The 115,343-nt window shown below is 70.1% G+C and carries 102 protein-coding genes and 1 tRNA gene (2 of these 103 only partly in view); 51 read left to right on the plus strand and 52 right to left on the minus strand.

From position 1 onward, the window contains the following. Positions 1-622 carry the 3' portion of a hybrid sensor histidine kinase/response regulator gene (locus RI138_RS15630; protein WP_311120426.1) on the plus strand. It extends 3,653 nt beyond the left edge of the window, so only the last 622 of its 4,275 coding nucleotides appear in the window; its start codon lies off the left edge, out of view; its stop codon occupies positions 620-622. Positions 623-731: 109 nt separating this feature from the next. Here RI138_RS15630 and RI138_RS15635 read toward each other — a convergent pair whose 3' ends face one another. The 8 genes from RI138_RS15635 to RI138_RS15670 all read right to left on the minus strand — a co-directional run bounded on the left by RI138_RS15635 (position 732) and on the right by RI138_RS15670 (position 8,801). Beyond that, positions 732-2,384, minus strand: a complete 1,653-nt coding sequence (locus tag RI138_RS15635) for a long-chain fatty acid--CoA ligase (RefSeq protein ID WP_311120427.1) — start codon at positions 2,382-2,384, stop codon at positions 732-734. Positions 2,385-2,578: 194 nt separating this feature from the next. Continuing rightward, positions 2,579-3,145 (minus strand): SigE family RNA polymerase sigma factor, encoded by a 567-nt coding sequence (locus RI138_RS15640; RefSeq protein ID WP_096631969.1) that lies wholly within the window; start codon positions 3,143-3,145, stop codon positions 2,579-2,581. Between the two features lie 158 nt (positions 3,146-3,303). After that, entirely contained in the window at positions 3,304-4,470 is a 1,167-nt protein-coding gene (locus tag RI138_RS15645) for a lipid-transfer protein (RefSeq protein ID WP_311120428.1), read from the minus strand. Continuing rightward, complete coding sequence (locus RI138_RS15650) at positions 4,467-5,003, minus strand: hotdog family protein (protein ID WP_311120429.1); 537 nt, start codon at positions 5,001-5,003, stop codon at positions 4,467-4,469. The genes RI138_RS15645 and RI138_RS15650 overlap by 4 nt, the downstream gene beginning before the upstream one ends. Then, positions 5,000-6,046 carry an acyl-CoA dehydrogenase family protein gene (locus RI138_RS15655; RefSeq protein ID WP_311120430.1) on the minus strand — a complete coding sequence of 349 codons (1,047 nt, stop codon included), beginning with the start codon at positions 6,044-6,046 and terminating at the stop codon, positions 5,000-5,002. The genes RI138_RS15650 and RI138_RS15655 overlap by 4 nt, the downstream gene beginning before the upstream one ends. Position 6,047: 1 nt before the next feature. Then, positions 6,048-7,040: a bifunctional MaoC family dehydratase N-terminal/OB-fold nucleic acid binding domain-containing protein gene (locus tag RI138_RS15660; protein ID WP_311120431.1), complete on the minus strand. Its 993-nt coding sequence runs from the start codon at positions 7,038-7,040 to the stop codon at positions 6,048-6,050. Then, a complete protein-coding gene (locus RI138_RS15665) occupies positions 7,037-8,206 on the minus strand; it encodes an acyl-CoA dehydrogenase family protein (RefSeq protein ID WP_311120432.1) in 1,170 nt (389 codons plus the stop codon). Before RI138_RS15665 ends, RI138_RS15660 begins: the two co-directional genes overlap by 4 nt. A 280-nt stretch (positions 8,207-8,486) precedes the next feature. After that, complete coding sequence (locus RI138_RS15670) at positions 8,487-8,801, minus strand: hypothetical protein (RefSeq protein ID WP_096631978.1); 315 nt, start codon at positions 8,799-8,801, stop codon at positions 8,487-8,489. Between the two features lie 519 nt (positions 8,802-9,320). Between RI138_RS15670 and RI138_RS15675 the strand changes: the two genes are divergently transcribed. The 3 genes from RI138_RS15675 to RI138_RS15685 all read left to right on the plus strand — a co-directional run bounded on the left by RI138_RS15675 (position 9,321) and on the right by RI138_RS15685 (position 12,135). Further along, complete coding sequence (locus RI138_RS15675; protein WP_311120433.1) at positions 9,321-9,695, plus strand: DUF6193 family natural product biosynthesis protein; 375 nt, start codon at positions 9,321-9,323, stop codon at positions 9,693-9,695. Between the two features lie 221 nt (positions 9,696-9,916). Next, a complete protein-coding gene (locus tag RI138_RS15680; protein ID WP_311122906.1) occupies positions 9,917-10,807 on the plus strand; it encodes a bifunctional DNA primase/polymerase in 891 nt (296 codons plus the stop codon). 224 nt (positions 10,808-11,031) lie between these two features. Further along, entirely contained in the window at positions 11,032-12,135 is a 1,104-nt protein-coding gene (locus RI138_RS15685) for a hypothetical protein (protein WP_311120434.1), read from the plus strand. Between the two features lie 212 nt (positions 12,136-12,347). Here the strand turns inward: RI138_RS15685 and RI138_RS15690 are convergent, their stop codons facing one another. The 3 genes from RI138_RS15690 to RI138_RS15700 all read right to left on the minus strand — a co-directional run bounded on the left by RI138_RS15690 (position 12,348) and on the right by RI138_RS15700 (position 14,673). Next, entirely contained in the window at positions 12,348-12,470 is a 123-nt protein-coding gene (locus tag RI138_RS15690) for a hypothetical protein (protein ID WP_311120435.1), read from the minus strand. A 381-nt stretch (positions 12,471-12,851) separates the two neighbouring features. After that, positions 12,852-12,938 (minus strand) — tRNA-Ser (locus RI138_RS15695). Positions 12,939-13,023: 85 nt separating this feature from the next. After that, positions 13,024-14,673, minus strand: coding sequence for a S1C family serine protease (locus RI138_RS15700; protein WP_311120436.1), 1,650 nt, complete (start codon positions 14,671-14,673; stop codon positions 13,024-13,026). A 201-nt stretch (positions 14,674-14,874) separates the two neighbouring features. Between RI138_RS15700 and RI138_RS15705 the strand changes: the two genes are divergently transcribed. The 3 genes from RI138_RS15705 to RI138_RS15715 all read left to right on the plus strand — a co-directional run bounded on the left by RI138_RS15705 (position 14,875) and on the right by RI138_RS15715 (position 17,715). Then, positions 14,875-15,717, plus strand: a complete 843-nt coding sequence (locus RI138_RS15705; protein ID WP_311120437.1) for a glycerophosphodiester phosphodiesterase — start codon at positions 14,875-14,877, stop codon at positions 15,715-15,717. 74 nt (positions 15,718-15,791) lie between these two features. Further along, positions 15,792-16,463: an ATP-binding protein gene (locus RI138_RS15710; protein ID WP_311120438.1), complete on the plus strand. Its 672-nt coding sequence runs from the start codon at positions 15,792-15,794 to the stop codon at positions 16,461-16,463. 286 nt (positions 16,464-16,749) lie between these two features. After that, positions 16,750-17,715 (plus strand): DUF5926 family protein, encoded by a 966-nt coding sequence (locus RI138_RS15715; RefSeq protein ID WP_096631991.1) that lies wholly within the window; start codon positions 16,750-16,752, stop codon positions 17,713-17,715. A gap of 224 nt (positions 17,716-17,939) precedes the next feature. On the opposite strand, the gene RI138_RS15720 is transcribed toward RI138_RS15715, so the two are convergent. Beyond that, entirely contained in the window at positions 17,940-18,278 is a 339-nt protein-coding gene (locus tag RI138_RS15720; protein WP_311120439.1) for a hypothetical protein, read from the minus strand. A 530-nt stretch (positions 18,279-18,808) separates the two neighbouring features. After that, positions 18,809-19,555 (minus strand): bifunctional DNA primase/polymerase, encoded by a 747-nt coding sequence (locus tag RI138_RS15725; RefSeq protein ID WP_311120440.1) that lies wholly within the window; start codon positions 19,553-19,555, stop codon positions 18,809-18,811. 580 nt (positions 19,556-20,135) lie between these two features. Here RI138_RS15725 and RI138_RS15730 point away from each other — a divergent pair. Beyond that, entirely contained in the window at positions 20,136-21,623 is a 1,488-nt protein-coding gene (locus RI138_RS15730; protein ID WP_311120441.1) for a PP2C family protein-serine/threonine phosphatase, read from the plus strand. Positions 21,624-21,727: 104 nt separating this feature from the next. After that, positions 21,728-23,209 carry an aminopeptidase P family protein gene (locus tag RI138_RS15735; protein WP_311120442.1) on the plus strand — a complete coding sequence of 494 codons (1,482 nt, stop codon included), beginning with the start codon at positions 21,728-21,730 and terminating at the stop codon, positions 23,207-23,209. A gap of 36 nt (positions 23,210-23,245) precedes the next feature. Here RI138_RS15735 and RI138_RS15740 read toward each other — a convergent pair whose 3' ends face one another. Further along, positions 23,246-23,731, minus strand: coding sequence for an ATP-binding protein (locus RI138_RS15740; RefSeq protein ID WP_311120443.1), 486 nt, complete (start codon positions 23,729-23,731; stop codon positions 23,246-23,248). Positions 23,732-24,022: 291 nt separating this feature from the next. Here RI138_RS15740 and RI138_RS15745 point away from each other — a divergent pair, with 291 nt between their 5' ends. The 9 genes from RI138_RS15745 to RI138_RS15785 all read left to right on the plus strand — a co-directional run bounded on the left by RI138_RS15745 (position 24,023) and on the right by RI138_RS15785 (position 34,165). After that, on the plus strand, positions 24,023-24,877 hold the full coding sequence (locus RI138_RS15745) for a hypothetical protein (protein ID WP_311120444.1): 855 nt from the start codon (positions 24,023-24,025) through the stop codon (positions 24,875-24,877). A gap of 194 nt (positions 24,878-25,071) precedes the next feature. Next, positions 25,072-25,827 (plus strand): YcnI family copper-binding membrane protein, encoded by a 756-nt coding sequence (locus tag RI138_RS15750; RefSeq protein WP_311120445.1) that lies wholly within the window; start codon positions 25,072-25,074, stop codon positions 25,825-25,827. Positions 25,828-25,892: 65 nt separating this feature from the next. Then, a complete protein-coding gene (locus RI138_RS15755; protein ID WP_311122907.1) occupies positions 25,893-26,534 on the plus strand; it encodes an SCO family protein in 642 nt (213 codons plus the stop codon). Next, a complete protein-coding gene (locus tag RI138_RS15760; protein ID WP_311120446.1) occupies positions 26,531-26,980 on the plus strand; it encodes a copper chaperone PCu(A)C in 450 nt (149 codons plus the stop codon). Before RI138_RS15755 ends, RI138_RS15760 begins: the two co-directional genes overlap by 4 nt. Before the next feature lie 11 nt (positions 26,981-26,991). After that, positions 26,992-28,977 (plus strand): copper resistance CopC/CopD family protein, encoded by a 1,986-nt coding sequence (locus tag RI138_RS15765; protein ID WP_311120447.1) that lies wholly within the window; start codon positions 26,992-26,994, stop codon positions 28,975-28,977. A 4-nt stretch (positions 28,978-28,981) separates the two neighbouring features. Then, the gene (gene efeB, locus RI138_RS15770) at positions 28,982-30,331 is read left to right on the plus strand and encodes an iron uptake transporter deferrochelatase/peroxidase subunit (protein ID WP_311120448.1); all 1,350 of its coding nucleotides are present in this window, start codon (positions 28,982-28,984) and stop codon (positions 30,329-30,331) included. Positions 30,332-30,489: 158 nt separating this feature from the next. Continuing rightward, positions 30,490-31,425 (plus strand): prephenate dehydratase, encoded by a 936-nt coding sequence (gene pheA, locus RI138_RS15775; protein ID WP_096629786.1) that lies wholly within the window; start codon positions 30,490-30,492, stop codon positions 31,423-31,425. A gap of 650 nt (positions 31,426-32,075) precedes the next feature. After that, positions 32,076-33,353, plus strand: coding sequence for a serine--tRNA ligase (serS, locus tag RI138_RS15780; RefSeq protein ID WP_096629787.1), 1,278 nt, complete (start codon positions 32,076-32,078; stop codon positions 33,351-33,353). Further along, on the plus strand, positions 33,350-34,165 hold the full coding sequence (locus RI138_RS15785; protein ID WP_311120449.1) for an HAD family hydrolase: 816 nt from the start codon (positions 33,350-33,352) through the stop codon (positions 34,163-34,165). The genes serS and RI138_RS15785 overlap by 4 nt, the downstream gene beginning before the upstream one ends. 68 nt (positions 34,166-34,233) lie before the next feature. Here the strand turns inward: RI138_RS15785 and RI138_RS15790 are convergent, their stop codons facing one another. From RI138_RS15790 to RI138_RS15810, 5 genes are all read right to left on the minus strand, one after another. Then, a complete protein-coding gene (locus RI138_RS15790; RefSeq protein ID WP_311120450.1) occupies positions 34,234-34,926 on the minus strand; it encodes a hypothetical protein in 693 nt (230 codons plus the stop codon). Positions 34,927-35,232: 306 nt separating this feature from the next. Further along, positions 35,233-35,952 carry an ABC transporter permease gene (locus RI138_RS15795; RefSeq protein ID WP_096629792.1) on the minus strand — a complete coding sequence of 240 codons (720 nt, stop codon included), beginning with the start codon at positions 35,950-35,952 and terminating at the stop codon, positions 35,233-35,235. Between the two features lie 30 nt (positions 35,953-35,982). Then, entirely contained in the window at positions 35,983-36,894 is a 912-nt protein-coding gene (locus tag RI138_RS15800; RefSeq protein WP_096629793.1) for an ABC transporter ATP-binding protein, read from the minus strand. Continuing rightward, entirely contained in the window at positions 36,891-37,799 is a 909-nt protein-coding gene (locus RI138_RS15805) for an ABC transporter permease (protein WP_311120451.1), read from the minus strand. The genes RI138_RS15800 and RI138_RS15805 overlap by 4 nt, the downstream gene beginning before the upstream one ends. Continuing rightward, complete coding sequence (locus RI138_RS15810) at positions 37,789-38,811, minus strand: ABC transporter ATP-binding protein (RefSeq protein WP_311122908.1); 1,023 nt, start codon at positions 38,809-38,811, stop codon at positions 37,789-37,791. The genes RI138_RS15805 and RI138_RS15810 overlap by 11 nt, the downstream gene beginning before the upstream one ends. A gap of 347 nt (positions 38,812-39,158) precedes the next feature. On the opposite strand from RI138_RS15810, the gene RI138_RS15815 reads away from it, so the two are divergent. From RI138_RS15815 to RI138_RS15830, 4 genes are all read left to right on the plus strand, one after another. Next, positions 39,159-40,019, plus strand: a complete 861-nt coding sequence (locus RI138_RS15815) for a M24 family metallopeptidase (RefSeq protein WP_311120452.1) — start codon at positions 39,159-39,161, stop codon at positions 40,017-40,019. Further along, a complete protein-coding gene (locus RI138_RS15820; RefSeq protein ID WP_311120453.1) occupies positions 40,016-41,788 on the plus strand; it encodes an SDR family oxidoreductase in 1,773 nt (590 codons plus the stop codon). The genes RI138_RS15815 and RI138_RS15820 overlap by 4 nt, the downstream gene beginning before the upstream one ends. Next, entirely contained in the window at positions 41,785-42,735 is a 951-nt protein-coding gene (locus RI138_RS15825; protein ID WP_311120454.1) for a MerR family transcriptional regulator, read from the plus strand. The genes RI138_RS15820 and RI138_RS15825 overlap by 4 nt, the downstream gene beginning before the upstream one ends. 166 nt (positions 42,736-42,901) lie before the next feature. Next, entirely contained in the window at positions 42,902-43,444 is a 543-nt protein-coding gene (locus RI138_RS15830) for an RNA 2'-phosphotransferase (protein WP_311120455.1), read from the plus strand. Positions 43,445-43,461: 17 nt separating this feature from the next. Here RI138_RS15830 and RI138_RS15835 read toward each other — a convergent pair whose 3' ends face one another. Continuing rightward, entirely contained in the window at positions 43,462-44,355 is an 894-nt protein-coding gene (locus tag RI138_RS15835; RefSeq protein ID WP_311120456.1) for an LLM class flavin-dependent oxidoreductase, read from the minus strand. 124 nt (positions 44,356-44,479) lie between these two features. On the opposite strand from RI138_RS15835, the gene RI138_RS15840 reads away from it, so the two are divergent. The 3 genes from RI138_RS15840 (at position 44,480) to RI138_RS15850 (ending at position 47,862) form a co-directional block, all read left to right on the plus strand. After that, a complete protein-coding gene (locus RI138_RS15840) occupies positions 44,480-45,616 on the plus strand; it encodes a hypothetical protein (RefSeq protein WP_311120457.1) in 1,137 nt (378 codons plus the stop codon). Positions 45,617-45,739: 123 nt separating this feature from the next. Next, positions 45,740-46,882 carry a hypothetical protein gene (locus tag RI138_RS15845; RefSeq protein ID WP_311120458.1) on the plus strand — a complete coding sequence of 381 codons (1,143 nt, stop codon included), beginning with the start codon at positions 45,740-45,742 and terminating at the stop codon, positions 46,880-46,882. 122 nt (positions 46,883-47,004) lie between these two features. Next, positions 47,005-47,862 carry an HAD family hydrolase gene (locus tag RI138_RS15850; RefSeq protein ID WP_311120459.1) on the plus strand — a complete coding sequence of 286 codons (858 nt, stop codon included), beginning with the start codon at positions 47,005-47,007 and terminating at the stop codon, positions 47,860-47,862. 61 nt (positions 47,863-47,923) lie between these two features. On the opposite strand, the gene RI138_RS15855 is transcribed toward RI138_RS15850, so the two are convergent. From RI138_RS15855 to hisC, 5 genes are all read right to left on the minus strand, one after another. Further along, positions 47,924-49,630 (minus strand): GAF domain-containing sensor histidine kinase, encoded by a 1,707-nt coding sequence (locus tag RI138_RS15855; protein ID WP_311120460.1) that lies wholly within the window; start codon positions 49,628-49,630, stop codon positions 47,924-47,926. Positions 49,631-49,716: 86 nt separating this feature from the next. After that, on the minus strand, positions 49,717-53,262 hold the full coding sequence (gene cydD, locus RI138_RS15860) for a thiol reductant ABC exporter subunit CydD (protein WP_311120461.1): 3,546 nt from the start codon (positions 53,260-53,262) through the stop codon (positions 49,717-49,719). Positions 53,263-53,346: 84 nt separating this feature from the next. After that, positions 53,347-54,348 (minus strand): cytochrome d ubiquinol oxidase subunit II, encoded by a 1,002-nt coding sequence (gene cydB, locus RI138_RS15865; RefSeq protein WP_311120462.1) that lies wholly within the window; start codon positions 54,346-54,348, stop codon positions 53,347-53,349. 16 nt (positions 54,349-54,364) lie between these two features. Beyond that, positions 54,365-55,876 carry a cytochrome ubiquinol oxidase subunit I gene (locus RI138_RS15870; RefSeq protein WP_096629809.1) on the minus strand — a complete coding sequence of 504 codons (1,512 nt, stop codon included), beginning with the start codon at positions 55,874-55,876 and terminating at the stop codon, positions 54,365-54,367. A 272-nt stretch (positions 55,877-56,148) separates the two neighbouring features. After that, complete coding sequence (gene hisC, locus RI138_RS15875) at positions 56,149-57,228, minus strand: histidinol-phosphate transaminase (RefSeq protein ID WP_096629810.1); 1,080 nt, start codon at positions 57,226-57,228, stop codon at positions 56,149-56,151. Positions 57,229-57,632: 404 nt separating this feature from the next. Here hisC and RI138_RS15880 point away from each other — a divergent pair, with 404 nt between their 5' ends. From RI138_RS15880 to RI138_RS15890, 3 genes are all read left to right on the plus strand, one after another. Further along, complete coding sequence (locus RI138_RS15880) at positions 57,633-58,745, plus strand: LacI family DNA-binding transcriptional regulator (protein WP_096629812.1); 1,113 nt, start codon at positions 57,633-57,635, stop codon at positions 58,743-58,745. 196 nt (positions 58,746-58,941) lie between these two features. Next, positions 58,942-60,141, plus strand: a complete 1,200-nt coding sequence (locus RI138_RS15885; RefSeq protein WP_311120463.1) for a metallophosphoesterase — start codon at positions 58,942-58,944, stop codon at positions 60,139-60,141. 197 nt (positions 60,142-60,338) lie between these two features. Next, complete coding sequence (locus RI138_RS15890) at positions 60,339-61,169, plus strand: hypothetical protein (RefSeq protein WP_311120464.1); 831 nt, start codon at positions 60,339-60,341, stop codon at positions 61,167-61,169. Between the two features lie 136 nt (positions 61,170-61,305). Here RI138_RS15890 and RI138_RS15895 read toward each other — a convergent pair whose 3' ends face one another. Both RI138_RS15895 and thiC read right to left on the minus strand, forming a co-directional pair. After that, a complete protein-coding gene (locus RI138_RS15895; RefSeq protein WP_096629816.1) occupies positions 61,306-61,662 on the minus strand; it encodes a DUF805 domain-containing protein in 357 nt (118 codons plus the stop codon). A gap of 278 nt (positions 61,663-61,940) precedes the next feature. Continuing rightward, positions 61,941-63,719: a phosphomethylpyrimidine synthase ThiC gene (thiC, locus tag RI138_RS15900; protein WP_096629818.1), complete on the minus strand. Its 1,779-nt coding sequence runs from the start codon at positions 63,717-63,719 to the stop codon at positions 61,941-61,943. Positions 63,720-63,915: 196 nt separating this feature from the next. Here thiC and RI138_RS15905 point away from each other — a divergent pair, with 196 nt between their 5' ends. After that, a complete protein-coding gene (locus RI138_RS15905; RefSeq protein ID WP_311120465.1) occupies positions 63,916-65,271 on the plus strand; it encodes a YibE/F family protein in 1,356 nt (451 codons plus the stop codon). A gap of 7 nt (positions 65,272-65,278) precedes the next feature. Here RI138_RS15905 and RI138_RS15910 read toward each other — a convergent pair whose 3' ends face one another. From RI138_RS15910 to RI138_RS15925, 4 genes are all read right to left on the minus strand, one after another. Continuing rightward, positions 65,279-65,716, minus strand: a complete 438-nt coding sequence (locus tag RI138_RS15910; protein WP_096629822.1) for an SsgA family sporulation/cell division regulator — start codon at positions 65,714-65,716, stop codon at positions 65,279-65,281. Positions 65,717-65,817: 101 nt separating this feature from the next. Further along, positions 65,818-66,588, minus strand: coding sequence for an IclR family transcriptional regulator (locus tag RI138_RS15915; protein ID WP_311120466.1), 771 nt, complete (start codon positions 66,586-66,588; stop codon positions 65,818-65,820). 273 nt (positions 66,589-66,861) lie between these two features. Beyond that, entirely contained in the window at positions 66,862-67,074 is a 213-nt protein-coding gene (locus RI138_RS15920; protein ID WP_096629858.1) for a DUF5326 family protein, read from the minus strand. A 122-nt stretch (positions 67,075-67,196) separates the two neighbouring features. Beyond that, on the minus strand, positions 67,197-67,514 hold the full coding sequence (locus tag RI138_RS15925; RefSeq protein WP_096629825.1) for a cupin domain-containing protein: 318 nt from the start codon (positions 67,512-67,514) through the stop codon (positions 67,197-67,199). Positions 67,515-67,618: 104 nt separating this feature from the next. On the opposite strand from RI138_RS15925, the gene RI138_RS15930 reads away from it, so the two are divergent. From RI138_RS15930 to RI138_RS15945, 4 genes are all read left to right on the plus strand, one after another. Next, on the plus strand, positions 67,619-67,996 hold the full coding sequence (locus RI138_RS15930; protein WP_096629827.1) for a phage holin family protein: 378 nt from the start codon (positions 67,619-67,621) through the stop codon (positions 67,994-67,996). 105 nt (positions 67,997-68,101) lie between these two features. Then, on the plus strand, positions 68,102-69,226 hold the full coding sequence (locus RI138_RS15935) for a cystathionine gamma-lyase (protein ID WP_311120467.1): 1,125 nt from the start codon (positions 68,102-68,104) through the stop codon (positions 69,224-69,226). Positions 69,227-69,291: 65 nt separating this feature from the next. Then, entirely contained in the window at positions 69,292-69,771 is a 480-nt protein-coding gene (locus RI138_RS15940) for an NUDIX hydrolase (protein ID WP_311120468.1), read from the plus strand. 388 nt (positions 69,772-70,159) lie between these two features. Beyond that, complete coding sequence (locus tag RI138_RS15945) at positions 70,160-71,050, plus strand: GNAT family N-acetyltransferase (RefSeq protein ID WP_311120469.1); 891 nt, start codon at positions 70,160-70,162, stop codon at positions 71,048-71,050. A gap of 54 nt (positions 71,051-71,104) precedes the next feature. Here RI138_RS15945 and RI138_RS15950 read toward each other — a convergent pair whose 3' ends face one another. Together RI138_RS15950 and RI138_RS15955 are read right to left on the minus strand one after the other, a co-directional pair. Next, positions 71,105-71,530: a GlcG/HbpS family heme-binding protein gene (locus RI138_RS15950; RefSeq protein ID WP_311120470.1), complete on the minus strand. Its 426-nt coding sequence runs from the start codon at positions 71,528-71,530 to the stop codon at positions 71,105-71,107. A gap of 103 nt (positions 71,531-71,633) precedes the next feature. Further along, the gene (locus RI138_RS15955) at positions 71,634-72,842 is read right to left on the minus strand and encodes an MFS transporter (RefSeq protein WP_311120471.1); all 1,209 of its coding nucleotides are present in this window, start codon (positions 72,840-72,842) and stop codon (positions 71,634-71,636) included. A gap of 140 nt (positions 72,843-72,982) precedes the next feature. On the opposite strand from RI138_RS15955, the gene RI138_RS15960 reads away from it, so the two are divergent. Both RI138_RS15960 and RI138_RS15965 read left to right on the plus strand, forming a co-directional pair. Further along, on the plus strand, positions 72,983-73,447 hold the full coding sequence (locus RI138_RS15960; protein WP_311120472.1) for a MarR family winged helix-turn-helix transcriptional regulator: 465 nt from the start codon (positions 72,983-72,985) through the stop codon (positions 73,445-73,447). A gap of 38 nt (positions 73,448-73,485) precedes the next feature. Further along, positions 73,486-73,938 carry a GNAT family N-acetyltransferase gene (locus RI138_RS15965; RefSeq protein ID WP_311120473.1) on the plus strand — a complete coding sequence of 151 codons (453 nt, stop codon included), beginning with the start codon at positions 73,486-73,488 and terminating at the stop codon, positions 73,936-73,938. A 60-nt stretch (positions 73,939-73,998) separates the two neighbouring features. Here the strand turns inward: RI138_RS15965 and RI138_RS15970 are convergent, their stop codons facing one another. From RI138_RS15970 to dnaB, 3 genes are all read right to left on the minus strand, one after another. Beyond that, a complete protein-coding gene (locus RI138_RS15970; RefSeq protein ID WP_311120474.1) occupies positions 73,999-75,375 on the minus strand; it encodes a serine hydrolase domain-containing protein in 1,377 nt (458 codons plus the stop codon). 77 nt (positions 75,376-75,452) lie between these two features. Next, on the minus strand, positions 75,453-76,901 hold the full coding sequence (argG, locus tag RI138_RS15975) for an argininosuccinate synthase (protein WP_096629837.1): 1,449 nt from the start codon (positions 76,899-76,901) through the stop codon (positions 75,453-75,455). A 104-nt stretch (positions 76,902-77,005) separates the two neighbouring features. Beyond that, entirely contained in the window at positions 77,006-78,481 is a 1,476-nt protein-coding gene (gene dnaB, locus RI138_RS15980; protein WP_096629839.1) for a replicative DNA helicase, read from the minus strand. Positions 78,482-78,939: 458 nt separating this feature from the next. Between dnaB and RI138_RS15985 the strand changes: the two genes are divergently transcribed. Continuing rightward, positions 78,940-80,277: an MATE family efflux transporter gene (locus RI138_RS15985; protein ID WP_311120475.1), complete on the plus strand. Its 1,338-nt coding sequence runs from the start codon at positions 78,940-78,942 to the stop codon at positions 80,275-80,277. 143 nt (positions 80,278-80,420) lie between these two features. Here RI138_RS15985 and rplI read toward each other — a convergent pair whose 3' ends face one another. From rplI to rpsF, 4 genes are all read right to left on the minus strand, one after another. Further along, on the minus strand, positions 80,421-80,867 hold the full coding sequence (gene rplI, locus RI138_RS15990; protein ID WP_096629842.1) for a 50S ribosomal protein L9: 447 nt from the start codon (positions 80,865-80,867) through the stop codon (positions 80,421-80,423). 18 nt (positions 80,868-80,885) lie between these two features. Beyond that, positions 80,886-81,122: a 30S ribosomal protein S18 gene (gene rpsR, locus RI138_RS15995; RefSeq protein WP_003967857.1), complete on the minus strand. Its 237-nt coding sequence runs from the start codon at positions 81,120-81,122 to the stop codon at positions 80,886-80,888. Between the two features lie 42 nt (positions 81,123-81,164). Beyond that, entirely contained in the window at positions 81,165-81,770 is a 606-nt protein-coding gene (locus tag RI138_RS16000; protein WP_311120476.1) for a single-stranded DNA-binding protein, read from the minus strand. 74 nt (positions 81,771-81,844) lie between these two features. Beyond that, positions 81,845-82,135, minus strand: coding sequence for a 30S ribosomal protein S6 (gene rpsF / locus RI138_RS16005; RefSeq protein WP_006126011.1), 291 nt, complete (start codon positions 82,133-82,135; stop codon positions 81,845-81,847). Positions 82,136-82,482: 347 nt separating this feature from the next. Here rpsF and RI138_RS16010 point away from each other — a divergent pair, with 347 nt between their 5' ends. From RI138_RS16010 to RI138_RS16020, 3 genes are all read left to right on the plus strand, one after another. Further along, the gene (locus RI138_RS16010) at positions 82,483-82,794 is read left to right on the plus strand and encodes a hypothetical protein (RefSeq protein ID WP_096629845.1); all 312 of its coding nucleotides are present in this window, start codon (positions 82,483-82,485) and stop codon (positions 82,792-82,794) included. Positions 82,795-82,956: 162 nt separating this feature from the next. Continuing rightward, entirely contained in the window at positions 82,957-84,075 is a 1,119-nt protein-coding gene (locus RI138_RS16015) for a lipid II:glycine glycyltransferase FemX (RefSeq protein WP_096629846.1), read from the plus strand. A 96-nt stretch (positions 84,076-84,171) separates the two neighbouring features. Further along, complete coding sequence (locus RI138_RS16020; RefSeq protein WP_311120477.1) at positions 84,172-85,203, plus strand: alanine racemase; 1,032 nt, start codon at positions 84,172-84,174, stop codon at positions 85,201-85,203. A gap of 38 nt (positions 85,204-85,241) precedes the next feature. Here RI138_RS16020 and RI138_RS16025 read toward each other — a convergent pair whose 3' ends face one another. Together RI138_RS16025 and RI138_RS16030 are read right to left on the minus strand one after the other, a co-directional pair. Beyond that, positions 85,242-86,744, minus strand: a complete 1,503-nt coding sequence (locus RI138_RS16025; RefSeq protein ID WP_311120478.1) for a glycosyltransferase family 87 protein — start codon at positions 86,742-86,744, stop codon at positions 85,242-85,244. Positions 86,745-86,884: 140 nt separating this feature from the next. Then, positions 86,885-89,659, minus strand: coding sequence for a transglycosylase domain-containing protein (locus RI138_RS16030; RefSeq protein ID WP_311120479.1), 2,775 nt, complete (start codon positions 89,657-89,659; stop codon positions 86,885-86,887). A 400-nt stretch (positions 89,660-90,059) separates the two neighbouring features. Here RI138_RS16030 and RI138_RS16035 point away from each other — a divergent pair, with 400 nt between their 5' ends. The 3 genes from RI138_RS16035 (at position 90,060) to RI138_RS16045 (ending at position 93,285) form a co-directional block, all read left to right on the plus strand. Continuing rightward, positions 90,060-90,749: a PadR family transcriptional regulator gene (locus RI138_RS16035; protein ID WP_311120480.1), complete on the plus strand. Its 690-nt coding sequence runs from the start codon at positions 90,060-90,062 to the stop codon at positions 90,747-90,749. A gap of 59 nt (positions 90,750-90,808) precedes the next feature. Continuing rightward, a complete protein-coding gene (locus RI138_RS16040) occupies positions 90,809-91,891 on the plus strand; it encodes an inositol-3-phosphate synthase (protein WP_096630034.1) in 1,083 nt (360 codons plus the stop codon). A 125-nt stretch (positions 91,892-92,016) separates the two neighbouring features. Then, positions 92,017-93,285, plus strand: a complete 1,269-nt coding sequence (locus tag RI138_RS16045; RefSeq protein WP_311120481.1) for an MFS transporter — start codon at positions 92,017-92,019, stop codon at positions 93,283-93,285. Positions 93,286-93,385: 100 nt separating this feature from the next. On the opposite strand, the gene RI138_RS16050 is transcribed toward RI138_RS16045, so the two are convergent. Continuing rightward, the gene (locus tag RI138_RS16050; RefSeq protein ID WP_311120482.1) at positions 93,386-94,828 is read right to left on the minus strand and encodes a CCA tRNA nucleotidyltransferase; all 1,443 of its coding nucleotides are present in this window, start codon (positions 94,826-94,828) and stop codon (positions 93,386-93,388) included. Between the two features lie 182 nt (positions 94,829-95,010). Between RI138_RS16050 and RI138_RS16055 the strand changes: the two genes are divergently transcribed. The 7 genes from RI138_RS16055 to trxA all read left to right on the plus strand — a co-directional run bounded on the left by RI138_RS16055 (position 95,011) and on the right by trxA (position 104,657). Continuing rightward, the gene (locus RI138_RS16055) at positions 95,011-97,296 is read left to right on the plus strand and encodes a DUF6049 family protein (protein WP_311120483.1); all 2,286 of its coding nucleotides are present in this window, start codon (positions 95,011-95,013) and stop codon (positions 97,294-97,296) included. 50 nt (positions 97,297-97,346) lie between these two features. Next, a complete protein-coding gene (murJ, locus tag RI138_RS16060; protein WP_311120484.1) occupies positions 97,347-99,500 on the plus strand; it encodes a murein biosynthesis integral membrane protein MurJ in 2,154 nt (717 codons plus the stop codon). A gap of 129 nt (positions 99,501-99,629) precedes the next feature. Then, positions 99,630-101,363, plus strand: coding sequence for a protein kinase family protein (locus RI138_RS16065; protein WP_311120485.1), 1,734 nt, complete (start codon positions 99,630-99,632; stop codon positions 101,361-101,363). Positions 101,364-101,465: 102 nt separating this feature from the next. Beyond that, the gene (gene sigM, locus RI138_RS16070; protein ID WP_311120486.1) at positions 101,466-102,185 is read left to right on the plus strand and encodes an RNA polymerase sigma factor SigM; all 720 of its coding nucleotides are present in this window, start codon (positions 101,466-101,468) and stop codon (positions 102,183-102,185) included. Then, complete coding sequence (locus RI138_RS16075; RefSeq protein WP_311120487.1) at positions 102,182-103,171, plus strand: anti-sigma factor family protein; 990 nt, start codon at positions 102,182-102,184, stop codon at positions 103,169-103,171. Before sigM ends, RI138_RS16075 begins: the two co-directional genes overlap by 4 nt. Positions 103,172-103,296: 125 nt before the next feature. Next, the gene (gene trxB / locus RI138_RS16080; protein ID WP_096630046.1) at positions 103,297-104,268 is read left to right on the plus strand and encodes a thioredoxin-disulfide reductase; all 972 of its coding nucleotides are present in this window, start codon (positions 103,297-103,299) and stop codon (positions 104,266-104,268) included. A 56-nt stretch (positions 104,269-104,324) separates the two neighbouring features. Then, complete coding sequence (gene trxA, locus RI138_RS16085) at positions 104,325-104,657, plus strand: thioredoxin (RefSeq protein ID WP_311120488.1); 333 nt, start codon at positions 104,325-104,327, stop codon at positions 104,655-104,657. A gap of 103 nt (positions 104,658-104,760) precedes the next feature. Here trxA and RI138_RS16090 read toward each other — a convergent pair whose 3' ends face one another. The 9 genes from RI138_RS16090 to rpmH form a co-directional block, all read right to left on the minus strand. Continuing rightward, positions 104,761-105,378 carry a GNAT family N-acetyltransferase gene (locus RI138_RS16090; RefSeq protein ID WP_311120489.1) on the minus strand — a complete coding sequence of 206 codons (618 nt, stop codon included), beginning with the start codon at positions 105,376-105,378 and terminating at the stop codon, positions 104,761-104,763. Positions 105,379-105,680: 302 nt separating this feature from the next. Further along, a complete protein-coding gene (locus RI138_RS16095; RefSeq protein ID WP_311120490.1) occupies positions 105,681-106,772 on the minus strand; it encodes a ParB/RepB/Spo0J family partition protein in 1,092 nt (363 codons plus the stop codon). Beyond that, on the minus strand, positions 106,769-107,845 hold the full coding sequence (locus RI138_RS16100) for a ParA family protein (RefSeq protein ID WP_311120491.1): 1,077 nt from the start codon (positions 107,843-107,845) through the stop codon (positions 106,769-106,771). The genes RI138_RS16095 and RI138_RS16100 overlap by 4 nt, the downstream gene beginning before the upstream one ends. A 326-nt stretch (positions 107,846-108,171) precedes the next feature. Further along, entirely contained in the window at positions 108,172-108,888 is a 717-nt protein-coding gene (gene rsmG / locus RI138_RS16105) for a 16S rRNA (guanine(527)-N(7))-methyltransferase RsmG (protein ID WP_096630054.1), read from the minus strand. Positions 108,889-108,997: 109 nt separating this feature from the next. Further along, positions 108,998-109,510 (minus strand): Jag family protein, encoded by a 513-nt coding sequence (locus RI138_RS16110; protein ID WP_096630055.1) that lies wholly within the window; start codon positions 109,508-109,510, stop codon positions 108,998-109,000. Between the two features lie 14 nt (positions 109,511-109,524). Continuing rightward, entirely contained in the window at positions 109,525-110,784 is a 1,260-nt protein-coding gene (gene yidC / locus RI138_RS16115; protein WP_311120492.1) for a membrane protein insertase YidC, read from the minus strand. A gap of 3 nt (positions 110,785-110,787) precedes the next feature. Next, positions 110,788-111,147 (minus strand): membrane protein insertion efficiency factor YidD, encoded by a 360-nt coding sequence (gene yidD, locus RI138_RS16120; RefSeq protein ID WP_096630058.1) that lies wholly within the window; start codon positions 111,145-111,147, stop codon positions 110,788-110,790. Beyond that, positions 111,144-111,515 carry a ribonuclease P protein component gene (rnpA, locus tag RI138_RS16125; protein ID WP_096630060.1) on the minus strand — a complete coding sequence of 124 codons (372 nt, stop codon included), beginning with the start codon at positions 111,513-111,515 and terminating at the stop codon, positions 111,144-111,146. The genes yidD and rnpA overlap by 4 nt, the downstream gene beginning before the upstream one ends. Positions 111,516-111,534: 19 nt before the next feature. Then, positions 111,535-111,672 carry a 50S ribosomal protein L34 gene (gene rpmH, locus RI138_RS16130; protein WP_003967884.1) on the minus strand — a complete coding sequence of 46 codons (138 nt, stop codon included), beginning with the start codon at positions 111,670-111,672 and terminating at the stop codon, positions 111,535-111,537. A gap of 381 nt (positions 111,673-112,053) precedes the next feature. Here rpmH and dnaA point away from each other — a divergent pair, with 381 nt between their 5' ends. Both dnaA and dnaN read left to right on the plus strand, forming a co-directional pair. Continuing rightward, positions 112,054-113,961 carry a chromosomal replication initiator protein DnaA gene (gene dnaA, locus RI138_RS16135; protein ID WP_311120493.1) on the plus strand — a complete coding sequence of 636 codons (1,908 nt, stop codon included), beginning with the start codon at positions 112,054-112,056 and terminating at the stop codon, positions 113,959-113,961. Positions 113,962-114,876: 915 nt separating this feature from the next. Further along, positions 114,877-115,343, plus strand: the 5' end (the start) of a protein-coding gene (gene dnaN / locus RI138_RS16140) for a DNA polymerase III subunit beta (protein WP_096630065.1). 664 nt of this gene lie beyond the right edge of the window; only the first 467 of its 1,131 coding nucleotides appear in the window; it begins with the start codon at positions 114,877-114,879; its stop codon lies beyond the right edge, outside the window.

A 115,343-nucleotide genomic window follows, 5' to 3' on the forward strand; every position in this document is an offset into this window, starting at 1 on the left:
CGTCAACTCCCGCGAGGAGGTCGACGCCCAGATCGCCGCGTTCCCCGCCGCGCTGTTCGTCGACCCGCTGACCGGGCCCATCACCCGTACCGCCTTGCAGTCGCTGCGCCAGGCGGCCGTCGCCGCCGAGGTTCCGGTGCTGGTCACGGCCGGTCTGGGGCAGGCGACCCGGGAGGCCGCGTACGGCGCCGACCCGGCCGTCCTGCTCAAGGCGCTGGCCCCGCGCGACAGCGAGCAGCATCCGCCCCGGGTGCTCCTGATCGAGGAGCACGACGAGATCGCGGTGGCCCTCACCCGGACCCTGGAGCGGCGCGGTATGCAGGTGGCGCACGCGACGGCGGACAGCGAGGCCGTCGACCTGGCGGGCCGGATGCGGCCGAACCTGGTGGTGATGGACCTGATGCAGGTACGCCGTCGGCGCGCCGGGATCATCGACTGGCTGCGCGCCAACGGCCAGCTGAACCGCACCCCGCTGGTCGTCTACACCTCGGCCGGGATGGACCGGACGGAACTGCCGCGGCTCGCCTCCGGGGAAACCGTTCTCTTCCTGGCGGAGCGGTCCACCAGCGACGAGGTGCAGTCCCGGATCGTCGACCTGCTGGCGAAGATCGGCACCAACTAGGCGTACGTAGGCGTAAGCGGGCGTACGCGGGACGCACAACATGGCGGGTGCGGTACGGAGTTCCGTACCGCACCCGCCATGTTTCACGTGAAACGACGAGCGCGGGGCCTCAGAGCTGCGTGACGTCCAGCTCCCCGGCCGCGTACTGCTTCCGGATCACCTTCTTGTCGAACTTGCCGACGCTCGTCTTCGGCACGGCCTCGATCACCGACCAGCGCTCAGGCAGCTGCCACTTGGCGATCCCCGACTCGGCGAGGAACGCCTTCAGCGCCTCGTAGTCGGTCCCGGTGGCGCCCTCCTTGAGCACGACCGTCGCGAGCGGACGCTCGCCCCACTTCTCGTCCGGTACGGCGACGACGGCCGCCTCCGTGACGTCCGGGTGGGCCATCAACGCGTTCTCCAGCTCGACGCTGGAGATCCACTCGCCGCCCGATTTGATGACGTCCTTGGCCCGGTCGGTGAGCGTGAGGAAGCCATCGGGGCTGATCACGCCGACATCGCCGGTTTTGAGCCAGCCGTCCTCACTGAACTTGTCCTCGGGACGCAGGTGCTCGCCGTCGGCCCCGCCGTAGTACGCGGCGGCAATCCAGGGCCCCCGGACCTCCAGCTCTCCGGCCGACTCGCCGTCCCACGCCAGGTGTTCGCCGCCGGGTCCGACCAGCCGGGGCTCGACTCCCGCCGGGAAGCGGCCCTGGGTGACGCGGTACGGCCACTCCTCCTCGGCGCTCAGCCCGGCGGGCGGGTGAGCCATGGTGCCCAGCGGCGAGGTCTCCGTCATGCCCCAGGCGTGACAGAGCCGGACGCCGAGCTTGTCGTACGCCTCCATGAGGGAGGGCGGGCAGGCCGCGCCGCCGATGGTCACGTTCGCCATGGAGGTGAGGTCGCGCGGGTTGGCGAGGACCTCGGCGAGCAGGCCCTGCCAGATGGTGGGGACCGCGGCGGCGTGCGTCGGGCGCTCGCGCTCGATCATGTCGGCCAGCGGGGCGGGCTGGAGGAACCGATCCGGCATCAGCATGTTGACGCCTGCCATGAACGAGGAGTGCGGCAGGCCCCAGGCGTTCACATGGAACTGGGGCACGACGATGAGCGTGGTGTCCCGGTCGGTCAGGCCCATCGACTCGGCCATGTTGACCTGCATCGAGTGCAGGTAGACGGACCGGTGGGAATAGACGACGCCCTTGGGGTCGCCGGTGGTGCCGGAGGTGTAACACATGGCCGCGGCCTGTCGTTCGTCCAGCTCCGGCCAGTCGTACGTGGTGGGGCGGCCCGCGATCAGCTCCTCGTACTCGTGCACGCGCGGCGCGACCCCGGCGAGGGCGGAGCGGTCGCCGGGACCGGCCACGACGACGTGCTCGATGCCCGGCAGGTGGGGCAGCAGCGGCACGAGGAGCGGCAGCAGCGAACCGTTGACGATCACCACCTTGTCGTCCGCGTGGTTCACGATCCAGGCGAGCTGCTCGGGCGGCAGCCGGAGGTTGAGGGTGTGCAGCACGGCCCCCATGGAGGGAACCGCGAGGTAGGCCTCCAGGTGGACCGAGTTGTTCCACATGAGGGTCGCCACACGCTGGTCGCCGTCGACTCCCAGCTCGTCGCGCAGCGCACCGGCCAGCTGCGTGGCGCGTGCGCCGATCTCGGCGAAGGTGGCACGGTGCGGCTCAGGTTCGCCGGTCCAGGTCGTGACCTGCGACTTCCCATGGATCGTCATCCCGTGGTGCAGGATGCGGGTGACAGTCAGCGGTACGTCCTGCATGGTGCTCAGCACGGCGTCCTCCCGGTGGGCGCTACGCGGCAGTAAGGTTCCGCTGATTCTGCTCACATACCACGTGGTATGTCACTACTCGCGGGAGAAAATTCCTGTCCGGGGCCGCACGGGGGGCGGGACGGAACTGAGCGGACGGGCGCAGCCGCCCGGCAACAGCGGACCGGCGTCAGCCCACCGGCAACAGCCGACCGGCGTCAGCGGACCGGCGTCAGCTCCGGGTCCTCGCGGAGCTTGCCGAGGGCACGGGAGACAGCGCTCTTGACCGTACCGATCGACACCCCGAGCACCTCGGCCGTCTGCGCCTCGCTGAGATCCTCGTAGTAGCGCAGGACGACCATCGCGCGCTGGCGGTCCGGGAGCTTGAGCACCGCGCGCCACATCGCGTCGTGCAGCGACTGCTGCTCGGCCGGGTCGGGCGCCGGGACCGTCTCCCGTTCCGGAAGCTCCTCGCAGGCGAACTCGTCGACCTTGCGCTTTCGCCACTGTGAGGTGCGGGTGTTCACCAGGGCCCGGCGGACATAGCCGTCCAGCGCCCGGTGGTCCTCGATCCGCTCCCACGCGACGTACGTCTTGGCGAGCGCGGTCTGCAGCAGGTCCTCGGCGTCGCACGGGTTAGCGGTGAGTGAGCGCGCCGTGCGCAGCAGAACCGGCCCCCGGGCCCGTACGTACGAGGAGAACGACGCGTAGGGCGTGTGGGGGTGGTGGCCGGCGGCGGTGGCGGAGGCCGCCCGGGAGGCGCCTGCGCAGACTGGCGTGGTCATGTACTCAACGCTAGGAGCGCGGCCCGCCCGGGGGATCGGCCCCAGGTCGCGAAGCACCGTCCGCCTCAGGTTGTAGGGGCCGTACGCCCTGGACCTCCTGAAGGTGGACGGGACACCGCCCCCCGTCAGGGTCCGTCCCCGAGCCGGTGCCGGGTGGTTCAGCCGTCCGCGCCGAGGACCAGCCCCGACGTCGGGACCCCCGTCCCGGCCGTGACCAGGGACCTCGCCGCCCCCGCCACCTGGTTCACCGAGGTGCCACGGATCTGCCGGACGGCCTCCGCGATGCCGTTCATCCCATGGAGGTACGCCTCCCCCAGCTGCCCCCCATGGGTGTTCAGGGGCAGCGTGTCCGCCGCGACGAACGCCCCGCCCTCCCCCGGATCGCAGAAACCGAACTCCTCCAGCTGCATCAGGACGAACGGCGTGAAGTGGTCGTAGAGGATGCCCACATCGATGTCGGCCGGGGACAGTCCGGAGCTGCGCCACAGCTGCCGGGCGACGACGGCGGTCTCCGGCAGCCCGGTCAGCCCGTCCCGGTAGAAGCTCGTCATCTGCTCCTGCGACCGGCCCGCGCCCTGGGCCGCCGCGAGAACCACGGCGGGCGGTCGGGGCAGGTCTCGGGCACGCTCCACGCTGGTGACGACGAGCGCCTGGCCGCCGTCGGTCTCCTGGCAGCAGTCGAGCAGCCGCAACGGTTCGACGATCCAGCGGGAGGAGGCGTGGTCGGCGAGCGTGATCGGCTTCCGGTGGAAGTACGCCGCCGGGTTCCGCGCCGCGTGCCGTCGGCCGGCCACCGCGACGTGCCCGAAGACCTCCGGCTCCAGGCCGTACGTGTGCAGGTAGCGCTGGGCCGCCATCGCCACCCAGGAGGCCGGGGTGAGCAGCCCGTACGGCAGGTTCCAGCCGAGCGCCGCACCCTCGGCGGTGGGCTCACGCCGCTGGACGCCGGAGCCGAAGCGGCGGCCCGAGCGCTCGTTGAACGCCCGGTAGCAGACGACGACGTCCGCGATCCCGCTCGCCACCGCCAGCGCGGCCTGCTGAACCGTGGCGCAGGCCGCGCCGCCCCCGTAGTGGACCCGGGAGAAGAACGACAGCTCGCCGATCCCGGCCGCCTGGGCGACGGTGATCTCGGGGCTGGTGTCCATGGTGAAGGTGACGAGACCGTCGACGTCGGCGGGGGTGAGGCCCGCGTCGTCGAGGGCGGCTCGGACGGCTTCGACGGCCAGTTTGAGTTCGCTGCGGCCGGAGTCCTTGGAGAACTCGGTGGCTCCGATGCCGACGACGGCCGCTTTTCCGCCGAGGGTGTCGGCTCTGCGGATACTCATGCGCCCGTCTCCTTCGTGCTCGCGCCCGCACCAGTGCTCGTGCCTGTGCTCGCGCCCGCGAGGGCGACGGTGACGGTGACCGTGCCGGTGACGTGGCGACCGATGCCGTTGTCGCCGGTGACCGCGACGGTGGCCTCGGTTGCCCGTACGGGTCTCTCGACATCCCCGGCATCCCCGGCATCCCCGGCGTCCTCGGAATCCCCTGAATCCCCGGCATCCAGAGCGGTGATTCGGCCGGTCAACCGCAGGACGTCTCCCGGGTAGTTCGGGGTGCCGAGGCGGATCGCGACCTTGCGGAGGACGGCGGTGGGGCCGAAGTGGTCGGTGATGTAGCGGCCGACGAGCCCGTTGGTGGTGAGGATGTTCATGAAGATGTCGGGCGAGCCCTTCTCCCGGGCCCGTTCGGCGTCGTGGTGGACGTCCTGGTAGTCGCGGGAGGCGATGGCCCCGGCGACGATCAGGGTCCGGGTCACCGGGATCTCCAGGGGCGGCAGCTCGTCACCGACGCGGTGGGTCGCACGGTCGCTTGTCACTTCGCCGCCCCCTCACCCTCGGTGTCCGCGAGCAACAGGCCCAGCTCATCCAGGACTTCGCCGCCGCAGCCGAGGTACGCGGCGAGCTGGCGGCCCCAGAGGAAGTGCCGGTGGACCGGGTGGTCGAGGTCGGCCCCGGTGCCGCCGTGCAGGTGCTGGCCCGCGTGCACGACGCGCCGGCCCGCCTCGGAGGCCCACCAGGCGGCGGTCAACGCCTGGGCTTCGTAATCCAGCCGCTCGTCGTGCCGCCAGGCCGCCTCGTACGCCGTGACCCTGATCGCCTCGGTGTCCATGTGAGCGTCGGCGGCGCGGAGCAGGACGCCCTGGTTGGTGGAGAGGGGGCGCCCGAACTGCTCGCGGGTGGTGGTGTGTTGCACGGCACGCGCGAGAGATCCCGCGCCGACGCCCGCCTGGAGCCCGGCGAAGGCGGTACGGGCGGTGGCGAGGACGGCCGCGTACGCCCCCGGCCCGCCCCCCAGGCGCTCCCCGCGTGCACCGTCGAGAACGAGCCGCCCCGCCGACCAGGGCGCGGTCGTCTCCACGGGTTCGGCGGTGACGCCCGGCACGCCCGCCTCGACGATCCACAGGGCCCGGTCCGCGTCCGCCACCAGTACGTGGGTGGCGTCGCGCAGCCAGGGGACCCAGGGGACGGCCCCGTACAGAGCACCGTCCGAGGCGTGTACGCCGCCCCGCGCCGGGAAGGCCCCGGCAGCCACCGCCGTACCGTCGCGGAGGCCCGGCAACAGGCGATCGCGCTGCTCCGCCGTACCGTGTCCGGCGACCGCGAGCAGCCCGTACACGCAGCTGGCGGCGAACGGCACCTGGGCCGTGGTCCGGCCCTGTTCCTCCAGGAGCAGGACGAGGCCGAGGAGCCCGATGTCCTCGACGGCGGCGGGCAGTCCGGCCGCGCACAGCTCCTTCCACAGAGCCGCGTCCGTGCCCGTACCGGCCGCCGCCAGCCGCTCGTGCGTGGCCAGGTCGCCGAAGATCCGCGCGGCCAGACCCTGCGCTGCGGACTGCTCCTCGCTCGGGGTGAAGTCCATGTCAACGGCCGCCTTCGCTCGGCCGGAAGACCGGCAGTTCCAGATCGGGGTCCGTACGGAGGAACTCCAGCTGTACGGGCATGCCGACGCGGACCTTGTCGTACGGCACACCGATCACGTTGCTGACCATCCGGACGCCTTCGGCCAGTTCGATCAGCGCGACGGCGTACGGGCCGCCCTCGCCCGACGGGTCGAACGCGGGGAAGGGCGGGTGGTGCATCACGACATGGCTGAAGACCGCGCCCGCACCGGACGCCTCGACGGTGTCCCACTCCGGGCCGCCGCAGGCGTTGCAGCCGGGCAGCCAGGGGAGGCGCAGCGTCGCGCAGTCGGTGCAGCGCTGGATGAGGAGCCGGTGCTCGGCAACGCCGTCCCAGAACCCGGCGTTGTCGCGGTTGACGACAGGGCGGGGGCGGAGTGGCGGCTGCTTCCTCCGTTGCGCGGGGTGGTACTTGAGAATACGGAAGCGGTGCGTCCCGGCCGGTTCGCCGTTGGCGCGGACGTCCAGGCGGGTCGTGACGAAGTACCCGGTGCCGAGCTTGGTCGTCTTGCGGCGGGAGACGGACGCGATGACGGCGTCGAAGGTGATCCGGTCGCCGGGCCGCAGGGGGCGCAGATACTCCTGCTCGCAGTCGGTCGCGACGACAGAGGTGTACCCGGCGCCGTCGAGCAGACCGAGCAGTTCGTCGTACGCCGCGGAGCGGGCGGAGCGGTTTCCGTGGCCGCCTCCATGACCGCCTCCGTGACTGTTTCCGTGCCCGGCCAGCCCGCCCATGGTCCAGGCCTGGAGCATGGTCGGCGGGGCGACGGCGTCGGGTCCCCGGTAGGCGGCGGAGGTGTCACCCATCGCCTCGCACCAGTGGCGGATCATGGGTTCGTTGACGGGGTCCTTGCCGGTGCCGCCGGTCGCGGCAGGGCGGCCCACGTAGGCGGTGAGCCGGTCGTACAGGGGGTCCGGAGTATCGGCCGGTACCGTACGGGCGTCCGGGTTCACCGCCTGCCCCGCGTCATCCCGAGCCGCATCGTCGCGACGATCTCGCGCTGGACCTCGCTGACGCCGCCCCCGAAGGTGTTGATCTGCGCGGCGCGGTTCATCCGCTCCAGTTCGCCTTCACCACCGCCCGCCCCGAAACAGCCAGGTGTCCCCGCCCGCAGCAGAGCGGCGTCCCCCACCACCTCCTGGCACATCCGGTAGACCTCCACGGCGCTCTCGGTACCCGCGAACTTCACGCCGCTCGCCTCTCCGGGGGCCAGCTCCCCCGCCCCGACCGCGCCGACCAGCCGCCAGTTCAGCAGCCGGGTCGCCGCGAGCCGGGCGTATGCCTCCGCGAGCCGGGCGCGTGCCCACGGCTCGTCGATCCGGCGGTGCCCCGTAGTGGGGTCGGGGGTACGGGCGTGGGCGAGGGCCTCCTCGTAGAAGTCCTCGGCCTGCATGCCGATGGCGGCCAGGGCGACGCGTTCGTGGTTGAGCTGGCTGGTGATGAGCCGCCAGCCGTCGTTCTCGGCGCCGACGAGGTTCGAGGCGGGGACGCGTACGCCGTCGTAGTACGTGGCGGTGGTCGTCAGCCCGCCCACGGTCTCGATGGGGGTCCAGGAGAAGCCGGGATGGTCGGTCGGCACGAGGATGATCGAGATTCCGCGGTGCTTGGGGGCCTCGGGATCCGTACGGCAGGCGAGCCAGATCCAGTCGGCCTGCTGGGCGTTGCTGGTGAAGATCTTCTGACCGTCGACCACCCAGTCGTCGCCGTCCCGCACCGCACGGGTGCGCAGCGCCGCCAGGTCCGTACCGGCCTCCGGCTCGCTGTAACCGATCGCGAAGACAAGGTCGCCGCTGAGGATGCGGGGCAGGAAGTACGCCTTCTGCTCCTGAGTCCCGTACGCCATCAGGGTCGGGCCGACCGTGTTGAGCGTGACCATGGAGACGGGGGCGCCGGCCCGGTAGGCCTCGTCGAAGAAGACGAACTGTTCGTCGGGCCCCCGGCCCTGCCCGCCGTACTCCTCGGGCCAGCCGAGCCCGAGGAGGCCGTCGGCGCCGATCCGCCGGAGCATCCGCCGCTGTTCGCCGGGGTCCCCATGCCCGGCCGTCGCCCGGAAGGCCGCGAAGTACGCGCGCAGTTCGGCACGCAGCTGCTGCTGGCGCTCCGTCGGGGCGAGGTGCACGACAGGACCTCCGGGGGCGGCTCAGAACGACAGGGACCGGTTTCTGACTGTCCGTCAGATCGACTTCGCCTGTCAAGGGCATCAGCAGACAACGGCAAGCGACAGCGAGCGGCAACAACGGCAACAGCCCGCGCGTGGCACCGAAGCGCCGCCGCACGGGCTGCTGTCCGGACGACCGGGACCCACCCCCCGGGAGGTCCCGGCGACCGCATCACCGGAAGACGATCAGCCGGGGTCGACCATCAGAGGCCGATCACCCTGGTCGATCACCCGGGGTCGATCACCAGAAGAAGGGCGTGAAGTTCACGGCGACACTGTGGTCCGACTGGTCGATGGCCGTGAAGGCCGAGCCGCTCACCTGGGCGGACGTGTTCTGGTTCGACGCACCGGCGCCGACGGCCTGCTGCTGGGTCGTGGACGAGTTGCCGGAGTTGTTGCCGCCGACACCGCTGCCGCCGATCGTCGCCACGGCCGCGTTCGATCCGTCGTTCGCGAAAGAGCCGTTGTCCGCCAGGGCAACCCCGCCGCAGAGTGCGACGGTCAGGGGCAGGGCGGCGACTGCGGCGAGGGCACGAGCGGTACGGATGCTTGCCATGTCATTTCCTCCAGGAAACGGAAGTACGGCTTCATATCCAGCCTGTGCGGCTGATTCATCTGACGCGTCTGATACAGCCGATATATCCGATACGGCTGATGCGCCCATTGCGGCTGGTTCCGGGCCAGTTGGCCGACCGTCCCGGTGCTGGTCACGACGTCGCGAGACCAGAATTGCCCAGCGCATCCCCGGCGAACCCCCTCTGCCCGCCCGATTCCCTCTCACGTATGACGAAGAGCGGATAAACCTTCTTTGTGCCACGGAGGCCCAGGTCGGCGAGGCACACCCGACGCCCCTTGCCCCCCATGGAAGAAGCCACCCTCCCCCTGGCTGTCCCGTCTCACTGGACCTTGACCGATCTCAGACATCGAAGAGGGAATCGAGTGGCTCGCCCTCATATCCCACGACGAGAGACGCCTCGGCTGACCGGTCCTCGGGAGAGCTCCGCGAGCTGGGCTCGGAGTTCGGCCGTCGAGGTGGCGGGTTGTCCTGGCCGGGTGCGGACGTCATGATCGCGGGATGGCTGAGGAGACGGTGGTCGAGAAGACCTGGCGAGGGATACTGGAGAGGCGTCCCGGGGCACGACGGGGGGAGCCCGCGGTCATAGAGGCCGCCCACGCCGAACCGCGGTTGCGGGCCTTGTTCCCCTTTCCGAGTCACGGAGCGCTCTCCTTCCACCGGAACACGCAGGACCCGTGGAGCAACGACCTGCCGTTCATCGTGGGTGACGTGGAATCGTGCATCGTGTACGCGCCGCTGGGCGTGCCGCAGCGTGTCCTGGGAGAGTCACTCACACCGCAGGAGGCGGCTGCGTTGGTAGTGGCCCACCTGCCCCCTGACTGTGGCCCGGCCTTCGACGGACCGTGGCCCCCACCGGAGAACTCCATCGACTGAACCAGCCGCAGAGCTGCCGCGCCGGTCCGAACGGTCAAACTCCGCTGAGGCTGATCAACCCTCGCCGAGACGGGACATCACCAGCTCCGCTTGACCTCAGCGGGTCCCGCTCAACCCTCGATGAGAATCGCTCAACCTTCGCTGCGACAGGTCACTGGCCGCGCCCCCTCGCCGTCCTACCCCCTCTTCCCATACTCGAACGCATGTACGAAAATGACTGCATGGCCACCATCGACCGGCAGACCCCCACCCTGGCCCTGGCCCACGCTCTCTCCGCCGCCGAGCGCGGGCTCCCCGTCTTTCCCCTGTCCGCCACCAAGCTCCCCGCCCTGCGCTCCCCGCACCACGGCGAACAGCCGCCGGTGCACTGCCGGGGTGAGTGCGGGCTGCCCGGCCACGGTGTGCACGACGCCACGACGGACCCCGCCGCCGTCCGCGCGCTCTTCGCCGCCGCGCCCCGGGCCACCGGGTACGGCATCGCCTGCGGACGCGTCCCTCACCGGCTCATCGGTATCGACCTGGACGTCGACACGACGTGCGGCAACGACTCGGCCGGGGCCCTCCGGCAGCTGGCGCTCCAGCACCTGTTCACCATCCCGCCGACGGTCACCGTGCTCACCCCGAGCGGCGGCCGCCACCTCTGGCTGACCGGCCCCGCCGATGTGACGGTCGCCAACTCCGCGAGCCGCCTGGCCCCGGGCATCGACATCCGGGGCAGCGGCGGCTACCTGGTCGGCCCCGGCTCGGTCACCGCCCACGGCCGATACCGCCTTGCCCCCGGCACCGCCCACCTCACCCCGGCCCCCTGCCCCCGCGCCCTCCTGCGCCTCCTCACCCCGCCCCCGCACACGCCCCGCACCCACGGCACGGGCGGCGGCCGGGGCCGCCGGGGCGAGGGCCTGATCCAGTTCGTACTGGCCGCACACGAGGGCCAGCGCAACACCCGCCTGTTCTGGGCGGCCTGCCGCGCCTACGAACACGGCTTCGGCGACGCCCTGGCCGACGAGCTCACCGCGGCCGCGGTACGCACCGGGCTCCCGGAACACGAGGCGCGCGCCGCGATCGCGTCGGCGGCGCGGCTGACGTCGGGCAGGGGAGGCGAGCCCCTGTAGGAGCGGGCCCCGCGCAACCGGGAGTCACGTAACGGCTGACCGCGCAACGACTGACGGTGTAGCCATTGAACGACTGACGGCGTAGCCATTGATGGCATAACCGCCCGATGACACACCCGCCTGAGGCCATACCCGCCCCATTGCCGGTTCCCGGCAGCAAGCAGCACGACGAGATGCAGACATCGCCCCTGCCGCTGCCGCCCTGACCGCTACAGAATGTGGGGGTGACTCCGACACAGAGCAGTGAGCCCAGCCCGAGGCGCAGGCCGACGACGCGTCCCGCCCTGGTCGTGGGCACGTTGCTGGCACTGGTGTCGACCTGGCTGCTCCTGGTCACCACCCCCGGCGCCCGCGACAAGGAGCACGCTTTCACCACGGCGGCGGCCTGCCCCGCAACCGGCGACGCCCACAAGGGCGATTGCCTGCGCACGGTCAATGCGGTGATCGACCGCACCGAGAAGGAGACGGGCCGCAAGACGTCCTCGTACTGGCTGTACGTCACCGAGCCCGACGGGTCGTCCACCCGCACCCGGATCGACGGCAGCCCGAGGCAGGACCCGGGCGCGCGACCGGGAGCGAGCGTCGAGGTCACGTACTGGCGGGACCAGATCCGGTACGTGGATTTCCCCACCGCCCGCCGCTACACGAACGCGGACCCGCGCGGCGCCTACCGGATCCCCCTCACCTTCGGCCTGGGCCTGGGCCTCTACGGGGCGACGTTCCTGGCGGGCGCGGCCGCGATGGCCTGGGGCACACGGCGCTCGCCCAAGGCGTACCCCTGGCAGGTGGGCCTCGCGTTCACCGGCGGCCTGCTCCTCACCGCGCTCGGCGTGGCGGCCCCCTGGCCGACCGACAGCATCGGCGAAGCGCTGCAACTCACCGCCCTGGGCGGCCTGGTGATCCTGGCGGGCTGTGCCCTGGCCGTACCGTTCCTGCGGCGTCGCGGCCGCCGCGACGACACCATCGCCCTGAAGCCGTACGTACTGACCGGGCAGGAGTGCGTCCCCGGCGTCATCATGGGCGAGGTCCCGTACGCGGGCACCGCCGGATTCCTGGCGGCCGCTCCCGGCTCCCTGGCCACCACTCCCGACCCGACGGGCGCCTTCCACCGCAAGGAAACCCCCCGCACCCTGACCCCACTCCGCCTCCGCCCTCCGTACAGCGCCGACCCCCCGGGCCGCCCCGACTTCGACGGCCGGGCGGTGGTCCTGGAGTGCGAGGACGGGGGCGTACCGGTGCTGATCGTGACGCGGAAGAAGGACATGCCGAAGGTACTGGCGTCACTCCCACCGCTTCCGCCCCCGCCGACGGCCGATCCAACGCGGTAACGGGTCGAATCCCCGGGACCGCAAGACACGGTCGGCGGCGTCGGTGCGCCCCGCCCGGGAGATCCGCACGGCCGGTGAGCTGATGCTTCTACTCGGCAGGCAACGGCAACACGGATGCGACCTCCGGCCGACTACGCCCCCGGTCCCCCGACCTCCCCGAAGTCGCCGCCCTCCTGCGCCGCCTCGGCGAGACCCCCTGCCCCGCCAGCGAACTACGTCACGCCGAACAGCGCCTGGAGCGCTACGCCGCCCACCCCGACGACCGCCGGTTCTTCGCCGGGACCCACCTGCTCCACACCGAGCTGAACAACGCCAACGTCCTCGTCGACGAACACGCCCCCCGGGGGCGACCGGGCCCGTCTGGTCGACTGGGCCTGGGCGACCCGCGGAGCCGCCTGGCTCGACGCGGGCTACTGGGTCATCTGGCTCATCGCCGCCGGCCACACCCTCGCATCCGCCGAGCGCTGGGCCACCGAGATCCCCTCCTGGCACACCGCCCCCACCGAGGGCATCACCGCCTTCGCCGCCGCCAACCACACCCTCTGGAACGAGATCAGCACCGCCGATCCCACCCCGTGGGCCCAGCGACTCGCGATCGCCGCCACCGCCTGGCACGAGCACCGCAAAGGCTTCTGAACCGCGTTCGCTCCCTGTACGAGCGGCGCGCAACGAGAACGACCCCCGACCAATGCACCTGGTCAGGGGCCGTTCATCCGCGGTGGGTGTGGGATTTGAACCCACGGTGACATCGCTGCCACGACGGTTTTCAAGACCGTTCCCTTAGGCCGCTCGGGCAACCCACCCCGCGTCGGCGGTCCAGGGCTGCGCAAGCCGATGGGCCGTCAGGCCCGGGTGGGGCCGGTTCGACGCTTGGGACAGCCTAGCCGGTCAGCTGTCGCCCTCGCGCTGGCCCAGGGTGACTTCGGCCGTGGCCGTCTTGCCGTCGCGCTCGTAGGTCAGGGTCACTTTCTCGCCCGGCTTGCGGGTCCAGATCTCGCCGATCAGGGTCGGGCCGCTGTCGATCACGGTGTCGTTGAACTTGGTGATCACGTCGCCCGCCTTGAGGCCCGCCTTGGCCGCCGGGCCGTTCGGGGTGACGGCGGGGGTTCCTCCCACGCCCTGGGAGGAGATGGCCGCGCCGCCGGTCTTCTCCTCCATCGTGACCGTCGCGCCGATCACCGGGTAGACCGGCTTTCCGGTCTTGATCAGCTGCTCGGCGACGTTCTTGGCCTGGTTGATCGGGATCGCGAAGCCGAGGCCGATGGAGCCCGCCTGGGACTGGCCGAGGCCGCCGCCGGTCGACTGGATCGCGGAGTTGATGCCGATGACCGCGCCCGTCGCGTCCAGCAGCGGGCCGCCGGAGTTGCCCGGGTTGATCGAGGCGTCGGTCTGCAGGGCGCTCATGTACGAGTTCTTGCTGCTGGAGCCGTCCCCGGATGCCACCGGGCGGTTCTTCGCGCTGATGATGCCCGTGGTCACCGTGTTCGAGAGGCCGAAGGGCGCCCCGATCGCGATCGTCGAGTCGCCCACCGCGACGCTCGCGGAGTTGCCGAGGGGCAGGGGGGCCAGGCCCGGCGGCGGGCTCTTCAGCTTCAGCACGGCCACGTCGTAACCCTGTGCCCGGCCGACCACCTCGGCCGCGTACTTCTTGCCGTTGGAGAACGTCGCCGACAGTTCGCCGGCCTCCGCCGCGGAGGCCACTACGTGGTTGTTCGTGAGGATGTGGCCCTCCTTGTCGTATACGAAGCCGGTGCCCGTGCCGCCCTCGCCGCTGTCCCCCTGCGCGTCGATCGTGACCACGCTGGGCAGCGCCTTCGCCGCGACCCCGGCCACCGTGCCCGCGGGGCGCTTCAGGTCCCTCGGGGTGTCCGAGGCCGAGATCGTGGTCGAGCCGCCCGAGGTCCGGTTGTCGTTGCGGTCGGCCGCCCAGTAGCCGAGAGCGCCGCCGATACCGCCCGCGACGAGCGCCGCCACCGCGACGGCCGCCACCAGCCCGCCGCCCCGGCGCTTGCCGCGCGCCGGTTCGGAGCCGGGCGGGACCGGAGCGCCCCAGACCGGGCCGTGGCCGCTCCCGTTGCCGATGCCGCCGGACGCGTGACCGGCGTCCCCGCCGGCGTACGACGGGACGGTCGGCGGGGGCGGCGGCCAGGCGGCTGCGCCCGCGGGGGGCTCGGGCGCCGCGCCGTACGGGGAGTGCTGCGGCGGGTGGGAGGGGTGGGGGGAGTGAGGTGCCTGGGGGGCGTGGGGCGCTGTGGGGTGGGAGTCCGGGGCGCCCTGGTGCGGGGCGCCCTGGTGTGTGGGGTTGTGGCGCGGGGCTTCCGTGTGCGCGGGGGCGGCCGGTGCGGTGGCGTCGCCCGGCGTGTCCTCGGTGGTGTGTGCGGTGTCCTGGGGCGGAGCCGGCGATGACGAGGGCGACGACGGGGGTGTCGCTCCGTCAGGGGCCGGCACGGGAGTGGCGGCCGGCACGGGAGGTGCGGACGGAACGGACGGCGCGGCCTGTACCGCGTTGTCCTCGTTGCCCTCGTTCTCGGTGCTCACAGCTCTTTGCTCCTCGGTTCCACTCGGCATCCAGTCGGTCTTCGGCAGGAAATCCGCTGTGCACGTGTCTGCGGTCAGCTTTTCCCACAGCGCGTCGGGTCACTGTAAGCAGTACCTGTGCATCCGCACACCAATCTTTACATCAGACAAAACAGACCTCCAGGGTGACATGTGCTCACCCACCCCCGTGGCGGTGACACCATGGCGCGGGTGACCCAAGCACGACAGCGCAGCACGCACACCTCGATCCAGGTCGTCGCCCATCGCGGCGCCTCCGACGACGCCCCCGAACACACCCTGGCCGCCTACCGCAAGGCGATCGAGGACGGCGCCGACGCCCTGGAGTGCGACGTCCGGCTGACCGCCGACGGGCATCTCGTCTGCGTCCACGACCGGCGGGTGAACCGTACGTCGAACGGGCGCGGCGCCGTCTCGGCGCTGGAGCTGGCCGACCTCGCCGCCCTCGACTTCGGCTCCTGGAAGGACCGTGAGGAGTCCCCCGACTGGGATCCGGTGCCGGGCGAGCTCACCTCCGTACTCACCCTGGAACGGCTCCTGGAGCTGTTCACCGAGGTACGGGCGACCGGGCGGCCGCTCCAGCTGGCCATCGAGACGAAGCACCCCACCCGGTGGGCCGGACAGGTGGAGGAGCGGCTCCTCCACCTGCTCAAGCGCTTCGGGCTCGCCGATCCGCCCGCCGTCGCCGACGAGCCCCCGCCCATCCGCATCATGAGCTTCTCCGCCCGCTCCCTGCACCGTGTCCAGGCGGCGGCGCCCACGCTGCCCACGGTCTATCTGATGCAGTTCGTCTCGCCCCGGCTGCGGGACGGGCGGCTGCCCGCCGGGGCCCGGATCGCGGGACCCGGCATGCGGATCGTGCGCAGCCACCCCGGCTACATCGAACGGCTCCACCGCGCCGGGCAGCGGGTGCACGTGTGGACCGTGAACGAACCGGCCGACGTCGAGCTCTGCGCCGAACTCGGCGTCGAGGCGATCATCACCAACCGCCCCAAGCAGGTTCTGTCCCAACTGGGCCGCATTTAACACATAAGCGCCACCCGACACCTCCCGTTACGGGGAGTACACCGGCGCACTCGCTGTGCATTCGATCGTTACGAGTGCGTCACCAGCAGCGCTTTGGCCGGTTTCCGGTCCAGCTCAGTGGGGCATCCAACCCGTGGCATGGGGTGAAGGAGGTCTCGGGGGTGGCGTTGGTGGTGGCACAAGAGGTGCCCGCGTCGTCGAGCATGGCCGTTCCTCATGGCCCTGCCGGCGTGCGGCAGGCACGACACCGGATGCGTGAGCAGTTGCGCGGCAACGGGGTGTCGGACGCGGTCGTCGACGACGCCGTTCTGATCCTTTCCGAACTTCTCAGCAACGCCTGCCGGCACGGCAGGCCCCTGGGGCGGCACGCCGACGTCGGCGACGGCGACATCCGCGCCGCCTGGCGGGTGGACACGCACGGCGGCCTGACCGTGGAGGTCACGGACGGCGGCGGCCCGACCCGCCCCGTTCCGGCAACCCCTTCGGTGACGGCCCGCGGCGGCCGGGGGCTCAACATCATCAGCGCCCTGGCCCAGGAGTGGGGCGTACGCGACGACGCCTCCGGCGAGGTCACCGTCTGGGCCCTGGTCTCCTCGAAGAAGCCGCCCGGCGTCGGTGGACCGCCCGGAATCGGTGGCCCTCCCGGAATCGGCGGGCCGGTCGGGATCGGCGGGCTGCCCGGCGTCGGCGGGCCTGCCGGGTTTCCCGGGCTGGACCTCTCCGAGGCCTTCGACGACGTCGGCTGATCCGGACGGCACGGGCCGCCCCGGGTACCCGCCCGCGACCGGAGCGGGCCGAACCCGAGACACCCGCCCCGAACGACACAACCCGCCCCCAAGAACCCGCCCCCGACCGACACGACCCACCCCGGAGACACCCGAGACACCCCGGTCGCGGCCCGCCCCAGGGAAACCCGCCCGTCAGCATGCCCCGTACGCCGCGCGGTGCCGCCGCACCCTCCCGGGCCGCTAGGCTCGCGCCGATACCGCTCTGTAGCACCGTCGTACCGTCGCACTCGGGAGAACGCCCAGCATGGCCAAGAAGCGCCCTCAGTCCAAGGCCGGGAAGCAGCAGCTCAAGGACGGTGAGATCCCGGTCGTCGGGGCCCGTGAGCCCTGCCCGTGCGGTTCGGGCCGTCGCTACAAGGCGTGTCACGGACGCGCCGCCGCCCAGGCCGTGACCGAGCTCGTGCACCGCCCCTTCGAGGGGCTCGCGGGCGAGTGCGACTGGGTCGCGCTGCGCGAGCTGGTGCCTGCCGCCACGGTCGAACTGACCCTCAAGGACGGGCTGCCCGAGGGCGTTCCGTCGGTGACTCTCGCGACGGTCCTGCCGATGGCGTGGCCCGCCCTGCGCCGCGACGACGGTTCCGTCCTGCTCGCCCTGCAGAACGACACCTCGTCCGGCGACCTCAGCCGCGACCTCGCGGACACCCTCCAGCGGGCCCTGGAGGCCGAGCCCGGCTCGCCCGTGGCCGCCCGCCGGGTCCCGGCCGACGGCCCCCGCCTCCAGGATCTCCTCGCCCCCGACGCCGCGTTCGAGCCGGACGTGCACACCGGGTTCGAGTTCTGGGTGCCCGACGCGGAGAACGCGGCACCCGAGGTGTCCGCCTCCCTGGAGCGCGCCAACGCCGCCGCGATCCCGACGACGCTGCTGTCCGGCGTCGATGCCGCGTACTGGTGCGAGACCCCGGAGAAGAACCACCTGCGCTGGGTCATGCCGCACCCCGAGGAGCAGCTCCTCGACGCGCTCGCCCGGCTGCACGCCGCGGGCGCTTCCTCGCTCGGCGAAGGCACCCGGCTCGTCGGCTCGTTCCGGGCGCACGGGCTGGTCGTCCCCGTCTGGGACCTGCCGAGCTCGATGGGCGCCGAGGCCTGTGAGAAGCCCGCCGTCGCGTTCGCCGAGCGGCTGGCCTCCGCGCTCGCCTCCGACGCCCCGCTCACCGCCGAGGAGCGGCGCGCCCGGAGCGGGCTCACCAACCGCCAGGTGACGCTCAGCTGACACGAGCAAGGAACCGCCGCAGACGGTGACCCGCGTCACAACTCACCGTACTCGTAAGTAAATCCCTGTCCCTACAGGCGAGATCGAATTTGCGAACGGCAGATCTCTTGTTACGGTTCTAAAAGCCCGGTCGCTGGTGCATCCCCCGTCGCCAGCGACCGGGCGTCCTCGTCTCCGGCCGCGGCCCCCCGCGCCCGGCCTCGGTACGCCACCGTCGGCGGCGCTCAGCCCGTCGCGGCACCCGGGTCGGCGGACGCCCGGTCGGACCCGGCACGGAGCAGCAGCGGCGCCTCCTGCACCGGCCCCGCGCCCACGAACTCCGCGACCGCCCAGTACGCCGAAGGCTTCCCGGCCGACGCCCCGTGCGGGGTCTCGCAGCTGCCCGGCTCGTCGTGCGCCGTCGGCGTGCAGTGAAGCTCCACGGTCCGGCCGCCCGGGCCCATCAGCGTGAGCACGGACCGGAGTTCCTCACCGGTCGTATTGCGGTAGTACGTACGCGCCCAGGTCTCGCCGCCCCGGGCCATGACGCAGGTCTGCGCCTCGACGCCCTCCGGCGCGACCACCTCGGGGCCGCACCGGGCGACGTCAGGGCCACCACCGGGGTCAGCCGGGCGATCAAATTCAGACAGGGGTCCGGCTTCTGCGCCCGTTTTCGATGGTGATTTCCGCAACACCGAAGAGGAAGGGGCACCCACATCTCCGGATAGGTCATCAGAAAGCTTTCCCTGATAACTTTCTGGCGAAGTGCCAGGAGATTCCGCATCGCCGGCACGGCTCTCCACGACAACCGGAGTACCCACGGGATCCGCGGATGCAATCAGGGGAACCAGGCACGCGGATACGACGACAGCCGTGAGGCCGATCATGCGGAGATTCATGGTGGCCCCACCTGGCGACTGCGCGAATTCTGACGACGGGGCGACGATATCGGCGGAATGCGCGCCGCCGGGCCGCCCCGCACCCGTACACCGCGGATCCGGCCCCGGCTCACACCCGTACGAGTGAGCCGAAGACCGTGTCAGCACGCCAGCCAGTTCGCCCGATCAGTGCGCCCGTCGGCACAGGCGGTCGGTACGCCCGTCGGCGCATGCGCTCAGTACGCCAGTCTGCTTCCGCCGCCCGGGGCGCCCGTGCTGGCCTCGACCAGGGCGTCCAGGACCGCCTCGACGTCCGGGAGCCAGGGAGCCGCGGCCGCGGGGGCCCCACCCCTGACCCGCCGCCGGGCCGACCCCGGGCCTACGGAATCGGAAGCAGAGGCTCCGGTAGGCGCGGGTGGCCGCTCCCAGCGGACCTGGCCCGTGCCGATCGCGGACGGCGGCAGCACCAGATAGCCGCCCTCGCCGTGGAACCGAAGCGAACTGGGCACCCAGTCCTTCGCGTACAGCAGTTCGCCGAGCCGTTCCAGGGTGTACGGGGCCACCAGCAGCGACCACCGGGTGGGCGTCGCCACGACGGGGCCGAGCCGCATGCCGAGGGCGTCCAGGGCGCTCAGCGCGCGGGCACCGGCCACGGCGGGCAGGCTCACCGCGCAGGGCGCACGGCCGCCCGTCGCCAGCAGCACCGGGGCCGTGGGGCGGTTGGTCCACCACCAGCGCACCATGCGTTCGTCCGTGGTGGCCGCCAGCAGTCCGGGGTCGAAGGGGTGTGCGCCCGGTACGGCGCAGTCGGGTTCGGGGCAGGCGCAGCCGCGCTCGCCGTGCGTCGCGGCCGGCGCCGTCCCGGCTCCGGGGAGCACCGGCCACCGCCAAACGGTGGCGCAGGTCAGGGCCGCGTCGAGCCGGGCGGCCTCCTCCTTGCGCCGGAGCCGGAGCCTGCGTCGCCTTCCGAGGATCTCGCGCATGAGCGCTCGTTCCTTTCCGTTGAACGCCGAGTCCACATGACACCACGCGGGTGTGACACCACGTGCGTATCTCTTCGCTGTGCGTACGTACTCATCAGTTCTGCGGTACGGGGCGCTACGGGCGTGCCGTCAGTACCGAGCGTGAGCCGAGCCGAGCCGAGTGGAACCGATCCGAATAGAACCGATCTGGGGTGGAACAGAGCCGAATCGAGCAGAGTCGAGCGGAGTCGAACCGGGCGGGTCGAGCCGGGCCGGCCACCGAGGGACGAGGGTGCGTGCGCCTCGCCTGCCGTCCCCGGTGCGAACCCCGCCGCTCGGGGCGGAGGCGTCACCGTCACGGGTTAGGACGCCCGAACCCGCCGCCGGGTTCCTGGGCGATGGCCCGGGCGATCACAACTGCCCCCGCGCATCAACGATTACGTACCCAGCATGCCCGGAATGACGCTCCCCCGGCGACCAGACGCCGAAGGTGCCCTGCTGAGCAGCCCCAGTCGATCGCAAATAGCGTCCATGGGGTGCAATTTTTGGCCAAGTTAACCGACACTGGGAGAGCAGGAATCCCCCGAACCCCGAGGGGACAATGCTGGACATCGGGTTACTTGTGCGTGTACATGTGGATGCACTGATAGTGGCGCAGAATCACATGGGGGTTTGCGATGCTATTCGACGAATCACACCGGTCGGAAAGCTGGCTGCCATGAGCGCCCCACACCTGCCGAAAGTGGCTGGAATCGATCCAGAGGTTCCGGTTTCAACGCAGGCTCCCGCTCCCCTGACGGAGGTCCCGGCAGCGCCCGGAGCCTTCATCCAGGACCGGCTGGCAGGCTGGGTCTCCGACCTCACGACCCTGCACGAACTCACCGAGCGGCTGGCCGCGACGAGCACCCTCGACGACGCCCTGAACGAGCTGCTGCGCGCCGGAGCCGCCCTCGTCGGCGCCCGCCGCGGCCTGCTCGTTCTGGAACCGGCGAACGGTGAAGGCCCCTCCGCCACCATCGGCCTCGGGCTCGCGCACGCCGACCTCGGGTTCATCGAGACCGTGCCGCGCGGCTCCACCGCCCTGGGCCGCATCCTCGACGGCGCCCCCGGCACCGCGGACGGGGTCACCAGCCCCGACCTCCCCGGCGACCGGAGCCTGGACCCCCGCCACCGCGAGGTCGCCGCCCGCCTCGGCTACGCCGCGAGCTACGCCCTCCCCCTCTCCTCCGAGGCGGCCGGACGCCTCGGCGCGGCCGCCTGGCTCTACGACGAGCCCGCCGAGCCCACGCAGAAGCAGCGCCACCTCGTCGGCCTCTACGCCCGCTACGCCACCGAGCACCTGGCCCGCCTGACCGAGCTGGAGCGCGCCCGCGCGGACGTCGCCACCGTCGCCGAGGAGCTGCTGCCCAGCCGGCTGCCCCGGATCGCCGGTGTCCAGCTGGCCGCCCGGCGCCGGACCGGGCCCCGGGGCGGCGGCGACTGGTACGACGCGCTGCCGCTGCCGGACCACACGCTCGGCCTCGCCGTGGGCTCCGTGGGCGGGTCCGGGCCGAGCGCGATGGCCGCGATGGGCCGGCTGCGCGCCAGCCTGCGGGCGTACGCCGTGATGGAGGGCGAGGACCCCGTCGCCGTACTCTCCGATCTGGAACTGCTGCTGCGGCTCACCGAGCCCGCGCGGACCGCGACCGCCCTGTTCGCCTACTGCGAGCCCGCCGCCCGCAAGGTCGTGCTGGCCGGGGCCGGGCACACCCCGCCGCTGATCCTCGGCGACCGGCGCTGCGAGTACGTCGAGACCACGCTCTCCGCCCCGCTCGGGATGCTCGCCTGCTGGGAGGCGCCGAGCGTGGAGTTCAGCCCCGCCCCCGGAGAAACGGTGCTCCTCTATACCGACGGGCTGCTGCGCCGCACCGGCGACCCGATGGACCGCGCCTTCGCCCGGCTGCACTCCGCCGCCGCTTCCGTACCGAAGGCCGAGCGGCACGATCCGGCGGCCGTCGCCGACCACGTCCTGCGGACGGTGCTTCCCGACGGCCTGGACAGGAGCGACTCCGCCGAGGACGTCGTGATCCTCGCAGCGCACTTCGAGTGAGCCTCCCGCGGGCTTCGCGGTAATAGGTCCTTGGACCCTGGGCCCCCTTCCGTACGCCCGTACGATGGGTGATGGTCCAGCGTCGTATCAAGGAGAGTCACATCGTGTCTGAGGAGCTCATTCCGGAAACCCCGGAGCAGGAGACCGAAGAGAACGAGGCAGCAGAACCGATCAAGCAGCGGAAGAACGGCCTGTACCCGGGCCTCTCCGACGAGCTTGCCGAGAACATGAAGTCGGGCTGGGCCGACACGGAGCTGCACGACCTCCAGCCGATCGCCCAGGCCGAGCACACCGCCGCCCGGCGCGCCGCGCTCTCCGCCCGGTTCCCCGGCGAGCGCCTGGTCATCCCCGCGGGCAACCTGAAGACCCGCTCCAACGACACCGAGTACGCCTTCCGCGCGTCCACCGAGTACGCCTACCTCACCGGCGACCAGACCCAGGACGGCGTCCTCGTCCTGGAGCCGACCGGCGAGAGCGGCCACGAGGCCACCATCTACCTGCTGCCCCGCTCCAACCGGGAGAACGGCGAGTTCTGGCTCGACGGCCAGGGCGAGCTGTGGGTCGGCCGCCGTCACTCCCTCGCCGAGGCCGAGCAGCTGCTGGGCATCCCCGCGAAGGACGTCCGCGAGGTGGCGGCCGCGCTCACCGGGGCCACCGGCCCGGTCCGCAACGTGCGCGGCCACGACGCGGGCATCGAGGCGGCCCTCGCCGACAAGGTGACCGCCGAGCGCGACGAGGAGCTGCGCGTCTACCTCTCCGAGGCCCGCCTGGTGAAGGACGCCTTCGAGATCGCCGAGCTGCAGAAGGCCTGCGACGCCACCGCGCGCGGCTTCGAGGACGTCGTCAGGAGCCTGGACAAGGCCGAGGCGACCAGCGAGCGCTTCATCGAGGGCACGTTCTTCCTGCGCGCCCGCATCGAGGGCAACGACATCGGCTACGGCTCGATCTGCGCCGCGGGCCCGCACGCGACCACCCTGCACTGGGTCCGCAACGACGGCGCCGTCCGCGCGGGCGAGCTGCTGCTCCTGGACGCCGGGGTCGAGACCAACGACCTCTACACCGCCGACGTGACGCGCACCCTGCCGATCAACGGCACGTTCTCGCCGCTCCAGCGCAAGATCTACGACGCGGTCTACGAGGCCCAGGAGGCGGGCATCGCCGCCGTGAAGCCCGGCGCGGCCTTCCGTGACTTCCACGACGCCTCGCAGCGCGTGCTCGCCGAGAAGCTCGTCGAGTGGGGCCTGCTCGGCGACCTGACCGTGGACAAGGTCCTGGAGCTGGGCCTCCAGCGCCGCTGGACCCTGCACGGCACCGGTCACATGCTGGGCATGGACGTCCACGACTGCGCCGTCGCGCGCACCGAGGCGTACGTCGACGGCATCCTGGAGCCGGGCGTCTGCCTGACCGTGGAGCCGGGGCTCTACTTCCAGGCCGACGACCTGACCGTGCCCGAGGAGTACCGGGGCATCGGCGTCCGGATCGAGGACGACATCCTCGTCACCGAGGACGGCAACCGGAACCTCTCCGACACGCTGCCCCGCCGGGCCGACGAGGTCGAGGCCTGGATGGCGCAGCTGAAGGGCTGACCCACCGCCGTACCTCTCGGGAGGGCGTGCCGCTCACTACACCGTGAGCAGCGCGCCCTCCTGCCACTTCAGGACCTTGTCGAAGCTCACCACCGCGCCGCGTCCCGGACGGTTGGCGAACTGGACGTGATCGGAGAGCTGCTCGATCAGGTCGAGGCCACGCCCGCTCTCGGCGGCGCAGGAGATGTGCCCGGCCGGGCGGAGCACCCGCACAGCGGGGAAGCCCGGCCCCGAATCGCTGACCTCGATACGGCATTTCTCGCCGTCCAGATAGGCCGTGACCCGGTACTGCCCGGAGTCCGGCGGGGTCCTCCCGTACCCGGAATCCCCCGGCTCCCCGAGGGCCGTCCGCTCGCCGCCGTGCTCGACGGCGTTCGCACAGGCCTCGCTGAGCGCCAGCGACAGGTCGAAGGAGACGTCCGGATCGACCCCCGCGGTTTCCATGGTGCCGAGCAGAAAACGACGGGCGAGCGGAACGCTCGCAGCTTCGCGCCGCAGATGGAGAGACCACCAGATGCTCATGTTCCAGCCTCCTGGCTGCGGCTCGACGTACCGATACGTGTATCCGCCCTCGGCACTTCGTAAGCACGGATCGGGCCGGAGAGCGCTCGTTCGGCGGATGCGGATATTCGGACGGCCGGTGTATGGACCGCCCGGGCCGGTGGTCGGGGCGGGTCCCGTACCCCTTCCCGTAGGCGTCCTTGGTGCGTACATCCCCCGCGAACAGGCGCAACAAGCACGCTTGGGGACGGAGGCTGATCTTCCGGACCTGCCGTGCCGCTCCCCGGGGCGCAGTGCGATGATGTCCCGGCCATGTCCACGCCTCTCGCACGCGCCGGAGCCGGTCTGCGGCTCATGAGGGCCGCGGTGTTCACCGCGGTCTGCGTCGCGCTGTCCGCGGCCGGGCATGTCCTCGCCGCCGGCTCGGCCGTCCCCGCGTGGACGCTGCTCGCCGGATTCCTCGGCGTCCTCGCCGTCGCCGTGGCCCTCGCCGGACGGGAGCGTTCCCTTCCGTCGATCACGGGTGCTCTGGCGAGCGGCCAGATCGCCCTGCACGCCGTCTTCGCGTACGGCAGCCACGGCAGCGCTCCGGCCGCCTCGGCCACAGGCGGCGACAACTCGCTGATCCGGTTCGCCGCCGGACTCGTGTGCGGGGCCGGGGCCGGGCAGCTGGACGCCGCCGACGCCCATCGCATCGTCTCCACGGCGGGCATCGACCCCGCCACGCTCACGCAGGGCCACGGCCACCTCGCGTCCGCCGGAGGAGCCGCGGCGGCCACCGCTGCGGCCGGGGACGGTACTTCCGGCATCGCGGCGGTGTGCGCCACGGTGTCCGCGCTGCTGCCGAGCCTGCCGATGTTCGTGGCCCACCTCCTCGTCGCGCTCGCCACCGGCTGGCTGCTGCGGCGCGGCGAGATCGCCCTCTTCCGGCTGGCCCGGCTCTCCGCGCACAGCGCCCAGGCGCTGGCGGCCGGGGCCCGGCTGCGGTCCCTGCGGAGTGCGCTCGCCCTCGTCCGCGCGCTGCGGGCCGGATCTCGCGAGCAGCTCACGGCCGGGCCGCGTGCCGTGCGTTCGTCCGACGACGCCGCCCCGCCCGCGGCCGGGAATCCTCTCCAGCACCTGGTGATCAGGCGCGGGCCTCCGGCCCCGTACGCCCTCGCAGCCTGACGCGACACCTCGCCCGTATCCCCCGTAACCGGACGACGATCCTGTTCCGTGCGTGGCCGGACGACGGTTCGGTGCGTAATCCGGACGACGGTTCGGCACGGAACCGGAGAACGAGGTGTCGTGATGCCGCCGCGCACCCGCGCGCCGGACCACCATGTTCCGCTTCTCTGTCTTCCTGTGGAGTGATTCCTGCCATGAAGCTTTCCCGTATCGCCCTCGTCGGCGGCGTCGCCGCGTCCACCGTCCTGCTGATCGCCGGCCCGGCCGCCGCCCACGTCAGCGTCCAGCCGCAGGGCGAGGCCGCCAAGGGCGGTTACGCGACGCTCAACTTCAAGGTCCCCAACGAGCGCGACCAGGCCTCGACGGTGAAGCTGGAGATCAACTTCCCGGCCGACCACCCGCTCTCCTCCGTGACCCCCGAGGCCGTCCCCGGCTGGGACATCAAGATCGACAAGAGCAAGCTCGACAAGCCGCTGGAGGTGCACGGCAAGAAGATCACCGAGGCCGTCTCCAAGGTGACCTGGACCGCGGACGGCAGCGAGATCGAGCCCGGCTACTTCCAGCAGTTCCCGGTCTCCGTCGGACAGCTCCCCGAGGACGCCGACCAGCTCGTCTTCAAGGCGATCCAGACGTACGACAACAAGGAAGTCGTCCGCTGGATCGAGGAGCCCAAGGCAGGCGGCGAAGAGCCCGACAGCCCGGCCCCCGTCCTGAAGCTCTCCGCCGCCTCCGACGGCCACCACGGCGGTGGCGCGGCGCAAGACACCAAGGACGGCGACGACCACAAGGCCGCCGACACCGACGCCTCGGCGAAGGACAGCGGCGACAAGAGCCACGCCGCGTCCTCCGCCAGCGACACCACGGCCCGCACCCTGGGCATCATCGGCATCGTCATCGGCATCGCGGGCGTCGCGTTCGGCGTGCTCGCCGGGCGTCGCCGTACAGCCTGACCTGCCGGTTCCACCACCCGCACCACACTCAGGACACCCCTTTCATGCGTAACAGCAAAAAAGCAATGACGGCCGCGGCGTTCGCCGCCGCGGCCGCACTGGCCCTCTCCGCCTGCGGCTCCGGTGACGACGGGACGGGCTCCTCGTCCATCGCCGACGTCAGCGCCGCACCGAAGACCAAGGCCGCCACCGTCCTCGACCAGCCCTTCACCAAGCCGAACCTCGTCCTCACGGACACGAACGGCAAGGAGTACGACCTCCGCGAGGCGACCAAGGGCAAGCCGACGCTCATCTACTTCGGCTACACCAAATGTCCCGACGTCTGCCCACTGACCATGAGCAACATCTCCCTCGCCAAGCGGGAGCTGCCCAAGGCCGACCAGGACAAGCTCCGGGTCGTCTTCGTCACCACCGACCCCGAGCGCGACACCCCCGCCTCGCTCGGAAAGTGGCTCAGGGCCCAGGACCCCACCTTCACCGGCCTCACCGGCGACTTCCCGACCATCCAGGCCGGGGCGCGGCAGATCGGCATCGGCATCGACGCGCCGAAGGTGGAGAAGGACGGGACCGTCGTCTCGATGCACGGCGCCCAGGTCATCGCCTTCTCCCCGAAGACGGACAAGGGGTACGCCCTCTACGGCGAGGACACCACCGCCGAGGAGTACGCGAAGGACCTCCCCAAGCTGATCAGGGGGGAGACCCCGTGAACCGCCGCCGCACGGCCCTCGTCGGCGCCCTCGCCCTCACCGCCGGGCTGGCGCTGGCGGGGTGCTCCTCGGAGAGCGAGCCCGAGCTGAAGGTCGTCGACGCGTATCTGCCGCAGCCCGTCAGCGACATGGCCGCCGGTTTCCTGGTCGTACAGAACAGCGGGGGCACCGGCGACCGGCTCACCTCGGTGACCAGCCCGCTGTCCGACGACGTCTCGATCCACGAGGTGAAGGACCAGAAGATGCGGAAGGTCTCGTCCTTCGAGGTCCCCGCCAACGGCGAGCTCGTTCTCGAACGCGGTGGCAACCACATCATGTTCATGAAGCTCAAGCAGAAGCCCGAGCAGGGCGAGAAGGTCTCCGTCGAGCTGCACTTCGAGAAGGCCGACTCCATCACGGTCGACCTGCCGGTGAAGGAAACCACCCACAACCCGAAGAAGCAGTGAGGGACTGAACCGTGACTGCCACCGCCCCACGCCTCGGACGGCCCCCGATACGACGGCCCGTCGCCGCCGCCGCACTCCTCGCCGCCCTGGCAAGCCTGGTGTTCGGGCTGCTGCTGGCCGGCGCGGGCCCGGCGTCCGCGCACGCCGCCCTCACCGGGAGCGACCCGCAGGACGGGGCGGTGGTGGCCACCGCGCCCAAGGAGGTCACCCTCACCTTCTCCGAGGCGATCGCCGTCGGCGACGGGTCGATCCGGGTCCTGGACCCCAGCAGCAAACGCGCCGACACCGGCGCCGAGCCGAAGGACCTGTCCGACGGCTCCACCGTCCGCTACGGCGTCGAGCTGCACCCCGGGCTGCCGGACGGCACCTACACGGTGGCCTGGCAGGCGATCTCCGCCGACAGCCACCCGATCTCCGGCGCGTTCACGTTCTCCATCGGCGCCCCGTCCGACACCACGGTGGCACTGCCCTCCCAGGAGGTCGGCGGCGGACCGGTCGGCGTCGTCTACGGCATCGCGCGGTACGCCGCGTACGCCGGGTTCGTCCTGCTCGTGGGCGGCAGCGCCTTCGTCCTCGGCTGCTGGCAGCGCGGTGCGTCCGCCCTGCCGATGCAGCGGCTCGTGGTGCGTGGCTGGGTCACGCTGACCGCGGCGACCCTGGTCATGCTGCTGCTGCGGAACCCGTACACCGGCAGCGGCAGGTTCGCCGACGCCTTCGACCTCGACGGGCTCCAGTCCGTCCTGGACACCAAGCCCGGCGCCGCCCTGGTCTCCCGGCTGCTGCTGCTGGGAGCGGCCGCCCTGTTCATCGCCGTGCTGTTCGGTACGTACGCCCGGCGCGAGGACGAGCGCGAGAAGAAGGACCTCACCTTCGGTCTGGCCGTCGGCGGCGGGGTGGTCGCCGCGGGCATCGCCGCCACCTGGGCCATGTCCGAGCACGCCTCGACCGGCATCCAGCCGGGCATCGCCATGCCGGTCGACGTGGCGCACCTGCTGGCCGTCGCCGCCTGGCTCGGCGGACTGGCCTCGCTCCTGGTGGCGCTGTACCGGACGCCGGAGATCGGGAGCGCGGCGGTACGGCGGTTCTCCACGGTCGCGTTCGGCAGCGTCGTGGTCCTGGCGGCGACCGGGATCTACCAGTCCTGGCGGCAGGTCGGCTCCTGGTCGGCCCTGACCGGGACCCGGTACGGACAGCTGCTCATCCTCAAGGTCGCGCTGATCGCGGTCCTGCTCGCCGTCGCCTGGTTCTCCCGGCGGTGGACGGGGCGGCTGACGGATACGGCGGTTGGTTCCTCCGAGGTTCCGGAAGCCGAAGCCCCGGACGACGAGGTCCCGGACGACGACACGGACGACGACACGGACGGTTCCTCGGACAGCTCCTCGGGCGAAGCGGCCGAGTCCGAGGACGCCCGGGCCGACCTCGATCCGGAGCGCGCGGCCCAACTGGCCCGGCAGCGGGCCGCCCTGACCGCCACCAAGAAGAAGCGGATACGGGACGCCGACGCGGAACGCTCCGGGCTGCGCCGCTCGGTCCTGGCCGAGACCGCCGTCGCCGTGGTCCTGCTGGCCGTCACCACCCTGCTGACGTCCACCGAACCGGGCCGTACGGAGGAGGCCGCGGGTGGCACTTCGGCGGCGGCCGCACCCGCCGCCGGAACCCCCGTCAACCTGAGCATGCCCTTCGACACCGGCGGACAGAACGGCGAGGGGACCGTCCGCATCGACATCGACCCCGGCCGCACCGGCTCCAACGAGCTCCATGTGTGGATCGACGGCAGCGACGGCAAGCCGATGGACGTCCCCGAGCTGAAGGTGGCCCTCACCCTGGAGGCCCAGGAGATCGGCCCGCTGCCGGTCGTCCCCGACCGGCTGGCCGAGGGGCACTGGTCGGCGAGCGGCGTACAGATCCCGATGGCGGGGGACTGGAAGATCGAGGTGACGGTACGGACATCGGACATCGACCAGGTCACCATCGACAAGAACGCGAAGATCGGCTGAGCACGTGAGCAAGACCAGTAAGCAGGCCCGGGGCCGCGTCGGTACGAGCGCCTCCCCGGGAACCAGCGGCACCTCTGGCCCGGGCCCCGGCACCACGGACTCAAGCCCCGGCGTCTCGCGACGGCGGCTGCTGGGCACCGCGGGCGCGGCGGGCGCGACCGGGCTGGTGCTGGGCGCCGGGGGCGGCGCCGCCGGGTACGCCGCGACCCGCCCCGACGCACCGGCCGCGCTGACGTCCATCGGCGCGACCGAGGCGATGTTTCACGGGAAACATCAACCGGGGATCACCGCTCCGCTTCAGGCCCGGGGCCATCTCGTCGCGTTCGACCTGGTGGCGGGCGCGAGCCGCAAGGAGGCAGCGGCGCTGATGCGGCGCTGGTCGGCGACGGCGAAGGAGCTGATGGCGGGCCGCCCGGCGGCAGGCGGGTCCGACGGTCCCGGGCACGACACCGGGATCGCACTGGACGCGGGCCCCTCGTCCCTCACCGTCACCTTCGGCTTCGGCCGTACGTTCTTCGCGCGCACCGGACTGACCGCCGCACTGCCCGCCGCGCTCGACCCGCTGCCCGCCTTCTCCTCCGACCACCTGGACGCCAAGCGCTCCGAGGGCGACCTGTGGGTACAGATCGGCGCCGACGACGCACTGGTCGCCTTCCACGCGCTGCGGGCGATCCAGAAGGGCGCCGCGGGCACGGCACGGGTGCGGTGGCAGATGAACGGCTTCAACCGAACCCCGGGAACCACCGCCCGGCCGATGACCGCCCGCAACCTGATGGGCCAGATCGACGGGACCGGCAACCCGAAGCCCGCCGACGAGGACTTCGACCGGCGCGTCTTCGTGCCCGACTCCCCCGGCACCCCGCAGGAATGGCTGGCGGGCGGCTCGTACGCGGTCGTCCGCCGGATCAGGATGCTCCTGGACGACTGGGAGAAGCTTCCGGTGGACCACCAGGAGCGGGTCATCGGCCGGCGCAAGGCGGACGGGGCGCCGCTCAGCGGGGGGACCGAGACCACGGAGATGGACTTCGACAAGGCGGGCCCGGACGGCAGGCTCGTGATCCCCGACAACGCCCACGCCCGGATCTCCTCCCCCGAGGAGAACGGCGGGGCCGCGATGCTGCGGCGACCGTTCTCGTACCACGACGGCATCGCGGAGGACGGCACTCCGGACGCCGGGCTGCTGTTCGTCTGCTGGCAGGCGGACCCGTTCCGGGGCTTCGTGCCGGTGCAGCGCAAGCTCGACCGGGGCGATGCGCTGTCGCGCTTCATCCGCCACGAGTCGAGCGGAGTGTTCGCGGTACCGGGCGGAGCCGCGGAGGGGGAGTACGTGGGGCAGCGGCTGCTGGAGTCGTAGGGGCACGGCGGCCGCTGGAGCCGTGGGCCAGGGGCCGCGCTGCTGGAGTCAGGAGAAGGGGCGCACCGCTGGAGTCGCGGAGAAAGGCCCCCGACCGCACCCCTGACCGCATCCTGAGACAGCGCGGCGGCCGCCGCAGGGCGCATTAGGGTGACCGTATGTCAGCCACGCGCTACGCCTATCTCGGCCCCGAAGGCACCTTCACCGAGGTCGCCCTCCGTACGCTCCCGGAAGCCGCCACCCGGGAACTCGCCCCGATGGTCTCCGTACCGGCCGCGCTGGACGCCGTACGCAACGGGGAGGCCGCGGCAGCGCTCGTACCGATCGAGAACTCCGTCGAGGGCGGCATCACCGCGACGCTCGACGAGCTGACCAGCGGGGAACCGCTGATGATCTACCGCGAGGTGCTGCTCTCCATCACCTTCGCGCTGCTGGTGCGGCCCGGGACCAAGCTGTCGGACGTCAAGACGGTCACCGCGCACCCGGCCGCCCAGCCGCAGGTGCGCAACTGGATGGCGGCCCACCTCCCGGGGGCCGTGTGGGAGTCGGCGGCGTCCAACGCGGACGGTGCCCGGCTGGTCCAGGAGGGGCGCTACGACGCCGCGTTCGCCGGGGAGTTCGCCGCCGCCACCTACGGCCTCGAACCGCTGGTGACGGAGATCCACGACGCGGAGAACGCCCAGACCCGCTTCGTACTGGTGGGCCGGCCCGCCCGGCCCTCCGCCCCGACCGGCGCCGACAAGACCTCCGTCGCGATCTGGCTCGGCGACGACCACCCCGGCGCCCTGCTGGAGCTGCTCCAGGAGTTCGCGGTGCGCGGGGTCAACCTGATGCTGATCCAGTCCCGCCCGACCGGCGAGGGCATCGGCAACTACTGCTTCGCCGTGGACGCGGAGGGGCACATCGCGGACCGGCGGGTCGGGGAGGCCCTGATGGGGCTGAAGCGGATCTGCCCGAAGGTGCGGTTCCTCGGCTCGTACCCGCGGGCCGGTGTGTCCGCGGACGAGGTCAGGCCGCTGCGGGCGGGCACCTCGGACACCGCGTTCACGGAAGCCGCGGACTGGCTGGCGCGCAGCCAGGACGGCCGGATCTGACGCAGGACCTCTCCGCAACAGTGCTATCTACGGATAGTCACGCACTCCGCAGAGTTATCCACAGGATGACCGTTCGACCTGGGGACAAGTCGACACCCTCATGCGACATCATCGACAAATCGACCCACCACTCCCGGAGCCGTCCACAGAAACACGAGGCGGCACGGGTCGTCGCGTGTCACGTCAATTCCCTTGATCAACTCTTTAGGGCGAGGAATTCCCACCCGAATGAGCGTCCAGGGAGGGTTTGGGTGGGGAATCCCTGGAACTTCACCCACCCCCCGGAACAATCCCTTCCGACATCCACAGAACTTCTTCACAGCCTGTGGATAACCATTCCGGCGCCGAGCCCCTGTGGACAACGGCCGCCGACCCGCCCCTCAACTGCCTCTCCCCCCAAGGCTGGTACGTCAAGGCGGAGTACACCTTCTGCCCTGTTCAGGGGAGTTAACGGCCGTTATTGACGCCCGCCGGGCAGCGATCACCCGCCATCGCCCACGAGCATCTGCGATGCGTCCGCGGGCATCCGAGAACATCCGGCATTGACTGCGATTCACCCCTAGAAATACCAATTCCGGCAATTCGGTCATAGTGACACGCGTGGCGATATCGGTTCGAGTGCGAGAACCGCGCACCGGTAGCCTGGAGGGGTGATTGACCTTCGCCTGCTCCGTGAGGACCCCGACCGTGTTCGCGCCTCCCAGCGCGCCCGTGGAGAGGACGTCGACCTCGTCGACGCCCTGCTCTCCGCCGACGAGCTGCGCAGGTCGTCCGGCGTCCGCTTCGACGAACTCCGCGCCGAGCAGAAGTCGCTCGGCAAGCTGATCCCCAAGGCCACCCCCGAGGAGCGCGCCGAGCTCCTCAAGCGGGCCGAGCAGCTCAAGGCCGACGTCAAGGCGGCCGACGCCGCCCAGGACGAGGCCGACGCGGACGCCAAGCGCCTGCTGCTCCAGCTCGGCAACATCGTCCACGAGGACGTCCCGGTCGGCGGCGAGGAGGACTTCGTCGTCCTGGAGACGCACGGCACCATCCGGGACTTCGGCGCCGAGGGCTTCGAGCCCAAGGACCACCTGGAGCTCGGCGAGGCACTCGGCGCGATCGACATGGAGCGCGGGGCCAAGGTCTCCGGTTCGCGCTTCTACTACCTGACGGGCGTCGGCGCCCTCCTGGAGCTCGCCCTCGTCAACGCGGCGATCGCCCAGGCCACCGAGGCCGGCTTCGTTCCGATGCTGACCCCGGCGCTGGTCCGCCCGCGCGCCATGGAGGGCACCGGCTTCCTCGGTCAGGCCTCGGAGAACGTGTATCACCTGGAGAAGGACGACTACTACCTGGTCGGCACCTCCGAGGTCCCTCTCGCCGCGTACCACATGGACGAGATCATCGAGGCCGACAAGCTGCCCCTGCGGTACGCCGGTTTCTCCCCCTGCTTCCGCCGCGAGGCCGGCACCTACGGCAAGGACACCCGCGGCATCTTCCGGGTCCACCAGTTCGACAAGGTCGAGATGTTCTCGTACGTCGACCCGGCGGACGCCGAGGCCGAGCACCGCAGGCTCCTGGAGTGGGAGAAGCAGTGGCTCACCGGCCTGGAGCTGCCCTTCCAGGTGATCGACGTCGCCACCGGCGACCTCGGCGCTTCGGCCTCGCGGAAGTTCGACTGCGAGGCGTGGATCCCCACCCAGGGCAAGTACCGCGAGCTGACCTCCGCGTCGAACTGCGACGGCTTCCAGGCCCGCCGCCTGTCCGTCCGGATGCGCGAGGGCAAGAAGGTCCAGCCGCTGGCCACGCTGAACGGCACGCTCTGCGCCGTACCGCGCACGATCGTGGCGATCCTGGAGAACCACCAGCTCGCCGACGGTTCGGTCCGGGTCCCCGAGGTGCTCCGCCCCTACCTGGGCGGGCGCGAGGTCCTGGAACCGGTCGCCAAGTGACCTTCCCCTACAAGCTCGTCGCGACCGACCTCGACGGCACGCTGCTGCGTGACGACGGCACGGTCTCCGAGCGCACCCGCGAGGCTCTGGCCGCGGCCACCGCGGCCGGTGCCGCGCACATCATCGTCACCGGACGCGCGGTCCCCTGGACCCGGCACATCCTGGACGATCTCGGTTACGAGGGCCTCGCCGTCTGCGGTCAGGGCGCACAGGTCTACCACGCGGGCGAGCACCGGCTGCTGACCTCGCTGACCCTGGACCGGCAGCTCGCCGGTCTCGCACTGTCCAAGATCGAGGCGGAGGTCGGCCCGCTGCACCTGGCGGCCAGCCGCGACGGGCTGGACGGCGAGGTGCTGGTCTGCCCCGGCTACCGGGTGCAGGAGGGACCGCTGCCGTACGTCTTCGTGGACAACTCCACCGAGCTGTGGGCCGCCCCGCTGAACAAGGTCTACATACAGCACCCGGAGCTGAGCGACGACGCGCTGGCCCTCGCCGCGCGGGCGGCCGTCGGCAGCCTGGTCGACGTGGTCATGGCCGGCGCCGGTGTGGTCGAGATCCTGCCGCTGGGCCTGAGCAAGGCGACCGGCCTCTCGCTGGCCGCCCGCCGGCTCGGCGTGAAGGCCGCGGACACCGTCGCGTTCGGCGACATGCCGAACGACATCCCGATGTTCGGCTGGGCACACCACGGCGTGGCCATGGCCAACGCCCACGACGCCCTCAAGGCCGTCGCCCACGAGATCACGGCGTCCAACGAGGACGACGGCATCGCGGTGGTTCTGGAGGAGCTCCTCCGGTCGGCGCCGGTGCGGTAGACGCCCCACCACCGGACATCGCGACGGCGGCCCGGCACCGTTTCCCGCGGTGCCGGGCCGCCGCTCTCTCAGCGCCGCCCGCTACGGCGGCGCAGATCCTTCAGCTGCCGCCCGAAGCAGTCCAGCCGCGCGTCCAGGCGCACGACGTCCTGCTGCACATCCGTCAGCCGCAGGCTCATGGCACCGATCACCTGATGGGTCACCTCCACCTTCCGCTCCAGGCCCTCCAGCCGCTCGGACATCCGGCCCAGCACCGGCCCGAGCTCCTGGAGCGCGCTGCCGACCCCGCCGAGACAGCTCTCGATGCGCGTGACGCGCTGGTCGAGGGAGGCGTACTGGCTGCGCAGCGGCCCCTCGGCGTCGAGGAGGTAGGTCCGCACACATCGGGCAATGTCGCTGTCGCGAAGAAGCATGGCGACGTTGAGGACGGTTCGGCGGGTGTAGAGGGTCAGCTGCGTGGCAGCCTGTGGATAACTTTCCTCTCCACCTCCCCATAGGGACAACATGTCCCTATGGAAGAGTTGCAGCTCAGCGCCGCGCAGGATGGTGAGACCGTTCTCCTCCACCTCGGCCCGGTGCCTCTGGGTCACCTTCTTGACGGCCTCTGTGGATACTTCGAAGTAACGAGCCACATCTTCTGTGCGAACGTGAATTCCGTCCGGGAGCATGACAAGGCCCTTCACCTTGTCGAGGACATCAACGCGCCCCAGCTGCTCGACGCGCAGCGTGCGCGATTCGAGCAGGGCGGCTTCCGTGGGCATGGGCTTGCCTTTCGTACGAGGGAATGACGAGGACGGCCCATACCCCGGGCTTCAGGGGTGGAGGACGCTCACGGTTGCCACTCACTCGATGACCGGTCCGGTGGGCTGAGCCTCACCCTGTGCCGGCATTCCCCTATTTCACGATCGCTACGACGCCACGGATTCCAGTTGCCTCCACGCACCCTGCCCAACGACCCGATAAACGTACGGTTACGCGCACGCCTGTCCGCCTGTCCGGTCATACGACGACCTCCGCCCTTCCCGAAGGGCGGAGGTCGTCGAGGCGTACGGCGGCTCAGGCCGGGATCACTCCTCCCCGGCCAGCTTCAGCGCCCGCAGCTTCTGGCCCGCGTACCAGGTGGCGGCGACCGTGACGGCGGCCAGCAGGACCGTGGCGAGCGGCAGGCCGACGTCCGAGGTGATCGCCCCGTCCCCCGCGACCTTCTGAGCGACCGCCAGGGACCACTGCTGGACACTGAGCGTCCGCGCACCGGGCACCAGGCTGCCGAAGAGGGCCTCCCAGACCAGGGCGTACACCAGGCCGAGAACCACCGCGTGCCGGCTGACCGTGCCGAGCAGCAGGAACAAGGCGCTGTAGGCGATCGAGGCGACCAGCGCCGCGATGGTGAAGGCGACGGCGATCTGCTGGCCGTTGCCGTTGAGGATCAGTCCCGCGATGAGTGTCGGCAGGGCGGAGAACACCATGGTCACCGCGATGGCCACGATCAGCTTGGTGAAGATGATCGTGGGCCGCTTCACCGGCTTGGCGAGCAGATAGACGATCGAGCCGTCGTCGATCTCCGGGCCGATCGCTCCGGTGCCCGCGATCACACCGATCAGCGGCACCATCGTGGCGATGGCGAACCCGCCGAGGACGTTGGAGGCGACCTGGTCATCGGCCCCGGCGAACATCCGCACGGCCGCGGCGATCACCAGCAGCAGTGCGGGCAGGACGAACAGGATGGCGGCTCGGCGCCGGCCGAGCAGGGCCCGGTAGGTGAGCCGGGCGACTGTGGGGTCGTACATGACGGTGCACAGCTCCTTTCAGGCCACTACTCAGGCCGCTACGAGATAGGAAAAGACCGATTCGAGGGACTCGTCGGACGGAGAGACGGTGAGCAGCCGGATGCCCTGCTCACGGGCCACCTTCGGCAGCAGTTCGGTGAACCGCCCGAAGTCGACGGCCTGGATGCGCAGGGCCCTCTCGGTCAGGTCGACCTCGATGCCCGCGGTGGACGGGTCGGCGATGAGCGCGGCCGCGAGGGCCCGGTCGTCGCTGGAGCGGACCAGATAGCGGTGCGGCCGGTCCGTCATCAGCCGGCGGATCTTCCGGAAGTCGCCGGACGCGGCATGGCGGCCCGCCACGATCACCTCGATGTGCGAGGCCAGCTGCTCGACCTCTTCGAGGATGTGGGAGGAGAACAGGACCGTGCGGCCCTCGGCTCCCATCCGTCGCAGCAGTTCCATCAGCTGCATCCGCTGGCGCGGGTCCATCCCGTTGAACGGTTCGTCCAGGAGCAGCACCGAGGGCTCGTGGACCAGTGCGGACGCCATCTTCACGCGCTGGCGCATGCCCTTGCTGTACGTGGAGATCTTGCGGTCCTGCGCGTACTCCATCTGGACCGTGGCGAGCGCCCTTTGTGCCTCGGCCGCTCCCAGACCCTGGAGTTCGGCGTTGGCGACGACGAACTCCCTGCCGGTGAGGAAGTCGTACATCCCTTCCCGCTCCGGGACGATGCCGATCTCCTTGTAGACGCTCTCGTTGCGCCAGATCGTCCGGCCGTCGAGCGTGACCTTCCCCGTCGAGGGGGCGAGGAATCCGCCCATCATGTTGATGAGGGTGGACTTTCCGGCGCCGTTCGGGCCGAGGAGTCCGGTGACGCCGGGGCCCACGGTCATGGAGACGTCGTTGACGGCGACCACATTGCCGAACCAGCGCGAGGTGTGGTCGATCTCGATGGTGGTCACAGCCCGGCCCTCCGGTAGCGGCGCATCAGGACGGCGTACGAGCCGGCGACGAGCGCGAGAACAACGATCAGGTAGACCACACCGGTACCGGCCCCCGGGCCTTCCCCTCCGGGGAAGGCTGAGGTCGCGCCGAGGAACGCGGCCTGGACACCGTCGATCAGCGTGATCGGCGAGAACAGGCCGAGCCACTGCACGGCCCCCTCCGACCCGGTCTCCCAGGCGATGGCCTGGACCGTGGAGACGGCACCGTAGGTGATGGTCAGCAGGGCGATCACCGCGGCGACACCGAAGCCCCGCCGGGGCGTGAGGGCGGCCATCACGAGGCCGAGCCCGGCGAACAGCACGGACAGCAGCGCCACCGACACCAGTCCCTGGCCGAACCACTTCGTCTGGTCCACGAAGTCGAACTTCGCGAGCAGTGAGCCCACATAGAGGATGAGCAGCGGGGCCCCGGTGAGAATGAACAGTGCCGACGCGGTGGCGGCGAACTTCGCGAGAACGTAGTCGGAGCGTTCGATCGGCCGGGAGAAGTACAGCGGGATGCTCTTGAAACGGAGATCCCTGGAGACCGCCTGTGGTGCCTGTGCGGCGATGAAGAGGCCGATGACGGCCTGGAGGTAGATCGCGTACGAGGTGTACTTGACCACCAGCTTGCTGGCGTCCGGCGTGGCCATCGAGACGGCCACGAGGATCGCCGCGACCAGGGCCATCACGCCGAACAGCAGCATGGGCAACACCTTGGACTTGGCGGAGCGGCCCAGTCCGTAGGAGCCCCGCAGGGTCTGCGAGAACAGCGAGCGGCGGGCGTAGGCCCGTCCGAGCCGCGGTCCGTCGTAGGAGCGGTAGCCGATGTTGTGGATCCGGGAGGCGTCGCGCCCGGTCGCGGTGCCGGTCTCAGTGCTCATGGCGACCGCTTCCCTTCTGCTGTGCGGCCGCGGCCGTTACGGCCGCGGCCGGGCCGGCGGGGCTGTGCGCCCCGCCCTGTTCGGTACGCCCGCCCTGTTCGGTGCGGAAGACCTCGGCGATCTGGTGGCGGCGCTGTTCCATACGGACGAGGCCGAGGCCGAGCCCGGCGACGCTGTCGCGGACCAGGTCGTACGTCTCCTCGCCGACGGCCTCGATCAGCAGGATGTGGCCCGCGCCCGGCAGCCCATCCGTGTCGATCCCGTCGTGGCCGACGAGCGTGACCCCGGCCTCGGTGAGGACCCGGCGCAGGGCGTCGGTGCCGTCGGGATGGGCGTCGCTGTCGGTGACCTCGACCGCGAGGGTCGCGGTGGTCTGGGTGAAGTCGCTGGTGGAGCTGGAGCGCAGGAGCGTTCCGCCGTCGATGACGACGACGTGGTCACAGGTGCGTTCCAGCTCGCCCAGGAGGTGCGAGGTCACCAGCACGGAGATACCGAAGTCGGTGTGGATCCGGCGGATCAGGCCGAGCATCTCGTCGCGGCCGACCGGGTCGAGGCCGTTGGTCGGCTCGTCGAGCAGGACCAGCTGGGGGTCGTGGACCAGGGCCTGGGCCAGTTTCACCCGCTGCTTCATACCGGTCGAGTAGCCGCCGATGGGGCGGTAGCGCTCTTCGTAGAGGCCGACGTGGCGCAGGGTGTCCGCGGTGCGCTCCCGGGCGGCCGTCGGCGGCAGCCCGGACATGCGAGCCATGTGCACGACAAACTCGGTCGCTGAGACGTCGGGCGGCAGGCAGTCGTGCTCGGGCATGTATCCCACCCGTTCCCGGATGGCGGCGCCGCTGGTCGCGACGTCGAGCCCGAGCACTGCGGCCCGGCCTTCGGTGGCGGGGGAAAGACCCAGCAGGATCTTGATCAGTGTGGACTTGCCGGCACCGTTGGAGCCCACCAGACCGGTCACACCCGGTCCGATGTCCAACGTGAGCCGGTCAAGCGCGGTCACCCGGGGGAACCGCATGCTCAGGGCTTCGGTCGCGATCACAGTCACGACGACGACGTTAGTGGCGCGGACCACAGAGGTCGTCAGCCCTGGCGGCTGGATCGGCGTCAGACTCCAGGCGTACGGGCCCGTAGGGGGACCCCGCGAAGGAGGAGGCCCGAGCCCGGACCGACAGCGCGGGCGGGGTTGCCCACAGGTCGGCCACCGCCGCTTTCCACAGGTCTGTCACCGCCGCTTTCCACAGGCCGGCAACCTCTGTTGTCCACAGGCCATGCACGCCTCTTGACGCAGCCGCTGGACATTGTCACATTCATCAGTGTCACGTTACGGGCACGTACCGCACACGGCAGGGAACGGACGGTGGCATGACCGGCAGGACCTCGGCAGTGCAGAACGAAATCGCCCCGGAGCTGCGGGGGTTCAGGGAAGTGCAGCGCCTCGCCTATGCCTGCGCGGAGGCGGTCGCCGGACAGCTCAGATCCGGCGTGACCGAGCGCGAGGCAGCCCGGATGCAGCGGGTGTGGCTGCGCGAGCGCGGGGTGCGGGACTGGTTCCACCTCCCGTTCGCCTGGTTCGGCGACCGTACGGCGTTCGCGGGGTTCAAGGTGCCGCTCCAGTTCTTCCCGACCGACCGGAAGCTGGAGCCCGGGATGCCGTTCATCCTCGACATGGCCCCGGTCCACAAGGGATTCACCGCCGACATCGGATATTCGGGGTGCCTCGGCCTCAACCCGCTGCACGACAAGCTGCTGGCCGATCTTGAGGTGCACCGCGAGCTGATCCTGCGGGAGGTGCGTGAGCGCCGTTCGCTGCGCGAGATCTACGAGGACGTCGAGCGCCTGATGACCACCCAGGGATACGCCAACAGGCACCGGGCCTACCCCTTCGGCGTCATCGCCCACAAGGTGGACCGGGTCCGCGAACGCCGCTGGTCCCCGCAGGTGTTCGGCTTCGGCACCCAGTCCCTCAAGGGGCTGGTGAGCGATGCCCTGCACGGTCACCGGGAGGGCTGGTCTCCCCTGTGGAGCCCCTACCGCTTCTCCGACCACCCGCCGCAGCCGGGTCTGTGGGCGGTCGAACCCCACCTCGGATTCCGGGGTACGGGCGCGAAGTTCGAGGAGATCCTGGTCGTCACCGACTCCAAGGACCCCGAGCAGAGCGCATTCTGGCTGGACGACGATCTGCCGCACGTGCGGCGCTGGGCCGAGGCGAAGGTGGCGGCGTGAATCTGTCTCAAGCACGTGAGCGGCGTGTGCACACGGGCGGCATCGAGCTGTGCGTCGTCGAGCTGGGCGACGGGGCCCGTCCGACCGTGGTGCTGGTCCACGGGTATCCGGACAGCAAGGAGGTCTGGTCGGAGGTTGCCACACAGCTGGCCGAGCAGTGGCACGTCGTTCTGTACGACGTACGGGGGCACGGCAGGTCCACGGCCCCCGAGCCGCTGCGCGGAGGCTTCACCCTGGAGAAGCTGACCGACGACTTCCTGGCCGTGATCGACGCGGTCAGCCCGGACCGGCCGGTGCACGTGGTCGGGCACGACTGGGGCTCCGTGCAGGCCTGGGAGTTCGTCACGGTCGGGCGGACCGAGGGCAGGATCGCCTCCTTCACCTCGATGTCCGGGCCGTCCCTGGACCACTTCGGCCACTGGATAAAGCAGCGGATGACCCGGCCCACGCCACGCCGGGTCGGTCAGCTGCTCGGCCAGGGCGCGAAGTCCTGGTACGTGTACATGCTCCACACACCCGTCCTGCCCGAGCTGGCCTGGCGGGGGCCGCTCGGCAAGCGGTGGCCCCGGATCCTGGAGCGGATGGAGAAGGTGCCCGCCGGCGACTACCCCACCGCCTCTCTGCCGGACGACGCCGCGCACGGGGCCTGGCTCTACCGCGACAACGTCCGCGCCCGGCTGAGCAGGCCGCGCGCCGACGCCTACGCCCACGCACCGGTCCAGCTGATCACCCCGACCGGCGACTCCTTCCTCTCGGAGCGGCTCTACGACCAACTGGAGTCCTGGGTCCCCACGTTGGTGCGCCGCTCGCTTCCGGCCAAGCACTGGGTGCCGCGCACCCGGCCGGACCAGCTGGCCTCGTGGATCGGCGAGTTCGTCGCCGCGAACGAGTCCGCCGGGCAGGAGGGGGCGCCCGGCCCGCAGGTGACCGCGAAGGGCCCCTGTGCGGAACGGTTCGGCGGGCAGCTGGTCCTGGTGACGGGAGCGGCCTCCGGGATCGGCCGGGCCACGGCGTTCGCGTTCGCCGAGGCGGGCGCCCGCGTGGTGGCCGTGGACCGCGATGCGGAGGGGGCGGCGCGGACGGCGGAGATGGCCCGGCTGATCGGGGCCCCGGCGGCCTGGGGCGAGGCGGCCGACGTCAGCGACGAGGCGGCGATGGAGAAGCTCGCCGACCGGGTCGCCGCCGAGTACGGCATCGTCGACGTCCTGGTCAACAACGCCGGGATCGGGCTCTCCGGCTCCTTCCTGGAGACCACGGGCGAGGAGTGGAAGAAGGTCCTCGACGTCAATCTGTGGGGCGTCATCCACGGCTGCCGGTTCTTCGGCAAGCAGATGGCCGAGCGCGGTCAGGGCGGCCACATCGTCAACACGGCGTCGGCCGCGGCCTTCCTGCCCTCACGCGCCCTGCCCGCCTACAGCACGTCGAAGGCGGCCGTGCTGATGCTGAGCGAGTGCCTGCGGGCCGAGCTGGCAGAGAAGTCGATCGGGGTGAGCGCGATATGCCCCGGCGTCGTCAACACCAACATCACCGCCACCACGCGCTTCGCGGGGGCCGACGTGGCGGAGGAGGAGCGGCTACGGAAGCGGACGAGCCGGCTCTACGGTCGGCGCAACTACCCGCCGGAGAAGGTCGCCGACGCGATCCTGCGGGCGGTCGTGCGCAACCAGGCTGTGGTGCCGGTGACTCCGGAGGCGCGCGGCGCCCGGCTGCTGTCCCGGCTGAGCCCGGGGGCGCTGCGCTCCGTCGCCCGGCTGAAGCCTCCGCTGTGACCGGGGCCGCGGGCGGGGACACCGCCGAGTACCGGATCGAGGACCTGGCCCATGCCAGCGGGGCCACGGTCCGCACGATCCGCGCCTACCAGGACCGGGGCCTGCTCCCGACGCCCGAGCGCCGCGGCCGGGCCAATGTGTACCGGGAGACCCACCTGGCCCGGCTGCGGCAGATCGCGGACCTGCTCGACCGCGGCTACACCCTGGCCAGCATCAAGGAGCTGCTGGAGGCGTGGGACGCGGGCCGGGGGCTGGGCGGGGTGCTCGGCCTGGTCGCCGAAGTGCACGGCCCGTGGACGGACGAGGAGGCCGACCGGATCACCCGCGAGGAGCTGGACGCGAAGTTCGGCGGCTCGCAGGACGACGGGGCGATCGCGGAGGCGGTGGAGCTCGGAGTACTGGAGCGCGTCTCGGGCCGGGACGACGAGTTCCTGGTTCCGAGCCCCCAGGAGCTCGCGGTAGCGGTCGAGTTGTACGCGGCGGGCGTGCCACTGCGTGCAATCTCCGGGCACCTGAGGGAGCTTCGCGGCCAGGTGGAGCACATAGCCTCCCGTTTCCTGGAGTTCACCACCGAGCATGTCTTCGCCCGCTATCTGGGCCATCGGCCGCCCACGGACTCCGACGCCACCGAGGCGGCATCCCTCGTACGCCGTCTGCGGCCGCTCGCCCAGCAGACGGTGGACGCCGAACTCGCGCGTGCGATGCGGACGTTCGCCACCCGGCATCTGCATCACCACCTCGGGGCGGAGGAGTCGGTGGTGGACGAAGGTGCGACCCGCCCGGTGCTGCTGCCTGCCAGGACAATCCAGGCTGTTCAGAAGCTGGTTGGCGCGGAGGGCGTCGCAGCCTTCGTCACGGCGGCTGCCGAACGAGAGGCGCAGGCGCGCACCTTGGATGCCCTCGCCTCATCTCACAGCGAGCGTAATAAAGTTGGCGAAAACACCTAAATCATCCGCCAGTTGTCCACAGATTCACCAAATGACCTGTGGATAACCCGAGTTGGCTGTGGATCAAACCTGGACCGGAAGAAAGGCGGAAAAGAGCGGAAAGGAAACGGGAGGAGGGGGCGAAATCCGGATGCGGCGGCGGGCGCGCCCCGGGCACTCTGACGGGATGGACGAACGACGCACCGTCAAGGTGTCCAAGTACCTCTCGAAGCATCTGCGCCACCAGCCGGGCCGCATCGGCATCACCCTCGACGAGCACGGCTGGGTGGCCGTCGACGAGCTGCTGCACGCTGCGGCGGCGCACGGCTTCGCCATCACCCGCGCCGAGCTCGACCACGCCGTCGCCGTCAACGACAAACGCCGCTTCACCGTCGAGGGCGACCGCATTCGCGCCAACCAGGGCCACACCGTCGCCGTCGACCTGGACCTGCCGCCCGCCGAGCCGCCCTCGTACCTCTACCACGGCACGGTCGCCCGGGTGCTGGACGCGATCCGGGCCGAGGGGCTGCGCCCCATGACCCGCCACCACGTCCACCTGTCACCCGACCGCGAGACGGCCACCCGGGTCGGCGCCCGCCGGGGCCGCCCGCTCGTCCTCACCGTGGACGCGGTCGCCATGCACCGTGCCGGGCACATCTTCCGGGTCAGCGCCAACGGGGTCTGGCTCGTCGAGTCAGTGCCCCCGCGGTTCCTGCGCCTGCCCGGCTGAGGGGCACTTCTCAGGACTCAGGCCAGCTGCGCGGGCGCCTCGGTCACGATCCGTTCGAACACCGCCGGGTCGGTGGCGAAGTCCGAGTCCGGGATCGGGGCGTGCAGGACGATCTCGGTGAACCCGAGCTCCGCATGGAGCCCCGCGAAATCGACGAACGCGTCCACGGACTCCAGCGGGGCGTTCCGGTCGGGCGTGAAGCCGGTGAGCAGGATCCGGTCCGGCTCGGAGGCGTCCCGGCCGATCTCCGCGCACGCCGCTGCGAACTTCTCGCCCTGCGCCCGCAGGGCCGCCCGTGACTGTTCCGGGGTGCCGTTCTCGTACAGCTTGGGGTCGCCGGTGGTGACCCAGGCCTGCCCGTGGCGGGCGGCGAGCTTCAGTCCGCGAGGCCCGGTCGCGGCCACCGCGAAGGGGAGCCGGGGCCGCTGGACGCAGCCCGGGATGTTTCGGGCCTCCTCCGCGGCGTAGCGCGCTCCGCGCTGGGTCACCGCGTCCTCGGTGAGCAGGCGGTCCAGCAGCGGGACGAACTCGGCGAAGCGGTCGGCCCGTTCGCGGGGCGTCCAGGCCTCCTGTCCCAGGGTGGTGGCGTCGAAGCCGTTGCCCCCGGCGCCGATACCCAGGGTGATCCGGCCACCCGAGATGTCGTCCAGGGAGATCAGCTCCTTGGCCAGCGTCACGGGGTGGCGGAAGTTGGGCGAGGTCACGAGGGTGCCCAGCCGCAGCCGCTGCGTGGCTGTCGCGGCGGCGGTGAGCGTGGGGATGGCCCCGAACCACGGACCGTCCCGGAAGGACCGCCAGGACAGGTGGTCGTAGGTGTAGGCGGTGTGGAACCCGAGGTCCTCGGCCCGCTGCCAGATCTTCTGTCCTTCGGCCCACCTGTGGATGGGGAGGATCACCGTGCTCAGACGCATGACCCCGACGATACGCGGGCTTCCCATCTGCCACCGATACACCACTGGAACGGTTCCCGAGGCGGAGTCGTACCATCGGTGGGTTTGTTCGAACAGCGAAGTCCGTTCGCGAGGGGGAAGGCTCATGACCGGCGACAGCAGCCAGACGCGGACCGACAGCGACCACCAGGCCGGCGGCGACCGGGCCGACAGCCCCGAGCAGGCTGACAGGCGGGGCAGGATGTTGGTCTGGACCGTGGTCGTCATCGTGCTCGCGACCGGTGCCGGGCTGTGGGCCACGGACGGCCGGCCGTTCCGTGCCCGCCACTGCTGGGGGGCGTGGTACGAGAACAGCGGCCCGCTCTTCCTGAGCAAGGACGCGATCGCCGGGCCGGAATCCCGGCGGCAGAGCACACAGTCGAAGCCTCCGTCGGACGGTGCGACGGAGCAGGCGACCTGTGACGTGACCGTCACTTCGCCCCTCAAACTGCACGGAGGAACGGTCGAGGTCAAGGAGCGCGTCTCGCTGGCGATCGGCCGCGTTCCGGCTGAGGCCGGGGCCCGCCGTGCGTGGATGGCCCCCTATCTCGACGGTTCCGCCTCGCCGTTGCCCGACGGCCTGGAGGGTGTCGTGGCGCGGGACAGGGCGCTGCTGGTCCTCCCCGAGGCGTGTGACGTCGACGGAAGGCCCTCGGCTGTGACGATCCACAGCGCGATGTGGAAGCAGGACGCGGGCGAGGAGTCGGCCGATCCCTTTCCGATCGGCTCGCCCCACCAGGTCACCGAGCTCTTGCTGACGGCCGCCGACGTGGGCATGGAAGAAGCGGACTGCGCGCCGGACAAGCCGTTGCGCGCAGAATCGCCGCTCGTGGTGGTGGACGGACCCTCGGAGTTCGCCGACGAGCACTTCGACATCTGCCGTGTCTCCGGGATGCGCTTCTCCTTCGCCCGCGACCAACTCGCCTACTGGCAGGTGGGTGCGGTCACGGGGAGGCTCCAGACGTGTTCCGTGACGACCGGGCCGAGGAACAGCCCGCAGGTGCCGACGGCCCAGTACGCGATGGTCTCGTCCCCACGGATGGCTGCCCTGTTCGACGGGCTGCCCGAGGGAGTGGACAAGGGGCTGCGACGGACCAAGTGCAAGGACAGACCCACGGTGTTCTACGGCAACGCCGACGAGGCGCCCGGCGGCGCAGCGGTGCCGGACGCCGCAACGGTGTTCACGCACTTCATGAAGGCCGCGGCCGGACGCAGCGGATGCCCCGACGCGGCTGGGCCGTGACGAGCGGCCGGCTGCGGCCGCTCGCGGCCGCGGACACGACGCCGCACAGGGAACGCCGTGCAGAGGTGGGCACGCGCATGGAATACGGGAACAGACGAAACGCGGGATCAGGGGAAACGTGTGATGGCCGGTAGCCACGAGAACGAGGACGTCAGCACCCCGGCGCGGCGCTCCCCGCTGGGCAGACTCCTGCGCAACCGCACAGCCCGCACCGCCACCGTCGCCGGCCTGATCGGCGCGCTGCTCGGCGCCGGCGGCGTGGCCTGGCAGACGGACACGCTGCCGCTCGTCGGGCCCCGGCCGTGCTGGGACTCCCTCGACGACTCGGCCATGACGGCGCTCTTCGCCGACCGCAGGACCGAGGTCGAGGAACAGGAACTGCGGCCCGACCCGCTCGGCGACAGGCTCATGTACGGGAACTGCCGGATCACGAGCTACCGCACGGACCACGGCGAGGAGAGAGCCGCCCGGCAGGTGACCGTGCACGTCCGCAGGCTGGACTCGCTCTTGGGCACCGACAGTCGCAAGTGGCCCGCGGAGTTCCTCGCCGCGAACATGGCGCCGCTGGGGGACGGCCTGCCCGGCATGGCATCGGGCCTGCGCGCCTGGATAGCCCTGCCGCAGAGCTGCACCGGAGGCGGGGACAGCGGCCCGGCCGTGATCGACGCGGGACGGGGTCAGGCGGGTCTGGACCTCGACTCGGCGTACGACCCGGCCGAGCGGGCCGCGCTCGCCCGCATGGTGGTGGCGGTGGCCAACGGCGTCATGCGTGACTTCGACTGCGACGGCTCATACCCAGCTCCAGGGGAGCTGGCCGATCCCGTCGACTGGGCCGACGCCGACCCCCAGGCGTTCTGCGGGATCGAGGGGTTCGTCCTGCCCGCCCACCGCAAGCTGCTGACCACCACGCGCACGGTGGCCGGTGACGGCGGCCCCGCCCGGGTCTGCGAGGCCTCCTACGACCGTGGCCGGCCGTCCGTACGGTTCACGACCGTGGTCGAACCACTCACCGTGAACATCTTCTCGACGGACCTGCTCCACGGCGGCCCGCGGATCAAGGGCACCAAGGGGTACGGAACAATCAACGCCACCCGTGCCGTCTACCAGGCCGAATGCCAGAGCGGGCGTGCGGTGTTCATGGTGGAGCAACTGAAGAACATGGACCCCGCCACCTCCTTCACACGTGACCTCCTGCCCGTCTACGTCGCCGCCGAGGCCCAGCGCATCGGCTGCGGGCCCGAGAAGGTCACCATGCCGAAGGGGTGACCCCCACCCCTCCCGATAACCTCTGACATATGCCGGAGGAACGTTCCACAGATCAGGGGCGCACTCACTCAAATGTGCGCCCCTGCGCACGCCCGTGCACTTCCGTGGGCGAGAATGACCCGGTGACCTCAGTGACCGATGCGCCCCTTCCCGCCGTGACCCGGCTGATCGCCACCGACCTCGACGGCACCCTGCTGCGCGACGACAAGACGCTCTCCGCACGCACGGTCGCGGCCCTCGCCGCAGCCGAGGAGGCCGGGATCGAGGTCTTCTTCGTCACTGGCCGGCCGGCCCGCTGGATGGATGTCGTCCGGGACCACGTCCACAGCCACGGCACGGCGATCTGCGCCAACGGCGCCGTGGTCACCGATCTGCGGACGGACGGCGATCTCCTCTCCGTACGGCCGCTGGAGCGCGACGCCGCCCTCCATGTCGTCCACGCCCTGCGCGCGGCGACCCCCGGCACCTCCTTCGCCGTCGAACTGACCACCGGCATCAACTACGAACCGGCCTACCCGCCCTTCCACCTGGACCCGGGCGCCGCCGTGGCCGTCGCCGAGAAGCTGCTCCACGAGGACACCCCGGGCTCCGGCGCGCCCGTGATCAAGCTGCTCGCCCACCACACCGAGCTGGCCCCCGACGCGTTCCTCTCCCTGGCCCGTACGGCCGCCGGGGAGAGGGCCTCCTTCACTCGGTCCAGCCCCTCCGCACTCCTGGAGGTCAGCGGCCTCGGGGTCTCCAAGGCCACCACACTCGCCGCCTGTTGTGCCGAGCGGGGCATCTCGCCCGCCGAGGTGGTCGCCTTCGGGGACATGCCCAACGACATCGAGATGCTCAGCTGGGCCGGTACCTCCTACGCGATGGGCAACGCCCACCCGGACGCGCTGGCCGCCGCCTCGGGCCGGACCGCGACCAACGAGGAGGACGGCGTGGCGGCCGTCATCGAGCGGATCCTCGCCGCCCGCGCGCAAGGCCGCTGACGTCCCGGAGGTTCGCTGAATCCTTTCGGCAGGCCGAGGACCCGCCCGCCCGGACAGCGGCTCACAGCGGCGCCTCCCACACCACCGTCGTACCGCCGCCGTCCTCCCCGATCCCCGGGGCGATCCGGCTCGCCCCTCCCAGGGAGTCGGCGCGGCGGGCCAGGTTCCGCAGTCCGCTGCGGCGGCCGCCCTCCGGGATGCCCACCCCGTCGTCGGCGACCGAGAGGCGTACCGCGCTCCGCCCGTCCGGCAGGGTCACCGTCGCGTCGACGACCACGTCGATCAGCGAAGCCTGTGCGTGCCGGAACGCGTTGGAGAGGGCCTCGCGCAGCGCCGCCACAAGGTTCTTTCCGGTCAGCTCGCCGACGACGGAGTCCACCGGGCCCAGGAAGCGGTGCGAGGGTTTGAAGCCGAGCGGTACGGCCGCCATGTTGATCTCCCGCAGCACCCGGGTGCGCAGCCCCGCGGGGGCCTCGGCCGGTTCCTGCTGGAGCGCGAAGATGGCCGTACGGATCTCTTGAATGGTCACGTCCAGTTCGTCGACCGCCCGGCCGACGCCGGTCCGCACCTCGGGCACCACCGATCCGCGCTGGGCGCTCTCCAGCATCATCCCGGTGGCGAACAGCCGTTGGATGACCAGGTCGTGAAGGTCACGGGCGATCCGGTCGCGGTCCTCGTACACCGCGAGCCGCTCCCGGTCCCGCTGGGCCTCGGCCATCATCAGCGCGAGCGCGGCCTGGGAGGCGAACTGGGTTGCGAGCGTCCGCTCGGTGTCCGTGAACGGGCGCCCGCCCCGGGCGCGGGGGGTCGCCAGCGCTCCGAGGACCCGGCCGCCACTGTGCAGCGGCAGCAGCATGCTGGGGCCGAACCGGCCGGCCAGCCTGGTGATCATCCGGCTGTCGGTGGCCGAGTCGTCGATGAACACCGCCTCACCGGCGAGCAGTTTCGCCACCACCGGGCTCCGAGGCGGGATGATCACACCGAGCGAGGACGAGGGGTTGTCGGAGGAGACGGCGACGATCTCCAGACCGCCTTCCTCGGCGGGCAGCAGCACGATCCCGGCGGCGGAGTCGGCGAGCCTGCGGGCCTGTTCGGCGACGACGGACAGCGCGTCGTCGGCGTCCCCGCCCGACAGGAGCGCCGTGGTCACCGCGACCGACCCGTCGATCCAGCGCTCCCGCTGCCGCGCCGCCTCGTACAGCCGGGCGTTGCCGATGGCGATCCCGGCCTCCGTCGCGAGCACCCGCACCATGTGCAGGTCGTAGTCGCTGAACTCGGCGCCGCCCTCCTTCTCCGTCAGGTAGAGGTTGCCGAAGATCTCCCCCTGAACCCGGATCGGTACCCCGAGGAACGTCCGCATCCGGGGGTGGCCCGCCGGGAACCCCGCGGAGCGCGGATCGCTGGTCAGATCCGCCAGCCGTACGGGAGCGGGGTCGTGGATCAGCGCGCCGAGCAGGCCGCGGTGGCCGTCGGGCCGACGGCCGATCGCGTCGGCGACCTCCTGCGGAACGCCGTACGTGACGAAGTCCGAGAGCCCTTCGCCCGCCTCGTCGACGACGCCGATCGCGGCGTACCGGGCGTGCGCGAGCTCGGCGGCGGTCTCGCAGATCCGGTCCAGGGTGGAGTGGAGTTCCAGTCCGGTGCCGACGGAGCGCATCGCCTCCAGGAGCTGCGGCACCCGCGCGGTGAGCTCGGTGGACAGGCCCTGGAGGCTGCGGGTGGCCCGGGTGGCTGCGTCGAGTGAGTCCTTCGGGTCAGGCTCTGACATGACCTGAGCCTAGTTAGTACGGTTTAGTGAGGAAAGTCGGGAATGGTCGTACCGGCGGTACCAGCAGCGGTCCGGGACGGCGGAAGTCAGCGGCCCGCCCCCGCCATCCCCACCGTCTCCCGTTCACGCTCCAGCAGGTCCCGCAGCGGACCGTCCTCGGCGGCGAGTTCGGCGTACGGTCCCTGCTGCACCACCCGGCCCGCGTCCAGCACCAGCACCTCGTCGACCGCGTCGAGGCCGGTCAGCCGGTGGGTGATCAGCACCGTCGCACATCCCCGGGTCGCGGCCAGCAGGTCGGCGGTCAGGGCGTCGGCGGTCGGCAGGTCGAGGTGCTCGGCCGGTTCGTCCAGGACGAGCACGGGGAAGCCCGCGAGCAGCGCGCGGGCCAGGGCGAGGCGCTGACGCTGTCCGCCGGAGAGCCGCGCGCCGTGCTCGCCCACCGGGGTGTCGAGCCCCTCGGGCAGGGCCAGCACCCAGTCCAGCAGCCGGGCCCGGGAGAGCGCTTCGCGCAGTTCGGCGTCCCGCGCCCCGGGGCGGGCGAGGCGCAGGTTCTCCCGGATCGTGCTGTCGAAGACATGCGCGTCCTGGGCGCACAGCCCCACCGAGCGCCGGACCGTGTCCGGCTCCAGTGCGGCCGCCGCCACGCAGCCGAGCCGGTACGTCCCCGACGAGGCGTCCAGGAACCGCAGGAGGACCTGGGCGAGCGTCGTCTTGCCCGAGCCGGAGGGGCCCACGACCGCGATGCGCCGTCCGGGCGTCAGTGTCAGGTCGAGCGAGACCAGCGCGTCCTGCCCGGACCCCGGGTAGCGGGCGGTCAGCCCCCGCACCTCCAGCGGGAAGGGGGACGCGGGCCCCTCGGCCGGGGCCGTGGGCTCCTGTACGGGCACGGGGGCGTCCAGCACCTCGAACACCCGCTCCGCGCTCCGGGCGACGCGCTGGCGGTACTGCACGGCGAGCGGCAGCCCGGCGACGGCCTCGAAGGCGGCGAGCGGGGTCAGCACCACGACGGCGAGAGCGACCCCGGACAGCCGTCCGTCCCCCACGGCGGGGACGGCGACGATCCCGGCGGCCACCACGGTGAGCCCGCAGACCAGGGCGGAGAGGCCGCCGCCCAGTGCTGTGGCGGCGGCCGCCCGGGAGGCGATCCGGCTCAGGAGCGTGTCGGCTTCGCGCAGCCGCTCCTGCCGGGCGGGCAGAGCTCCTGCGACGGTCAGTTCGGCGGTGCCCCCGAGGAGATCGGTGACCCGGGTGGCCAGCGCGGCGCGGGCGGGCGCGAGCTGACGCTCCGTACTGCGGGCGCAGGCCCCGCTGACCAGCGGCACGCCGACCCCGGCGACCAGCAGTCCCACCGCCAGGATCACGCCCGCCTCCGGGAGCAGCCAGCCGGTGAACCCGGCGGCCGCCGTCCCCACCACGAGGGCGGTCCCGACGGGCAGCAGCCAGCGCAGCCAGTAGTCCTGGAGCGCGTCCACATCGGCGACGAGCCGGGAGAGCAGATCGCCCCGGCGGGTGGTGCGCAGACCGGCGGGGGCGATGCGTTCGAGGCCCCGGTAGACGGCGACGCGCAGCTCGGCGAGGAGCTTCAGGACGGCGTCGTGCGAGACGAGCCGCTCGGCGTAGCGGAACACCGCCCGGCCGATGCCGAAGGCACGGGTCGCGGTGACCGCCATCATCAGATAGAGGACCGGGGGCTGTTCGGAGGCGCGGGAGATCAGCCAGCCGGAGACCGCCATGAGTCCCACGGCCGAACCGACCGCCAGGCTGCCCAGCAGCAGGGCCAGGGCCAGCTGTCCGCGCCGCGCCCCGGCGGACTCACGGACCCGGGCGAGCACCCGCCCGGCCCGGCTGCCGGCCGTCCGGAAGAGGTCGGGAGTCTCCGCGCGGCGGGCGTCCGGCAGCTCGCCCCCGGCCAGGGGCTGCGGTACGGCGGGGCCCGGGGCGGCGACGCCCGCGAGCGCCGTCGCGTACGGCTCCGTACCGCCCTCCGCACGGCCCTCCGTGCGCGGCTCCAATGTCACCACCCGGTCGGCCACCGCCAGCAGCGCCGGGCGGTGTACGACGAGCAGCACGGTCCGCCCGGCCGCCAGCCTCCGTACGGCGTCGACGATGCCCGCCTCGCTCTCACCGTCCAGGCTCGCGGTCGGCTCGTCCAGCAGCAGGAGCGGCCGGTCGGCGAGGAACGCACGGGCCAGGGCGAGGCGCTGACGCTGCCCGGCGGAGAGCCCGGCCCCGTCCTCGCCCAGTTCGGTCCGCATCCCGTCTGGCAGTGCGGCGACGAAGTCGTACGCCCCGGCGTCCCGCAACGCCGTGAGGACCGCCTCGTCGTCGGCGCCGGGCCGGGCGAGGCGAACGTTCTCGGCGATCGTGCCGGCGAAGAGGTGGGGGCGCTGGGGCACCCAGGCGATCCGGCTCCGCCAGCGCTCCGGGTCCAGGTCCGTGAGATCCCGGCCCCCGACGCGTACGCGCCCCTCGTCGGGCCGGGCGAAGCCCAGGACCACGTTCAGCAGGGTGGACTTGCCGACGCCGCTGGGGCCGACCAGGGCGACGGTCTCCCCCGGCTCGACGGTGAGCGACGCGGCGTCCAACGAGGGCGCGGCGCGTCCCTCGTGGCGCACGGTCACCTCCGCCAGCTCCAGCCGCAGCGTGGCCGGGACATCCCCGGTGCCCGGGGCAGGGGGCTCGGTCTCCAGAACCGTGAAGATCTCCTCGGCGGCCGAGAGCCCCTCGGCCGCCGCGTGGTACTGCGCCCCGACCTGGCGGATCGGCAGATACGCCTCCGGGGCCAGGATCAGGACCACCAGGCCGGTGTAGAGGTCGAGTTCGCCGTGGACGAGCCGCATACCGATGGTGACGGCGACAAGGGCCACCGACAGGGTCGCCAGCAGCTCCAGGGCGAAGGAGGAGAGGAAGGCGATCCGCAGGGTGCGCAGGGTGGCCCGACGGTAGTCGGAGGTGATCGCGCGGATCGACTCCGCCTGTGCCTTGGCCCGCCCGAAGACCTTCAGGGTCGGCAGCCCGGCGACGACATCCAGGAAATGCCCGGAGAGCCGGGACAGCAGCTGCCACTGACGGTCCATCCGGGCCTGGGTGGCCCAGCCGATGAGGATCATGAAGAGGGGGATGAGCGGCAGGGTGACGACGATGATCGCCGCCGACACCCAGTCCTCGGTGACGATCCGGGCCAGCACCGCCACCGGGACGACGACCGCGAGCCCGAGCTGCGGGAGGTAGCGCGCGAAGTAGTCGTCGAGCGCGTCGATCCCCCGGGTCGCCAGGGCGACGAGCGAACCGGTGCGCTGCCCGTTCAGCCAGTCCGGCCCCAGCCGCGCGGCCCGCTCCAGCAGCCGGCCGCGCAGTTCGGACTTGACTGCCGCACTCGCACGGTGGGCCGCCAGTTCGGTGAGCCAGGCGACGAGGGCCCGTCCGAGAGCGACGGCGGCGAGCAGGAGCAGGGGGGTACGGAGGTCGGTGACCGTGAGCCCGCCCTCGAACCCGCCGACCACGATCTCGGCGATGAGCATCGCCTGAGCGATCACCAGCAGGGCACCGACCAGACCGAGACCCACCACGGCCGCCAGGAAGAGACGGGTGGCCCGTGCGTAGCGGAGCAGACGCGGATCGATCGGTTTCACGTGAAACATCCCCCAGTGGGATCGGTGGGATCTGCGACCCTGTCGGCCCTGCGGGAGCAGCGGGACCGACAGGGCCCACGGCCGTCAGTGGGCGTCGGCGATGTGCTGGGTGCCGATGCGCTTGCGGAAGACCCAGTACGTCCAGCTCTGGTAGAGCAGCACCACGGGCGTGGCGATGCCCGCGCACCAGGTCATGATCTTGAGCGTGTACGGGCTGGACGAGGCGTTGGTGACGGTGAGGTTCCAGGCATCGTTCAGCGAGGACGGCATGACGTTCGGGAAGAGCGTCAGGAACAACATCGCCACCGCGGCCACGATCGTCACTCCCGAGAGCGCGAACGACCAGCCCTCACGCCCCTTGGCGATGGCCCCGATCGCGCCCAGGAGCGCCACCACCGCCACAACCAGGGCCCCCAGGCTCCAGCCGTCCCCGTTGTCGGCCTGGGTCCAGATCAGGAAGCCCAGCGCGAGCACCGCGGTGACCGGGCCCAGCTTCAGGGCCAGGGCGCGGGCCCGGACCCGGATGTCACCGGCCGTCTTGAGACCGGCGAACACCGCCCCGTGGAACGTGAACAGGGTCAGCGTGACGAGTCCGCCGAGGATCGCGTACGGGTTGAGGAGGTCCCAGAAGTTGCCGACGTACTCCATGTCCGCGTCGATCTTCACGCCGCGCACGATGTTGCCGAACGCGACGCCCCACAGCACGGCGGGGATCAGAGAGGTCCAGAAGATCGCGGTCTCCCAGTTCGTCTGCCACCGCTCCTCGGGCCGCTTGGCGCGGTACTCGAAGGCGACGCCGCGCACGATCAGGCAGAACAGGATGATCAGCAGCGGCAGGTAGAAGCCGGAGAAGAGGGTGGCGTACCACTCGGGAAAGGCGGCGAAGGTCGCGCCGCCCGCGGTGAGCAGCCAGACCTCGTTGCCGTCCCAGACGGGCCCGATCGTGTTGATCAGGACCCGCTTCTCCTTGCGGTCGCGGGCCAGCAGCTTGGTGAGGACCCCGATACCGAAGTCGAATCCCTCCAGGAAGAAGTAGCCGGTCCAGAGGACGGCGATGAGCACGAACCAGACGTCGTGGAGTTCCATCTCTCAGCTCCTGTGCTCAGTACGAGAAGGCCATCGGCCGGTCGGCGTCTTCTTCGTCGTGACCGCCGATCCTGGTGGGCGGGTTGAGGTCGCTCTCGGTGAGTTCCGGCGGCCCGGCCTTGACGTACTTCACGAGCAGCTTCACCTCGATCACGGCGAGCACCGCGTAGAGCAGGGTGAAGACGGTCATCGAGGTGATCACCTCGCCCTGCGAGACACCGGGGGAGACGCCCGCGCGGGTCTGGAGCACCCCGTAGACCACCCACGGCTGGCGGCCCATCTCGGTGAAGATCCAACCCCAGGAGTTGGCGATCAGCGGGAAGAGCATGGTCCAGAGCGCGACGAGCCAGTAGAGCTTGGTGAACCGTGGGCTCAGCGCCTTGTTCCGGAACAGGACCAGATGGGGCACCTCGTCCTCACCGGTCCGCATCGCCGGTGGCAACAGGAACTTCTTCCGGGTCAGCCAGAGCCCCAGGAGGCCGAGGCCGAAGGAGGCCATGCCGAAGCCGATCATCCAGCGGAAGCTCCAGAACGCGACCGGGATATTGGGCCGGTAGTCGCCGGGCCCGTACTTCTCCTGCGACTCCCTGTTGACGTCGTTGATGCCGGGGACGTACGAGTCGACGTCACTGTTGGCGAGGAAGGACAGTATCCCGGGGAGCGAGATCTCCACCGTGTTGTGGCCCTTGCTGACATCCCCGTACGCGAAGAGCGAGAACGGCGCCCGCTCCTGGCCGTCCCACAGCGCCTCCGCCGCGGCCATCTTCATCGGCTGCTGCCGGAACATGACCTTGGCCAGCATGTCGCCGCTGACAGCGGTGAGCAGCCCGGAGATCACGATCGTGACCAGGCCCAGGCGCAGCGAGGTCCGCATCACCGGGATGTGCTTCTTGCGGGCCAGGTGGAACGCGGCGATGCCGACCATGAAGGCCCCGCCGACGAGGAAGGCCGCCGTGATGGTGTGGAAGAACTGGGTCACCGCGGTGTCCTGGGTGAGCACCCGCCAGAAGTCCGTGAGCTCGGCGCGGCCGCGCTCCTCGTTGATCCGGTAACCGACCGGGTGCTGCATCCAGGAGTTGGCCGCCAGGATGAAGTAGGCGGACAGGACCGTGCCGATCGAGACCATCCACATGCAGGCGAGGTGGATCTTCTTCGGCAGCTTGTCCCAGCCGAAGATCCACAGCCCGATGAAGGTGGACTCGAAGAAGAAGGCGATCAACGCCTCGAAGGCGAGCGGGGCACCGAAGATGTCGCCGACGAAGCGCGAGTAGTCGGACCAGTTCATGCCGAACTGGAACTCCTGCACGATGCCCGTGACGACGCCCATGGCGATGTTGATCAGGAACAGCTTGCCCCAGAACTTGGTCGCCCTGAGGTACTTCTCGTTCGCCGTCCGCACCCAGGCGGTCTGCAGGCCGGCGGTGAGCGCGGCGAGCGAGATCGTCAACGGGACGAAGAGGAAGTGGTAGACGGTGGTGATGCCGAACTGCCATCGCGCCAGGGTTTCCGGCGCCAGAGCGAGGTCCACGTCGTCAGTCTCCTTACATCGCCGTGTCCATACCGGCACTATGCCCCGTTGATCCCACTGATTCCGGGAGAAAGCAGGGCACGCTTGTGAACGCGTTCACATTCACAAGCAATTATGGCGCACACACTTTCGGAGCCTGCGCCGGGGGTACCCCTTTTCGGCCAGGAGGCCTGCGGGAGCCCACGCGGGCCCATGCGAAAGGCCCCGGACCTCATCGATCGAGGTCCGGGGCCCACCCGGCCGTACAGCCGCCGCAGCGCCCTGGAAGAGCGCTACAGCTCGGCGCGGAACTCCGCCGCCGCCTTCAGGAACAGGTCGTTGCCCTCGGCCTCGCCGATCGTGACCCGCACGCCCTCGCCCGCGAACGGCCGCACCACCACACCGGCCCGCTCACAGACGGCGGCGAAGTCGAGGGTCCGGTCCCCCAGCCGCAGCCAGACGAAGTTGGCGTGCGACTCCGGCACCGCCCAGCCCTGGCCCGCCAGCGCCTCGCTCACCCGGGCGCGCTCGGCGACCAGCGAACCGACCCGGCCCAGCAGCTCGTCCTCGGCACGGAGCGAGGCCACCGCCGCGTCCTGGGCGACCTGGCTGACGCCGAAGGGGACGGCGGTCTTGCGCAGCGCGGCGGCCACCGGCTCGTGGGCCACCGCGAACCCGACCCGCAGCCCGGCCAGGCCGTACGCCTTGGAGAAGGTCCGCAGCACCGCCACATTGGGCCGGTCCCGGTAGATCTCCAGGCCGTCCGGCACATCGGCGTCGCGGATGAACTCCTTGTACGCCTCGTCCAGCACGACCAGCACATCGCCCGGCACCCGGTCCAGGAACCGCTCCAGCTCGGCCCGGCGCACCACGGTGCCGGTGGGATTGTTCGGGTTGCAGACGAAGATCAGCCGGGTCCGGTCGGTGATCGCCTCCGCCATCGCGTCGAGATCGTGCACATCGCCGTCGGTCAGCGGGACCTTGACCGAGGTCGCGCCGCTGACCTGGGTGATGATCGGGTACGCCTCGAAGGACCGCCAGGCGTAGATGACCTCGTCACCCGGGCCGGAGGTGGCCTGAAGCAGCTGCTGCGCCACGCCCACCGACCCGGTCCCGGTGGCGATGTGCGAGACCGGCACACCGAAACGGTCGGCCAGCTCGTTCATCAGCCCGGTGCAGGCCATGTCCGGGTAACGGTTGAAGTTGTGCGCGGCGGCGAGCGCCGACTCCAGGACGCCCGGCAGCGGCGGGTAGGGATTCTCGTTGGAGGACAGCTTGTACGCGACCGGTCCGCCGGCCGCCGCCGGCTTGCCGGGCACATAGGCGGGAACGCCATCCAGTTCGGCACGCAGCTTGGGGCTCGTCTCGCTCACCGCAGGTCCTCCTCGACCGTCCGTTCACAGCAATACTGCTCACCCTATGAGGATTGAGTCCCGCTGCGAATGGGCCGAGCGGCAAATCGACCGCAGTGCCCGGGAATGCTCCCTGCCGCGGAACCGCTCCGGCCGCTTCTCCGGGGGAGCGTTTCCCTTTTCGGCGCGCGCCGGTGGCTCACTCCGTGGCGCGCGTCCCCCGAAGTGGTGAGTTGAGACCTCTTCGAGACATCGCACATTTAGCAGGCTGCCACCCGCCAGCACCTGACACACTCATGCAATACCGGCCAACGCCCTAGGTTTTCAAGGAAATTGAGCATGGGTGACCATGCAGAAACGTGCCTGTCAACGTGTGCATATGCGACCGGACCGACCGCCCTCCGGAGCCCTACTATCGGCTCGCCATGACAGCAGCAGGGAAGCACCAGGTGAGCCGGACGGAGACCCCCCGGCGCAGCGGCCGGCCGGGACGGGCAGGAATCCGTGACGTGGCCGCCGCGGCCGGAGTTTCGATCACGACCGTCTCCGACGCGCTCAACGGCAAGGGCAGGCTCCCGGACGCCACCCGCCGCCATGTCCGCGAGGTCGCCGAGCGCCTGGGCTACCGCCCGTCCGCCGCGGCCCGAACCCTCCGTACGGGCAAGTCGGGGCTGATCGGCCTGACCGTGACCACGTACGGGAATGAACCTTTCACCTTCACCGAATTCGCGTACTTCGCGGAGATGGCCAGAGCCGCGACCTCCGCGGCGCTCGCCCGCGGCTACGCCCTCGTCATCCTCCCCGCCACCTCCCGGCACGACGTCTGGTCGAACGTCGCGCTCGACGGGACCGTCGTCATCGACCCCTCCGACCAGGACCCGGTCGTCACCGAACTCGTCCGCCAGGGCCTGCCCGTCGTCTCGGACGGCCGCCCGGCCGGGACCCTCCCCGTCACCGCCTGGGTGGACAACGACCACCGGGCCGCCGTGCTCGACCTCCTCGACCATCTCGCCGCCGCCGGGGCCCGCCGTATCGGCCTGCTGACCGGCACCACCACCGACACGTACACCCGGCTCTCCACCAGCGCCTACCTCCACTGGTGCGAACGGGTCGGCCAGGACCCCGTCTACGAGTCCTACCCGGCCCACGACCCGTGCGCGGGCGCGGTCGCCGCCGACCGGCTGCTCGCCCGCCCGGACCGCCCCGACGCGGTCTACGGCCTCTTCGACCCCAACGGGACCGACCTCCTCGCGGCGGCCCGCCGCTACGGGCTGCGGGTCCCCGAGGACCTGCTGCTGGTCTGCTGCAGCGAGTCCACCGTGTACGCGGCCACCGAACCGCCCATCACGACCCTCTCGCTCAAGCCCCGCCGCATCGGCACAGCCGTCGTCCAGCTGCTCATCGACGCCATCGAAGGGGTCGAGCACGACGGGCCGGTCGAGCAGGTCATACCGACGGAGCTCATCGTCCGGACCTCATCGCAACGCCGCCCGCCGCGCACGACGGTCAGCGCGCCGCGCTCCCCCAGCGGGGACTGATCGTTCTCCCCTCGGGGACCGATCGGCCTTTTTCGGACCAATCGGCCGGTGAACCGTGCGTGCGCCCGGATTCACCACCCCTGGTGCGTCACACAGATCGATCCGCATTCCTATGATGGGCGCACGACACCGCGGACCACCTCTACCAGGCAGGGCCCGTCAGGTGTACGGCGGCGCGACGGTGGTGGAGGGGTCGATGACTCAGGGGGCCGGTCAGGAACCCGTGGTGCGGACGGCGACGTTGCGAGACTTCCGGGTTCCGCCCTATGCGCAGACGCCCGTGCCACCACAGGAGCCCGGCGCGGTGACGCACGCTCCGGTGCCGCCGCGGGCACCGGAACAGCGCGCACCGGCACCGCACGCCGCAGTGCCGCCCCCGGTCCCCGCACCGGGGGCATCTGTCCCGCCGCACACGCCCGCCCCGCCCCCGCTGCCGCATCCCGGCAACGCCGCCGTGGGCGACGAGCCGGAGGGCTACACGCCGACCGAGCGGGACCTCCCCGTCATCAACCGGGGCGACACCGTCCAGGTGCAGACCGTCCCCGAGCCCCGGCCGGTCCCCGAGGACGGGCGCGGCCCGCTGTTCGTCGTCGGCGACGTCCACGGCTATCTGGACGAACTGCTCGCCGCGCTCGCCGAGCAGGGCCTCATCGACGCCGACGGGAACTGGGCCGCGGGCAACGCCCGGCTGTGGTTCCTGGGCGACTTCACCGACCGCGGCCCCGACGGCATCGGGGTCATCGACCTGGTCATGCGGCTCTCCGCGGAGGCTGCGGCCGCGGGGGGCTACTGCAAGGCCCTGATGGGCAACCACGAGCTGCTGCTGCTCGGCGCCAAGCGGTTCGCCGACACCCCCGTCAACTCCGGGGCGGGCACCGCCACCTTCCAGGCCGCCTGGCTGCTCAACGGCGGCCAGAAGACCGACATGGAGCGCCTCCAGGACGTCCATCTCCAGTGGATGTCCCGGCTCGACGCGGTCGTCGAGGAGGACGGGCATCTGCTGATGCACTCCGACACGACGGCCTACCTCGACTACGGGTCCACCATCGAGGACGTCAACGACACGATCACGGCCATTCTCACGCGTAACGACGCCGACGAGTGCTGGGACCTCTTCCGCAAGCTCACCAAGCGGTTCGCCTTCCGGGACGAGGGCGGCGCCGATGCGGTGCGCGAGCTGATGGCGACGTACGGCGGACAGCGCGTCGTCCATGGTCACAGCCCCATTCCGTATCTCCTGGGCGAGGTCGGCTCGGAGGACGGCGAGGACGGTTCCGGGCCCGTGGTCAACGGTCCGCATGTGTACGCCGACGGGCTCGCGATCGCCATGGACGGGGGGGTGACCATGGCCGGAAAGCTGCTGGTCGTCCAACTCCCCCTGCATGACCAGGTGTAGGCGGGGAAGACGCACCAGGTTCCGCCCGCGCGGACCGCGCCGATCGTCGGGCCCCTCACCGGGCCCAATTCCGGAAACACCCTGTCACCCCGTGCCGTGGGCGCTCTACCATCGGCGTATCAGTAGCAGGCTCTCCTCCGTTTCCGCCCGATCGCCCGGTCCGTACGGGCAGCCGGGCACCGACGGAGCATCGGGGGATGCAGATGACAAGCGCTCCGCACCTGCTGGCCGAGGACGGTCCCGAGTACGAGCGGATCCTGGGCGACGCACTGCGCCACGCTCATGAACGACCGGATCTGGAGGGCGTCGGGGACCGGCTCAACACCGAACAGCTGCGCACCATGGCACTGAGCGCGACGGCGCTGATCACCGCCGCCGCGGCCACCGAGTACGACCACTACGTCGAGGCCCGGGCCGAACTGCGCGGCACGGCGGCCGCCGACGGAGCGGACGGCGCCCCGGTCCTGGACGGGCCGCAGAGCACCGCGGCCGGATCGGGCGCCGGGATAGGCGCGGTCGTCACGGTCCTGACCCCACTGCTGGCAGGCACCGCGGCGGTCATCTTCCTGCTCGTCGGCTACCTGCTGAAAGCGGTCAGCCCGTCGGTGGCCTTCGGCGACTCGATGGTCGCGGCCGGGTGGTTCTTCGCGGCGGTCGCCGCCGCGGCGATCCTGGTCGCCGCCGTCGGACTGCTCGTCACCGCCCTCCGCAACGGCGCGACGTCCCTGGCCGCCGAGAACGAGGAACGGGAGCTTCCGGAGGAGGTGGCCCGCGCCCGGGAGGCCTGGCGCCACGCCCTGCTGGAGCGCGGCATCCTGCCGTTCCTCCGGGACGCCCTGGCCGACCCCACGGCGGGGCCCGCCGCTCGGACTCCACACCGCTCGCCCAACCGCATCCCGAAGATCGGCTACAGCAGGCCGGACTTCTCCGGCCCGGACGACGGCCCCGCCGCGGGCCCCCGGCCGACCTTCACCAGCCCCGACTTCACGAGCCCGGACTTCGGCGGCCCGGAACACCAGCCGGACTGACACCGACCGGACTGACACCGGCCGGGCTGACACCGGCCGGACCGAGCCGGCACTCAGGCCCCGGACACACCGCGGGCCGGGGCGGCAGTTGCCGCGCCCGGCCCGGGGGATGCTCCGGATCGACCGGAGCGGTGGATCAGCCGACCTGCGGCGCGAGCTTCGGGTTGGCGCCGTGCTCGTTCGCCTCCTGCTTGCCCTCCGAGGCGAGGAAGACGATCAGGACGATGAAGCCGACCAGCGGGACGAGCCCGATCAGCAGCCACCAGCCCGAGCGGCTGGTGTCGTGCAGGCGGCGGACGGCGACGGCGAGCGTCGGGACGAGGACCGCGACGGCGTAGAGGTAGTACAGGATGTCCGTGCCGATCACACTGCCGAGGATCGACAGGACGAGAGAGATGACGAAGCTGACGAGCGTGAACATCCAGTACTCCTTGCGGCGCGCCCGTCCGCTGAAGCCTGCGTAGTTCTTGAGTACAGCCAGGTACCAGTTCATGGTGTTCCCTCCCCGGGCCCCCGTGCGAGGGCTTCCAATTTCGGCCAAGCAAGCCGGAAAGTAAGCCACGGATAAGGAAAGGGTCAAGCCAAGGTGAGCTGATGGCCAAACATACATACAGCCGCCACACGACCGTGTCCATACTGTCGCTTAACAAGCTGCCCAACCACGTCAAATGGGCACCAATGCCATCAAGTCGCCTGTAACGCAAGGAAACGGACCCAGCCCGCCCGGCCCACCGAGGAGGGCCGGAACGGGCTGTCGCTGATCGGGCCGGGTCAGTCCGCGATGGGCAGATAGACCCGGTTGCCCGCGGCCGCGAACTCCTTCGACTTCTCGGCCATGCCCTGCTCGATCTCCTCCTGCGAGCCACCGTGCTGACGGCGGATGTCCTGGGAGATCTTCATCGAGCAGAACTTCGGCCCGCACATCGAGCAGAAGTGCGCCGTCTTCGCCGGCTCGGCGGGCAGCGTCTCGTCGTGGAACTCCCGGGCCGTGTCCGGGTCGAGGGCCAGGTTGAACTGGTCCTCCCACCGGAACTCGAACCGCGCGTCCGAGAGCGCGTCGTCCCACTCCTGCGCGCCCGGGTGCCCCTTGGCGAGGTCGGCCGCGTGGGCTGCGATCTTGTAGGTGATCACGCCGGTCTTCACATCGTCCCGGTTGGGCAGCCCCAGGTGCTCCTTGGGCGTGACGTAGCAGAGCATCGCCGTGCCCCACCAGGCGATCATCGCGGCGCCGATGCCCGAGGTGATGTGGTCGTAGGCGGGCGCGACGTCCGTGGTCAGCGGGCCGAGCGTGTAGAACGGCGCCTCCTCGCAGATCTCCTGCTGGAGGTCGATGTTCTCCTTGATCTTGTGCATCGGGACGTGCCCGGGGCCCTCGATCATCGTCTGGACGCCGAACCGCTTGGCGATCGTGTTCAGCTCGCCCAGCGTGCGCAGCTCGGCGAACTGCGCCTCGTCGTTGGCGTCCGCGATCGAGCCGGGGCGCAGTCCGTCGCCGAGCGAGTAGGTGACGTCGTACGTCGCGAGGATCTCGCAGAGCTCCTCGAAGTGCTCGTACAGGAACGACTCCTTGTGGTGCGCCAGGCACCAGGCCGCCATGATCGAGCCGCCGCGCGAGACGATGCCGGTCTTACGGCGAGCCGTCAGCGGGACATACGGCAGGCGCACTCCGGCGTGCACCGTCATGTAGTCCACGCCCTGCTCGGCCTGCTCGATGACGGTGTCCTTGTAGATCTCCCAGGTCAGCTCCTCGGCCCGGCCGTCGACCTTCTCCAGGGCCTGGTAGAGCGGAACGGTTCCGATCGGCACGGGGGAATTGCGCAGCACCCACTCGCGGGTGGTGTGGATGTTGCGCCCGGTGGACAGGTCCATGACCGTGTCGGCGCCCCACTTGGTCGCCCAGGTCATCTTGTCCACCTCCTCCTCGATGGAGGAGGTGACCGCCGAGTTGCCGATGTTGGCGTTGACCTTCACCAGGAACCGCTTGCCGATGATCATCGGCTCGATCTCCGGGTGGTTGACGTTGGCCGGCAGCACCGCCCGGCCCGCCGCGATCTCCTCGCGGACGACCTCGGGCTCCACGTTCTCCCGGATCGCGACGTACTCCATCTCCGGGGTGATCTCCCCCCGCCGGGCGTACGCGAGCTGGGTGACGGGCCGCCCGTCACGGCTGCGGCGCGGCTGGCGCGGGCGGCCGGGGAAGACCGCGTCGAGGTTGCGCAGTCCGCCGCGCGGCGAGGTGTGCTTGAGTCCGTCGTCCTCGGGCCGGACCGGGCGGCCCGCGTACTCCTCGGTGTCGCCGCGGGCGATGATCCAGTTCTCCCGCAGGGGCGCGAGGCCGCGGCGGACGTCGGTGTCGATGGAGGCGTCGGTGTACGGCCCCGAGGTGTCGTACAGCGTCACATCCTTGCCATTGGTGAGGTGCACCTGTCGAACCGGCACCCGGAGGTCCGGGCGTGAGCCCTGGACGTACCCCTTGTGCCAGCCGATGGACTTCCCGGCCTCGTCGTCGTTCCGATCGGAGGCAGGCGTGCGTGCGTCCGCTGTGGTCATGAGACCTACTCCCTACGCCGGCATTACCCGGTAACAGGTTCGGCGGTCGGCGCAGCGTGCCCCGTACGGATGTACGGCGATAAGCGCCCTCTCAGCCCGGTGCTCCGAGCTCCCGCGTGTGCAAAGGTGCCTCCACGCTAGCGTCCTTCCCGGCGAGCTGACCAGAGGGCCCTGCCGTTCTTGCGATGATCCCTCCGTGACCTCTCCCCAGAGCGACCCCGCACCCCAGCCGCCCCAGGGCCCCCCGCACGACCACACCCACGGGCATTCGCACAGCCACGGACCGGCCGCCCCGGTCTCCAAGCACCTGCGCAAGGTCATCGCCGCCGTGGTGATCCCGTTCGCGACGGCGGTCGTCGTCGGCCTGATCGCGTTCTGGCCCGGCGGCGTCCCCGACCACGAACGCACAGGCGTCGGCTTCGACCGGCAGACCCAGGACGGCAAGGTCGTCCAGGTCGTCCAGGTCGACTGCGCGGACGTCAACGCCGCTCAGGTGCCCCCGACCGGCGACACCTCAACGCCCTCGGGCCGGGAGGCCGTCAACGAGCAGGAGGGGGAGTGTGCGAAGGCCACGGTCGAGGTGACCACCGGGGACGACAAGGGCCGGAGGTTCGTCGAGGTCGTCCAGCCGGACGCGCCCCGCCAGCTGCGCGAGGGCCAGGGCGTGGTCGTGGCGTACGCTCCCGACGCGCCGCGCGACCTCCAGTACTCGGTCACCGACGTGGACCGGAAGGTCCCCATGGCACTGCTGGCCGGGATCTTCGCCCTGGCGGTGGTCCTGGTGGGCAGACTGCGCGGCGTGATGGCGCTGGTGGCGCTCGCCGTGTCGTTCGCCGTGCTGACCCTGTTCATCCTCCCGGCGATCCTTCAGGGCTCGAATCCGCTGGTGGTGGCGGTGATCGGGGCCAGTGCCATCATGCTGGCGGCGCTCTACATGTGCCACGGGGTGACGGCCCGGACGTCCGTCGCGGTCATCGGAACGCTGATCTCGCTGCTGCTGATCGGGCTGCTGGGCTCGCTCTTCATCGGCTGGGCGAGCCTGAGCGGCAACACCGACGACAACACCGGCCTCATCCACGGTCTGTACCCCGACATCGACATGAGCGGCCTGCTGCTCGCCGGCGTCATCATCGGTTCGCTCGGTGTGCTCGACGATGTGACGGTCACCCAGACCTCCGCCGTGTGGGAACTCCACCAGGCCGACCCGGAGATGGGGTGGAAAGGGCTCTACCAGGCAGGTATCCGGATCGGCAGGGACCACATCGCCTCGGTGGTCAACACCCTGGTGCTGGCGTACGCGGGCGCGGCGCTGCCGCTGCTGCTGCTCTTCTCCATCGCGCAGAGCAGTGTGGGAACGGTCGCCAACAGCGAGCTGGTCGCCGAGGAGATCGTCCGCACGCTGGTCGGTTCGATCGGCCTGGTCGCCTCGGTGCCGGTGACCACGGGGCTCGCCGCGCTGGTGGTATCCGCGGACCGCCCGGGCACGGGCGCCATCGCGGCCACGGCCGCCGCGCCCGCGCGGACCGGGAGGGGCCGCCGCCGCAAGAAGTGAGAGGCGGTCAGCCGGCGTTCTGTTCCTCGGCCAGGATGCGGCCCAGCGCCTCCTCCAGGTTCCCGTCGAAGTCACCCAGCGTGTGTTCCTGACCTAGCGGCACCAGCTTGTCCGTCCGGTCGAGAAACGCCACCAGCGGTGCCGTGCCCGCACGGAACAGCGCACTGTCCTCGCCGACCTGGAGCCGGATGTGCACATCTCCCAGCCCCTCCGGCTCGGTCGGGCCGATGTGCACATCTCCGTCGCCGCTCGGGCTGTTGAGCCCGTCCAGCAGCAGTTCGCGACCGAACGCCCAGGTCACAGGGGCATCGCCGGGCAGGTGGAACGTCATCCGGATGGCGTACGGATCGCTGACCTCGTACCGGAGCTCCACCGGAATACGGAACGAGAGCTCCTCGGAGACGAGGAAGCTCATCATGACCTCTGCTTGAACCGATTCGCGCATCGTTCAACCCCGCAGTAGATGAAACTGGCCAGGAATGATCCCCCATGGCCCTATTGACGCCATCGTGGTGCACGCGATAGCAGATCACAAGGAGTGATTTTTCAGATACTGATAGAGAACACGAACGAACGCAAGAGGCTGGCCACTTCGCCACGTAGCTGTTCGACTGCGGGCAGCAACCGTTCCTCACGGTCCAGGGGCACGGAAATGGCCATCGCCGCAATGGTGGCACCGGCCGTGACCGGAATCGCGGCACAGACGGTCCCCAGTGCGTACTCCTGGCGTTCGATGACCGGTTCACCTCTCCGGAGCGTTCGCAGCCGCTCAAGAAGTGCCGCTCGATCTCGCACTGAGTAACGGGTGAGCGGGCGCACGGGGTGCCGGTCGAGGTGGTCCTCGCGGGCCCTCTCGTCGAGTTGGGCGAGCAGACACTGGCCGATCGCATGCGCGTGGCCGGTCTCGCGGAACGAGGCCCACTCCTCCACCGCGGGGATGTCGGGGGCGTCCGCGACCGCGATGAGCTCGATCTCGCCCTCGCAGTAGACCGCGCAGTACACGGGGGTGCCGATGGTGTCCCGCCAGTGGCCGAGGGAGTCGGCGACGGAGGAGGGGCGGTTCCTGACCCCCGGGGCCGCGGTCAGGTTCGCGGCGGCCGCGCCGAGGTGGAAGACACCGTTCTCACGGCGGAGATAGCCCTCATGGGCGAGCGTGCGCAGCAGGTGGTACGCGGTCGGCAGCGGAAGCCCTGCCTCACGTGCGAGTTGCTTGGCCGGCGCCCCCTCCCGATGGGCGCCCACAGCCTCCAGCAGCCTCAACGCCCGCTGAACCGAAGCGATCAACGTCGGGACAGCGGTGCTCGATGCCGTGGTCAAAGGTCACCCCCAGGCATGGTGACGGGCCATCAGCCCTCCCGTGGGGGCCGCCCCCACGGGCCTGCCGCGATCCCGAGGACCGGAGAGCACCGGAGAACCGGGAAACCGGACCCATGACCGTTCGGGCGGCTCGGTGACTGAACGTCACATTCCGGATAGCGGCAACGGTGTGTCACTGTATCGGCCGCCTCCGGCAGACGGGTGGTTTCCTCCGGGACTTAGCTCAGCTGGGCTAATCCCCGGGGGCAACGCACCGGCCTCCCGACCGTGTTACTACCAGTCACCACGCGAGGACGACGACGTCATGAACTTGCGTACGACGAAGATCAGCCCGCCGACCAGGACGACGAAGACCAGCGCCTTGAAGAGCAGGCTGATCACGAATCCGACCACGCTGGCGATCAGTCCGCCGAACACGAAGATCGCGATGACGGGAATCGCCACCCACTTCACCCACCAGGGCATCCCTGCGAATATCTCCCGCACGGCCATCGCCTCTACCTCGTCTCTCTTTGAGTACCTGCCTCGATGCTAAGCGCGCGGAGGCCTCGGGCGGGGCCCCGGGAGCCCTTGAAGACCCCTGATCGAACCCTTAGGGAACCCGGGGATCATCCCTCCGGCGGGGAGAAGACGACCATCACTCGCAGGTCCTCGGTGATGTGGTGGAACTTGTGGGCCACCCCCGCGGGCACGTAGACGACGCTGCCCCGGCCGACCTGTGTCGTCTCCATCCCCACCGTGATCGACGCGCGGCCGCTGACGACGAAGTAGACCTCGTCCTGCTGGTGCGGCTGCTGCGGATCGGTCTCCCCGGCGTTCAGGGCGTACAGGCCGACGGACATGTTCCGCTCCCGTACGAACTGCAGGTAGGCGCCGTCGTTGGCGGCCCGTTCCGCCTCCAGCTCGTCCAGTCTGAATGCTTTCATGGCCCGTCCGCCCCTAATCGCCCGCGCTGCGGTGATAACTGTGCTGCCGATGGTGGCTGTGCTGCCGGTGTCCACCACCGATCATGTCTGCCACGATCAGACACATGAAGAATTTCGTAGTCAAGACGATCGCCAACGCGGGTGCGCTGGCCGTGGCCATCTGGCTGCTGGGCAACATCACCCTGGAGGGCGGCAGCACCGGCCGCAAGATCCTCACCCTGATCCTGGTCGCGCTGATCTTCGGGTTGGTGAACTTCCTGGTGAAGCCGGTGGTCCAGCTCCTGACCTTCCCGTTGTTCATCCTGACGCTCGGGCTGATCACCCTGGTGGTGAACGCCCTGATGCTGATGCTGACCTCCTGGCTGGCCGACGTGCTCGATCTCAGCTTCAACGTCGACGGATTCTGGACGGCGGTGCTCGGTGGCCTGATCATCTCGGTCGTGTCCTGGGCGCTCAATGTCGTCCTGCCCGACGAGAACTGATCCCGGGCCTCTCGGATCGCGGACCCGCCCCACCACTGTTCCCGACCTCTGGAAGAGTGCGGGTCACCTCGGCCGGTGACCGGGGGAGACCAGCGAAGGAGCAGCATGAGCACCATGGGCGACGGAACGCGTGCGGTACGGGCCGGGCTTCCCGAACCGGAGCAGTTCGAACCCACTCTGCCCGGCCCGGTCTTCGCCGCCCACTTCCACCTCTCCGGCGAGCCGGTGGGCCCCTACACCTACGGCCGGGAGACCAACCCGACCTGGACCCACCTGGAGCGGGCCATCGGCGAGCTGGAGGCGCCGGGTGAGGAGGTGGGCACGACGGTGTTCGCCTCGGGCATGGCGGCGATCACGGCGGTGCTGCTGTCCCAGGTCCGCTCGGGCGACGCCGTGGTCCTGCCGGACGACGGCTACCAGGCGCTGCCGCTCGTACGCGAGCAGCTGACGGCGTACGGCGTCGAGGTCCGGACCGCGCCGACCGGCGGCGATGCCCAGCTCGCCCTGCTGGAGGGCGCGAAGCTGCTGTGGATCGAGAGTCCGTCCAACCCCGGTCTGGACGTCTGCGACATCCGGCGGCTGGTGAAGGCCGCCCACGCGGCAGGCGCGCTCGTCGCGGTCGACAACACCCTGGCCACCCCGATCGGCCAGCGCCCGCTGGAGCTGGGCGCCGACTTCTCTGTGGCCAGCGACACCAAGGGCATGACCGGGCACGGCGACATCCTGCTCGGCCATGTGACCTGCCGCGCCCCCGGTCTGACAGCGGACGTACGGCGCTGGCGCAAGGTCGTCGGTGCGATCCCGGGCCCGATGGAGGCCTGGCTCGCGCACCGCTCGCTGGCCACGCTCCAGCTGCGCACCGACCGCCAGTGCACCACCGCCCTCGCCCTCGCCGAGGCGCTGGCGAAGCGTACAGAAGTCACCGGGCTGCGGTATCCGGGGCTGCCCACCGATCCCTCGTACGCCACAGCGGTGCTCCAGATGCGGCGGTTCGGCTCGGTGGTGTCCTTCGAACTGGCCGACCGGGAGAGCGCCGAACGCTTCCTGTCCGCGCTGCGGCTGGTCGACGACGCGACGAGCTTCGGCGGCGTCCGCTCCACCGCCGAGCGCCGGGGACGCTGGGGCGGCGACTCCGTGGCGGAGGGCTTCATCCGCTTTTCGGTCGGTGCGGAGGACCCCGAAGACCTGCTGGCCGATGTCGAACAGGCACTGGACGCGGCAAGCAGGTAGGGCCTGAGGCGAAGCGAACGGTCCGGCGGAGTTTCAGACGGTGCTCCGCGGGCCACTCTCTTGCCATGACCGAACGTCCTGTGGTCAAGCGCACCGCACGCGCCATCCTGCTCGACGGCGACGATCTCGTCCTCATCAAGCGCACGAAGCCGGGGGTCGATCCGTACTGGCTCACGCCCGGCGGCGGGGTCGAGCCGGAGGACGCCACTGTCGTCGACGCCCTGCACCGTGAGGTCGACGAGGAGCTCGGGGCCAAGATCGTCGATGTGGTCCCGTGCTTCGTCGACACGGTCGAGCACATCGCGGACGGTGGCGTGACGGGCGTGAAGGTCCAGCACTTCTTCGTCTGCCGACTGGCGTCGATGGACGCCTCCCTGCGGCACGGGCCGGAGGTCGACGCACCCTGCGGGGAGTACGAGATCGTCCGGGTGCCGTTCAGCCGGGTGGGGATCGCGGCCGTGCACCTCGTGCCGCTCTCCCTGCGGCACTACCTGGACGGCAACATCGAAGGCGTACGCGCGATGCACGCCCCCGACCTGGGCTGACACACACCCCCGGGCTGACGCGGCCCGCGGCGCAGGAGCGCGTACTCCCCTGCCGGTATCCATGGACACTCCCGCCGTCGGACGACCCGGGATGCCTCGCTCGGCATCGTGTTTCACGTGAAACCACGCCCCGTACGCCGAGGGCCCCTCGTCGCCCGTGTCGCCGTCTCCGTCAGGGGCTGTCAGGGGCTGTCAGGGGCTGGGTCTGACCGTCGGCCTGCTTACGCTCGGCACCACCGCGTTCGTCACGGCAGACGCGGCCACCGCACAGGCCGCCACCCGGTGCTCAAGCCCTGGGGCCTCATCCGGAGCGGCAGGCGGCTGCGGTTCTCGGCCAGTTCCGCCAAACCGGTGGACGCGCGATCATCCCGTCAGACAGCCTGACCCCATGCACAGCCCATCACCCCGCTCTCCCGCCGACCTGCCGATCCGGCGCCTGTCCCGGGAGGACCTGGTCGCCTGCGCCGATCTCTGCGAGGACCGCGGCTGGCCGCGCGACGAGCACCGGTGGGGGCTGCTCCTCGCCGCGGGCACGGGGTACGGAATCGATGCCCCCGACGGCAAGGGCCTGGCGGCCACCTGCATGCTGACCTTGTACGGGCCACAGCTCGCCGCCGTCGGCATGCTGCTCGTCGCCGGACGCCACGGACGTCAGGGGCTCGCCCGACGGCTCATGCGGCAGGTCATGGAAGACGTCGGGGACACCCCGCTCGCCCTGTACGCGACGGAGCAGGGGCAGCCGCTCTACGAGAAGATCGGCTTCTTCCCCGTGGGCCGGGCCGAGCGGGTCGGCGGTCATTTCCGGGCGGACGGCACCGGTGGTTCCCCGGCGTCCCCCCACGCCTCGCCGGTGACTACGCGTCCGGCGGAGGCTGCCGATCTGCAGGCGATGGTCCGGCTCGACCTCCCCGTGTTCGGCATAGACCGGACGCACCTCCTCGCCCGGCTTCCGGCCTTCGCCGACCGGCTCCAGGTGGCCGAGGAGGACGGCGAGCTGGTCGGCTACGCGGCGCTCTGGCCGAGCGGCCACTCCCATGTGATCGGCCCGCTGGTCGCACGGGACACGGACACCGCGCAGGCCCTGGTCACCGCCCTGGCCGCGACGACGGACCGGCCGCTACGGGCGGATGCCGACGCCCGTCATGGGGAACTGCTCTCCTGGCTGGCGGACCGAGGGCTGGAGCCCCTCGCCCGGACCACCGTGATGACATACGGCATCCCGGATCTGCCGGGCGACGCCACCCGCAGGTTCGCCCCGCTCTCGGTCGCGACGGGCTGACACGCCACCGCCGCACCCCCACGGGGGGGCCGGCGGTGGCCGGGAGCCGTGCGCTCAGAGGAGGGTGTCCGCGGCGGCCATGGCGAAGCCGTGGTCCTGCAAGGGCGCTCCGCCGCCCACACCGATGGCACCGATCAGACGGCCGTCCCGGTGCAGGGGAACGCCTCCGGCGATGAAGAGCAGCGGGCGGTCGAGCGCGGTCGGCAGGGTGTGGAAGAGACCGCCGGGCCGGACCGCGTCGACCAGGTCCGCGGTGGGGGTGTCCAGTTGCAGCGCGGTGAACGCCTTACGGGTGCTGGTCTCGCCCGCGATGAGGACGGCCCGGTCATCGCGCCGGAAGGCCAGCAGGTGACCGCCCGCGTCGAGGACGCTCACGGCGACGGCGACACCGGCCGCCTCGGCCGCAGAGCGGGCGGTCTCGACAAGGGCTTCGGCGTCCTGGATGGTCAGCGGGGCGACGGCGGTGGTGGCGGTGCTCATGGAACTGCTCCTTGCGTGCTGGGGTGTGTGGCGCGGCGGTTGGCGCCGCGCGGTTCGTGCGGGGTGGTACGGGTGGTCCGGAAGGGCGTCGGGGGGACGGACCTCAGTACCGGGCCGCGACGACCGCCGGCTCCGGGCCGCTCGCGACAGCGATGTGGTCGGCGGTGGGCTCGCGGCGCTCCAGCAGGCTGGAGACCACGGCCAGGAGCAGGGCCGATGCGGCGAGGGCGGCGCCGACCCAGTTGGGGGCGGTGTAGCCGAGACCGGCCGCGATCACGAGGCCGCCGAGCCAGGCAGACAGGGCGTTGCCGAGGTTGAAGGCCCCGATGTTGACCGCGGAAGCCAGGGTGGGCGCACCCGCCGCCTGGTCGAGGACCCGCTTCTGAAGCGGTGGCACGGTCGCGAAGCCCAGGGCGCCGATCAGGACGATGGTGACGGCAGCCGCGATCTTGTTGTGGGCGGTCACGGTGAACAGACCGAGGACGAGGGCGAGCGCACCGAGCGACACGTACAGCATCGGCATCAGATGCCGGTCGGCGAACTTCCCGCTGACCAGGTTGCCGCCCACCATGCCGAGGCCGAAGAGGACCAGCAGCCAGGTGACGGACGAGGCCGAGTAGCCGGCGACCTCGGTCATCATCGGGGTGATGTAGGTGATCGCGGCGAAGACTCCGCCGAAGCCCAGGACGGTCATGGCCATCGCCAGCAGCACCTGGACGTTGCGGAACGCGGCCAGCTCATGGCGGATGCGTACGCCTTCCGGCTTGGGCTGCTCAGGGATGAGCTTCGCGACGCCGAGCAGTCCGAGGACGCCGAGGGCGGCGACGATGAGGAACGTGGTCCGCCAGCCCGCGGACTGCCCGATGTAGGTGCCGAGCGGTACGCCGACGACGTTGGCGACGGTGAGCCCGGTGAACATCATCGCGATGGCCCCGGCCTTCTTCTGCGGAGCGACCAGATCGGCCGCGACCACCGAGCCGATGCCGAAGAAGGCACCGTGCGCGAGGGAGGCGATCACGCGCCCGGCGAGCATGACGCCGAAGGCGGGGGCCAGCGCGGACACCACATTGCCCACAATGAACAGCCCCATCAGGAGCATCAGCATCCGCTTACGGGTGACGCGGGTGCCCAGCAGGGTCATCAGCGGGGCGCCGAGGACCACGCCGAGCGCGTAGCCGGTCACCAGGAAGCCTGCGGTCGGAATAGTGACCTGGAAGTCCGCCGCAACCTCGGGGAGCAACCCCATGATCACAAACTCGGTCGTTCCGATCCCGAATGCCCCGATGGCGAGGGCGAGGAGCGCGAGCGGCATGGGGTTCCGCCTTCCCTGAAGATTGCATATGCGCCTTACAGGCGTACACAATAATTGCAGGCGCTGACTAATTGCAAACGCGGGCTATTGCAGGCGTCGCTATCCTGGAGGCACACCGCTCCCGCCCTGAGGAGAGAGACATGACAGCGACCGACCCCGCCCTGACTGCCATCGCCCAGGGCTGGTGCTCCCTCTCCCTGCTCCACGGGAAGATCGAGGCCCGCATCGAGCGGGCTCTCCAGACGGGCCACGGGCTCAGCGCACGCGAGTACTCCCTGCTCGACGTACTGAGCCGCCAGCACAACGGCGTCGGCGGCCACCTTCAGATGAAGCAGGTCGCCGACGCCGTGGTCCTCAGCCAGAGCGCCACCACCCGCCTGGTCACCCGGCTCGAAGACCGCGGGCTGCTGACCCGCTATCTGTGCGACACCGACCGTCGGGGCATCTACACCGACGTCACCGAGGCGGGGCTCGCGCTGCTCGAAGCGGCCCGGCCGACCAATGACCGTGCTCTGCGGGCCGCGCTGGACGAGGCGGCGGAGAACCCCGAGCTCGCTCCCCTGGTCAGGGCGGTCGAAGAGCTGAAGTTTCCGGCGCGGGCGTGATCCCCGGCCCAGGACTTCCTGCCCCTAGGATGCCGATCATGAGCGATCTTGAAATACGCCCCGTCGCCGAGGCCGATCTGCCGGCAGTGGTCGCCATGCTCGCCGACGACCCGCTCGGCGCACAGCGCGAGTCACCGGACGATCTGGCCCCGTACCGGGCGGCGTTCCAGCGGCTGACCGACGACCCCAACCAGCATGTCGTCGTCGCCGTGCGCGAGGACCGCGTCGTGGGGACGCTCCAGCTGACCATCGTCCCGGGGCTGTCCCGCCGCGGCGCGACCCGCTCGATCATCGAGGGCGTCCGCATCCACGGCGATGAACGCGGCAGCGGTCTGGGCACCCAGCTCATCCAGTGGGCGGTGGACGAATCCCGTCGGCAGAACTGCCAGTTGGTGCAGCTGACCTCGGACGTCACTCGCGAGGACGCACACCGCTTCTACGAACGGCTCGGCTTCACAGCCAGTCACGTGGGCTTCAAGCTCGCCCTCTGACCGATCAAAGGGGCGGGTGGGTGTTTCACGTGAAACACCCACCCGGTTCCGGTCCCGGAGTCAGCCGCTGAAACCCCGCCACCCTTCCGCGTCCACCCCGCCCGGCACGGCCGCCCCCGCCTCGTAGGGCTCCCGCGTGAACACGAACGAGCCGAGGTCGAGGTGGTCCACCGAGCCGTCGTCCCTGCGTACGACGCGGAGGGTCTCACCCGCGTAATAGTCGTCCTGGCCCGTCCAGGTGCCGTCCGGCCCCGCGGTGAAGGACGCACCACGCCCCTTGCCGCCCCATGGCTTGAGCTCCAGGCCACGGTCAGCCAGGAGCCTCAGCGTGAAGGTGTGGGTACCCCAGTGCCAGATCCCCGTAAGGGCGAGCAACTCCTCGTCCACCTCGGGCAGCGGGCGCCAGGGCTCCGGGATCCTCGGCTCGGCCTCCGCCACGATCCCCACAAGTTCGGCGGCCACCGTGGCGGCAGGCAGGCCTGAGGTGACGTTGGCGAGGACGACGGCGGCGATGTCCTCCTCCACATTGATCCACAGACCGGCGACGAACCCGGGCAGCGATCCCGTGTGCCCGAAGAGCACGGTCCCCGCACCCGTCACGATCTGGAGGCCGAGACCGTAGCCGCTGCTCCCGGTCTCGGTCGGCGCGGCGGGCGCGCGCATCTCCCGTACGGAGGAGGCCGCCAGGACCCGGTCGTCCCCCTCGGCCAGGAACGCGGCGAACCGCAGCAGGTCGCTCGCGGTCGACCAGAGCTGACCAGCGGGTGCCATCAGCCCGAGATCCTCGGCGGGCTCGCTCAGCATCACATCGGCCCAGGGGTGGACAGCCCAGCCGCCCGCATGCGGCGCCACGGGTTCACTCGTCGTGCGGTGCATGCCGAGAGGCTCCAGGATCTCGCGGCGCAGCGCCTCCTCCCACGGGACTCCCCGGACCGCTTCGACCAGCGAACCGAGCAGGGTGTAGCCCGGGTTGGAGTAGTGATGGCGGTGACCGGCGGGGTGCGTCCGAGGCCGCTCACCCAGTACGTCGGCGAGCTCGGGCCGCAGGGTACCCGGAGTCCGCTCCCACCAGGGGGCGGGCGCCTCGGCACCCAACCCCGCGCTGTGCCCGAGCAGCTGAAAGACGGTCACGCTGCCCGCACCCGTGCCATGAAGGTGCTTCTCCAGCGGGTCGTCCAGGTCGATCAGACCCTCGTCGCGCAGCCGCAGCACCAGGACAGCGGTGAACGTCTTGGTGATCGAGCCGATTCTGTACTGCGTATCGGCGTCGGGAGCATGCCCCTCGACGCATGTACGCGCCCCGCTCCAGACCAGCCGCCCCTGCCGCTGCACCGCCGCCACGAGGGACGGCGCGCGGCCGTCCCGCTGGGCGAGGGCGGCACGGTGCAGCAGAGCGCGCCGGGTGCTGGGGAGCAGGTCTTCACCGGGAGAAGTCATGGGCAACACCTACCCGACGGAAACACCTCCTGACGAATCAGTATCGGCAGGACGCCGGGGGGGGACTGCGTTGCCCTTCAGTCGGTGCCGAACTCCATCGCGGCGTGGTCGAGCATCTCGTCGCCGCCGGATCCCCTGCCGCGCGAGGCGATGACCTCGGCGCCACCCTGCGGCATCGCGCCGATCAGTCCGGTCGAGGCCGCCTGGGCGGCGCCGATGAGCGCGGGGTGGGTCGATCCGACCATGCCGAGACCCGCGTACTGTTCGAGCTTGGCGCGCGAGTCGGCGATGTCGAGGTTGCGCATCGTGAGCTGGCCGATCCGGTCCACCGGGCCGAACGCGGAGTCCTCGGTGCGCTCCATCGACAGCTTGTCCGGGTGGTAGCTGAACGCCGGGCCTTCGGTGTCCAGGATCGAGTAGTCGTCACCACGCCGAAGTCGCAGCGTCACCTCCCCGGTGACCGCCATCCCCACCCAGCGCTGCAACGACTCGCGGATCATCAGCGCCTGCGGGTCGAGCCAGCGGCCCTCGTACATCAGCCGGCCGAGCCGCCGCCCCTCGTTGTAGTAGTTGTCCAGGGTGTCCTCGTTGTGGATGGCGTTGACCAGCCGCTCGTACGCCACGTGCAGCAACGCCATTCCGGGCGCCTCGTAGATGCCGCGGCTCTTGGCCTCGATCACCCGGTTCTCGATCTGGTCCGACATACCCATGCCGTGGCGACCGCCGATCGCGTTCGCCTCCATCACCAGGTCGACCGGGGTGGCGAACTCCTTGCCGTTGATCGTCACCGGGCGGCCCTGGTCGAAGCCGATCGTCACGGTCTCGGCAGCGATCTCCACCGAGGGGTCCCAGAACCGGACGCCCATGATCGGTTCCACGGTCTCGATGCCCGCATCGAGGTGCTCCAGGGTCTTGGCCTCGTGGGTGGCACCCCAGATGTTGGCGTCGGTGGAGTACGCCTTCTCGCTGCTGTCGCGGTACGGCAGCGCGTGGGCGAGCAGCCACTCCGACATCTCCTTGCGGCCCCCGAGTTCGGTGACGAAGTCCGCGTCCAGCCACGGCTTGTAGATCCGCAGGTGCGGGTTGGCGAGCAGCCCGTACCGGTAGAACCGCTCGATGTCGTTGCCCTTGAACGTCGACCCGTCACCCCAGATCTGGACGTCGTCCTCCAGCATCGCCCTGACCAGCAGGGTCCCGGTCACGGCACGGCCGAGCGGCGTGGTGTTGAAGTAGGCACGCCCGCCCGAACGGATGTGGAACGCACCGCAGGTGAGCGCGGCCAGCCCCTCCTCGACCAGCGCCGCCCGGCAGTCGACCAGCCGGGCGATCTCGGCACCGTACGTCGAGGCGCGGCCGGGTACCGAGGCGATGTCGGGCTCGTCGTACTGGCCGATGTCGGCGGTGTAGGTGCACGGGACGGCGCCCTTGTCGCGCATCCACGCGACCGCGACCGAGGTGTCGAGTCCGCCGGAGAAGGCGATGCCGACGCGCTCGCCGATGGGCAGGGAGGTGAGAACCTTAGACATGGGAAGAGTATGCATGCCCACGCATGATCATTCAACGTGGAAACGGAGAGCTGCCGCACCGGCAAGAGGAGGACTGGGCCCTCCACGAACGTGCGAGGGCCCCGTCAGGTCTGCGCCATGTCGACGAAACGGGAGTAGTGGCCCTGGAAGGCCACGGTGATGGTGGCCGTCGGACCGTTACGGTGCTTGCCGACGATGATGTCGGCCTCGCCCGCGCGCGGTGACTCCTTCTCGTACGCGTCCTCGCGGTGGAGCAGGATGACCATGTCGGCGTCCTGCTCGATGGAGCCGGACTCACGCAGGTCGGACACCATCGGCTTCTTGTCCGTGCGCTGCTCGGGGCCACGGTTCAGCTGTGAGAGCGCGATCACCGGGACTTCCAGCTCCTTCGCCAGCAGCTTGAGGTTTCGGGACATGTCCGAGACCTCCTGCTGGCGGCTCTCGGAGCGCTTCGATCCGCCGGCCTGCATCAGCTGGAGGTAGTCGATGATCACGAGCTTGATGTCGTTGCGCTGTTTGAGCCGGCGGCACTTCGCGCGGATCTCCATCATCGACAGGTTGGGGGAGTCGTCGATGTAGAGCGGAGCGGCGGAGACCTCGGGCATCCGGCGTGCGAGCCGCGTCCAGTCCTCGTCCGTCATCGTGCCGGACCGCATGTGGTGCAGGGCCACCCGCGCCTCGGCGGACAGCAGACGCATCGCGATCTCGTTGCGCCCCATTTCGAGAGAGAAGATGACGCTGGGCAGATTGTTCTTGATCGACGCGGCACGCGCGAAGTCCAGCGCCAGCGTGGACTTGCCCATGGCGGGACGGGCCGCGATGACGATCATCTGGCCGGGATGCATGCCGTTCGTCAGCGCGTCGAGGTCGGTGAAGCCCGTCGGCACACCGGTCATCTCGCCGCTGCGCGAGCCGATCGCCTCGATCTCGTCGAGCGCGCCCTCCATGATGTCGCCGAGGGGGAGGTAGTCCTCGCTGGTGCGCTGCTCGGTGACCGCGTAGATCTCGGCCTGCGCGGAGTTGACGATCTCGTCGACGTCCCCGTCGGCCGCGTATCCCATCTGCGTGATCTTCGTGCCCGCCTCGACCAGCCGCCGGAGCACCGCCCGTTCATGGACGATCTCCGCGTAGAACGAGGCGTTGGCGGCGGTCGGGACGGACTGCACCAGGGTGTGCAGATACGGCGCCCCGCCGACCTTGGTGATCTCGCCGCGCTTGACCAGCTCGGCGGCGACCGTGATCGGGTCGGCCGGCTCGCCCTTGGCGTAGAGGTCGAGGATCGCCGTGAAGACGGTCTCGTGGGCGGGGCGGTAGAAGTCGTGGCCCTTGATGACCTCGACGACCTCGGCGATCGCGTCCTTGGACAGCAGCATGCCGCCGAGGACCGACTGCTCGGCGTCGAGATCCTGCGGAGGCACTCGCTCGAACCCGGGGGAACCGCCGTCCCAGGCCTCGTCCGAGCCCCGGTCGTGCCGGTCCTCACGCCCCTTGCGGTCCCCGCGCCGCTGGCGGGAGGCAGGCAGACGGTCGCCGGGACCGGCCTCGGTCCAGGGGTCGTCCAAAGGCTCGGGAATGCTCACCGGGCCGCCTCCTCCCGTCCGCATCGCGGACCTAGCCGTGCCACTCTTTCTTACGGCACAGCACCGACAAACAGGTCGCCCGACTCCACTTCCGGCGCGTCTGGTTCGGTGGATTCCGGTGCCGGAACGGAGTGCGGGCGCCGGTACACGGTAGGCCTGTCGGCACCGTCAGCCAATCTGGTTATCCACAGGGCATGTGGACGACGCGCCAGATGTTGTGGAGAACTCCTCCGAACCTGTGCACGGACCGGGGGACAGCACTGTGGACAAACTCATAGCAGAACCTGCGTGACCACCCTGACCTGCGCGTTCTCCATCCACTGACTGTGGGGGAGAAAAACTTTCGCCCTCATTTCAAGATCACTGCAAACGGTGCAGGGATGAACACACCGGGACCTGGCCCGTAAGGGCCAAAGATGGATTGCATCTCTTACCTGTGGAAGATTAGATTGGCCCCTATGACCCAGGCCCCCGCGACCCCGAAGAACAGCCGTCGACGGCATGACCGAGAGATCATCGCCCTCGCGGTTCCGGCCTTCGGAGCACTCGTCGCCGAGCCGCTCTTCGTGATGGTCGACAGCGCTGTCGTGGGCCACCTCGGCACCCCGCAGCTCGCCGGCCTCGGGATCGCCGCGGCCCTCCTGATGACCGCTGTGAGCGTCTTCGTCTTCCTCGCCTACGCCACCACCGCGGCCGTCGCCCGCCGTGTGGGAGCGGGCGATCTGCCCGCTGCGATCCGCCAGGGCATGGACGGTGTCTGGCTCGCCCTCCTGCTCGGGGCCGCGGTCGTCGCGCTCGCGCTCCCGTCCGCCCCCTGGCTGGTGGACATCTTCGGCGCATCCGACACCGCCGCCCCGTACGCCATCACGTATCTGCGGATCTCCATCCTCGGCATCCCGGCCATGCTCGTCGTGCTCGCCGCCACCGGCGTACTGCGCGGCCTCCAGGACACCCGCACCCCGCTTTACGTCGCCATCGGCGGTTTCACAGCGAACGCCCTCCTCAGTGTGACCCTCGTCTACGGGGCCGGCCTCGGCATCGCCGGATCCGCATGGGGCACCGTGATCGCGCAGGTGGGGATGGCCGTCGCCTACCTCGTCGTCGTGATCCGAGGAGCCCGCAGACACGGCGCTTCCCTGCGCCCCGACGCGGCCGGCATCCGGGCCAGCGCCCGGGCCGGAGTGCCGCTGCTGGTGAGGACCCTGTCGCTGCGCGCCGTCCTGATGATCGCCACCGCCATCGCCGCCCGCCTCGGGGACAGCGACATCGCCGCACACCAGATCATCCTCTCCCTCTGGAGCCTGACCGCCTTCGCGCTCGACGCCATCGCCATCGCGGGCCAGGCGATCATCGGTCGCTATCTGGGAGCCAACGACGAGAAGGGCGCGCGCGAGGCCTGCCGTCGCATGGTCGAGTGGGGCATCGGCAGCGGGATCGCCCTCGGCATCCTGATCGTGCTCGCCCGTCCCCTGTTCATCCCGCTGTTCACGAGCGACCCGACCGTGAAGGACACCCTGCTCCCCGCCCTCCTGGTCGTAGCGGTCTCCCAGCCGATCGCCGGCGTGGTCTTCGTCCTGGACGGCGTCCTGATGGGAGCGGGCGACGGCCGCTACCTCGCCTGGGCCATGCTGGTGACGCTCGCCGTCTTCGCTCCAGTCGCGCTCCTGGTACCCGCCCTCGGCGGCGGGCTCACCGCACTCTGGTGGGCGATGACACTGATGATGACCGTCCGGCTCGCCACGCTCTGGCTGCGTACGCGATCGGGCCGGTGGATCGTCACCGGTGCCACGCGCTGACGATCCAGCCTCCACGCGCCGACGTTTCACGTGAAACGGTGAGCGGGACCGGAGCCCTGTTTCACGTGAAACACTCCCCCGGACACAGTGAAGGGCCGCACCCACGGGGTGCGGCCCTTCACTGACTCTGCTGAGCTCTGCCCTTAGGCAGCAACGACCTCGATGCCGAGCTTCGCTGCGACCTCGGGGTGCAGACGGACGGACACCTGGTGTCCGCCGAGCGTCTTGATGGGCGAACCGAGCTCGACGCGACGCTTGTCGACGTCGGGACCACCGGCAGCCTTGATCGCCGAAGCGATGTCGGCCGGGGTCACGGAGCCGAAGAGACGGCCGGCGTCGCCGGAGCGAACGGCCAGACGGACCTTCACGCCCTCAAGCTTGGCCTTGATCTCGTTGGCCTGCTCGATCGTCGCGATCTCGTGGATCTTGCGGGCGCGGCGGATCTGCGCCACGTCCTTCTCGCCACCCTTGGTCCAGCGAATGGCGAAGCCACGCGGAACCAGGTAGTTGCGGGCGTACCCGTCCTTGACGTCGACGACGTCGCCGGCGGCACCGAGGCCGGAGACCTCGTGGGTGAGGATGATCTTCATGCTGTTGTCACCCTTCCCTTATCGCGCGGTGGACGTGTAGGGCAGCAGCGCCATCTCACGGCTGTTCTTGACTGCCGTGGCGACGTCACGCTGGTGCTGCGTGCAGTTGCCGGTGACGCGGCGGGCACGGATCTTGCCGCGGTCGGAAATGAACTTCCGCAGCATGTTCGTGTCCTTGTAGTCCACGTACTGGGTCTTGTCCTTGCAGAACGCGCAGACCTTCTTCTTAGGCTTGCGCACAGGCGGCTTCGCCATGGTGTTTCTCCTGTGTGATCAAGAAGTGGGGTACGAGCCGACCTAGAAAGGAGGCTCGTCCGAGTAGCCGCCGCCAGAGCCGCCGGAACCGCTGGGGCTTCCGCCCCAGCCGCCCTGCTGGGCCCCGCCCTGCTGGCCGCCTGCCGGCGCGCCGGTCGCCCACGGGTCGTCGGCGGGTGCACCGCCACCGCCCTGCTGGCCACCGCCACCGGGACCGCCGCCCCAGGTGTTGCCACCCTGCTGGCCGCCGCCGTATCCACCCTGGCCGCCCTGAGCACCGCGACCGGTGGTCTTGGTGACCTTGGCCGTGGCGTTCTTGAGGCTGGGGCCGACTTCCTCGACGTCCAGCTCGTAGACCGTGCGCTTGACGCCCTCACGGTCTTCGTAGGACCGCTGCTTCAACCGGCCCTGCACGACGACGCGCATGCCTCGCTGAAGCGACTCCGCGACGTTCTCCGCCGCCTGACGCCAGACCGAGCAGGTGAGGAACAGGCCTTCGCCGTCCTTCCACTCATTGGTCTGCCGGTCGAAGATGCGGGGTGTGGACGCGACACGGAACTTCGCGACCGCCGCACCGGACGGGGTGAAGCGCAGCTCGGGGTCGTCGACGAGATTGCCGACGACCGTGATGACGGTCTCGCCTGCCATGGGTGAACCTCTCGGCGGGGATTGCTTCTGGCTGCTTGCTGCTACTCGGACCCGAAAACCGCTGAGCTAAATGCTCAGTGGACCTCGGGACGGAGGACCTTGGTCCGGAGGACCGACTCGTTCAGGTTCATCTGGCGGTCGAGCTCCTTGACGACCGCAGGCTCGGCCTGCAGGTCGATGACCGAGTAGATGCCCTCGGGCTTCTTCTTGATCTCGTAAGCGAGCCGACGACGGCCCCAGGTGTCGACCTTCTCCACCTTTCCGTTGCCCTCACGGACGACGGAGAGGAAGTTCTCGATCAGCGGGGAGACTGCTCGCTCCTCGAGATCGGGGTCGAGGATGACCATCACCTCGTAGTGACGCATGTGGAACCCACCTCCTTTGGACTCAGCGGCCACGGTCGTTCCGTGGCAGGAGGGTCGTGATGCGTGAGCAACGGTGTCCCCGAGGAGAACACCCGGCACTGACAATCCCGCTTCCGAACGGTCCCGTGGAGGGGGTTCGGGGAGAGGCTCGCCGTGCTGGCCTGGGCAGACACCGGTGCAGACCGTACAGACTACCCGTAGACCGGCTTCCGGTTGAAATCCGGAGCTCAGAGGGCACAATCGAGACAGATGCGGTGTGAGAGGCGCTACACGCGACCGCTCCCTATGAGAGCGGCCTCCGCGCGTGCGGCGCCGCACCCACCGCCCGTCCGGCCAGGAGGTACTCCATGGCACAGACCATCCGCCCCGCCACCGGTTCGCTCTTCGCGACGGACGGGAAGCCGCACCCGCTCCAGGACACCCTGCTCGCCGTGACCCTCGTGCTGGGACTCCTCGCCTTCGTGACGGCGATGTTCCACCACCTGCACCTGATCAGCTCCTGGGCCGGTCTCGTCGGCATCCTGACCGGGGGCTACGGACAGTTCATCTCCCGGACCACCGCGGAACGGTTCGGACTGATCGTCGGGCTCGGCCTGTCGGCGGTCGGCTTCTTCCTCGGCATGGCGCACGGCGGTCTCTTCGGCGGCGTGATCACCTGACCGGCGCACCGGCCGGCGCGGTCGCCCGGAGGCGGTCGCGCCGGTCGGCCGTACGCACCGGGCCCACGGGGCCAGGCCGGGTCCCCCTCGGTCACAGTAGGCTTCGGCGCGAGAGCCGGAGCCCCTGACCGATGGGGACACACCTGCCGAGGAGCGCCCCGCATGAGCCTGACCCTGAGGACCATCAGCCGAGAGCAGCATCTGGCGTACATCCAGAGCCTTCCCTCGGCAAGTCACTGCCAGGTCCCGGCGTGGGCTGACGTGAAGACCGAATGGCGCTCGGAGAATCTGGGCTGGTTCGACAAGAACGGCCAGATCGTCGGTGCGGGCCTCGTCCTGTACCGCCAGCTGCCCAAGATCAAGCGCTACCTCGCGTACCTCCCCGAGGGCCCGGTCATCAACTGGTACGCCCCGAACCTGGACGACTGGCTCCAGCCGATGCTCGCCCACCTCAAGCAGCAGGGCGCCTTCTCCGTGAAGATGGGCCCGCCGGTGGTCATCCGGCGCTGGGACTCGGCGGCCATCAAGTCCGGCATCCAGGACCCGGACGTCAAGCGGCTGCGCGATGTCGAGGCCACCCACATCGAGCCGCGCGCCTTCGAGGTCGCGGACCGGCTGCGCAAGATGGGCTGGCAGCAGGGCGAGGACGGCGGTGCCGGCTTCGGTGACGTACAGCCCCGTTACGTCTTCCAGGTGCCGCTCGCCAACCGCTCCCTGGAGGACGTCCTCAAGGGCTTCAACCAGCTCTGGCGCCGCAACATCAAGAAGGCCGACAAGGCAGGGGTCGAGGTCGTCCAGGGCGGCTACGAGGACCTGGCCGAGTGGCAGCGCCTCTACGAGATCACCGCTGTGCGCGACCACTTCCGGCCGCGCCCGCTCTCGTACTTCCAGCGGATGTGGACGGTCCTCAACTCCGAGGACCCCAACCGGATGCGGCTCTACTTCGCCCGGCACAACGGCGTGAACCTCTCCGCGGCCACGATGCTCGTCGTCGGCGGACACGTCTGGTACTCCTACGGCGCCTCCGACAACATCGGACGCGAGGTCCGGCCGTCGAACGCGATGCAGTGGCGCATGCTGCGCGACTCGTACGCGATGGGCGCCACCGTCTACGACCTGCGCGGCATCAGCGACTCGCTGGACGAGACCGACCACCTCTTCGGTCTGATCCAGTTCAAGGTCGGCACCGGCGGCGAGGCCGTCGAGTACGTCGGCGAGTGGGACTTCCCGCTCAACAAGCTGCTGCACAAGGCGCTCGACATCTACATGTCGCGCCGCTGACCCGCTTCAATACAGCGATACAGCAGTACAAGACCTCGGCACACACCGTTCGTCCCTCTGATTCACCGCATCCACCAGAAAGGTTCCGGGCCGGCCATGGCGCTCTCCCTCTACGTCGACACCGCGCGCTGGCGGGCGCACCAGAAGTCCGTGCTCGACCAGTTCCCCGGCCTCGTACCGGTCTGCAAGGGCAACGGCTACGGCTTTGGCCACGAGCGGCTCGCCGACGAGACGATCCGCTTCGGGTCCGACACCCTCGCCGTCGGCACGACATACGAGGCTGCCCGGATCAAGGACTGGTTCAGCGGCGACCTGCTCGTCCTGACCCCGTTCCGGCGCGGTGAGGAGCCCGTTCCGCTGCCGGACCGTGTCATCCGGTCCGTCTCCTCCGTCGACGGGGTGCACGCCCTGGTGGGCGCCCGGGTCGTCATCGAGTGCATGAGCTCGATGAAGCGCCACGGCGTCAAGGAGGAGGAGCTCGGGCTGCTGCACGCGGCGATCGAGGACGTACGGCTCGAAGGCTTCGCGCTCCACCTGCCGCTGGACCGCACCGACGGCTCCGACGCCGTCGAGGAGGTCATCAGCTGGATGGACCGGCTGCGCGCGGCCCGGCTGCCGCTGCACACCATGTTCGTCAGCCATCTGCGCGCCGAGGAGCTGTCCCGGCTCCAGCAGCAGTTCCCGCAGACCCGCTTCCGGGCCCGCATCGGGACCCGGCTCTGGCTCGGCGACCACGAGGCCACCGAGTACCGGGGGGCCGTCCTGGACGTGACCCCCGTCGTCAAGGGAGACCGGTTCGGCTACCGCCAGCAGAAGGCCGCCTCCGACGGCTGGCTGGTCGTCGTCGCGGGCGGTACGTCCCACGGGGTCGGCCTGGAGGCGCCCAAGGCGCTGCACGGCGTGATGCCGCGGGCCAAGGGCGTCGCCCGCGCGGGCCTGGCCACGGTCAACCGGAACCTGTCGCCGTTCGTCTGGGCGGGCAAGCAGCGGTGGTTCGCCGAGCCGCCTCACATGCAGGTGTCGATCCTGTTCGTGCCCTCCGACGCGCAGGAACCGCGGGTCGGGGACGAGCTGGTGGCCCATCTGCGCCACACGACGACCCAGTTCGACCGGCTCGTCGACCGCTAGGGTCTTTCGTCTGGATACGGCCGGGCCCGGTCGGAGCGTCAGTCGGAGCGGGCGTGTGCCGTGCCCCACTCCACCGGAGGCCCGTCGACCGACTCGGCCGGGTGCGCTGCGCGACGGGGCTCCGGCGCGGACGCGTCCGGCGACCCGTCGAGCACCCCGCCCGACGGGTCGTCCGACCCGTCCCGGCGCACCGGGTCCTTCTCCGGCAGCAGGATGTCCCGGACGACCAGGGCGCACAGATACAGCGTGCCCAGCAGGTGCAGGGCGATCGCGATCTGGTAGCCCTCCTGCGGCAGGCCCTGGTGCGTGTCCCCGCCGCTGGTGTACGCGAGGTAGAACCAGATCCCCAGGAAGTACATGACCTCGCAGGCCTGCCAGATCAGGAAGTCGCGCCAGCGCGGCCGGGCCAGGACGGCCAGCGGGATCAACCAGAGCACGTACTGCGGTGAGTAGACCTTGTTGGTCAGGATGAACGCGGCCACCACCAGGAACGCCAGCTGGGCGAAGCGCGGCCGGCGCGCGGCGCTGAGCGCCAGGCCCGCGATGCCCGCGCAGAACACGACCATCAGGACCACCGAGGCGGTGTTGACGGTCTCCACGTCGATGGGCTTGCCGGTGCGCTGGGTGATGATCAGCCAGAACGAGCCGAAGTCGATCGGCCGCTCCTGGCTGAACGTGTAGAACTTCCGCCACCCTTCGGGGGCGTACAGCATCACCGGCAGGTTCACCACCAGCCAGGCCGCCCCCGCACCGAGCAGGGCCGTACCGAACTCGCGCCACCTGCCCGCCCGCCAGCAGAGCAGCAGGAGAGGGCCGAGCAGCAGCACGGGGTAGAGCTTGGCGGCCGTCGCGAGGCCGATGAGGATGCCGAACGCGAGCACCCTGCCCCGGGACCACATGAGCATCGCCGCGGCCGTCAGGGCCACGGCCAGCAGGTCCCAGTTGATGGTCGCGGTGAGGGCGAACGCGGGGGCCAGCGCGACCAGGAGCCCGTCCCAGGGGCGCCACCGGTGCGTGCGCGCTGTGCACACGGCGATGATCACCGCGCAGATCATCAGCATGCCCGCGTTGACCATCCAGTACATCTGCTCGCGCTGCTGGATGGGGTCGCTGTCGGGCGTCAGCGTCAGCCAGGCCGCCACCTGCATGAACACCCCGGTCAGGACGGGGTACTCCAGGTACTGCATATCGCCGCTCAGCCGGTCGAAGTACGGCACGAGCCCGTCGGCGAAGCCCCGGCCCAGGAACAGGTGCGGGATGTCGGAGTAGCAGGCGTGCGTGTACTGCGAGGTGGCGCCGCGGAACCACGCCCACTCGTAGCAGGGGATCTTCTGCACCATGCCGAGGGCGAACGTCCCGATCATGACCAGCGCGACGACGCGCACGGGCGTGAGCGGTCCGTCGCCGAGCCGCGCCCAGCGTCCCACCCGGCCGCCGAACAGCTCGCTCCCGGCCGCCGCGACCTCGTCCTGATCGGTGGGCCGCACGACGGGCCGCTCCTGCTGCTGCACGCTCGTGTCCTCTGCGCTGGGGCTTGGCATGCCGCACATCCTGCCGTACGGGGCTGTGCCCGGGGCAAGGCCCGCCCGGGGGACACAGCGAGGGCCGCCGTACCGGGTGGGTACGACGGCCCTCGCCGCTGCGGTGGGTCGGCCCCGGAGAGCCCGGCCGACCGGTCCGGCTATCCGGCGTTGCCCCAGATCGTGCTGCCGCCCCCGCCCGGACGGCCACCGGCTCCTCCTTCGGCGCCGCCGTTGTCGGTGCCGTCGGTCGTGCCGGAGTTGGCGCCTCCGCCGTCGGCTCCCGCGTTCTCACCGCCCTCGGTGGTACCGGCGTTCTCACCGCCGCCGTTGTTGGCACCGCCGTCCGCGCCGGCATTCGCACCGCCGTCGGCGGTCTGGCACTCCCAGTCGAAGACCCCGCAGGTCCTGCTCGGCGTCGGCGTCGGGCTCGGGGTGGTCGGCGTCGGCGTGGGGGTCGTCGGGTCGTCGGACGGTGTCGGGGTCGGCGTCGGGCTGGGCGTCGGGCTCGGGCTGACCGCGCCACCGCCCCAGACGGTCTCGCCCAGGTCCTTCGCCTCCGGGAAGGGGATGGCCTTCTTGCCCTTCATCGCCGCGGTCATGTAGTCGTGCCAGATGGAGGCCGGGAACGAGTTTCCGTGGATCTTCTTCTCGCCACCGGTGCCGAACATCTCCTCGAACTCGCGGTCCTTGTTCGTTTCGTCGTCGTCCAGCCGGAACATGCTGATCGCCGTCGAGATCTGCGGGGTATAGCCGACGAACCAGGCGGACCGGTTGCCGTCGGTCGTACCCGTCTTCCCCGCGGCCTCGCGGCCCTCCAGCCGGGCAGGCTTGCCCGTTCCGTTCTCCACGACGTTCTTCAGCACGTCCGTGATGTTGTCGGCGATGTCCGGGCTGAAGGCGCGCTTGGGCTTCCTCTTGTGCTGGAAGACCACCTCGCCGCCCTTCTTGACCTCGGTCACGGAGTACGTGTCGTTCTGCTGGCCGCTCGTGGCGAAGGTGGAGTAGGCGCCCGCCATGCGGATGGCGCTGGGCGAGGAGGTGCCGATGGAGAACGACGGGACGGAGGCATCCGCCATGAAGTCGTCGTCCTTGAGCCCGGCGGCGACGGCGACGTCCTTGACCTTGTCCGTCCCGACGTCCATGCCGAGCTGCACGAACGGGGAGTTGGCGGACTGCTCCATGGCCTTCCGCAGATCGATCTCGCCGTAGTCCGCCTGGCCGTCGTTCGTCTGGAGCCAGTCGTCGCCGTTCTCGTTCAGCCAGACCTTGCCGGTGTAGTCCCTGATCCGCAGCTTGTTGTCGCCGTTGTAGATGCTCTCCGGTGAGACCTGGGTGCGCTCGGAGTTGCTCTGTTCCCTGCCGAGGTTCGGGTCGCGTACCCCGTACTGCATCGCAGCGGCCAGGACGAAGGGCTTCCACGTCGAGCCGACCTGGGCACCGGTGGCATCCGCGTTGTTCGTGAAATGCTTGGTGGCGTCCTGACCGCCGTACGTGGCGAGGATGGCGCCGGTCTTCGCATCCACCGAGGCACCGCCGAACTCGACGTGCGTGTCCGTCTCGGGACGCTCCTCGGGCCGGATCTTGGCGTCGTAGACCTTCTTCACCGCGTCTTCGAGCTGCTTCACCTTCTTCTTGTCGAAGGTGGTGTGGATCTCGAAGCCGCCCAGGTCCAGCTGCTTGGCGTCGATGTTCTGGCCGTTGTTGGCGAGGAAGTAGTTCTTGGCGAGGTCGACCAGGTAGCCGGTCTGGCCACCGAGCTTGGCGTCCTTCCGCGGCTCCTTCGGCATGGGGAACTTCGTGTACTTGGCGCGCTCCTCCGCCGACATGCGCCCGTCCTTGACCTGTTCGTCGAGGATCCACTTCCAGCGGCTGATGGCCCGCTTGGTGTTCTTCTCCTTGGTCGCGTTCTTCTTGTCGATCTCGGGGGCGCCGGCCGGGTCGTAGTAGCTCGCCCCCTTGAGCAGCGTCGCCAGGAAGGCGCACTCGCTCGGGTTCAGTTCGGTGGCGTCCTTGTCGTAGTAGGTGCGGGCCGCTGCCTGGAGCCCGGAGGCACCGCGTCCGTAGTACGAGACGTTGAGGTAACCCGCCATCACGTCGTTCTTCTCCATCTCGCCGCCGACCTTGAGCGTGATGAAGAGTTCCTTGAACTTGCGGGTGAGCGTCTGGTCCTGGTTGAGCCGGGAGTTCTTGACGTACTGCTGGGTGATCGTGGAGCCGCCCTGGGTCTCACCACCGGTCGCCATGTTGAACAGCGCACGTCCGATACCCACCGGGTCGATGCCCCGGTCCGTCTCGAAGCTCTTGTTCTCGGCCGAGATCACGGCGTTGCGCATCGCGACCGGAATCTGCTCGAACTTGATCTCCTGGCGGTTCACCACACCACCGGTCGCCACCATCTGGGTACCGTCGGCCCAGTAGTAGACGTTGTTCTGTGCCTCGGCCGCTTCGTTGATGTTCGGCTTGGACACCAGGGCGTAGGAGATACCCCCCACACCCATCAGCAGCCCCAAGAACCCCAGACAGAGCCCCGAAACCAGCTTCCACGAGGGCACCCAGCGCCGGAATCCGTACTTCCCGTAGCGCGGGTAGTCGATGAAACGCTTCTTGCCCGGCCCGCCGTTGTCGCGTCCCCTGCCCCCCGGGCCCTCGGAACCGCCGCCACCGCGCCGCCGGCCACCGCCGCCGCCCGCGCCGTGGCCCCCGGCGTCCGCGCCCCGGCGCCGGCCGCCCCGCTGAGCCGCTCGGCGGGCCTCGGCGCGGCTGCCGTACTGGCGCTCCTCGCCGTACGACTCGGACGGCGATTCGGAAGGTGATACGGACGTTGCCCTGCGTGACGGGGCTCCTCGGCGTCCGGTCGACTGCTGGGCGGCTCGTCTGGCCGCGGCACGCCCGCCACCCTGTGGCTGAGGCGATTTGCGACGGTGCTCGCTCATGGAACGACTACTCCTCGGGCAGGCGAGAGCGCCTGGAAGCGGCAGTTGAGATCCGGTCCCCCCGAATTACGGACGAGCCACTGCGGAAGGCTCATCCGCAGTACATCCGGCAGTCCGCGATAACTGACGCGCGAAGGCGCCTCGCGGTTCCCGGTGGTCTGCATGCCGCACAGACTACGCACGGTCAAAACCCACCTAGGGCCGAACTTCACCCCAAACGACGCAAGTCGATCCCTGCGAATTGACGATGTGACGCCGTTCACGAAGGTCACCCTTGTCGAACCGGAAGGACCGATCTATCGTGCTGATGTATCGAGTCGATACATCAGTGCGGCATAAGTACGCCGGTGGATCCGGCGGACCGTGTCAGCGGCAGCAGCGGGAGAAGGAGGAGGCGACAGTGAGCCGACGCTCCGGCATCCTGGAGTTCGCCGTTCTCGGCCTGCTCCGCGAATCGCCGATGCACGGCTATGAGCTGCGCAAACGCCTCAACACCTCGCTGGGGATCTTCCGTGCCTTCAGCTACGGAACCCTCTACCCCTGCCTCAAGACGCTGGTCGCCAGCGGCTGGTTGATCGAGGAGCCCGCCGGCGCGCCGACGGACACCACGCCCGCACCCGCCTCCTCTCTCACGGGACGCCGGGCCAAGATCGTCTACCGGTTGACGGCAGAAGGTAAGGAGCACTTCGAGGAACTGCTGTCCCACACCGGTCCGGACGCCTGGGAGGACGAGCACTTCGCAGCCCGCTTCGCCTTCTTCGGGCAGACCGAACGCGAGGTGCGGATGCGGGTGCTCGAAGGCCGGCGCAGCAGGCTGGAGGAGCGTCTGGAGAAGATGCGCGCCTCCCTCGCCCGCACTCGTGAACGACTCGACGACTACACACTTGAGCTGCAGCGGCACGGCATGGAGTCCGTGGAGCGCGAAGTGCGCTGGCTGAACGAGCTCATCGAGAGCGAGCGATCGGGACGGGATCGGCGACGATCCACACCCGAGGACTCCGCTCAGCAGGACACACCAGGAGAGACGGGCGGCCTGCCCCGGCGCCGGGACACCACCCCGCCGGATCCGTCCGACGACACCGCCAAGTGAAGTCACCGCACTCCGCGGGGTCTTCATCGGAAACACCGATTACACAGGGAGCAACCGGAATGGGTTCGGTTCGCGTAGCCATCGTAGGCGTGGGCAACTGCGCCGCCTCGCTGGTGCAGGGCGTCGAGTACTACAAGGACGCCGATCCGGCCGGCAAGGTGCCCGGTCTGATGCACGTCCAGTTCGGCGAGTACCACGTCAGTGACGTCGAGTTCGTCGCCGCCTTCGACGTCGACGCGAAGAAGGTCGGCCTCGACCTCGCGGACGCCATCGGCGCCAGCGAGAACAACACCATCAAGATCGCGGACGTGCCGAACACGGGCGTGACCGTCCAGCGCGGCCACACCCACGACGGTCTGGGCAAGTACTACCGCGAGACGATCGAGGAGTCCGCGGACGCCCCGGTCGACGTCGTCCAGGTCCTCAAGGACAAGCAGGTCGACGTCCTCGTCTGCTACCTGCCCGTCGGTTCCGAGGTCGCTGCGAAGTTCTACGCGCAGTGCGCCATCGACGCCAAGGTCGCGTTCGTCAACGCTCTCCCGGTCTTCATCGCCGGTACCAAGGAGTGGGCGGACAAGTTCACCGAGGCCGGTGTCCCGATCGTCGGCGACGACATCAAGTCCCAGGTGGGCGCCACCATCACGCACCGCGTGATGGCGAAGCTCTTCGAGGACCGGGGTGTCATCCTGGACCGCACGATGCAGCTGAACGTCGGCGGCAACATGGACTTCAAGAACATGCTTGAGCGTGAGCGCCTGGAGTCCAAGAAGATCTCCAAGACGCAGGCCGTCACCTCGCAGATCCGCGACCGTGAGCTCGGTGAGGGCAACGTCCACATCGGCCCCTCGGACTACGTGGCCTGGCTGGACGACCGCAAGTGGGCGTACGTACGCCTCGAAGGCCGCGCCTTCGGTGACGTTCCGCTGAACCTGGAGTACAAGCTTGAGGTGTGGGACTCCCCGAACTCGGCCGGTGTCATCATCGACGCCGTCCGCGCGGCGAAGATCGCCAAGGACCGCGGTATCGGCGGCCCGATTCTCTCCGCGTCGAGCTACTTCATGAAGTCGCCGCCGGTCCAGTACTTCGACGACGAGGCCCGCGAGAACGTCGAGAAGTTCATCAAGGGCGAGACCGAGCGCTGAAACGGCCGTCTCGGCTGACAGCCTCACCGGAGCTCTGAGCGGCGACGCTCACCTCTTCCTGCCGCACGTCGGGGGTCCCCGGGCAATCCGCCCGCGGACCCCCGACGTGTGTGACGCTTGCTCCCATGTCTGTCGCGCGTGATCTGCGCCTGCTGCTGCGCCTTCGGAACTTCCGGCGCCTTCTCACCGTGCGGCTCCTCTCCCAGTGCGCCGACGGCGTCTACCAGGTCGCTCTCGCCGCGTACGTCGTCTTCTCCCCGGAGAAGCAGACCTCGGCCGCCGCCATCGCCTCGGCGATGGCGGTGCTCCTTCTGCCGTACTCCCTCATCGGCCCGTTCGCCGGGGTACTCCTGGACCGCTGGTCGCGCCGTCAGGTCTTCCTGTACGGGAACCTCCTGCGGGCCGCCCTGGCCTGCTGTACGGCCCTGCTGATCCTCGCTGCGGTGCCCGACTGGCTCTTCTACGCCTCGGCCCTCTGCGTCACCGCCGTCAACCGCTTCGTCCTGGCCGGTCTTTCCGCTGCCTTGCCCCGGGTGGTGGACGCCGACCGGCTCGTCGTCGCCAACTCGCTCTCCCCGACCGCCGGCACCCTGGCCGCCACCGCGGGCGGGGGCCTGGCCTTCGCCGTGCGGCTGGTGGCCGACGAGTCCGACGCGGCGGTCGTCCTGCTGGGGGCGATGCTCTACCTGCTGTCCGCGCTGGCCTCACTGAGCCTGCCGCGCGGCCTGCTGGGGCCCGACACCGACGGGACCGCTTTGCGGCTACGGACCGCTCTGCTGGTCACGGCACGCGGGCTCGTCGCCGGACTGGGCCATCTGGCGCAGCGCACTCACGCCGCCCGGGCGCTGACCGCCATGACCGTGATCCGCTTCTGCTACGGCGCGCTCACCGTGATGGTGCTCATGCTGTGCCGCTATGCCTGGTCGGAGACGGAGTCCGACGGGCTGGCCCTGCTCGGCCTGGCAGTCGGGGTCTCCGGTGCGGGGTTCTTCATCGCCGCCGTCGTCACCCCCTGGGCCGTGGGCCGGCTCGGACGGTACGGGTGGATCGTGGCCTGCGCCGGGGCCGCGGCGATCCTGGTGCCCACCCTGGGCCTCTCCTTCGCCCCGCTCCCGATGCTGATCGCCGCGTTCGTTCTCGGCATCGTGACGCAAGGCTCGAAGATCGCGACGGACACCGTCGTACAGACCTCGGTCGACGACTCCTTCCGCGGCCGGATCTTCTCTCTCTACGACGTGCTCTTCAATGTCGCGTTCGTGGGCGCGGCGGGGGTGGCGGCCCTGATGCTGCCTCCGGACGGCAGGTCCGTCGCTGTGCTGGCAGTGGTGGCCGCGCTGTACGCGGTCGTCGCGGTGGCCATGTTCCGCTGGCGGCACTCCGGCGCAAGGCAGTAATCGCTCACACCTGTGCCGAGGGGTGGTGTTTCACGTGAAACACCACCCCTCGGCACAACGGGCGGTGCGATGTTTCACGTGAAACATCGCACCGCCGGGCTCAGCCCTGCTTTGCCCACCATTCCTTGAGAGCCGCCACCGCGGCGTCCCGCCCCATGGGGCCGTTCTCCAGCCGCAGCTCCAGCAGGAACGCGTACGCCTTGCCGATCACCGGCCCGGGGCCGACATCGAGGATCTGCATGATCTCGTTGCCGTCCAGGTCGGGGCGGATGGAGTCGAGCTCTTCCTGCTCCTGCAACAGGGCGATGCGCTCCTCCAGCCCGTCATAGGTGCGGGAGAGCGCGTTCGCCTTGCGCTTGTTGCGGGTCGTGCAGTCCGATCGGGTCAGCTTATGGAGACGGTCGAGGAGGTGTCCCGCATCCCGCACATACCGGCGCACGGCGGAGTCGGTCCATTCCCCGTCCCCGTACCCGTGGAAGCGAAGGTGGAGCTCCACCAGCTTCGACACGTCCTTGACCAGCTCGTTGGAGTACTTGAGCTCGGTCAGGCGCTTCTTGGTCATCTTCGCGCCGACCACCTCATGGTGGTGGAAGGAGACCCGGCCGTCCTTCTCGAAGCGGCGGGTCCTCGGCTTGCCGATGTCGTGGAGCAGGGCGGCAAGCCGCAGCACGAGGTCGGGGCCGTCCTCCTCCAGGCCGATCGCCTGCTCCAGGACGGTCAGCGAGTGCTCGTAGACGTCCTTGTGACGGTGATGCTCATCACTCTCCAGCCGCAGCGCGGGAAGCTCGGGCAGCACGTGCCCGGCCAGCCCGGTGTCGACCAGGAGGCCCAGTCCCTTGCGGGGGTGCTGGGAGAGCAGCAGCTTGTTGAGCTCCTCACGGACCCGCTCGGCGGAGACGATCTCGATCCGTGCGGCCATCTCCGTCATCGCGGTCACCACGTCGGGGGCGACCTCGAAGTCCAGCTGCGCGGCGAACCGGGCGGCGCGCAGCATGCGCAGCGGGTCGTCGGAGAAGGACTCCTCAGCCGTTCCCGGGGTACGCAGCACCCGCTCGGCCAAGTCCTTCAGTCCGCCGTGCGGATCGATGAACTCCTTCTGCGGCAGCGCCACGGCCATCGCGTTGACCGTGAAGTCACGGCGCACGAGGTCGTCCTCGATGGAGTCGCCGTAGGAGACCTCCGGCTTGCGCGAGGTCCTGTCGTACGCCTCCGACCGGTAGGTCGTGACCTCGATCTGGTAGCCGTCCTTCTGGGAGCCGACGGTGCCGAAGGCGATCCCGACCTCCCACACCGAGTCGGCCCAGGGGCGGACGATCCTGAGTACGTCCTCGGGGCGGGCATCGGTGGTGAAGTCCAGGTCGTTCCCGAGCCTGCCGAGCAGCGCGTCGCGGACAGAGCCGCCGACCAGCGCAAGACCGAATCCGGCCTGCTGAAATCTGCGGGCGAGGTCGTCGGCGACCGGGGACACCCGCAGCAGCTCACTCACCGCGCGGTGCTGCACCTGGCTCAGTGCACTGGCGTTCTCTTCGTTGGCGTTCGGCACAACAGAAAAGGGTACGTGCACGGACCGGCCGGGGCGTCATCGTTTACCCGGACCCTGCGGGAGACCCGCGATCATGTGGCACGGACCCCAGCACTTCGGCCCGGCGCTCCTCGTTACCATGCGGGGACGCAGGACCGACAACGACCGACAGAACCTGACGACGACAAGGGACGGGTAGGCGCGTGGCCGAGGCGGCAGACTTCCAGGGGACGCGTCCCTCTCCTGCCCGCCGGTGGCTGCGGCGCACGGCCTCCGTGGTGCTCGGAGCACCACTGCTGGCCGGTCTGCTGACCGTACCGGCCGCCGGGGCCGCTGAGCCCGCCAAGGCCCCCACCGGCTCCCGTACGGTCGACGTGTCTCTCGACACGCTCTCGCCGAGCGTTCCCACGGAGGACGACACGCTGACCGTCTCCGGGACGCTGACCAACCGGGGCAAGGAGACGATCGACGACGCCGAGGTCGATCTGCGGGTCGGCCCGCGGCTTTCGGGCCGGGGGCAGGTCGACGACGCCGCCAAGCGCACCCGCTACATTCCCGGCGTCGACCCGGCCGCCATCGGCGGAAAGTACACGGTGAAGTTCCCCGAGCTCCGCAAGGGGATCAGCCAGGACTTCACGCTCTCCGTGCCCGTGGACAAGCTGGGCCTGGACGACCCGGGCGTCTACCAGCTCGGTGTCTCGGTCTCCGGCCGTACCGGCACCGCCCCCTACGAGCAGGTGCTGGGCATCGAGCGCTCGTTCCTGCCCTGGCAGCCCGAGGCGAGCGACAGCAGGACCAAGCTCACCTTCCTCTGGCCGCTGATCGCGTCCCCCCATGTGACGGCGGAGACCCGCTCGGACGAACAGCAGACACCCGTCTTCACCGACGACGACCTGGCCAAGGAGATCGCGCCCGGCGGCCGGCTGGAGCGGATGGTGGCCCTGGGCAGTCGGCTGCCCGTGACCTGGGTGATCGACCCGGACCTGTTGGCGAGCGTCGCCGCGATGGCCGGGCGGTACGAGGTCCAGTCCGGGGACACGACCGTCCCGGGCAGGAACCAGGCCTCCGCGAGACAGTGGATCACCGCCCTGGAGAAGGTGGTGGAGGACGGCAAGGTGATCGCGCTGCCGTTCGCCGACCCGGATCTGGCCTCCATCGCACACCGGGGCAAGACCGTCTCCGGCACGCTCAGCCATCTGCAGAACGCTTCCACGGTGGCCGCCACCACGGTGGAGACCATCCTCCACGTGAAACCGTCCACCGACTTCGCCTGGCCCGTGAACGGCGCTGTGGACCCCTCGATCGTCGATGTGGCGACCTCGGCCGGTGCCCACAACGTCATCGCCCGCAGCGACAGCTTCCGGGAGGCCGGGCAGCTCCCGTACACCCCGACCGCGGCCCGGCCGATCGGCGGCGGGACCACCGCGGTCGTCGCCGACGTCCGGCTGTCGACCGCGTTCGACCGGGACATGTCGAGGGCGAACACGTCCACCCTCGCGGTCCAGAAGTTCCTCGCCCACACCCTGACGCTCACCGAGCAGGTCCCCGACAACGAGCGCAGCATCGTCGTGGCGCCGCCCCGGATGCCCACCACCGCCCAGGCCCAGACGATGGCCCGCGCTCTGGAGGGCTTGTCGGGCAACCGCTGGACGCAGCCGTCCGACCTGGTCGCCGCCTCCGATGAGAAGCCTGACCCGCGGGTCACCACCAGGATCCCGCGGGCCTCCGCGTACCCGAAGAAGCTCCGCGAGCAGGAGCTGCCCACTCAGGCGTTTCAGGACATCCGGGCCACCCAGGGCTCCCTCGACGGCTTCCAGACCATCCTCACGCAGCCCGAGCGCGTGGTGACGCCCTTCGGCAACGCGGTCAACCGCTCGATGTCGACGTCCTGGCGGGGCCGGTCCCTGGAGGCGCAGCAGTACCGGGACGCGGTCCGCGACTATCTCCAAAGCCTCACCAACGAGGTCCAGCTCATCGAGAAGTCGGACGTGACCCTCTCCGGGCGCAGCGCGACGATCCCGGTGACGGTCCAGAACAAGCTGGTGCAGGGCGTCGACCGGCTGGTTCTCCGGCTGACCTCGGACAACATCCGGCTCAAGTTCAACGACGACGGGAACAAGGCCGAGCTGCCGGTCAGCATCGCGGGCGGGCACAGCCAGTCGGTGAAGTTCGACACGGCGACCAGCGCCAACGGCCGGGCCCAGGTCACCGCCCGGCTCTACACGGAGGACGGCACCCCGTACGGCGAGGAGATGACCTTCACCGTGAAGGTCTCCGAGGTGACGCCCACCGTGCTGCTCGTGATCGCCGGCGGCCTGCTGCTCCTGGTGCTGGCAGGCGTGCGGATGTACAGCCACCGCAAGCGCGCCGTGGCAAGCGACACGGCGAACGGCAACGGCGACGAACCCGAGCAGCCGAGTGACCCGACCCCGGACACCGGTCCGGAAAGCGGGGCCCCGTCGGGGACGGGTGAGAAAGTGGACCGTTGAGCGATGTCTGTCGTGGCCGGTCGGCCGGGGACGATGAGGTAGGGGTTTCGATGAACGCGCCGTACGACGGTGACCGCGGGCAGGGCGTGGGCGGAGCGGCTGCTCCGGGCGAGCCTCCGGTTCCTCCGGACGCGGGCTGGGACGGCTCGGTGGAGCCTGACCCGTACCTCCAGCACGCCTACGAGGACGACCCCTACCGCGCCCACGGCCTGGCCGCCCAGGACCCGGTGGGCGAGGCGCTGTACGACCGCGCCGCGCACCCGCCGCCGCCTCCCGGCACCTACCAGGAGCCGGGGCCGCTCTACCAGCAGCCGCCCGCCGCCCCGCACGCCCCCGACCCGCGCATCTGGGCCCAGACCCCGCCGCCCGAGCCCGCGGGCCCCTCCCGGCACCTCCCCTATGGCGACCGGCCGGCGACCACGCAGTTCGTCGGCGTCGACGACCTGGTCACCCAGGCGTCGGACGACCGCCAGGAGCCGGACGCGTTCGCCCATCTCTTCCGGGACCAGGAGGGGTCGGGCAAGCCTGCGGGCCCGCCCGAGCCTGCTCCCGCACCCGCGCCCGCCAAGGGCGGCGGCAAGGTATCCGGTCTCCTCAAGTCCAGCGCGGTCATGGCGGCGGGCACGCTTGTCTCCCGGCTCACCGGATTCGTCCGGTCCCTGGTGATCACCGCCGCACTCGGCGCCGCACTGCTCGGCGACAGCTTCACCATCGCGTACACCCTGCCGACGATGATCTACATCCTCACCGTCGGCGGCGGCCTCAACTCGGTCTTCGTCCCTCAGCTCGTCCGTGCCATGAAGGACGACGAGGATGGCGGTGAAGCCTTCGCGAACCGCCTGCTGACCCTGGTGATGATCGCGCTCGGCCTGATCGTCGCCGTCGCGGTCCTCGTCGCACCGGTGCTGATCCAGCTGATGTCCAACACGATCGCCGACGACGTGGCCGCCAACAGCGTCGCCGTGACCTTCGCCCGGTACTGCCTGCCCACCATCTTCTTCATGGGTGTGCACGTGGTGATGGGTCAGATCCTCAACGCTCGCGGCAAGTTCGGCGCGATGATGTGGACGCCGGTCCTCAACAACATCGTCATGATCATCACGTTCGGGCTCTTCATCTGGGTCTACGGCACCTCCGCCGAGTCCCGGATGGGCGTCGACACCATCCCGCCGGAGGGCATCCGGCTGCTGGGCATCGGCACCCTGCTCGGTCTCGTCGTCCAGTCGCTGGCGATGATCCCCTACCTGCGCGAGACCGGCTTCCGCTTCCGCCCCCGATTCGACTGGAAGGGCCACGGGCTCGGCAAGACCGTCAAGCTGGCCAAGTGGACGGTCCTGTTCGTCCTGGCCAACCAGGCGGGCGTGCTGGTGGTCACCCAGCTCGCCACGGCCGCGGGCAAGCTCTCCGGCAAGGACGGCACCGGGTTCCTGGCCTACTCCAACGCCCAGCTGATCTGGGGCATGCCCCAGGCCATCATCACCGTCTCCGTCATGGCCGCACTGCTTCCCCGGATCTCCCGTGCCGCCCACGACAACGACCCCGGTGCGGTCCGAGACGACATCTCGCAGGGGCTGCGCAACTCGGCTGTCGCCATCGTGCCGGTGGCCTTCACGTTCCTCGCGCTCGGCCTGCCGATGTGCACCCTGCTCTACGCGTCCAGCGGCGCCGAAGCGGCCCGTTCCATGGGCTTCATCCTCATGGCGTTCGCCCTCGGTCTGATCCCGTACTCCGTGCAGTACGTCGTGCTCCGCGGGTTCTACGCCTACGAGGACACCCGCACCCCGTTCTACAACACCGTCATCGTGGCCGCCGTCAACGCAGCGGCCTCCGCCCTCTGTTACGTCGTCCTGCCCGCCCGTTGGGCCGTCGTGGGCATGGCCTTCTCCTACGGACTGGCCTACGCGGTCGGCGTGGGCGTCGCCTGGCGCCGGCTGCGCACCCGGCTGGGCGGCGATCTGGACGGGGCGCACATCGTGCGGACCTACGCCCGCCTCTGCATGGCCGCGGTGCCCGCGGCCCTGATCGGCGGCGGCATCGGCTTCGCGATCCTCGAACTCCTCGGCAACGGCGCGCTCGGCTCGCTGGCCGCACTGATCTGCGGCGGTGTCCTCCTGATGGCCGTCTTCTTCGTCGCCGCGAAGAAGATGCGCATCGAAGAGGTCAACGGCCTGGTCGGCATGGTCCGGGGACGGCTCGGCCGCTGAATGAGCGCACGCCCGCACAACCATCGCCGGACTCCGCGTGTCGTGCATAGCGCCGGAGTGTGGGCACAATTGGCGTGACTGTGCAGAGCTGGCTGGCATCGCGCAACGGATGGGGAGGCAGGAACGACGGTGGCGGAACGTAGCACGGCTGCCGTCGACGTGGCCGACAACAGTGGCGACAAGCCGCTGACCGCCAAGGCGGACGCGGCCACGACCGACGGGACGGCGCAAGCCGAGGACACCAAGGGCGCGAGCCCCGAGGACGCCGAGAACACGAACGGCGGACGGCCGCTCTCCGAGGCCATCCCGGCGTCGCCCGATCTGCACAGCGGTCACAAACTCGCCGGGCGCTACCGCTTGGAGGAGTGCGTCACCCGTCTGGACGGCTTCAGCAGCTGGCGTGCGGTCGACGAGAAACTCCGCCGCGCGGTGGGCGTCCACCTGCTTCCCGCAGACCATCCGCGAGCCCGCTCCGTGCTGGCCGCGGCACGCTCGTCGGCGCTGCTCGGCGACCCCCGCTTCGTGCAGGTCCTGGACGCCGTAGAGGAGAACGACCTCGTCTACGTCGTCCACGAGTGGCTCCCGGACGCCACCGAGCTCACCGCTCTGCTGGCCGCCGGGCCGATGGAGGCGCACGACGCCTACCAACTCGTCAACCAGCTCTCCCAGGCGATGGCCGCCGCCCACCGCGAGGGCCTGGCCCATCTACGCCTCACCCCCGGCGCGGTGCTGCGCAGCTCAACCGGCCAGTACCGGATCCGCGGCCTGGCCGTGAACGCCGCCCTGCGCGGCATCACCGCCGAACATCCGCTCCGCACGGACACCGAGGCGATCGGCGCCCTGCTGTACGCCGCGCTGACCCACCGCTGGCCGTACGAGAACGACGCCCACGGGCTCGCCGGACTGCCCAAGGGCCTGGGGCTCATCGCCCCGGACCAGGTCCGTGCCGGAGTCCACCGCGGCCTGTCGGAGCTCGCCATGCGTGCGCTCGCCAACGACGGCGCGACCGCCTCCCGGCAGGAACCGCCCTGCACCACCCCGGACGAACTGGCCAGGGCGGTCGCGACCATGCCGCGCATCCTTCCGCCGGAGCCCACGTTCACCGCACCCCCCGCCTACCAGCGGACCACCTATCAGCAGGGCACGTACGGACGCCCGTCCTCCCACCCGTCCGCCGTCACCCAGCCCGTGATGCCGGTCCCTCCGCCCCCGCTGCAGAGCCGTGCCGGCCGAGCGCTCAAGTGGACCGTCTCGGCGCTCCTCATCGCCGCTCTGGGCCTCGGCAGCTGGCAGCTCGCGGAGACCCTGCTCGACCGCAGGGGCAGCGCGGGGGACCCCTCTCCCACACAGGGCACTTCCGAGCCGGCCGACGACGGCAAGGGCAAGGCGGATCAGAAGCCTCTCGCCATCAAGGACGCCGTCGAATACTTCCCGGACGGGAAAGCACAGGACCCCGGCGATGTGGGCCTGACCCACGACGGCGACCCTGCGACCTACTGGCGTTCGAAGACCTTCGTGGACGGACCGCAGCTGGCCCCGTTCAAGCAGGGCATCGGGATCATGTACGAGATCGGGGCCGACCAGAAGGTCTCAGCGGCGTCCATCGGGCTCAAATTCACCGGGGAGCGCACCAGGATCGCGCTGTACGCCGCCGACTCCCTCTCGTCGTCGGCACCTCTGAGCTCCATGAAGAAGATCGCCGACACGGAGACCACGGGATCCACGGCGACCCTTGAGGCGAAGGAACCCGTCAGCACGCGGTTCGTCCTCGTCTGGATCACCGACGTGCCGAGGTCACCCGCCGACAGCTACAGCAGGGACGGATACAAGCAGGGTGTGACGGACGTCCAGTTCACTGGATGACCTAGGGCAGATTCCGTATCGGCCCGGCTGTACGGTGTTGAACCGGGGGCCTCTCCGGGCTCAACACCGCAGTCGGCATTCTGCACAGTTCGGGGGAGAGGAATGGTCGCCGGACCCACAGATCCTGGATCGAGCGACGCGGACCTGCTCGCCCGGCATGTCGCCGGTGACCCCGACGCCTTCGGTGAGCTCGTACGCCGCCACCGCGACCGCCTGTGGGCCGTGGCACTGCGCACCCTGGGCGATCGGGAAGAGGCGGCCGACGCCGTCCAGGACGCTCTGGTCTCCGCCTTCCGGGCCGCCCACACCTTCCGGGGCCAGTCCGCCGTCACGACCTGGCTGCACCGGATCACCGTCAACGCCTGCCTCGATCGGGTCCGCAAGGCGGCCTCCCGCAAGACGTCTCCCGTGGACGACGCCGAGCGTCTCGACCAGCTCCTGGAACCCCATGAGTCGGCCGAGGCCCCCGCCGTGCGCCAGGACCTCCACCGCCAGCTCCAGGACGCCCTGGCCACACTGCCCGCCGAACAACGAGCCGCCCTCGTCCTCGTCGATATGCAGGGCTACCCCGTCGCGGAGGCCGCCAGCATCCTGGACGTGCCGTCCGGCACCGTGAAGAGCCGGTGCGCCCGGGGCCGGGCGAGACTGGCCCCCCTGGTACGCCATCTACGCGGAGAGGCCGGGGAACAGGCCCCCGACGGGGACAACGACGCCACCGGAAGGAACCGGACGCCCGGCCGATCCGTCCCACCGGCGTCGGGACCACGAGACGCAGGAACAAGCGATCCTGCCGCTGCGAAGGGAGGAGGTGGGCGCCCGTGACCCCCACGGCCGACACGGCTCAGCACCCGGAGGTCTCCGAGATCTCCGATCTCACCGAGGGACTGCTCTCCCCCTCCCGCGCCGAAGAAGTCCTCCGCCACATCGCGGGATGCGACCTCTGCGCGGAGGTACGGGACTCGCTCGACGAGATCCGCGGTCTGCTCGGAACCCTGCCGGACCCCGAGCCGATGCCCGAGGACGTCGCCACCCGCATCGACGCGGCACTCGCGGCCGAGGCTCGTCCTTCCGCACCCACCGTGGACGAGCCGGTCAATGTTTCACGTGAAACGGAGACCGGAGAGGCACAGGCCGGAGAAGCCGAAGTAGCAGGAACCGCAATTTCCCGGGGCACATCCGTGGGCAGTGGTAGCGGCACATCCGCCCCGGACCGCCCCGCCGGCCGGCGCTCCGCCCTCACCGGCCCGGGCCGGCGGCCGGCCCGGCGCCGCCGCCGTGCCGCAATCCTCGGCACCGCGTTCGGCGCCGCGTTCGTCGGGATGAGCGTCTTCCTCCTCCAGTCCCTCGATCTGACCGGCGACTCCTCGCCGACGATGGCCGACAGAGGGGTCAGCGCATCGGACAGCGGTGCGCACGCCTACACCGACGGCACGCTCGAAGCCCAGGTCCAGGACCTCATCGGCGACGAGGCGAGCCAGGCCAGCCCCGGGGTGAAGAAGGTTCCGCCGAACGCGGACACCAAGTCGACGGGTGAGGCCTTCACTCCCGAATCCGAGATCTCCAAGAACCCGATGAAGGTCCCCGCCGTCGCCGTACCCCCGTGCGTCCAGCAGGCCACCGGCCGCACCACACCCGCCCTGGCCCTGGATGAGGGGACCTACCGGGGAACGGACGCCTATCTCGTCGTCCTTCCGCACACGAGCGACCCCTCACGCGTGGAGGCCTATGTCGTGGCCGCCTCCTGCGTGGACACCGCACCGGAGTCCACTGGGCAGCTGCTGCTCACGCGCGCCTACGACCGCCCCTGAGGACCGCCGGGGACCGCTACGGCACGGCGGGAATGCATCACCCGTAGGATCCGTTGGGTGGGGTGAGAGTCGTTGAACCGACCCCCGTAGGCAGTAGGCAGTCTGCAGAGACGAGGAAGAAACCCGTGAGCGACGTCCGTAATGTGATCATCATCGGCTCCGGACCGGCCGGGTACACCGCCGCGCTGTACACCGCCCGCGCCGCGCTCAACCCGTTGGTCTTCGAGGGCGCCGTCACGGCTGGCGGTGCGCTGATGAACACCACCGACGTGGAGAACTTCCCCGGCTTCCAGGACGGCATCATGGGCCCCGAGCTCATGGACAACATGCGTGCCCAGGCCGAGCGTTTCGGCGCCGAGCTGGTCCCCGACGATGTGGTCGCGGTCGACCTCACCGGTGACATCAAGACCGTTACCGACACCGCGGGCACCGTCCACCGCGCCAAGTCCGTCATCGTGACGACCGGCTCCCAGCACCGCAAGCTCGGACTGCCCAACGAGGACGCCCTCTCCGGACGCGGTGTTTCCTGGTGCGCTACCTGCGACGGGTTCTTCTTCAAGGACCACGACATCGCCGTGGTCGGCGGCGGCGACACCGCGATGGAAGAGGCGACCTTCCTCTCCCGCTTCGCCAAGTCCGTCACGATCGTCCACCGCCGCGACACCCTGCGCGCCTCCAAGGCAATGCAGGACCGGGCCTTCGCCGACCCGAAGATCAAGTTCGCCTGGGACAGCGAGGTCGCCGAGGTGAAGGGCGACCAGAAGCTCTCCGGTCTGACCCTGCGCAACACCAAGACCGGCGAGACGTCCGAGCTTCCCGTGACCGGCCTGTTCATCGCCGTCGGCCATGACCCGCGCACCGAGCTCTTCAAGGGGCAGCTGGAGCTCGACGACGAGGGCTACCTGAAGGTCGAGGCGCCCTCCACCCGCACCAACCTGACCGGTGTCTTCGGTGCCGGAGACGTCGTCGACCACACCTACCGTCAGGCCATCACGGCAGCCGGTACAGGCTGCGCCGCCGCCCTGGACGCCGAACGTTTCCTGGCCGCCCTGGCCGACGCGGAGCCCGCCGAGCCGGAGAAGACCCCGGCCGTCTGAACTTCCTCATCTCACCCACCCCGAGAGACTCCCCCCGAGAGACTAAGGAGGCCGCCGTGGCCGGCGACCTGAAGCACGTTACGGACGACACCTTCGACGAGGTCGTCCTCAAGAGCGAGAAGCCCGTTCTGGTCGACTTCTGGGCCGCCTGGTGCGGTCCGTGCCGCCAGATCGCCCCCTCGCTGGAGGCGATCGCAGCCGAGCACGGCGACAAGATCGAGATCGTCAAGCTCAACATCGACGAGAACCCGGGGACCGCCGCCAAGTACGGCGTGATGTCCATCCCGACCCTGAACGTTTACCAGGGTGGCGAGGTCGCCAAGACCATCGTCGGTGCGAAGCCGAAGGCCGCGATCCTCCGCGACCTCGAAAGCTTCATCGGCCAGTAGCGGTCTGCGCTCCGGCGCAATGTTTCACGTGAAACGGGCCCACCCCTTGATGAGAGGGTGGGCCCGTTCCGCATGTCAGAGGCAGAGGGAAAGCGGGCCCGATTCAGAGTGGGCGCAGCGCGGGTTCCTTCTGGACCGCCCCCAGGAGCCGGTCCAAGGCCATCTCCACGTCCTCCTTCCAGGAGAGCGTCGTCCGCAGCTCCAGCCGCAGCCGCGGGTAGGCGGGGTGCGGCCGCACGGTCTTGAAGCCGACCGCCAGCAGATGGTCCGCGGGCAGCACACATGCGGTGTCCGTAGAGCGAGCGTTGCCGAACGCCTCGATGGCCTTGAAGCCCCGGCGCAGGACGTCCTTGGCCACGGTCTGCACCATGACGCGGCCGAGCCCCTGCCCCTGGTACTCAGGAATGATCAGACCGGTGATGAGCTGAACGGCGTCGGAGGAAACCGGGCTCGTAGGAAAGGCCGTCGAACGGGGGACGTAGGCGGGAGGGGCGTAGAGAACGAAGCCGACCGGCACGTCATCCACATAGACCACCCGGCCGCAGGAGCCCCACTCCAGGAGGACCGCGGAGATCCAGGCTTCCTTCTCCAGCTCCGGCTTGCCCGCCTTTACCGCAGCTTCTCCACTGACCGGGTCAAGCTCCCAGAAGACGCACGAGCGGCAGCGCTCGGGGAGATCCGGAAGGTTGTCCAGGGTGAGTGGTACAAGCCGACGCCCCATGACGGCGATACCTCATTTCCCGCGCCCGCCGCAGCGCGTGCGGCTGCCAGCGCGCTCCGTTCCTGGAACAGGCTGCCGACGAACCCCCCGACGGCACCCAGGCCCAGCCCGACCGTGACAAGCCGACTGCGGCTCACTCTTCGCAAGGCCCCCGCCCTCCTCTGAGGTCGATCACCATGGATGCGCCATCCCAAACGCATCGTATCCACCCAGAGGTGATGCGGATACCGAGACAGGGCAAAGGGCGGGCCGTGTTCCGGTATGCACCGGAACACGGCCCGCCCTTCAGAGAGCCCGTCGGCTCAGCCCTCGTCGTCCTCCTCGGACGCCTCGGCGAGCCGGTTCTCCAGCACCCGGCCCTCGCCCGGGGCAAGGCTGCCGAGAATCCGGTCCAGATCCTCCATCGAGGCGAACTCGACGACGATCTTGCCTTTTTTCTGGCCCAGATCAACCTTCACCCGGGTCTCGAAACGGTCGGACAGCCGGGTCGCCAGGTCGCTCAGCGCGGGGGACAGCCGCCCACCGGCCCGGGGACCCTTGGGCTTCGGCGAGCTCGCAGGGCGCGAGCCCATGAGCGTAACGATCTCCTCGACCGCACGCACCGAGAGACCCTCGGCGACGATGCGGTGCGCAAGGCGGTCCTGCTCCTCGGAGTCGTCCACGGAGAGCAAGGCACGGGCATGGCCGGCCGAAAGAACGCCTGCCGCGACCCGGCGCTGCACGGGCGGCGAGAGCCGCAGAAGTCGCAGCGTGTTGGAGACCTGGGGGCGGGACCTGCCGATCCGGTCTGCCAGCTGGTCATGCGTGCAGTTGAAGTCCTTGAGCAGCTGGTCGTACGCGGCTGCTTCCTCCAGCGGGTTCAGCTGAGCCCGGTGAAGGTTCTCCAGCAGCGCGTCCAGCAGCAGCTTCTCGTCGTCCGTGGCGCGGACGATGGTGGGAATCCGCTCCAGCCCCGCTTCACGGCAGGCCCTCCACCGACGCTCACCCATGATGAGCTCGTAGCGGTCCGGTCCGACCTTGCGTACGACGACCGGCTGGAGCAGGCCGACCTCCTTCACGGAGGTGACCAGCTCGGCGAGCGCGTCCTCGTCGAAGACCTCACGGGGCTGGCGGGGGTTCGGCGTGATCGCCCCGATCGGCAGCTCGGCGAAGTAGACGCCAGACGTCGACGCGTCCTGTTCGGACCGGTCCTCGGGGGCGGAGGCGGGCTCCGGCACCACGGGGGCGGACGGCAGCGCGGTCACCTTTGCGGCGGCCACCCCACGCTCCGACGTCAGAATCGACCCGGTGCCGGACGACGGCGAGCCGCCGGGCGCCGACACCTCCTTCTCCTGGGGTGCGGCCGGGATCAGTGCACCGAGTCCACGCCCCAGCCCTCTACGACGCTCACTCACTGGATGCCCTCCGAAACGTTCTGCTGGCTGTTCTGACTGCCCGGATGGGCGTGCTGGGCCTCGTAGCGCACCCCGACGCCCCGCAGGGCGATCTCCCGGGCGGCTTCGAGGTAGGAGAGCGAGCCGCTGGACCCGGGGTCATAGGTCAGCACGGTCTGCCCGTAGCTCGGGGCCTCCGAGATGCGCACCGACCGCGGGATGCTCGTCCGCAGCACCTCCTTGCCGAAGTGGGTGCGAACCTCTTCGGCGACCTGCGAGGCGAGCCTTGTCCGGCCGTCGTACATCGTCAGCAGGATCGTCGAGACATGCAGCTCGGGGTTGAGATGCCCCCGCACCAGATCGACGTTCCGCAGGAGCTGCCCCAGGCCTTCCAGTGCGTAGTACTCGCACTGGATGGGGATCAGCACCTCGGCCCCGGCCACCAGCGCATTGACCGTCAGCAAGCCGAGCGAGGGCGGGCAGTCGATGAGGATGTAGTCCAGCGGCTGCTCGTAGGCCTGAATGGCCCGCTGAAGCCGGCTCTCCCGTGCCACCAGCGACACCAGCTCGATCTCCGCACCGGCGAGATCGATGGTGGCGGGGGCACAGAAGAGGCCTTCGACGTCCGGAACGGGCTGGACCACCTCGGAGAGCGGGCGGCTGTCCACCAGAACGTCGTAGATCGAGGGGACATCGGCATGGTGATCGATGCCCAGAGCCGTGGAGGCGTTGCCCTGCGGGTCGAGGTCGACCACCAGAACACGCGCACCGTGCAGAGCCAGGGAGGCAGCAAGGTTGACCGTCGTGGTCGTCTTACCGACCCCGCCCTTCTGGTTGGCCACCACCATGACACGGGTGCGGTCAGGGCGGGGCAGCCCTTCGCCGGCGCGGCCGAGGGCCTCGACCGCCAGCTGAGCGGCACGGCCGATGGGTGTGTCGTCCATCGGCGGCGGTGTTTCACGTGAAACACCCTCCCCCGCGGACTCGGTTCGGGGACCGGGGACCGGGTCGGTCATCGGTCCCGCGATGTTGGCGTCGGACCGCAAGGATTCACTCTCCTCGACTTCAGGCTCGCAATGCACAGAGCCTGCCATGCTTTCGGGGTCGTGAACCAGCGAGGCCCGCTGTTCTGTGGACGAATCCGCGGGTGTGGACAACTTGGCCACTCGTCCGGGCTTGCGGTCACGCGGTGTGGCAGCCGCACGACCGCGGCCGATGATTCCCTGGAGCAGAGAGCGACGTTTCACGTGAAACACGATGCCCCCGCCGGGCAACTACCAGGCCACGACACTCCGCACGGGGTACGTATGGCCGCCATCCCGGCATACCACTGCTAAGCGGCACAAGAAGCGAAAAGCTCCGCATACCGGCCGACCGTACAGAGACCGTCGACCGGACAGCGACTCCCCCGGGACGCCCGTCAGCGACGCCTGCGTGTACGTCCCGTCCGGGCTGCCTTGGCCCTCTTTGCGGCGAACCTCACACCACCCGGACTCTCGCCCACCACCACACGGACCACCGTGGAGAGCGGATCGACCACACCCTCACCGACCTGGAGCACCTCGGTCTCCACCACACCGAGCTTGCTCAGCGCGGCCCTGGCGCCGTTGATCTCCTCCTCGGCCGTGTCGCCCTTGAGCGCGAGCATCTCACCGTACGGCTTCAGCAGAGGCACCCCCCAGCCCGCCAGCCGGTCCAGCGGTGCCACGGCGCGCGCGGTCACGACATGCACCGGCTGAAGCGTCCCGAGGACCTCCTCGGCCCGGCCGCGTACGACCGTGACATGGTCCAGGCCGAGCAGCTCGACGACCTCCTGGAGGAAGTTCGTCCGCCGGAGCAGCGGCTCCAGCAGGGTGATCTTGAGGTCGGGGCGCACCAGAGCCAGCGGGATACCGGGCAGGCCCGCACCCGAACCCACATCGCAGACGGTGACGCCTTCCGGCACGACCTCGGAGAGCACCGCACAGTTCAGCAGGTGGCGCTCCCAAAGCCGCGGCACCTCACGCGGGCCGATCAGGCCGCGCTGGACTCCGGCGTCCGCCAGAAGCTCCGCGTACCGGACAGCCTCCGGGAAGAGCTCTCCGAATACCGCCTGCGCCTCTTCAGGTGCCTGGGGGAGCTCTGCTGCCTCCGTCACGGGGACCGTCCTTCCATACCGCACTAGCGCACTGTGGGTGGCTGACTATCAGGCTGACAAAGATCGGCCCCGCCTGCGAACAGACGGGGCCGACAGTACAAGGATCCGGTCAGGCCGGGAGAACGACGACGAAGCGCTGCGGCTCCTCGCCCTCCGACTCGCTCCGGAGACCGGCGGCGGCGATCGCGTCGTGCACGACCTTGCGCTCGAACGGGGTCATCGGGTCCAGCTTCACCGGCTTGCCCGAGTTCTTGACCTCGTCCGCTGCCTTGGCACCCAACTCGGCGAGGATCTCGCGCTTCTTCGCACGGAATCCGCCGATGTCCAGCATCAGACGACTGCGGTCGCCGGTCTCCCGGTGAACGGCCAGTCGCGTCAGCTCCTGGAGCGCCTCCAGGACCTCCCCGTCCCGGCCCACGAGCTTCTGCAGATCGCGTGCCGAGTCGCTGATGATCGACACCGCGGCCCGGTCCGCCTCGACGTCCATGTCGATATCGCCGTCGAGGTCGGCGATGTCGAGCAGTCCTTCGAGGTAGTCGGCCGCGATCTCGCCCTCCTGCTCCAGGCGGGTCAGGGTGTCGCTGCCCTCAGCGGCGGCCGTGGAGGTGGTGCCTTCCGTCACGGATGGACTCCTTCTTACTTCTTGGACGGGTGCTTGGGCCGCTGCGGGCCCTTGCGCTGTCCGGACTTGGCTTGGCGTGAGGAGCCGGAGGCGGGCTTGCCCGGGGACTTCGGCTTGTCGTCCTGCGATGCGTCCTGCTTCTGGAGCGAGGTCTTGGAGCCTGCGGTCCCGCGCTCGGTGTCCTTGGCTCCGCCCGCCGTGGCGGCCGTCTGGCGCTTCGCCTTGGTCTGGCGCTTGGGCTGCTGACGCTTGTGCGCGGCGCCCTCGGCCTCGGCGGCGGCGGTGTCGCTCTTCAGCACGGTGCCGTCCTCCTGGGCCGCGAGACCCAGCTTGGCCAGACCGGTGATGAACTTGCGCTCGATGTCGTTGCGGTCGGGACCCTTGGCGACGATCGCCTTGACCATCTTGCGCCGGGTTCGGCCCCGTACCTGACCGTGAGAGGTCACGCTCTTGAGCACCCGCTGGAGGTAGGCGTCCTGCGCCTTGCTGCCCGGCGTCGGGTTCTGGTTGATCACGTACATCTGCTGACCCATGGTCCAGACGTTGGTGGTCAGCCAGTAGACGAGGACACCGACGGGGAAGTTGATGCCCATCACGGCGAAGATGACCGGGAAGATGTACATCAGCATCTTCTGCTGCTGCATGTACGGGGTCTTCACCGTCAGGTCGACGTTCTTCGTCATCAGCTGGCGCTGGGTGAAGAACTGCGACGCCGACATCAGCACGATCATCAGCGCGGTGACGACGCGGACGTCCGTCAGGGAGGCGTTGAGCGAGGCGACCTTCTCGGCGCTGTCCGTGAACTTCGCGGCCAGCGGGGCGCCGAAGATGTGGGCCTGACGCGCGCTGTCGAGCAGATCCTGGTTGATCGCGCCGATCTTCTTGCCCGAGGCGATGGACGACAGCACGTGATACAGGGCGAAGAAGAACGGTGACTGCGCCAGGATGGGAAGGCACGAGGAGAGCGGGTTGGTGCCCGTCTCCTTGTACAGCTTCATCATCTCTTCGGACTGACGCTGCTTGTCGTTCTTGTAGCGCTCCTGGATCGCCTTCATCTTCGGCTGGAGCACCTGCATATTGCGGGTCGACTTGATCTGCTTCACGAAGAGCGGGATCAGGCAGATCCGGATCAGGACCACCAGGGACACGATCGACAGGCCCCAGGCCCACCCGGAGTCATCGCCGAACAGCGCTCCGTAAACCTTGTGGAACTGGACGATGATCCACGAGACGGGCGTGGTGATAAAGCTGAACAGACTGGCAATCGTGTCCACTAATCAGGCTCCTTGAGCATTGGGCGAGGTCTCTGCGGCCGGGCTCGGAGGTTCGGAGACCGACCCCCCGGACGGCACATCAGCGGCGGGCTCCCCGCCCTTGTCGCCGCGCAGGGCATTGCGCAGCAGCTCGTGCCACCGCGGACGCTTGCGTGGCGGGACATGATCCACACCGCCGGGCGACCACGGATTGCACCGCAGGATGCGCCAGGCGGTCAGCGCTGTTCCCTTGATGGCACCGTGCCTGTCGATCGACGTATATCCATAGTGGGAACACGACGGGTAATAGCGGCAGACAGGCCCGAGCAGTGGACTGATCGTCCACTGGTACAGCTTGATGAGAGCAAGCAACGGGTACTTCATCGCGCGCCCCCTCCCAGCAGCCGCTGCAGCGCGGCATCCAGGTCTCGGGCCAGCTGTGCATGGTCGGCGTCGCCCGAACCGGGCAGCGCCCGTACGACAACAAGGCTACCGGGGGGCAGCTGAGCCAGCCGGTCGCGGACCAGGTGGCGAAGCTTCCGCTTCACCGCTGTGCGGACGACCGCTCCGCCCACGGCCTTGCTGACAACGAAACCCGCACGTGGTGGGGGAACAGTCTCCCCCGTCACGTGCGGGTCCGTTTCACCGCTGCGTAGATGGACGACGAGCAGCGGACGCCCGGCTCGACGTCCTCGTCGTACCGCGGTCGCGAAGTCCTCGCGCCGCCTCAGCCGATTCTCGGTAGGCAGCACGGCATGGACCTGTAAGCGATCAGGCGGACAGGCTGCTGCGGCCCTTGCCACGGCGGTTCGCGAGAATCGCGCGGCCGGCACGGGTACGCATGCGCAGACGGAAGCCGTGGGTCTTGGCGCGACGACGGTTGTTCGGCTGGAAGGTGCGCTTGCTCACTCGGGGGCTCCAGAAATGATTCGTGTCTTGGCGGGACATCGCCTGGCTGTCACCGTGCGCCCACGAGGAACTCGCGTAAACGCCTTAGTGCACCGCTTCACAATCACAGATCGTGATCTTTGCCCATCGGAGGCAGGCGGCAGCAGCCATCGACAACTCGACCTGGTCACGGTACGCGCGGCTACGCCATCCGGTCAAACCGGCTTCGCGCGACCCCCCATTGTGCACAGCCTGTGGACAACAACTTGAACCGCGCGGGTCGGCCTGACTACCGTGGCTGAACTCCGGTTCTTTTCCTTCCCGACTGCCGGGCCTCACCCGACCCGACCCATCCCGTCCCGAGAACCACACATTCGTGGGACATGCGAGAGAGCGTGCCTTGTGGCTGACGTACCTGCCGATCTTGCCGCAGTGTGGCCGCGAGTGCTGGAACAACTCCTCGGGGAGGGCCAGCAGGGCATCGAGCCGAAGGACAAGCAGTGGATCGAGCGCTGCCAGCCGCTGGCACTCGTCGCCGACACCGCACTGCTGGCTGTCCCCAATGAATGGGGCAAGCACGTCCTGGAGGGCCGGCTCGCGCCGCTCCTCAGCGAGGCGCTGACCCGCGAGTGCGGCCGCCCCATCCGGATCGCGATCACCGTCGACGACTCCGCGGGTGAACCCCCCGCCCCGTCGGCGCCCCCGATGCACCAGTCGCACGCCCCTCACCAGGGCCAGCGCTATCCGGGCCAGCCGCGCGACGACTCCCATCACAACGACGCGTACGACGGCGGGTACGGCCACCGGCCCTCCGACGACGGTATGCCGACGGCCCGCCCGGCCTACCCCGACTACCAGCAGCAGCGCCCCGAGCCCGGCGCCTGGCCGCGCACCCAGGAGGACCTCTCCTGGCAGCAGCCGCGGCACGGCGGGTATCAGGACCGCGAGCAGCCCGCGGCCGAGTCCTACCGCGAAGCCGATGCGTACCAGGAGAACGCGGGGTACCAGGAGAACCAGCCGTACCGCGAGAGCGAGCAGTACCGCGACCAGCCCGCCGAGCAGTGGCGCGAGCCCTACGGAACCGGGCGCCCCCAGCAGCCGCAGCACGACTACCGCTCACAGCCGCCCGAGCACCAGGGCTACGAGCAGCAGCGCCCCGACCGGCAGGACCAGCAGCACCGCCAGGGCGGCCCGGGGCCCGGGGCCGGGCGGGCCGGTGGCTCGGTCCCCGGCCCGATGGGCGCCCAGCCGGCCCCCGCGCCGGGCCCCGGCGAACCGCATGCCCGGCTGAACCCGAAGTACCTCTTCGACACCTTCGTCATCGGGGCGTCCAACCGGTTCGCGCACGCCGCAGCCGTCGCCGTCGCCGAGGCGCCCGCGAAGGCGTACAACCCCCTGTTCATCTACGGGGAGTCGGGGCTCGGCAAGACCCACCTGCTGCACGCCATCGGGCACTACGCCCGGAGCCTCTACCCGGGCACCCGGGTGCGGTACGTGAGCTCGGAGGAGTTCACCAACGAGTTCATCAACTCGATCCGCGACGGCAAGGGCGACACCTTCCGCAAGCGTTACCGCGACGTGGACATCCTGCTGGTCGACGACATCCAGTTCCTGGCTAGCAAGGAGTCGACGCAGGAGGAGTTCTTCCACACCTTCAATACGCTGCACAACGCGAACAAGCAGATCGTGCTCTCCTCCGACCGGCCGCCCAAGCAGCTGGTGACGTTGGAGGACCGGCTGCGCAACCGCTTCGAGTGGGGTCTGACCACCGACGTCCAGCCCCCCGAGCTGGAGACCCGGATCGCGATCCTCCGTAAGAAGGCTGTGCAGGAGCAGCTCAACGCCCCGCCGGAGGTCCTGGAGTTCATCGCCTCGCGGATCTCGCGCAACATCCGTGAGCTGGAGGGCGCCCTGATCCGGGTGACGGCCTTCGCCTCCCTCAACCGGCAGCCGGTGGACCTCGGGCTGACCGAGATCGTGCTCAAGGACCTGATCCCGGGCGGCGAGGAGTCGGCGCCGGAGATCACCGCACCGGCCATCATGGCGGCGACCGCGGACTACTTCGGCCTCACGGTCGACGACCTCTGCGGGTCCTCGCGCAGCCGGGTCCTGGTGACGGCACGCCAGATCGCCATGTATCTGTGCCGGGAGCTGACGGACCTCTCGCTGCCGAAGATCGGTGCGCAGTTCGGCGGCCGCGACCACACGACGGTGATGCACGCGGACCGGAAGATCCGGGCGCTGATGGCGGAGCGACGCTCCATCTACAACCAGGTCACCGAGCTCACCAACCGCATCAAGAACGGCTGACTCCGGCCTCTCAGGGCCCTACCAGGCCCCTACCAGGTCCTCCCAGGGGCTTTCAGCACGCTCGAAGGGCGCCTCGCAACGACTCCCACAGTCCACGCGAGGCGCCCTTCGCCGTTCCCGGGAGTTCACGCAAGACCGGCTCTGTTCGAATCCGGGCTGCTCAGAGGCCTTTCTCCACAGATGTGCCAGGAATCTTCCGTCCACAGCCTGGGGACCAGGAAGTTGTCCATATTGCGTCCACAGGGTGCGCTGCCGATACTCCATCAGGCCAGGTCACATGGTTGGGGATTTGTGGCCAACCGTGATCCACAGGCTGTGGACAGAATCTTCGTCCACAGAGGGCCCTCAAGGTTGTCCACCGGCGGCCCACAGGATGGCTGCTGTTGTCCCCAGCTTCGCCCTGCTTCTCCACACCTCTGTCCACTGTTCGGCAACGCAACACCCGCTCTCACCTCCCGGAGTGAAAGGCGTCACACCAAGGAGCTCGGTTGGGCTGTGGGGAACCTGGGTAAAGCTGGGGACAGGTCTGGGGAGAAGTGGCCCCCTCCTGTGCATCGGATGTGCAGAACTTTCGCCCGTCCACAGAAAGCCCCGGTTGTCCACGGGTGCCACCCACAGGGCCGGTGGACAAAAAACCGTTGCTGACCTGCGCAAACGACGTTATCCACGGTATCCACAAGGCCTACTACTACTACCACCCAGAGTTAGCCAGGAATCCGCTTCGAAGTGGGGCCTGTGTACAACTCGACCGTCGACCGCCTCGAAGCTCTTGGCCCGACTTGACCCCGAGCAGCAACGAGTGTCGGTGCCGTACGTCAGACTGGACCCCGGAGCCTCCCCAGCCCTCGGCAGGGAGCTCCGGTCCAGACGACGAAGGCCAGCAGGGCGAGCGAGCAACAGCAGGAGGCGGTTCCGGTGAAGATCCGGGTGGAGCGCGATGTACTCGCGGAGGCGGTGGCCTGGGTGGCCCGCAGCCTCCCGGCCCGTCCGCCGGCGCCCGTTCTCGCGGGCCTTCTGCTGAAGGCCGAGGACGGAGCACTCTCCTTCTCCAGCTTCGACTACGAGGTCTCCGCCAAGGTCTCCGTGGACGCCGAGATCGACGAGGACGGCACGGTGCTCGTCTCCGGCCGACTGCTCGCCGACATCTGCCGCGCCCTCCCCAACCGCCCGGTGGAGATCTCCACCGACGGTGTGCGGGCCACGGTGGTCTGCGGCTCCTCGCGCTTCACGCTCCACACACTGCCTGTGGAGGAATACCCGGCGCTGCCGCAGATGCCGACCGCCACGGGCACGGTCCCCGGTGAGGTCTTCGCCTCGGCCGCCGCCCAGGTCGCCATCGCCGCGGGCCGCGACGACACGCTGCCGGTGCTGACCGGTGTGCG

Origin of the sequence: Streptomyces durocortorensis, assembly GCF_031760065.1 — a bacterium.
Classification (GTDB): Bacteria; Actinomycetota; Actinomycetes; order Streptomycetales; family Streptomycetaceae; genus Streptomyces.

Bases quoted from the DNA above. Each gene is read 5' to 3' on its own strand.
- RI138_RS15985 (WP_311120475.1), top strand. From the start codon at position 78,940: ATGACCCAGGCCCCCGCGACCCCGAAGAACAGCCGTCGACGGCATGAC.
- RI138_RS16030 (WP_311120479.1), bottom strand. From the start codon at position 89,659: ATGAGCGAGCACCGTCGCAAATCGCCTCAGCCACAGGGTGGCGGGCGT.
- pheA (WP_096629786.1), top strand. From the start codon at position 30,490: ATGTCAGCCACGCGCTACGCCTATCTCGGCCCCGAAGGCACCTTCACC.
- RI138_RS15950 (WP_311120470.1), bottom strand. From the start codon at position 71,530: ATGAGCACCGCCACCACCGCCGTCGCCCCGCTGACCATCCAGGACGCC.
- rpsF (WP_006126011.1), bottom strand. From the start codon at position 82,135: ATGCGTCACTACGAGGTGATGGTCATCCTCGACCCCGATCTCGAGGAG.
- RI138_RS16015 (WP_096629846.1), top strand. From the start codon at position 82,957: ATGAGCCTGACCCTGAGGACCATCAGCCGAGAGCAGCATCTGGCGTAC.
- RI138_RS15840 (WP_311120457.1), top strand. From the start codon at position 44,480: ATGACCGGCGACAGCAGCCAGACGCGGACCGACAGCGACCACCAGGCC.
- RI138_RS15740 (WP_311120443.1), bottom strand. From the start codon at position 23,731: ATGAGCATCTGGTGGTCTCTCCATCTGCGGCGCGAAGCTGCGAGCGTT.
- RI138_RS15715 (WP_096631991.1), top strand. From the start codon at position 16,750: ATGGCCAAGAAGCGCCCTCAGTCCAAGGCCGGGAAGCAGCAGCTCAAG.
- RI138_RS15645 (WP_311120428.1), bottom strand. From the start codon at position 4,470: ATGAGTATCCGCAGAGCCGACACCCTCGGCGGAAAAGCGGCCGTCGTC.
- RI138_RS15910 (WP_096629822.1), bottom strand. From the start codon at position 65,716: ATGCGCGAATCGGTTCAAGCAGAGGTCATGATGAGCTTCCTCGTCTCC.
- RI138_RS15655 (WP_311120430.1), bottom strand. From the start codon at position 6,046: ATGGACTTCACCCCGAGCGAGGAGCAGTCCGCAGCGCAGGGTCTGGCC.
- RI138_RS15815 (WP_311120452.1), top strand. From the start codon at position 39,159: ATGACCGGCAGGACCTCGGCAGTGCAGAACGAAATCGCCCCGGAGCTG.
- RI138_RS15835 (WP_311120456.1), bottom strand. From the start codon at position 44,355: ATGCGTCTGAGCACGGTGATCCTCCCCATCCACAGGTGGGCCGAAGGA.
- RI138_RS16020 (WP_311120477.1), top strand. From the start codon at position 84,172: ATGGCGCTCTCCCTCTACGTCGACACCGCGCGCTGGCGGGCGCACCAG.
- RI138_RS15805 (WP_311120451.1), bottom strand. From the start codon at position 37,799: ATGAGCACTGAGACCGGCACCGCGACCGGGCGCGACGCCTCCCGGATC.
- RI138_RS15885 (WP_311120463.1), top strand. From the start codon at position 58,942: ATGACTCAGGGGGCCGGTCAGGAACCCGTGGTGCGGACGGCGACGTTG.
- RI138_RS15945 (WP_311120469.1), top strand. From the start codon at position 70,160: ATGCACAGCCCATCACCCCGCTCTCCCGCCGACCTGCCGATCCGGCGC.
- RI138_RS15750 (WP_311120445.1), top strand. From the start codon at position 25,072: ATGAAGCTTTCCCGTATCGCCCTCGTCGGCGGCGTCGCCGCGTCCACC.
- murJ (WP_311120484.1), top strand. From the start codon at position 97,347: ATGAACGCGCCGTACGACGGTGACCGCGGGCAGGGCGTGGGCGGAGCG.
- RI138_RS15830 (WP_311120455.1), top strand. From the start codon at position 42,902: ATGGACGAACGACGCACCGTCAAGGTGTCCAAGTACCTCTCGAAGCAT.
- RI138_RS15965 (WP_311120473.1), top strand. From the start codon at position 73,486: ATGAGCGATCTTGAAATACGCCCCGTCGCCGAGGCCGATCTGCCGGCA.
- RI138_RS15960 (WP_311120472.1), top strand. From the start codon at position 72,983: ATGACAGCGACCGACCCCGCCCTGACTGCCATCGCCCAGGGCTGGTGC.
- RI138_RS16045 (WP_311120481.1), top strand. From the start codon at position 92,017: ATGTCTGTCGCGCGTGATCTGCGCCTGCTGCTGCGCCTTCGGAACTTC.
- yidD (WP_096630058.1), bottom strand. From the start codon at position 111,147: ATGAAGTACCCGTTGCTTGCTCTCATCAAGCTGTACCAGTGGACGATC.
- RI138_RS15935 (WP_311120467.1), top strand. From the start codon at position 68,102: ATGAGCACCATGGGCGACGGAACGCGTGCGGTACGGGCCGGGCTTCCC.
- sigM (WP_311120486.1), top strand. From the start codon at position 101,466: ATGGTCGCCGGACCCACAGATCCTGGATCGAGCGACGCGGACCTGCTC.
- RI138_RS16090 (WP_311120489.1), bottom strand. From the start codon at position 105,378: ATGGGGCGTCGGCTTGTACCACTCACCCTGGACAACCTTCCGGATCTC.
- RI138_RS16000 (WP_311120476.1), bottom strand. From the start codon at position 81,770: ATGGCAGGCGAGACCGTCATCACGGTCGTCGGCAATCTCGTCGACGAC.
- RI138_RS15970 (WP_311120474.1), bottom strand. From the start codon at position 75,375: ATGACTTCTCCCGGTGAAGACCTGCTCCCCAGCACCCGGCGCGCTCTG.
- RI138_RS15810 (WP_311122908.1), bottom strand. From the start codon at position 38,811: ATGCGGTTCCCCCGGGTGACCGCGCTTGACCGGCTCACGTTGGACATC.
- RI138_RS15925 (WP_096629825.1), bottom strand. From the start codon at position 67,514: ATGAAAGCATTCAGACTGGACGAGCTGGAGGCGGAACGGGCCGCCAAC.
- RI138_RS16100 (WP_311120491.1), bottom strand. From the start codon at position 107,845: ATGGCAGGCTCTGTGCATTGCGAGCCTGAAGTCGAGGAGAGTGAATCC.
- RI138_RS16010 (WP_096629845.1), top strand. From the start codon at position 82,483: ATGGCACAGACCATCCGCCCCGCCACCGGTTCGCTCTTCGCGACGGAC.
- RI138_RS15890 (WP_311120464.1), top strand. From the start codon at position 60,339: ATGCAGATGACAAGCGCTCCGCACCTGCTGGCCGAGGACGGTCCCGAG.
- rplI (WP_096629842.1), bottom strand. From the start codon at position 80,867: ATGAAGATCATCCTCACCCACGAGGTCTCCGGCCTCGGTGCCGCCGGC.
- RI138_RS15895 (WP_096629816.1), bottom strand. From the start codon at position 61,662: ATGAACTGGTACCTGGCTGTACTCAAGAACTACGCAGGCTTCAGCGGA.
- RI138_RS16025 (WP_311120478.1), bottom strand. From the start codon at position 86,744: ATGCCAAGCCCCAGCGCAGAGGACACGAGCGTGCAGCAGCAGGAGCGG.
- RI138_RS15670 (WP_096631978.1), bottom strand. From the start codon at position 8,801: ATGGCAAGCATCCGTACCGCTCGTGCCCTCGCCGCAGTCGCCGCCCTG.
- RI138_RS15795 (WP_096629792.1), bottom strand. From the start codon at position 35,952: ATGTACGACCCCACAGTCGCCCGGCTCACCTACCGGGCCCTGCTCGGC.
- RI138_RS15940 (WP_311120468.1), top strand. From the start codon at position 69,292: ATGACCGAACGTCCTGTGGTCAAGCGCACCGCACGCGCCATCCTGCTC.
- RI138_RS15640 (WP_096631969.1), bottom strand. From the start codon at position 3,145: ATGACCACGCCAGTCTGCGCAGGCGCCTCCCGGGCGGCCTCCGCCACC.
- RI138_RS15730 (WP_311120441.1), top strand. From the start codon at position 20,136: ATGCTGGACATCGGGTTACTTGTGCGTGTACATGTGGATGCACTGATA.
- RI138_RS15930 (WP_096629827.1), top strand. From the start codon at position 67,619: ATGAAGAATTTCGTAGTCAAGACGATCGCCAACGCGGGTGCGCTGGCC.
- thiC (WP_096629818.1), bottom strand. From the start codon at position 63,719: ATGACCACAGCGGACGCACGCACGCCTGCCTCCGATCGGAACGACGAC.
- RI138_RS15705 (WP_311120437.1), top strand. From the start codon at position 14,875: ATGGCGCGGGTGACCCAAGCACGACAGCGCAGCACGCACACCTCGATC.
- RI138_RS15745 (WP_311120444.1), top strand. From the start codon at position 24,023: ATGTCCACGCCTCTCGCACGCGCCGGAGCCGGTCTGCGGCTCATGAGG.
- RI138_RS15955 (WP_311120471.1), bottom strand. From the start codon at position 72,842: ATGCCGCTCGCGCTCCTCGCCCTCGCCATCGGGGCATTCGGGATCGGA.
- argG (WP_096629837.1), bottom strand. From the start codon at position 76,901: ATGTCTAAGGTTCTCACCTCCCTGCCCATCGGCGAGCGCGTCGGCATC.
- RI138_RS15725 (WP_311120440.1), bottom strand. From the start codon at position 19,555: ATGCGCGAGATCCTCGGAAGGCGACGCAGGCTCCGGCTCCGGCGCAAG.
- RI138_RS15855 (WP_311120460.1), bottom strand. From the start codon at position 49,630: ATGTCAGAGCCTGACCCGAAGGACTCACTCGACGCAGCCACCCGGGCC.
- RI138_RS15880 (WP_096629812.1), top strand. From the start codon at position 57,633: ATGACAGCAGCAGGGAAGCACCAGGTGAGCCGGACGGAGACCCCCCGG.
- RI138_RS15680 (WP_311122906.1), top strand. From the start codon at position 9,917: ATGGCCACCATCGACCGGCAGACCCCCACCCTGGCCCTGGCCCACGCT.
- RI138_RS15755 (WP_311122907.1), top strand. From the start codon at position 25,893: ATGACGGCCGCGGCGTTCGCCGCCGCGGCCGCACTGGCCCTCTCCGCC.
- rpsR (WP_003967857.1), bottom strand. From the start codon at position 81,122: ATGGCGAAGCCGCCTGTGCGCAAGCCTAAGAAGAAGGTCTGCGCGTTC.
- RI138_RS15675 (WP_311120433.1), top strand. From the start codon at position 9,321: ATGGCTGAGGAGACGGTGGTCGAGAAGACCTGGCGAGGGATACTGGAG.
- cydB (WP_311120462.1), bottom strand. From the start codon at position 54,348: ATGGAACTCCACGACGTCTGGTTCGTGCTCATCGCCGTCCTCTGGACC.
- RI138_RS16040 (WP_096630034.1), top strand. From the start codon at position 90,809: ATGGGTTCGGTTCGCGTAGCCATCGTAGGCGTGGGCAACTGCGCCGCC.
- RI138_RS15845 (WP_311120458.1), top strand. From the start codon at position 45,740: ATGGCCGGTAGCCACGAGAACGAGGACGTCAGCACCCCGGCGCGGCGC.
- RI138_RS15790 (WP_311120450.1), bottom strand. From the start codon at position 34,926: ATGCCCACGGAAGCCGCCCTGCTCGAATCGCGCACGCTGCGCGTCGAG.